The following is a 115,343-nucleotide window of genomic DNA, read 5'->3' as shown; positions in this document are numbered from 1 at the left end:
GAGGCCTCCGGGCTGGCGCCATCCAGTCGGGCGCTCGAGACAGTGGCGGACCTGTTCCAGGCCGACGACATCGACGCCGCCCTGATCGTGCTGACGCCTCGTCAACTGCTGGAGCGGGGGCTTGGGCTGCCGCGCATCGCAGCCGCCGTGACGTGGTCGGATCTGGTTTCCCAGACCTCGGCCGTGCGGCGCATCCTGGGCAGGCTTGCCGGGGACGTCCTGCTGGCCGAAGACCGCGCCGCCGCGGAACGGGCAGCCGCCGCCGCACTGGGGCTGCCCTCGGGACCCTCGGCTGGACGTCCTGCTTCCGGCAAAAAGCTTGCCGTGTGAGTTCGAGCGGCACGGGGAGGGGCGGATTGCCCTGGCCACCCGCAAGGCCCGGTGCCGTCGGATGGAGCCTTCCAGGGCGAAGGACCCATCCTTGCTGCTGACTCCTACCGCGCCGTGTCGCGACCGACACGTGCCAGCAAGATGACGGCCGGAATTCCCACCAGGACAATGGCCAGGGCCGCGATGGCGGCTTCCTCATAGGTCCCGCGAGCGGCCTCTCCGTAAAGATGGGTCGCCAGCGTTTCGAAGTTCAGGGGACGCAGCAGCAGGGTCGCCGACAACTCCTTCATGCAATCGACGAAGACCAGCAGTCCGGCCGCGGCCAGCGCCGCCTTCGACAGCGGCAGATGGACATGGCGCAGCGTGCCGGTGATACCCTGGCCCAGCGTACGAGCGGACTGGTCGTAGCTGCGCGGGATGCGCGTCAGCCCCGCCTCGACCGAGCCAGCCGAGATCGCCAGGAACCGCACCAGATAAGCAAAGCCCAAGGCCAACCCGGACCCGATCAGCACCAACCCGGGGTCGATGCCAAGCAGTCCCTTGGCCGTCTGGCCGATCCAGCGGTCAAGCCCCCCCGCCGCGATCAGGATGCCAAGCGCCAGGATCGTGCCCGGCATGGCATAGCCCAGGGATGCGACACGGTGGATGATCTGCATCCCGCGCTGCGGAAAGATCCGCGCGGCATAGGCGATGACCAGCCCGCAGACCAGCACGGCGACCGTCGCCAGGGCCGAGAGGATGAAGGTGTTGCGGGCCTCGGTCAGGAGGCGGGCTGAAAGGCCGGCAAACTGGAACCGCTTCCAGGCCTCGATCGCCAGATAGGCGGCGGGCAGGACGAAGCCCAGCAGCACGGGAAGCAGGCAGACGCACAGCGCCCCCCAGCGGGCGAAGCCTGCCAGAGGCTGGCGCGCCATGCTGCGCGCGCGCTGCGCACTGACGGAATAGCGCTGCTTGCGCCGCGCCCACCGCTCCAGCGAGATCAGCGCGACCACCAGCAGCAGCATGGCCAGCGCGATCTGCGAGGCCCCTGCCAGATCCGACCGCGTGACCCAGGTCGTATAGACCGAGATCGTCAGCGACTGCACGCCCAGGAATTCGGATGCGCCGATGTCGTTCAGCGTCTCCATCAGGGCAAGGCTTGTGCCCACCGCAATGGCCGGCCGTGCAAGCGGCAGGGCGACGCGCCACAGGATCTGACGCCGGGTGGTGCCAAGGGTATGGGCAACCTCGACCAGGTTTGCGGCCTGGGTCATGAACATCGCCCGCACCGGCAGATAGACATAAGGATAGAGCACCAGGCCCAGAAGCAGGATCGCGCCGGTCATCGACCGGATGTCGGGCAGGCGGAAATCGCGCGGATTGTCGTAACCCAGGGCCGCGCGGACCGCCGACTGGAACGGCCCGAGCGGATGCAGCATGTCCAGATAGGCATAGGCGACGATATAGGTCGGCACCGCCAGCGGCAGCAGCAGCGCCCATTCCAGCACCCGCCGCCCCGGAAAGTCATGGGCCACCACCAGCCAGGCGACCCCGGTGCCGATGCCGGCCGTCAGCACCCCGACGCCGGCCATCAGGATCGCCGTCTGGCTCAGCGCGTAGGGCAGGACATGGCTTGCCAGGTGACCCCACAAGCCTTCCGATCCATGAGCCGCCTGCCAGACCAGGGCCAGAACGGGCACAAGGACAAGCCCCGCGATCACCAGGCTGGCCATGACCCAAGACCCCCCGCGCAAGCGGAGGGCCGAAAGCCGCAGGGCGGCTGAAAAGCTGCGGCGGGACCTTACCCTGCCTTCAGTGGTCGAAGCCGACACGGTCAACCAATTCACTGGCCTCCTTGCGGTTCTTCACGATCTCGGTCAGCGGCACCGGATCGACCTTGAGTTCGCCGAAGGATGCGATGATGGGGTCGATGGGGGCACCGGACTTGACCGGGTATTCGTAATTTGCCTCGGCATAGATCTTCTGCGCCTCGTCCGAGACCAGATATTCCAGCAGTTGCACGGCCTCGTTGCGGTTCGGGGCATGTTTCGCGACCGCCGCGCCGCTGATGTTCACATGCGTGCCGCCGTCCTCGAAGGTGGGCAGGATCACCTTGATCGCCTCGCCCCAGGCCTTCTGCTCGTCGCCGCCCTTGCCGGACTGCATCAGGCCGACGTAGTAGGAGTTGGCAATGGCGATGTCGCAGATGCCGCCGCCGATGTCCTTGGCCCCGTCACGGTCGCCGCCGCCCGCCTTCCGTGCCAGATTGGCCTTGAGGCCGGTCAGCCATTCCTCGGTCGCCGCCGCGTCGTGATGGGTCATGAAGGCCGAAAACAGCGCGGTATTGTAGGGGTGCTGGCCCGACCGGATGCAGATGCGGCCCTTCCACTCCGGGTCGGCCAGATCCTCATAGGTGATGCTGTCAATGTCCAGGTCGTTGGCCGCATAGACCACGCGGGCGCGCATCGAGAGGGCGAACCACTGGTTGCCCGGATCGCGCAGGTTTTCCGGAATGGCCGAGGTCAGGACGTCCGACTCGACCGGCTGGGTCAGGCCCTTGTCAACCAGATCGGCCAGGTTGCCGGCATCCACGGCCATCAGCAGGTCTGCAGGCGAACTTTCGCCTTCCGAGGCCACTCGTTCGGCCAGGCCGTCCTTGAGAAAGACCGTGTTGACCTTGATTCCGGTGGTCTCGGTAAAGGCTTTCAGCAACGGCTCGACAAGGCCCGGTTCGCGGGACGTGTAGAGGTTCAGTTCCTGTGCATGGGCGGCACCCATCCCGGCAAGAATGGCAGCCTGTGCCAAGGCGGCACGAAGAATGCCCGGTGCAAGTCTCATAATTATCTCCCAGAGCCTTTGAGTGGCTGTCCGGGTCATACTTCAACCGGCACGGGTTAGTCTAGTGTTTTCGTCAACTATCTGCCGCCGGATGGCCGTTGACCTCGGGCGTCTCGGGAAAGACATGGATCTGGGCGCCGTTCAGTTGAAGGCTGACCTTTTCGCCGATGCCCATGGGGATACGGACATGGGAATGCATCCTCAAGGTTTGGGCCAGCGGATGGACCATGATGTCGATCTGTTCGCTTTCCCCTGTAAAGGTCTTTGCCATGACCCGGGCGGAAATCCCCTGACCGTCGGGTCCGATGGACAGGGCCTGAGGGCGGATGCAGGCCAGGGCCAGCGCCCCGTCGGGCAGATCCAGATCGGCCGGAAAGGTGCCGATGGGCGTCTCGATCCGGCCCTTGGACCAGATGCCCGTCAGGCGGTTGCAGGGGCCCATGAATTCCGCTGCATAGGCCGAACAGGGGCGGTCATAGATCTCGAACGGGTTGCCCACCTGCTCGATCCGGCCCGCGCGCATCAGCACGATCATGTCACCCATGGACAGCGCTTCTTGCGGGTCGTGGGTGACGATGATGGCGGTGGTCGCGGTCCGGCGCAGGATGTCGACCGTTTCCCGGCGCACCCGTTCCCGCAGTCCCTGGTCCAGGTTCGAGAAGGGCTCATCCATCAAGAGGATCGCCGGCTGCGGGGCCAGTGCGCGGGCCAGGGCCACGCGCTGCTGTTCGCCGCCCGACAGCGAATGGGGATAACGGTCCAGCAGATGAGCCAGGCCGATCCGCTCGACCACCTCGGCCACGCGCGCGCGCTGAGCGGCCTTGGGCAGGTGGCGCAGGCCGAATGCCAGGTTCTCGGCCACGCTCAGATGGGGAAACAGGGCATAATCCTGGAACATGAACCCGATCCGGCGGTCCTCGGGTTCGACGAAGCGGCCGGGGCCGACAAGCTCGGTTCCGGCCACGCGGATGCGGCCGCCAGGCTCGGGGCGATCCACTCCGGAGATGATCCGCAGCAGGGTCGACTTGCCGCAACCCGACTGGCCCAGCAGGCAGGTGATCTTGCCGGGCGCTATCGCAAGGGAAATGTCCGACAGGACGGCTCTGCCATCGAAATGGCGCGACACGTGCTCGAGCTCAAGCGCCGGTGCCGAGGTGACGAACATGCATGGCCTTTCCGTTTCATTCCCGCTGCACCACGCAAGGCGCCGCAGCTTCCGTCCGGTGCTTATCCGATCGGGCGGGCGTTCTCCAGCCGGGTCGCCGCCACGTTTGCTTGATTGCGCGGGCCGGGACGGGGTGCCCCTCCACCTCGAAAGGCGAGGGACCTATCGCGGCCCCGGGGCCCGTCATGAAAGGAGGCCGCGCTTGTCCACGGTCGAGGAAAGCGGCAAGGTGATGGTGCAATGCAGGCCATCCCGCCCAAGCAGGTAGGTGGTCTCGGCTCTCAACTGGTAGGGCAGGGCCTTCTCGATAAGCTCACGGCCGTATCCGCGATGGCGTGGCGGCGGGGGGGATGTGTCGCCGGGCATGGGATCGGGGTGGCCCACCCGCACTCCGCTTTCCTGCCACTCGACCCTCAGCCGCCGCTCGCCCTTCTCGTCGGGCACCACGGACCAGGCCACCTCGAGCCGCCCCTCGGCGCGGGACAGCGCCCCATGCTTCAGGGCATTCGTGGCAAGCTCGTGAAGACCGAGGGCCAGTGTCTGCACCGTCGACGAACGAAGCCGCAGGCCGCCTGGTCCCTCGAGCCGGACCTGCGGGTGCGCGCCGTCGCCGATCACGATCCCGCGCCCAAGCAGTTCGGTCCGGATAAGATCGTCGAAGCTGACGCGGTCGCCGTGGTGCAGGCGCGAAAGAAGGCCGTTGACCCGGTTCAGCGCCCCCAGTCGGTCCAGGATTCGCTCCTCGAAGTCCTCGAGCGAAGCAGAGCCCCTGAGTGTCTTCTGGGTGACCGCATTCACCACGGCCATGAGGTTTCTCGTGCGATGCTGAAGCTCGGCCACAAGCACGCCCTGACGTTCCTGCAGTTCCCGCAGATCCTGCACGTCGGTGGAGGTGCCGAGCCATTCCACGACCTGACCCGCCTCGTCCCGCACCGGCGTGGCGCGGGTCTGGAACCAGCGATACTCGCCCGTGGCGGCCTCCCGGAGCCGATAATCCGACGCGAAGGAGTCGGTGTCCTTCGAACGCTCCCATGCCGCCCGGGCGCTTTCCCGGTCGTCGGGATGGACCGGGTCCAGCCAGCCCCAGCCATGGCTGTCTTGTTCCGGCTGGCCGGTGAAGGCGGTCCATTGCGGACTGGCCCAGGTCCAATACCCGTGACCCGCGGCGCGCCAGACCAGTTGCGGAATGCCCTCTGCCAGGGAGCGGAAACGCCGCTCGCTTTCACGCAGCGCCGCCTGGGTGGCACGCCGGGCAGTCACATCCTGGCCAGCCTTCAGGAAGCCCGTCAGGGTCCCGGCTGCGTCCAGCAGAGGCCGGGCCATCCCCTCGATGAACACGCGCGTGCCGTCCCGACGCTGATGCCAGCGCACGTTCGGCGCTTGGCCGGTTTCGCGTGCATCCTGCCGCTCTTTCGCGGGCTCACCCGTTTCCCGGTCCTCGGGCGTGAAGGTGATGTCCATCGGCTGGCCTATCGCCTCCTCCGGGCTCCAGCCGAAGACGGCCTGCGCGCCCGGAGGCCAGGTTTCGATCCGCCCCTCGGGATCGGTGGTGAAGATCGCATAGTCCCGCGCCGCCTCCACGATGGTGCGAAATCGCGACTCGCTTTCCTGCAGCGCGTTCTGGCTTTCCCGCAACTGGGCCTGCGCAACCTCGTCCCTGAGGCGCAGGACTTCTGCCTGGGCAGCCTTCCAGTCGGTGATCTCCTTGGTGGTGGTGGCAACCCCGTCGCCAAGCTTCACGACAGAGTGAAGAAACCAGCCATCGTATTCCTCGTGCCTGTAGTGGCCTTCAGCGTGCTCGGGCGTGCCGGTTTCGGTCACACGCTTGAAGGTATCGAAGATGCCCTCGGCAACCACGCCCGGATTGCGTTCAAGAAGGCTTTCGCCCTCGATCCTGCCAGAGCGGCTTTCGAACGTGTGATTGTTCAGCACCCATCGGAAATCGACGATTGCGCCGGTTTCGTCGCGGACGGCCTTGAACACCTGGATCATGTCGGTTGAGCTGTCCATGGTGGCCTGGAGAAGATCGCGGCTTTCCTTGAGTTCGGCCGTGCGCTCCTTGATCTGTTGCTCAAGCTCGATGCGATGACTTTCCTCTGCCTCTCGCAGCCGCTCCTCCATCCTGCGCCGTGCGGTGACGTCGCTGCCGGCGCCGAACCATTCAAGGATTTCGCCGCTGTCGCCCAGGATCGGCACGGCCCGGGAAAGAACCCACCCCACGCTGCCGTCGGCCTGCCACACGCGGTGCTCCAACTCGAACACCGACCTGGTGCGGATCGCCTCGTCGATCCGGCCGAGTACAAGGGGTCTGTCCTCGGGCAGGAGATACTTGTCCACCCAGGCCGTGAAGGGTTCACCCGTGTCGGCGAGTATGCCGTTGCCCTGAAGCGCAAACATCCGGGTCCAGTCCGGGTTCATGCGGTAGATCATGTAGGACCCGGCCGTGAGCAGGGCGCGGAAACACGTTTCGCTTTGGCGCAGCGCCGCTTCCGTGCGCGCACGCACGAGATCGGCCCAGAGCCGCTCGGCAACCTCCTGCGCCAGGGCGACCTCATCGCTGGTCCAGGCGCGCGGGGCGTACTGGTGAACGGACAGGTTCATCACCAGCCTGCCGCCAAGCACAAGGGGCACGCTGAGCAGCGCCCTCACCTGGCCCTCCGCAATGGCGGGAAGGTCGCGGCGTCCGGGGGCGGGATCGCGCGTATCCCCGATCCGCACGACCCGGCCCGCGCGCAGGTCGTCCAGGATCGGCCCCTCGTAATCCTCAAGCCGCATGACTGCCGGAGAGGGCTCCGCACCATCGGCAAACCATCCGTGGAAGATGTCCGCCACGCCCTTTGCTTCATCGAACTCCGCGAACACGATCCGCGACGCGGCAAGGTGTTCGCCCAGCAGGCGGGCCGCGGTCTTGATCACGCCGCTTGTGCTGGACTGGGCGCGCAGGGCGTCACCCAGGGCAAGCAGAAACGCCTGCCGCGCCTCGCTCTTGCGGAGCGCGGACGCCGTGACACGCTGCTTTCGTTGTGCCAGGACTCGGTTCGTCACTTCCACAACGGTGACAAGCACACCTGCCACGGCGCCGGCCTTGTCGCGAAGCGGGCTGTAGGAAAGGGTGAACCAGGCGTTCACAAGCGCGCCATGCCGGGTAATGGGATAAAGCGCGTCCTCGTAGGTCACGCTTTCGCCTGTCCAGACCCGGTCATAGATCGGGGCGTTGAGGTGCCAGGCCTCGGGCCAGCATGCCTTCGCGGGCTGGCCAAGTCCCGCGGGGTGCTTCTCGCCCATGATCAGCCGGAAGCCATCATTGTAGATCTGGACCAGTTCCGGCCCCCAGAGCGCCACCATGGGAAAGCCCGAGCCGAGCACCAAGTCCACAACGGCGCGGAGGCCCTGTGGCCAATACCTGACCGGACCCAGAGGCGTTGCCGTCCAGTCCTGCTCGCGGATGCGGCGGGCCATCTCGCCCTCGCCGGGGGGCCAGTGCAGGGCAGCATCGCTCAGCGCCATGGCCCGACCCTCGCGATCCTCGGGCGCCATGAAAGCGAACAAGGCGCAACGCGCGATGCTCCTGCGGCAATGTGCTGGGAGCCGTTTTCCACAGCCGATGGCTTAGTTGACAAGGTGCGCCCCAAAAATCTGTCTGCCTGATACCACCCCTTGATCCATGAGGCTGCCGGCTTTCCCAAGCCAGCGTGAAACATTCCTACATCGGGGTGAAGTCGATGTCAGGGCGCAAGCGGCGGCAGTATCCATGGACCAGGTCGATCGTCGCCTGAATGTCGTCGAGGCACACCACCTCGGAGGGCGTGTGCATGTAGCGCAGGGGCACGGAAATCACCGCCGTGGCCACGCCGCCGTGCAGTTCCTGGACCACGCGTGCATCCGTGGGGCTTTTGCCGCCGGTCGCCTGTCGCTGATAGGGGATGCCATTCTCCTTGGCAGTCGAGATCAGCAGGTCGTACATGACGGGGTTTGTGTTGGCGCCCTGCGAGATGCCGGGACCCTTGCCCAGGTCCAGCTTGCCCTGATCCTCGGGACGGGCGCGCGGATAATCCATGGCGACCCCCATGTCGATGGCAAGCGCCGTCCGGGGCGCGAGGTTGAACCCCGCCGTCCGGGCCCCGCGCGAGCCGATCTCCTCCTGCACCGTGCCGAGGAGGTAGAAGCCCACATCGGGATGCAGGTCGCCGTCCTGGGACAGGCGGCGCACCAGTTCGGCGCCGATCATCAGCCCAACCTTGTTGTCGAAAGCCCGCCCGACCGCCAGTCTGTCGCCCAGCAAGCTGAACCCGGCGTCGATGGTCACGGGGCTGCCGACCTCGACCACCTTCTCGGCCTCCTCGCGCGAGGCGGCGCCGATGTCGATCCACAGATCCTTGAGCGAGGGCGTCTGGCTGAAATCGCTGGAATGGAAGGCCTGGATCGCCTTGCGCCCGATCACCCCGGGCACGCTTTCATGCCCGTGGACCAGCACCCGCTGGCCGATCTCGGTCGCGACATCGGTGCCGCCGATGGTGCTGAAGAACAGAAAGCCGTTCTCGTCGATGTGATGGACGATGAAGCCGATCTCGTCCATGTGGCCGGCATACATGAAGCGGATCGCCGCATCCGGATTGATGGCGGCGCTGACATTGCCCATGATGTCGGTCGTCACCTTGTGCGCGAAGGGCTGCACATAGTCGCGATAGAGCCTCGCCACAGGCTGCTCGAAGCCGCTGGGCGATGGGGTGGAAACAAAGGCCTTCAAAAGCTCAAGCGCCTGATCGTCCATGTATGGTAAGCTCCCTTTGGCACCTGCCGAACCCTCGGGTGCCGGCGATGTTCCAGGGCATGCCGTCGTTCAACCGCCGCCCTGCCGTTTTCACGAAGCATGCTGTCGCAGCCTGTCCGACCCGCCCCGGCTGTCAGGCCCTGGCATGCTGCGGACCACCCCGCCCCAGTTCGTCGGCAGGGATATGCCCGGCGTTGGCCGCGACCGGCACGGCACCCTCGATGGGCGTTCGCTTCCTGGTGGGGGAAAGGGCGATGTATTCGAGCGCCCCGGCCTGCAGGCAGGGGTGCCCGGGTTGCCCGCTGCACATCTGGGCGGCTGCTTGAACCGCCAAGCGGAAGCCAGAAGGCTTTCGCATGCGGCCGACGTCGTTGAAGCGGTCCGGAATCATCACGTCGTCATAGCCGGTCATGAACATGAAGGGCACGCCCCTGGCCTTCAGGGCGTCCGCGATCTTGAACCGTGCACCCTCGCCAAGGTTGATGTCGACGATCGCGCACGAGGGCACCTGGCCGGCGATCAGGGAAAGGGCCTGGTCCTCTCGAGCAACCGGACCCAGCACCTCGGCGCCCGCCTTGCGCAGGGCGTCAGACGTGCAGGTGGCAAGGTGGAAGTCATCCTCCACCACCAGAACTGTAACTCCATTCAGCATCGTCTCGATGGTCATGTTCAATGTTCCTTCCGCAATGACGGGCCAAGCACCATCGCGTTCATTCCAGAATGCTGTTGTCCCGCCAGAGCGGAGACATCCTATCGTATTGCTGCCCTGGGCCCCCCATGCGCTGTAATGGTGCACGAGTAGTCGCCAGGTCTGCTGGTTGTTCAAAAAAAGGTCACAGGAACAGTAGCAACGATATCGGGAGCGCCGGGACGGACATGGATGGCGCGCTCATCTGTCGGCTGCAGGGATCTGCTAAGGACCTCGGGAAACCGACCTGTTGGTCCTACCGCCCCGCGCAACGCTCATCCCGGCGGCAGGCATGACAGCAGCCCTGGCGCGCAAAGCAAAAGGGACACTGCGTTCCATCCTCGATCTCCTCCTTGCATATCATGCAAAACCACCAAGACAGTGGTATGTTCCGTCACTTGCTCTTTGTTCGACGATCCGACGCGCAGCCGCCCCGCCGCTCCTTGAGGAGCCTTGCGGAAGAGGTCGGGACGCGGCGCAAGTCCCGAAATGCCTGTTCCCATCAAGGATTGGCTTTCCCATCGATGACATAAGACCCCGTTGCACGTCGGTGCGAGTAGGACGACTTCGGAATTTACGGCGGAACGCTCAATATAATTGAGCGCCGGCCCGAAATGCCTCACTCTGGCCTGGTACATGGTTGAGGTGGCAGCGAATGAAAAAGCTGAAACTTGCAGGCGCGGCGTTGTGCCTGATCATGGCCCAGCCCCTTTCAGCGCAAGAAGAAAAGCAACTGCATGAACGCAATATCTTCGTTTTCACCGGCCGGATGATGGACGAAGACATTGGCCAAAGCCTGAATGTCCTGGGCGGTGATTACGAAGACAATTACATCACCGGCCTGGGTTATCAGGATTTCTTCCTTCGTGCCCGCCGCATCGACATCGGCTATGAACTGGGCGCGGCCAAGCGTTACGGCGATGATTCCACGGCCGAGATCTGGGCGGGACTGGTCGCGCGCGTCGAGGACATCCATCTGGCCGAAAATCTGTTCTTCTCGCCCTCGATCGTGATCGGCCTGAGCCATGTCGATGCGATACATGCCGGTCGCGAAGAGCGGCTGGAGGAAAAATACGAGGGCGATGCAAGTCTTGTCTTCTACTTCAGCCCCGAAATTGATTTCAAACTGTCCCCGCAGTCGCGTTACAGCTTTTTCTGGCGGCTGCACCATCGGTCCGGCGCGTGGAGGACGCTAGGCAACATGAAGGGCGCGAGCAATGCGAATGTTTTCGGCATCCGCATGCGGTTCTGACAGGGCGTCCGGCGGCCAGCAGAAGGCAATCCGCGCGATTTGCCGACATGGTTTCGCTCGCGGCGTGGCTGGATGCGGGGGCGTGACCCAGTCCTGATGGCAGGGGTTCGAAGGCTGCTTGCACAGCACGCGCTGAAGCCTGGCCCCACCGGCGGCTGTCCGACAGTCCAGTGCCGCAGGGTTGCAGACGCAGGCTGGTTCGATAACGCTTTTCCACTGACGCTGCCCCTTCCAAGAGGGGCCAGCCATAGCACCCAGACCCGTGCTACAGTGGAGATTGAAACCCGACTCCCATCGTGTCGGGCCGAGGACACAGGCGCCGGACACCGGGAGAGCATGGCATGGCGTGGACATTTCAAAATAGGCTAGCCGGGGCTCTGATCGGCCGGCGCATGCTCTTGCGGCTCTTCGCCGCCGCCGCCGCGCTGCCTGCATGGGCAGGTAGCCAGCCGCGGGCCGACGGCGCGCTGGTCGCCATCGGCGGCGGGGCTAAGGCCGGGATATATGCCGACGTCCTGCAGCTTTACGGAAGGCCTGCGCCAAGGATCCTGGTCATACCGCAGGCGGCTCCTGCCGCGGATCTCGAGGGCGCGGTCGAAGACAGCCGCAAGCTGTTCGCTGAATCGGGTGCGGATGGTGTCGAGGGGCTGGACCTCTCGCGGATCGATCAAGCCCGGGCGCAGATCGCGGGCGCCGACATCATCTGGATGTCCGGTGGCCGTCAGGGGCGGCTGGCGAACGCCCTGCGCCAGGCGGGGCTGGTCGAAGACATCCGCCTGCGCTTCGCGGCCAGAAGGGGCATCATCGCCGGCACCAGTGCGGGCGCGAGCATCATGTCCCACATCATGATCGAAACCTCGCGCCGCGATGCCGCCGGAACGCGACATCCGATCCTGGCGCGCGGACTGGGTCTGTGGCCCGAAGCCATCATCGACCAGCATTTCAGCCAGCGCGGACGTTTGCAGCGCCTGACCCGCGCGATCGAGAGGCACCCGGACCTGATCGGCATCGGCATCGACGAGGATACCGGGTTCGTCCGCTTCGGCGACGGCTCGACGCGCGTGATCGGCACTGGCACCGTCACCATCGTGCGCGCGGTGAGCCACAGTCCGATAACAACCGAGGCAACCCGCCTGCATCGCGACCGGATCCTCGAGCCGCTATGAACGCCGAGGGGTGCCGAAGTCCTGCGTGCTGCGACAGCTTCCTTTCGCAGGAACAGGTGCTGAAGAATGCCAGCATGGCTTCGCTGCATGGAAGCAGGGGGGAAAGATGCCCACCATCGGTGCCGCGCAAGAGGGCGGCCCAGGGCTGGCGGAGGTTTGGCCTTTGTCCTGAGGCTATTTCTACCGCATCCAGCGGCCCGACATCTCTGCCACGCCCGGCAAGGGGCAGCGCTCTGCTCGGCGACCCTGCGCCACCCAAGGGCGGCGCAGGGTCTGCCTCATCCAGGATTGCCGCGGATCAATAGGCGACGCGCTTGTAGTACCTGCGCGTCACGAGCGGGTGGTCGCGCATCACTTCAAGGTGGGCGCTCAGCCGCTCCATCAAGGTTGCCATGAACGCCGGGGAAAGAAGCGCGCGCAGTTCGGGCGACAGGTCGCGCGGGCAGTAATCGGCGGTGTTGATGACCGTCAGCTTGTTGGTATAGCGCCTGGCGAAGTCCTCGACCCGGACGGCCAGCGGATCATAGGCGTCCTCGCCCCGGAACAGGATCAGGCTGACGCCCGTGTCGATCAGTTCCAGCGGGCCGTGGAAGAAGTCGGAGGCGTGGACGGGCCGCGTGCGGATCCACTGCATCTCCTCGAGGATGCAGGTCGCGTAATACAGCGCCTCGGGCCACATGTTCCCGGCGCCGGTGAACATGTGATAGTCCGAGCCGGCGATGATACGCGCGAATTCCTCGGCGCGCGGCTCGAAGGCCGCCTTTGCCTTGACAAGCGCGGCGGGAACGGTCGCCAGTTCGGCGACCAGGGCGTCATAGTTCGGCAGCTCGCCCCGGGCCTTCATCACGGAAAGGGCCACCAGAAGCGACTGGATGTAGAAGGACTCGGACGAGGTGTCGTCCTCGGCGAAATTGACCAGCGCCGGGTTGCCCCCCAGCCCGAGCGGCGTATCGGCATGACCGATCAGCGTGATGATCTTGGCGCCGATCTCCTTGACCTTGTTCAGCATCGCGACGCTTTCGCGGGTCGTTCCCGACAACGACGGCATGACCACGATGGACTTGTCCGTCAGGTTGGCTGAACCGGTCACGACCAGTTCGGCGGGATAGTCCTTGAACACCGGGAAGCTGCTCTGGCGTTGCAGCAACTGGACCGCCGGCTCCATCAGGTAGGCGACGCCGCCCGTTCCCAGGAAGTAGAGATTGCGGGCGCCGTCCGCGATGGCGCCGCCGATCTCCTGGTCGATGCGGGCGGCCAGACCGACCGCGCCCTGCTGGATGCGAAGAAAGCGGGCTTCGTCAAAGTTGAACATGTTGGTTCCTTCAGTTCACATGGAGAAAGGTGGAAAAGGGAAGGGCGATGGCCCGGTTATTCGGCCGGCACGGCGATCTTGTGCCCGGCCTCGTGCGGGCGGATCGCGTTTCCGTGCTGGTCGAAAAGGTGGAAGTTCGCGGCGTCGGCGGTCAGGGCGATCTCGGTCCCCTGGTGCAGGTCCAGGTGGCCGGGCAGCTTCGCGATCAAGGGCGCGGCAAGGCCGGGCCGTTCCAGATAGGTCAGCTGGACCTCGCCCAGTTGCTCGACAAGCGAGATGGTGGCGCGGAAAAGCGGTGCCGTCTCGCTCAGGCGCAGGTCCTCGGGGCGGACACCGAAATGCACGCGCTGTCCCTGCATGGCAGCGTCCGTGGCAATCGGGACCATCACCTCGAAACCCGCGTCCAGGTCGATGCGCGAGCTTTGGCCCGTCCGGGCCAAGGTGCCCGCAAGCACGTTCATCGAGGGTGAGCCGATGAACTGCCCGACGAACAGATTGGCCGGTCGCCGATACAGTTCCACCGGGGATCCGATCTGTTCGATCCGACCGTCGCGCAGCACCACGATCCGGTCGGCCAGCGTCATCGCCTCGACCTGATCGTGGGTGACATAGATCATCGTCGCCTCGGGCATGGCCTGCTTCAGCTTCGCGATCTCGATCCGGGTCGCCACGCGCAACGCGGCGTCCAGGTTGGACAGCGGCTCGTCGAACAGGAACACCTTGGGGTCGCGCACGATGGCCCGCCCGATCGCCACGCGCTGGCGCTGCCCGCCCGACAAGGCCCGGGGGTAACGGTCCAGATAAGGGGTCAGCTGCAGGATGTCGGCCGCCTGGCGGATCCGGGCGGCAATCCGGTCCTTCCTGAGGCCCGCGATCTTCAGGCCGAAGGCCATGTTGTCGAACACGGTCATGTGGGGATAAAGCGCATAGGACTGGAACACCATCGCGATCCCCCGCTGCGATGGGGCGATGTCGTTCATCAGCACGCCATCCAGGTGGAACTCGCCAAAGCTTATGTCCTCGAGCCCGGCGATGGCGCGCAGCAAGGTCGACTTGCCGCAGCCCGAGGGGCCGACAAACACCACGAATTCGCCCGAGCGAATATCGAGATCTATCCCGTGCAACACCTCCATCGCGCCGTAGTTCTTGCGAATGTTTCGCAGCTTCAGTTCGGCCATGCCATCATCCTTCCTTTAGTGCCGGTGGCGCTTGCTGCCCGCATCGGGTCAGCGGCCCGGCGTCATTTCCGACAGCCAGCGGACCAGCGGCCCCGCCCTGCGGTTCTGGATTTCAAGGTCGTTGCGGATGCGGATCGCGTGGCGCACCGTGCGCCCGCCCAGGTAACGGATCGGTTCGGGCGGCAGGGCGGTGCGACGCTTCAGCCCGACAAGGCCGCTGCGGCTCCAGCGGTCGTCCCTGCCAAGGACAAGGCTGGCCAGGATGCGCCCGCCCACCGGAGTCTGGGCGATCCCGGTTCCGTTGTAGCCCACGCCGAAGAAGATGTTCGGGCAGCCGCTCAGGGTTCCGAACACAGGCAGATGCTCGGCCATGCAGTCGATCGGTCCGGTCCAGTCGTATTCGATGCGGGCGCCGGCCAGTTCCGGATAGACGCGGCGCAGTTCCCGGACATTGTCGGCCGCGCCACCGGGGCGGCGGTTGAACGTGGCCCCGAAACGGCCGCCATAGGCGATCAGCCCGCTGCCCCTGCCGAAGATGACGCGCCCGCCGGGCGTGCGCTGGTAGTAAAGGACATTGGATTGCGCGTCGCAGATCGCCTCGCCACCCGTCCAGCCGATCCGGTCCAGCGTGGCTCCGACCGGTTCGGTCGCGATGATCTGGCTTTCCACGACATACATGTAGCGCCGGAGTTCGGGGATCGCCGACGCCCACGCATTCGTGGCCAGCACCACCTTGCCGGCCCGCAGCACGCCCGTTGCGCAATGCAGCTTGCAGGGCTGGCCCGACTCGATCCTGAGGACGGGCGATCCTTCGTGGATGACCACCCCGCGCGCCAGCGCCAGGGTGCGCAGGCCGGTCGCCAGCTTGGCCGGATGCACGGTGCCGGCACGCGGTTCGACGACGCCCGTGTAAGAGGCCTTCGACCCGGTCCGCTTGCGGATCTCGTCGGCGGTCAGGGGCAGGAAGCTGTCTTCACCCGCCTTCCCGCACAGCGCCAGTGCGCCGTTCCACGCGCCTTCCTGCGCCGTCGAACTGGCGGTCCACATCCAGCCGTCCAGCCGCAGGTCCATGTCGATGGCGCCCGACGCCTGCAGACCGGCAAGCTCCTCGACCGCATCGGCGGTCGCGCGGCACAACTCCATGGCTTCGCTTTCGCCGACCAGATGCGTCAGCAGGTCCATCTCGGCGAACCAGGTATGGACCTGCCCGCCATTGCGCCCTGATGCGCCCGCGCCGCATTGATCGGCTTCAAGGATCGTGACCTTCAGGTCGGGGTTCTGCTCTTTCAGGCGCAGCGCGGTCCACAGGCCGGTAAAGCCCCCGCCGACAATGGCGACGTCGCAGCCGTGATCGCCCGAGAACGGCGGCGTTGCCGGTCTGGCCCTGATGTCCTGAAGCCAGAAGGAGCGGTCGGTATCGGGGGCAGCGGTCGGCTGCCAAAGGCTGAAGACAGTCATTACTGGACCTCCGCCGACGCGATGACGTCGGCATATTCGTGAAGAAGCCACTGGGGAATGCGGCTCAGCGGTTGGGGAAAGCCTGCTTCGTGCAGGCAGGTCGCGGCGGCGGCGGCGGTGGCAGCCACAAGCGCCTCCTCGTCGGACCGGCCTGCCAGCCAGGCCGCCAGGAACGAGGCGATGAAGCTGTCGCCCGCGCCGCAGGTATCGACCGGTTCGACCGCGCGCGCAGCGACATGCCGCTGGGTCACCCCGTCATCCAGGTAGGCCCCCCGGCTGCCGCAGGTCATGATGGTGCGCTGCGCGCCACGTCCGCGAAAAGCCTGAAGCAGCGGCTCGACCGGCACGTCGGCCTGTTCGGGACCCGAGGCAAAGACCAGTGGAACCCCATCCAGCGGCAGCGCGTCATGGCGGGTAGAGACATCCACACTGAACGGTCGCCCGGAACGCGCCAGGTCCTCGACCAGCGCGACGGGCGTGTTGGTGCCCAGATGCACCCAGTCCGCCGCCAGCATCCGGGCCTTGCGCGACGGCTCGGGCAGGTAGCCCAGACCGACGCCCAGGTCCTCCAGCAGGAACCTGCGGTCGCCCCCTTGTTCCAGCAGCAATGTCACGGCGGTGCTGCCGTCGCGCCGTTCGACATCGGCGGGATCAAGTCCTGCCTGTGCAAGCGCGGCAAGGATGACCTCGCCTTCGGCATCCTTCCCGACGACGCCGAAATACCGCGCCGCCAGCCCCAGCCGGCGCCACTGGACCGCGACGTTGAGGGCGTTGCCGCCGACCGCCATGTGATCCTTTGACAGGTAGACGTCGAGGCAGTTGTCGCCGACGGCAATCAGTTCAAGCGTCATGCCAGCGCCTCCGCGGGTTCAAGAAGGGGCGCGATCGCCTGCATGTTCCTTGTCCAGGCGGCGACCGGGTCCAGCGCATAGCTGCCATCGCCGAACGGCTCGAAGGTCAGGGTGCCGCGATAGCCAGCCTGCGCCAGTTCAACCAGCCAGGACGCGACCGGCAGGTTGCCGTCACCCAGGACCAGGTGACCGGCCGGCGTGCCGTCCACCACATGCACATGCGCCAGCCTTTCGCCGAACAGCGAAACGTAATCGGCCACCGTATCGCCCGCACAGGCCATGGCGACGGTATCCAGCACCACGTCCATCCTGTCCGACCCGACCATGTCCAGAAGGCGGCGCAGATCGCGCGCAGTGTGGGCGATGTTGCTTTCGCGGCGCTGCAGCGGCTCCAGCAGGCATCGCAGGCCATGCCCTGAAGCATGATCCGCGATATGCCGCAGCGCCCCGGCCGAGCGTTCCCATGCCCGCTCCGCCGGCTCGTTCTCGAAGCCGCGGCCGGGGGTCAGGAACAGGTACTGCCCGCCGAGCCGCGCGCAGATGTCGGCCGCCCGGCAAAAACGGTCGATGCTGGCCTGCCGATAGGCATCGTCGCCCGAAGCGATGTTGATGGGATAAACCACCTGTTCCGGCGTCAGGCAGTGCAGGCGCAAGCCGTTGTCGTCCAGGATGCGCGCGACCTCGTCGATGCGGGCATCGTCGGCATGGAACAGGTCCAGGTGCGGGGCGATGCCCCAAAGCTCGATCCGGGTTATCCCGAAGCCGCGCATGGCCCTGGCTGCCTCGGACAGCGGATAGTGCTGGAAGCTGAAGTTGGCGCCGATCAGCTGACTGGCCGACAAGCGACGAGAAGGCGCGTTCATTTGCCGATCCCCTCGGTCAGGCCGCGGATGAAATACCGCTGTGTCAGGAAGAAGATGATGACGATGGGCAGCGCCGAGATCGTCATGGCCGCGAAGACCTGCGCAAAGTCGGTTCCTTGCTTCGACATCATCGAAGTGAGGCCTACAGGCAGGGTCTGCACCGACGGATTGTTGGTGAAGATCATCGCGAAGAGGTATTCGTTCCACGCGAACAGGATGTGCAGGACGATGCAGGACATGATGATCGGCCGGCAAAGCGGCAGGATGATCCGGCGGAAGATCTGTCCCGGACTTGCGCCGTCCATCATGGCCGCCTCGTCCAGGTCGCGCGGCAGATCCAGCATGTAGGCGCGGATCAGGAAGGTGGTGAAGGGCACGCGGAAGGCCGTGTAGAGGATGATCAGCGCCCAGTGCGTGTCGTAGAGGCCAAGCGACTGAAGCATCCGAACCAGCGGCACCAGGGCGACGGTCGGGCTCAGCATCATGCCGCCAAGGACAATGGCTGTCACCAGCGGCTTGGCAGGCATGGGCGTGCGTGTCAGTCCGAAGGCGGCCCAAGCGCTGATGAACACGGTCGTCACCGTCGAGACGGCGGTGATCAGCAGGCTTGAGACCATGTAGCCCTGAACCCCCCGCCAGGCGGAAAGATAGTTCGCAAAAGACCATTGCAGCGGCAGAGCGAAGGGCTGTTCGAAGATCTGGCTGTTCGACTTGAACCCGCCAAGGGCCATCCACAACAGCGGGTAGACGACGATGACCCCGACCGACAGCAAGAGCGCCCACAGGAAGGCCTGGCTCATGCCGCCCCAGAAACTGCGCGACGAAACGGTCATCATGCCTGCACCCTCCGGCGGCGGGTGAACCAGAGCTGCGCCGATGCGGCCAGCATTGTCACCGCGAACACCACCGAGGCGATCGCCGCCGCATAGCCCATGTCGTTCTGGATGAAGCCTTGCTGATAAAGCCATGTTCCCAGCACCTGGCTTGAGTTGTTCGGGCCGCCGCCGGTCATCACCATCACCTCGTTGAAGACCTGGAAGGCCCCGGTGATGGTCACGATGATCATCATCCCGGTCATCTCGCGCGTGAGGGGAAAGGTGATGTTCCACAGCTGGCGCAGCGGACCCGCGCCGTCCATGCGCGCGGCGTCGTAGAGTTCGCGCGGGATCTTCTGGATCGCGATGGTGAACAGCAGCGTCGAATAGCCGAAGCCCTGCCATTGGCTCATCGCGATGATGGCATAGATCGCGGTGCTTTCGTCACCCAGCCAGATCCGCGACCATTGCTCGAGCCCGAGGCCTGTCAGGAGGCCGTCCAGGATGCCGATGTTCGGCTGGTATATGAAGTAGAACAGCAGCCCCGTGACGGTGGTCGAGATGGCGGAGGGCACGAAGTAGACCGCGCGCCAGAAATTGCGCCAGCGGCTCGAGCGCAGCCCCTCGACGATCGAGGCTAGGCAGAATGCCCCGAAGACCTGGAACAGGATCGACAGCAAGGCATAGGCCGTGTTGTTCCAGAGCGCCGTCAGCACGACGGGATCGTCGGCCAGCCTGCGATAGTTCTCCAGCCCGACATGCATCACCTCGCCGGTGAAGATGTCCTGGTTGGTGGTGCTGACAAGGAAGTTGTCGATGATCGGGTAGTAAACGAACCAGCCGACAATGATCAGCGCCAATGCGATCCAGCGAAGGGCAAGGATCCTGCTTGCCAGCCGGCCCGGCTCTGGCCACCTCCGCCTGCGCGGCGCGGCGCGGCGGGGGGCGGCAGCGCCCGCAACGCTGCCGTTCTGGATGATCTGAGAGATGGCGGCCATGGTCCTGTCAGCTCGCTGCGGCCGCGGCGTCCCGCACTTGGCTGACGACCTCCTCGGCCGACAGGTTGCCGCCGATGAACGCCTGCAGCCCCGACAGCCAGGCCGATGCGACCCGCGGATGGTTCACCGTGTCCAGCCACTGCATGAGGTAGGAGGCCTCGGCGATGCTTTGCAGCCCTTCCACCACGGCCGGGCTCATTTGCGCGGGATCACTGCCGCCGACGACTGCGCTCGGCTGGCCATAGGGCGGCGCCGACAGCACCTTGGCATTTTCCTGCGAGGTGACGAACTTCATGAAGTCCAGCGCCAGCGGAACATTGGGTGACGCCGTGCTGATCATGTAGCCCTCGGGTGCGCCTTCCAGCGCCTTGGGATCGCCCGCGGCATTCTTCGGGGCCGGCAGGGGAAAGAAGCCGAACTCCTGTGGTTGCAGCTTCGTCTTGGCCGAGGCCGCGTTGTCGAACTCGATGATCTCCTGATAATACATGGCCGAGCGACCATCACTGAGATCCTGGATGGCGTTCTGGTATGAGACGCCGTTGACACCGGCCCCGATGGTGCACCGGTTCAGGATCTGGGCGAACTGCTCCAGCGCCGCGACATAGCCGGGATGGCTGTATTCGGCCGTCGCGGGGTCGAAGTCCCTTTCAAGCACCTCGCGCGGGACGTTGTAAGCCAGAAGCTGCCCCAGGTAGTGGATGCCCGGCCAGGCCTCCTTGTTGCCGAACGAGATGGGGGTGATGCCCGCCTGCTTGATGGTGTCGCAGGCGGCCAGCATCGCATCCAGATCCTGGGGTTCCGAGATGCCGAGATCGGCGAAGATGGTCTTGTTGTAGCCCATGAACTTGGCGTCGAGATAAAGCGGAATGCCGTAGTTCTTGCCACCATAGACGAAGGCATCGACAGCGGCGGGGGCAAAGGTCTTGCCCCACTCGCTGTCGGGGCCGACCACCGGCGTCAGATCGACCGCGCGCTTCCCACGAACGAAGTTTCCACCCCAGGTGCCGGTCCAGGAAAAATAGACGTCGGGGATCGAGTTCGAGGCCACCAGCGTCTTCGTCTTGCCCTTGACGCTATCGTCATCCTCCTGGATCAGATCGATCGTGACGCCGGGATGCATCTCTTGATATTGCTGGGCCAGCGTCTGGAAATAGGGTGCAAGGCGCTGCATCCCGAACTTTGTCATGATGACGAGTTGTCCCTTGTGCTCCACCGGCGCTGAGGGATCGGCAATTTCCGTCTGAGCGGCTGCCATCCCCAAACCCATGGCCGAGGCTGCAGCAATGATTGCCGTCATGGACCGAAATGACCGTTTCATCCTACTTCTCCACTGTTGAACTGTTTTCCCGGTTTTCCCGGTGTTTGGGGCGGCGTCAGCCGTTCGGGGCGGGTGCCCGGGACTTCCCGGGGCTTGAGTAACCAGCATTCTGATACCGATCTCACAACAAGCTACCAAGTTGGTAGGAGATCGATCTCACACCAATACTCCATGCTTCGCTCAATCTGGCAAGAAAAAATTTTAGGCTATGGCAGGAAAATGCGCGACACCGATCCGCGACTGATCAGTCGGGTCGGAAATCGCACATGCCGAGGTGGCTCGGACAGGCCACGGATGCGATCCAGCAGCATCCTGACTGCCAAAGGCCCGATCTTGCCGACGGGCTGTGCGATAACCGTGATTTGCGGGTCGGTGAATGTGGCCAGGTCGAAGTCGTCAAAGCCGATCAACGAGACATCGCGTGGTACGGCAAGCCCCATGGATCGCAGTGCCAGCAGGGCGCCAGTGGTCATCACGCTGTCGACCGTGAACACCGCGGTCGGACGCTCGGGCTGGCTGAACAACCGGATGGTTGCGTCGATCGCGTGCTGGACAGTCGAGCTGGATACCGCGATCAGACGCTGATCGACGGGCAGTCCGTTTGCCTGGAGTGCATTGATATAGCCGGCCAGTCGGTCGCGGGCCGTCACGATCCGCGTATCGTCCTGGATCAGGGCAATACGGCGATGACCATGTGCAATCAGATGCTCGACTGCCTCGCGAGCACCGCCCTCGTTGTCGACTGCGACGCTGTCGCAGGGCAGGTCCTCCAGAACACGGTCGATCAGCACGATGGGTGTGCCCTCGCGCACCAGGCGCGCCAGATGCTGATTGTCCTTGCCGGAAGCGGGCGCAACGATCATTCCGCGCACATTCAGGGCGCGGAGATTGTCCAGAAGCGCGCGCTCCTGTTCAAGATCCTCCTCGCTACTGGCAATCAGCAAGCTGTGCTGGCTCCCTCGTGCGGCGACATCAATGTCATGCGCCACCTTGGCGAAGAACGGGTTCTGAATATCCCCCGGCACGAAGCCGATGATGGGCAAGTCCCCTTGGCGCAGCGCCTGCGCCACCCGATTGCCCCGGTAACCAAGCCGGGCCGCGGCCTCTAGCACGCGCTCGGCAGCGGCGCTGCCGACATATCCATACCCGTTCAAGGCACGAGCCGCCGTGGCGCGAGAAACGTTCGCGGCGGCGGCAACATCCTTGACCGTAGTCGACTTTTTTCGAGCCAAGAGTGCCTCTTCGGGTTTTCGACAGCTGCGCGGCAGCCCTGCCATTGCGAGTATCAGACGGCACCAAGATGTTTCAAGCGCGCCTGTTCCTGGCCAGCACCATGCCTGTGGGCCAGTCGATCACGGGGCACGGCGGAAATTGCTGCTTCGGCACGTGGCGTTCTGGAATGACTTGGAGGCTGCATAGCCAACTCTTTATGGCAGCATGACCAACGCTCATCTGCCCATCATTTGAGCATCAGCCCTTGAGGTGCCCGCTCGACAGGCTATGACTGCCCAAAACAGAAGCGGAGAACAGCAATGGGACAGATCGACGACAAGCTTGAGGGCATTTTCAGCGAAGTGATCCGGCGCAACGCCGGCGAGGCCGAGTTTCATCAGGCTGTCCGAGAGGTGCTGGAAAGCCTGGGCCGGGTGGTCGCCAAGCATCCCGAATACCTCGACAAGGCGCTGATCGAGCGGATCTGCGAACCCGAACGCCAGATCATCTTTCGCGTGCCGTGGACGGATGACAGCAATCAGGTCAGGATCAATCGTGGCTTCCGCGTCCAGTTCAATTCGGCCATGGGTCCCTACAAGGGCGGCTTGCGTTTCCATCCTTCGGTGAATGTCGGGATCATCAAATTCCTGGGGTTCGAGCAGACCTTCAAGAACGCCCTGACCGGACTGCCCATCGGCGGCGGCAAGGGCGGGTCGGACTTTGATCCGAAAGGCCGTTCGGACGCCGAAGTCATGCGCTTCTGCCAAAGCTTCATCACCGAACTGTATCGGCACCTGGGTGAATATACCGACGTTCCCGCCGGGGACATCGGCGTGGGCGCGCGCGAGATCGGTTACATGTTCGGGCAATACAAGCGCCTGACGAACCGCTACGAGGCCGGCGTCCTGACTGGCAAGGGCCTGTTCTATGGCGGCTCTCTGGCCCGCAAGGAAGCCACCGGCTATGGCAACACCTATTTCACCCGTGCCATGCTGCAGACCGGCGGCGAGGATTTCGACGGCAAGACGGTGGTCGTGTCGGGTTCGGGCAATGTCGCGATCTATACCATCGAGAAGGTCCAGTCCTATGGCGGCAAGGTCGTCGCCTGCTCCGACAGCAGCGGCTATGTCGTGGATGAAAATGGCCTGGACCTGAACCTGATCAAGGAGATCAAGGAAGTCCGGCGGGGCCGCATTTCGGAATACCTGCGCCTGAAGGGCGACAGCAGCGGCGTCTATTTCGTCAAGGCGGGCGACGGCTCGATCTGGGACGTGCCGTGCCAGGTGGCTTTGCCCTCGGCCACGCAGAATGAACTGACCGGCAAGGATGCCAGGCGGCTTATCGAAAATGGCGTGATCGCCGTGGGCGAGGGCGCGAACATGCCCTGCACCCCCGAAGCGATCCGGTCCTTCCAGCAGGCCGGCATCAGGTTCGCCCCCGGCAAGGCCGCCAATGCCGGCGGCGTCGCGACCTCGGCGCTCGAAATGCAGCAGAACGCTTCGCGCGATCGCTGGAGCTTTGAAAAGACCGAAAGCCGGCTGGCGGAAATCATGCGCGATATCCACGACAGCTGCTTCGAGACGGCCGAGGAATACGGCGTTCCGGGCGATTACGTGACGGGCGCCAACATCGCAGGCTTCATCCGTGTTGCCGAACCGATGCTGGCCTTTGGCGTCATCTGAGAGGAACTTCCAGGCAAGAAACGACAGGGCGGCCGAAATGGCCGCTCTTTCACAAGCGGAGGACACCCGTGGACCGCCGATGCCTGCGTCCGCGTGTCTGCCATACAGGGCAGGCGACCGCTATTCAATGCATCGCCCCTCAGATCCATGCAGCCCGCAGAACCGAGGATCGGCAAGCGCTCCCTCAAAAAGCAATGCAACGCAACGTCATGCACGACCCTCGGGCTGAACTTTTATAGCGTTCCTGCATTTAGCCCGCAAATTCATAGGATTTTTCCAGCCATTTGCGTTACTATACTTATTGGAGCCGAGATGTCTTCTTGTCAGCCTTGCATGGACCAGCCTGTTCCTGCACATCGCGCCGCTGAAGTGGAGGCGCGCATTTCTCCCTCGCAGTCGTGTCTGACGTCCAACGAGTGGGACATGGTTCTTGAGGCCTTGCGTGCCTATCACCACAACACCGCCTATCGTGATCTTTACGAGAAAGTCACTGCCCATCGGCGGATCGCGAAGAAATCTTAACTTGGCGCGGGTTATCGTTCCTTGACCTCGGCTTGCCACGCCAACTTGAAGCCAAGCGTCGCGTTTTACGGATGAGGTATAGCGTGCGGGTGCGCCGATAGGCTACCGCTCGGCCGATCTGGCCTCCGCGAATGCGCATGCTCGGCAGAACAGTAGGGTAAAGGAAGAAGCCCGGCCCACAAGCCGGCGCGCGCAGATAGTCAGCCAGGCCGCGTTGCCGGATCGGGGCCTTGCCCATGCCGTCGGCATCGTTGGCGATGCGAAACCCGCGGTCTGTCTCACGTCAGGAAGCAGGCCGAAGCCTGCGCGGCTCAGCATGGCCCGCGATTTCCTCAATCCTCGGCCAGCTTGCGCTCGACCTTCTTGCGGCTGTTGCCCTCGGACTTGACGGCCTCGCGCACCTCGTCCCTGGACACATCCATCTTCTTGGCCTCGTAACGGACTTCATGATCCTGTCGGCCAGCGACCAACCGTCGATCCTGGGCGCGGCCGCGGCTTGTCTGTTCCTTGGTCATCGTTGCCTCCACAGCTTTGAAGGGTCAACGCGAAGTGCACAGCCTTGTTTCCAACCGTCCAGCGGATCAAGCGCGACGGCGCAGGGCGACCAGATAGACGAGCATGCGCCAAGGACGGCATCAGCCCCGGATCGCACGGCCCGGCGCCCGGCAGGGGCTTGTCAACAAGCCGCAAGGCCCGGGTCGGCAAGGCTTGTATGTCCTCGCCCCAAATTCCAGACTTGACGTGCCACACTGCCGGCCTTCTTGCGGCCAAGCCAAGGGGAACACATGGACTGCACCGATCTTTCCTTCGACTCGGCAATGGCGGACTGGCATGCGGTCTCATTCGCGACCCGATATGTCAGCGTTCTCGCGGATCCGGGCAGCGTCAAGGACTTGAACGGGGATCCGCTTGGCGCTGCCCTTCGAGGCTATGTGGTTCAGAAACTGCCCGGAAAACTTCCGCGGGAGGACAGGAAGTCACTGTCCGCCAGTGATCACGACAACCTGTCGGTGCTGACCGATCCTGTGACCGGCCAACCCGCGCGTGACCCCGAGGGGCGTCTGCTGGTCATGGAAACGCCCGACAAGGCCGCCCCGACCGAAGGCGTGCAGCGCATGGTGGGATGGCGATCGGGGACAGGGATCACCATCGCATACGGAGGAACGGCAGACGACATCCTGGATGCCCTGTCAGGCGCCTTTCCCGAGGTGAATGTCCTGCGGCTGGATTTCAACGCGGCCACGGCGGCGTCCCATCTGGCCGGGCCGTGGGCGGACTTTGCCCGCAACGCTGCCACGCGGGGATACCGGCTGATCATCCAGAACTCCGACGGAGAGTTGGCCGGCGGCTTCCTGGCGGACCCATCCGGCGGTGACATCCTGCCTGCCGACAGGCTTGGCCCCGAGGACGCGCTGAGCCATGCGGACGGCATGTGGAAGATCAACGGGGTGCAGAGGGACTGGCGCGACATGCTGGCCTGGTTCCAGCGCCCGGAAAACGCCTCCATCCTTGCGGCGGTGGCGGGTTGGGAACTGATCAACGAGCCCATGGCCTATGGAAAGGGCGCAAAGGCGGGGCGGCTTTACAGTCGCCACATGGCCGATCTGATCGCCTCGCTGGACTGGATGGACAAGAGGATCCTGGTGAGCGGATTGGGAGCCTCTGCCCAGTTCGCGGATCTGGATCATGACCTGATACGCAAGGCCGCCGGTGATGCGCTTGTCTGGTCGGTGCACATGTATCCTGCATGGGTTGCGCCACCCCATCCGGATTCCCGCCATAAGGCCTTTGGCAGGCAGATTTGCGCCCGGATCGGCAGCTTGCGCCAACCCGGCGATGACATCCTGATCACGGAAACCCAGCTTTATACCGAGGCAGGCTCCCTTTGGCCGGATCTTGCAAGCAAGCGAGCGGCGACAAGCTTCAACATGGCCAGAAGCCTGCCCTGGCTGAGCCAGCAGGGCATCGGCTGGACCTGGTGGCCGCCGACCTCGCGCGGCAGCGATCTGCTGCAATGGCAGGGTCGCCGCAAAGGTTACCGTGTGGAACTTGAATCCGCCGCCTTTTCGCATCTTGCCTGGACCTATGGGCGCCACTCCGCATCCCCGCCGGAAGGAGAGGCCTGGGGCTCCTCGGGCGACGATGCGCTTGTCGTGTCGCCTTCCGGGGGAAAACAGGATGACCGCATCACGAATGCGGTTGCCAATCCCCATGGGCTGGTCTTCGGCCTTGAAGGACGCGACCAGATCGGGGGGCATGACAGGGTCGACATGCTGTATGGTGGCGCGGATCCGGATACGCTTTCCGGCCATGATGGCGATGACTGGCTGTTCGGCGGCCAGGACGCAGACTACCTGGACGGCGGAGAGGGAAACGACGTTCTCGTTGACTGGGACGGCGAGAACGTGATGTCGGGTGGTCCCAGAGATGATCATCTGGAAGGCAGCGGCACCCTGGATGGAGGCAGGGGCGATGACCGCCTGATTGCCGCGCCGGACAGCACCACGACCCTGACAGGAGGGCCCGGTTCCGATCGCTTTCTTCCCGATGCCGGAAGTCGTGTGACAATCACGGATTTCGTTCCGGGCGAGGACAGGCTGGATTGGACAATGCTGGGCCCGGACTTCCGCTGCGACCTGTCCGTGCAGGTCAAGGATGCCGCCACTCTTGTTCAATGGCAGGATCTTCAGGTGCGAATGGAAGGCATCGACCATGACCCCGGGGCCGATTGCAAAACCCCTCGTTGAGGCCGCCCAGGCCGATCACAAGGCATCCAGCAGGACTTTGGCCAAGCGTTCCTTGATCGCCGAGGATATGGCGAAGGCGTCCGGCTGCGCATCGCCCTGCAGCCGGGCAGGCGCATCCTCAAGGCAGACTTCATCGAAGGGCCAGCGCTCGACACCGCTGCAATAATCCGCAAACTTGAACTCGTGCGACTTGTGGCTGGCTATGTTCAGCCAGCAGCAAGGCAGGTTGTAGCTGTCCGCGACGATCAGCCCGTGCAGACTGGAAGACAGGATCGCCTCGCAGGCGGAAATGTCGCGCAACACCTTGGCCGGTTCGTCGGTCGGATCGATCAGGATGCAGCCACGTTCCTTGGCAAGAGCCCGGATTTCCCTGGAATTGCGATGCGAGTAATGCGGAACGATGCCCCAGCGATGGCTTCGCCTGCCCGCCGGCACGACATCGGCCGCGAATATGCCCGGATCGCCCAGCGGCAATTGCCCCAGTTGCAATGTGTCCCGCGTCAACTCGCCCCGGACGGCAAGGGTTACAAGGCTGGGATGGAGCGGGGCGGGATCGGTTTCCATCAGGCCGCTGCCCCAGACCAGAAGGTCCGACTGCCGCCCCGTGCGCGCCGCATCGCGCGACACCTGCGACAGGATGCTGCCGATCGTTGCCAGGTCGCAGTCTCCGGCGCGGGCCCATTCCACGTCGCGGCCGATCAGATGCCGCACGACAAGGGGGCCAAGATCGTCGCCAAAGTTGATCCCGGCGCCGGCGTTGCGGCGGAACCAGAAAAGCTTCAAGGCCTCTCGCGCAGCATGTGGCGCGGGTTGCCGCAGGGCCACGACAGCTTGTTGCTTGCTGTTGGCCTTTTCTTGCCCTGCCTCATCGGGCGACAGCGCTGCGCGCAACAGTCTTGCAGCAGCAGCCCCATGCGGCCCCTTGTCGGCCAGGTCCTGCAAGGCCGCGTCCACATCCTGGGGATGATCGAGGTTCAGGACAAGGGCGGCGGGCTCGGCAGCCTTGAAGCGGCGCAGGGTTTCGCGGGGATCCGCCACCTTTCCCTTTGCAATCAGCCTGTTGGTCTCGTCCGGCGTTTCCTTTCCGGTGAAAAGCGTCCTTGGAGCGGGATGCGACCTGTCCGGCCTGTCCAGATGCTTCGACCTGGAGGTGGCGACATATGCAGGGAAACCGGCGATCAGGTTGTCTGGATCACGTGTCAGGACGATCAGGATCTCGTGGTCCAGCGGCCAGGTTTCCGTTGGCTGGGCGCGGGCATAATTGTCGAACCACCTGCATGCCAGCTGAAGCTCGCGCCCTTGTTTCTGCGCCGGCTCCAGGCCCGCAACCAGGCTGCTGATGGGGCGCTTGGCAAAGTCCTTCTCTTTCCAGAACAGGGTGGCGCTGCGGCGACATGCCGCCGAAAGCCGCGCAGCGATGCCGCCTGCATCCGCCAGACCCGCGGTCGTGATGCTGAGCAACACCGATACCGGCCGATCTTCCTCCAGCAGCTTCGAAACAACCGGCGGGGGTGCCATCTGCATCACAAGGCGGCGGGATTCGGCCACGTCATTGGATGTAATCGTGCCACTGGTGCTGCGCAGGAGGATGGATTTCAGCAGTTGGACGTCCTGGTTCGCAAGGATTTTCTCAAGCTTCCGGTAGCGAAGATCAATGGCCCGGCAATGCAGTTCCGCCAGTTCCGGGTCGGCCTTCAGGCGCTCATATTCTTCCTGGAACCCGGCCACAGTGTCGGCCAGGATGAGATCCGAGGTCTCATCGTGATCCGCACCGCGCCAGTAATCGATGCCATGGCGATTTGAATTCATCAATCCATCGCCCCGAAAGATCTTCAGCAGATACTCGTCCAGGCTCTTGATCATGAAATGCGCGACCTCGGCCATGTCGCGATGGATCACGTTGCGCCCGCCATTCCAGGTCAGGCTGCTGGCATTCACCGTCCGGCCACCGGCATCGATCCAGCGAGCATCCTTGCCGGTTTTCAGGGCCTTGCCGCCCTTCATGATTGCCTTTGGAAAATGAATGGCAGCCCGGCTGATGTCGTCCCTTCGGAAGAAGGTCTTCACACCGACTTTCGGCAGGCTGGAAACATCCATCGATCGCGTGAAACGGGTGATCACGGGCTGATCGCAAAACTCTATGTTTTGTGACGATCCGAACAGGCGCCATGGAATGACCATCCTGTCGGCCTGCAATTCGTCCATCTTCCGGATCAGGTAATCGACCGTATGGGGCGCCGACTTGACGACCAGGAATTCGTCGGCGTCCAGCACCATGACGAAGTCGGAACTGCGCACCTCATCGCTGGCGTTCGCGATTTTCAAGGCCCGGGCATGAGGCTTCTCCCCAAGACCGACCTTGTTTTCGCAATAGGTGACGACACCCATGTCATGCAGCCGCTGCAGCATCTCATGGGTCCCGTCCGTGCTGTCATTCGCCAGGACCACGATCCGGTCAAATCCAATCGCCTTGTGATAGGCAACCCATTCAAGAATGTAGGGCGCCTCGTCCTTCATCGAGGTGACAACCGTGGCTATCGTCATGTCTTGCCGGGATCCGCTTTCGAAAGGACGGCTATGGACCAGTGGGTATCACGCCGGCACTTGATCTCAAGAGCCAACTTGGGCCCCCCCGTTCCCGGGACGAATGACTGGCGCAGATGCCACTCCCCTGTGCCCGAAACGGATCGCACCATCAAACAATAAAAGCAAACAAAGAGCAGATCCTGCACATTAGTTTTTACGAAAATGGATTTTTCCTGTATAGGCAACCAATACCCTTCAGGTTGTATATAAATTGATTCGCGCAATCCATAGTTTTATGAAGCCTCTGCCCCGTGGTGGAATGGCTTCCCAAGGAGCAAGCCGTGTCTGCTACGACTGAAATCCGCATGATCAACCTGCAGGTCATGGCCGAGGACGCCATCCAGGCCGACAAGGCCGCGGGGACGTATGCGTCCAATTTCGCCTCGGATGCGAAATACTATCTGTGGCAGTCAGGGTTTCAGACCATCCCGACAGGCATGGAAGGCCAGCCCGAGGCATACGCCCAGTTGCTGCGGTCCAGCCTGCCCGACATCAACACCATCCGTCTGGGCTTCAACAACTGGTCGTTCAACGAGGACGGCACGCTTGACCCGATGTTCGAGCGTTTCCTGACCGAGGCCACCCGGCAGGGCTTCGAGTTCGTTTTCGTTTACGCAGACGGCGAGGCGCAGCGGCTAGGTCAGGATGGCACCCTTGACCTTGCCGCGATGCGCGATGGCCTTACCGGATCGGTCCACGACCGGATGGTCTCAAGCTGGGACAAGATGCTCGACTGGCTGGATGCCCACCCCGAGGTAGCGGCCGCCGTCTACGCGCTGGAAGCCGTCAACGAGCCGGCCTCTTACAGCCGGGCCGAAACGCTGGGCGGGGGCACCGGCGAATTCGTGCGGCTCTACGGCGATCACATGGCTGAAATCGCCCACCTGATCGAAGCTCGCAGCGACGCCCGCATCATGGTCGGCGGGTGGGCCTATTCCTCGCTGTTCGACATCCTGGCCGAGACCGCCGCCAGCAGTGGCGAAGGCAGCGTCCTGGATCAGATCAGGACCGCGGCAGGCGCCGATCTGGTGTGGTCGGCGCATCTCTATCCGGACTGGGCAGCCGGAGCGGGACAGGATTTCCAGGGCATGGCCGAATTCGTCAGCCAGCGCTACGACGCCTTGGGAGATGACGACCTGATCATCACCGAGACGAACCTCGAGGGACATACCGCCGGCATGGCCTTCTGGATGGCGCGCGCCTACGAGGTCTTTTCCGAAGCCGGGATCGGGCTTGGCTGGTTCCCGGGGGCCGAGACCGGCGCTTCGTCCTTCGTCATGATCAACAATGGCAAGGTCGTCAACTTCCTGCACCCCGACATCTATGCCCAAGGCATGAATGCCTTCCTTCTTGGCGAGTCCGATCCCGACCATGCGTCCGCGGAAAACCTGGTCGCAAGGCTTCTGCGTGGCAACGTGCATGATGAAAGCGGTGCTCGCCTTGCCACGGTGGATGGCCTTGGCTACGCGGCCGGCCACGCAGGCAATGACATGCTTGTCGGTATCGAGCGGGCCATCAACATGCTTTATGGCGGAACGGGATACGACAGCCTGAGCGGCACCGGCGGCCGCGATCACCTGTTCGGGCAGGGTGACGGCGACACGCTGTTCGGCTTTGCCGGTGACGATATCCTCATGGGTGGTGACGGGGATGACCTCCTGAACGGAGGAGCCGGCAACGACATCCTGACGGGTGGACGCGGAGGCGACCGTTTCGTGCTTGATGATGGCGGCGAGGATGTCCTGACTGATTTCCGCGGGGACCTTGGGGACCAGATCGTCCTCGGTGGCCGGGTGTGGACCGAACCGGAACTTTCGGCCTCGGGAAGCCTGGTGGACCATGACGGAGACGGTATTGCCGACGATCTGGTCATGGCATGGGCGGGGGGAAAGGTCGTCCTTCTCAACCATCGCCGTCCTGATGGGATCGTGCAGGCCACCGAGGGAGACGACAACGTCGCCGTCGGCTATGTCGATGTCGAGGGCGACAAGTTCACCTGGGAAGGCGCAAAAATCCAAGGCCTTGGCGGCAACGATACCATCAATGGCAGCATGTTGGACGATACGCTCGAAGGCGGGAACGGGGACGATGTCCTGACAGGCCGCACCGGGAACGACCTCCTCTCCGGCGGAGAGGGCATGGACAATATCGTGGGGCATGACGGGGCGGACACGCTGGACGGCGGGTCGGGGAACGATCTTCTTTATGGGGAAAGCGGAAACGACCTGATCGGCGCCGGGATCGGCAATGATCGTGTCACGGGGGGTTCAGGCAGGGACACGCTGAACGGTCATGAGGGCGATGACACGATCGACGGCGGTGGCTACGACGATCTCGTGAATGGGGGCGCGGACAACGACAATCTTGCAGGGGCCGCCGGCAACGACACGATGAACGGCGATGCCGGGTCGGACGTGCTGTCGGGTGGCTATGGCCATGACCGGCTTGTCGGAGGCGATGGCAACGATTCCATCGATGGAAACGGCGATAACGACCTGATCGACGGCGGCATCGGCGACGACACGCTGGTCGGTTCATCCGGCAATGATACCCTCGTCGGCTCGACCGGAATCGACGTTCTCAGCGGCGGGAGCGGCAACGACACCTATGTCGTCGACAGCCTGGATGACCGCGCGAGCGAGTCGTGGGATGCCGGCCTGGACGAGGTGCAGTCGTGGGTTTCCTGGACGCTGGGCGCCAATTTCGAGAACCTCCTGCTGACCAGCGGCCATATCGATGGCACCGGGAACACGCTTGCAAACTTCATGCTTGGCAATGCCGGAAGAAACATGCTGGAGGGAGCGGCCGGCAATGACACGCTCGATGGTGCCTCTGGCAACGATATCGTTAGCGGCGGGGCGGGTAACGACGTCCTGATCGCCGGGGCGGGATCGGACCGTGTGATCGGCGGGCAGGGCACCGACCTGCTGACGGGATCGCAAGGGGCTGACCTTTTCGTGTTCCAGGCAGCAGCAGAATCGGCTCCGGGAGGCCGTGACACCATCACCGATTTCAGCGTCGCGGGCGGTGACCGCATCGATCTTTTGACCATCGACGCGCAAGTCGGCCGGGCAGGGGACCAAGCCTTCAGCTTCATCGGAGCCAAGGCTTTTACCGGCACGGCAGGAGAGCTTTCCGCATACGGCGCGGCAGGTCGCACGGTCATAGCAGCCGACATCAACGGCGACAGGGTGAGTGACTTCGAGATCCTGCTGGAGGGCTCCATAGCGCTGAGCGCCGACAGTTTTCTTCTGTGAGATCCCTTCGTTGTCTGCCGCTTCCGCCTGCGGCCAACGTACCGGGCAGGTGGTCGTTCAATTGCGACGGACCTGCCTTGGCGAACAGGCTGGCCTCAGCACCAGCTGCGGTCTTCCGCTGCCCGGCATGGGCACCGGCTGACCGGACCCGGAAAGGCCCCGGAAATTTCCGCCCCACGCTTTGCTGCCCTTGCTGGGCACGCGGAACGATATCGGACCCGAAGGGGCGAGGAATCGTGTGAACCAGCAGAAAAAGAACATTCTCGCCAACGGTGGCTCGATCGGCAGCGGAGAGGTGCTTCGGACCCTCCTGGGCGGCCTGGCGCCGGATCTGCCGGCGAGCATCTTTGTTACCACCCGCATCTCTGCCCATTCAGCAGGCATCCTGGCCGAGAACCTGAATTCGAAGAGTGCGCTGCCGGTCATCGGGGCCCTCGACGGCCAGCCCGTCGAAAGCGGCCATGTCTATGTCGCGCCACCCGACCGGCACCTTCTGGTGATCGGCGACACGATCCGGCTGGGCGACGGACCGCGCGAAAACATGGTCCGCCCCGCCATCGACCCGATGTTCAGGTCCGTGGCCCTGTCCTATGGTCCGAGGGCCGTGGGGCTGGTGCTGTCGGGAATGCTGGATGACGGCGCAGCGGGCCTGCATGCGATCAAGTCCTGCGGCGGCACGGCGGTCGTGCAGCATCCGCTTGCCGCCAAGGCAGACGAAATGCCGCTTGCCGCGCTGGAGGCGACCCAGGTGGATCATGTGGTCCACCGCGACGATCTTGCCCGCACCCTGACCGAGATCGCCGGCCGCGTCGCCACGGGCGATCACCACCCCTCGCACGGGTTGCGGCTGGAAGTCGAGATCGCGGCAGGCCGTCGTCTGGGCAGTTCCGAACTGTCGAAGATCTCCGGTCCCAGTCCGATTTCCTGCCCGCACTGCCAAGGCGTCCGACGAGGCGATCCGCATGGCCATGCGGGTGATGGAGGAACGCGTCACGCTGCTTGAACGAATGGCAGGGGATGCCCGCGACAGCGGCCGCACCGCCGTGGCCGAGCTTTACGAGGCACGGCTGGTGGACTACCGCCGTTATGCCGAAACGCTTCGCGCGGCGGCGATCACCTCGCTTCGCTGGTCGGGGCCGTCCCGGTCGGGGCCGTAAGGGCGGCAGCGTCTTCCCGCAGACCGAAATCCTGTCGCGGCGTCGCACCCTGGGCCGCGCGCTCATATCCTGCCGATTTGAAGCTGGAAGGCATCGGGGGTTGGCAAGGACCTGGGGCGCGAGGCATTTGCTGCGAACCGCCGCACGAAATCGGTGCTGATCGACATCTGAAGGAGAAGACCATGACCGCCCACAAGATCGCGCTGATCCCCGGCGACGGCATCGGCGTTGATGTGACCGATGCCACGATGCAGGTGCTGGAGTCCGCGGCCGCGCGCTTCGGCTTCACGCTGGAGCCGACCCGCTTCGACTGGTCCTGCGAGACATATCTGGCGACCGGCCGGATGATGCCCGAGGACGGGATCGAACAGCTGCGCCCCTTTGACGCGATCTATCTGGGCGCGGTCGGCTGGCCCGCCACGGTGCCGGATTCGGTGTCATTGCATGGCCTGCTGCTGCCGATCCGCAAGGCCTTCGACCAATACGCCAACATCCGCCCGCACCGGCTGCTGCCCGGCGTGGAAGGCCCGCTGAAGGCGCAGGGCTTCGACATCCTCTGCATCCGCGAGAACACCGAGGGCGAATATTCCGGCGCGGGCGGGCGGGTCCACCAGGGCAAGGATAACGAGGTTGCGACGGAAACCGCGATCTTCACCCGCAAGGGCGTGGAACGCATCATCCGCTTCGGCTTTGAACAGGCGCGGGCGCGCAGGAAGCACCTGACCTCGGTCACGAAGTCGAACGCGCAGAAATACTCGATGGTCTTCTGGGACGAGGTGACGCGGGAAATCGCCGCCGAATACCCGGACGTGACCGTCAGCCACATGCATATCGACGCGATGGCCGCCAGGATGGTGATGGCCCCGCAGGATCTCGACGTGGTCGTGGCGTCCAATCTGTTCGGCGACATCCTGACCGACCTGGGCGCGGCGATCCAGGGGGGCCTGGGCTTTGCGGCCTCGGCCAATATCTGCCCCGACCGCAGCGGCCCATCGATGTTCGAACCCGTCCACGGATCGGCCCCCGACATCGCGGGCAGGAACATCGCCAATCCGATCGCCGCGATCTGGTCGGGCGCGATGATGCTGGAGCATCTGGGCGAAAAGCCCGCCGCCGACGCGGTGCTGGCCGCTATCGAATCCGCGACCGCCAAAGGCATCGGCATCCGCCCCGGGTCGCACGGCACCGATGCCATCACGGCGGCTGTCCTGGCCGCCCTGGAGGAAAACGCATGAACCACATGATCGCACAGCCCGATATCTGCACCGTGCTGAATGGCGCCGATCTGCTCCGGCGCTGATCGACGGCCGGTGGATCGTCCGACCCGATACGGAGGTGACGAACCAGCCACCCTTTCGGGCTGGACCTTCCGGCCATCAGGACAACCGTCCTAGCGGTTGTCTTCCTGCTGGGGTATCGCGCGAGGTTCCAGGTTGCTGAGACTGGCGGCGGTCTGTTGCCGCCCCAAGCGCATGCGGTGTTCCAGCCTTTCGCGGCCATAGTTGAAGGCCTTGCCCGCGAAATCGTCCTCGGGATCGGTCAGGATGACGTGGCGAAAGCGGCGGTCGGTCAGGTCGCAGCTCTGGATGATCCGGGCGGACTGGCCGGCAAAGACCAGTTCCTGCGCGCGGCAGGCCACGCCGTCCATGGTGGGCGTCAAGGGTTTCTGCAGTTCATAGAGATCCAGCGCCAGGATCAGGGCGTCGCCCGGACGATCCAGCAGCGGGCGAAGCGGCAGGTTCTCGCAGGTGCCGGAATCCAGGAAATACCGCTCTCCGATCCGGACCGGACGAAACAGGACGGGCAGGGCGGTGCTGGCCAGCAGGTGATCGATGCCAAGCGGTCCTTCGGTATTGCGGAAGGCCACGACCTCGCCCGTCTCGGCGTCCAGCGCGGTGACGGTTACCTCGATGTCGCCGCTGTTCAGGCGGTCAAAGTCGATCAGTTCCTCGAAAAGGTGCTTCATGCGGTCGCGGCGGAACAGCGCGCGGTCGGCGGGCATGCCGGGCAGGATTTCCCAGATGCCGGGCCAGGAAGGCACGAACAGCGTCGGATGGCCCATCGCAAGCAGGCCGGCCACGGCCGCGCGACGCCCCGTCAGCGATCTTCTTTGGCCGACGTGCGACAGAAACTGGCGCAATGTGTTGTCGCGCCGGTCGGGCGGACTTCCCGCGATCAGGGCGGCGACGACGGCACCGATCGAGGCACCGGCGATGCGTGTGACCCGCATCCCCGACGCCTCGATCGCCTGCCAAGCCCCGACATGAAACGCGCCAAGCGCGTTCCCGCCGGCAAGGCAAAGCCAGGTCTCCAAGGATCAGCCCAATCTTTGCTGGATCGCCCGAAGCATCGACATGTGGGAATCGATCGCCGGCACCGCCACGATCGAGGCGCCCTTTGCCATGGGATCGCTGCCGTTTTCGGCATAGGCGGAATGAAGGGAGCGCAGCTGCTCGTGCCCGGTCATCTGGCCTTGCAGGTACATGCGGTCGAATTCCGCGCCCGACATGGCGGCCAGTTGTTCCATCATCGCGGCATGTTCCGTCGTCACCTGGTCAGAGGGGGCGGCCCCGAAGGCGCGGGCGACGGCTTCCTGCTCGGAGACCTCGAGACCGGCAAAGGCCTTGACGGCGGGGTCCGTCGCCTTGTCGACCGCCATGCGGCTGGTCAGCAGGGCGAAGTTTCCGCCCAGCAGGATGTTCTGCTTTTCCGCATCGGGTGCGGCCTGGGCATAGGCAAGGCGAGCGACGGGCATCACGGCGGCCAGCGCCCCCGCCGCAAAAAGCGTTCTACGTTCCATCCTTGATCTCCTGTTGTGCGATAGGAGGCAAACCGGCGAGCAAATGTTATGTTCCTGTGCTTGCTTTTTGATAGCCCGCATCCGGGCGGCAGATCAGGGGAAACCTGCGCGCAACGGGGGTCAGGTCACGAAATGGTTTGTCTTTTCCGGGACATTCGGCCGGAACTTCTTCTGATATGACAAGTTCTTCGGCCATGCCCCCTGTGGGTCTGCTGAAGGAGATATCCAATGACGAAGCTGCTGACATCGACCGCCATGATTGCCATGCTTGCTGGCCCGGTCCTGGCGCAAACAACGGCAGAGCCAGCACCCGCCACGACCGAGGCACCCGCCGCCGGTACCACCACGGCGGCCCCCGCCGCCACCGCAACGGCGCCTGCGTCCACCGAGGGCGGATTTGGCTATATGGCGGTCCCGACCGACATGTCGGCCGATGACTTCATCGAGAAGAACCTTTACGTGTCCGAAACCGATCCCGACACGTCCGCGACCTACAACGATGCCGACGAAGGCTGGGACAGCATCGGCGAGATCGACGATCTGGTGATCAGCGAAACCGGCGAGGTCAAGGCGGTGCTGGTCGATATCGGCGGCTTCCTGGGGCTGGGGGAAAAGACCGTTTCGGTCTCGATGGACCAGCTGCGCGTGATCCGCGACGGCGATTCCGAGGACGACTATTTCATCGTCTTCATGGCCGACCGTGCCGCGCTGGAAAGCGCGCCGGAATTCGACTGGCCCGAGCGCGACTGACGTCCAAGCTGCCGGCAAGGCGCCGGGCCCGGGGTGCGGCACGCCCCCGGGCCTTTCGCGTGCCCTCAGGCCTGCCGCCCGGGCCAGCCGCAGGGCCAGCGGCCGTGATGGGGATTGTCCCAGGCCGGCATGTCCAGCCACGGATACCAGCAGAGGCCCGCGACGGGCACGCCCGACCGGTCGATCTCGGCTTGGACATGGGCCAGCCAGTCCCAGCGGTCCCGGACACGGGGAAAGCGGCGATGTGCGGCGGGAAGGTCCTGGTGCCAGCCGGTTTCCGTTATCATCACCGGCAGGCGGTAGCGGTCGGCCACGGCGCGCAGGACGCGGTGCAGGGGCTCGATGGCGTGGTGGGGATAATAGTTGATGCCCACCATCTGGACATGGCCGCTGGCGACCAGCCGGTCCGTGGCCTTGAAGACGTTGGGATGCAGGTGGTGGAACGGATCGCAGGTGGCAAATCGCGGCCGCGTGGGCAGGCAGGCGGCGGTCGCCATCATCTTCAGCGCCATGTCCGTCGCCCGCTTGGGCGTCATGCCCGACACCCGCCGCCCGACCGAGGGCTCGTTCACGGCGATGGCCCAGGCATGCGGGGGCATGGCAAGGCAGCAGGCCACCGCGTGCTGGGCAGGGCGCGGCGGGGCGTCGAAATGGACAAGGTCCCAGATCACCGGAAAGCCTTCGGGGGCGGCCTTGACGCGCGCCACGATGTCGTGGCGCCAGGACAGGCCGTCCCGTGCCCCGGCGACGCCTTGGTCCCGCGCCACGGCATAGTGATGCACCATCGCCCCATGGGGCATATGGTTCGTGGAATGCAGCAGGTCGTGCCCGTTCCAATGCAGCCGGCCGCATTCGAAGCCAGCCAGGATCGGGGCAGGGCCATGGGTCGGGGAAAAGGCCTGTTCGGGAAAATCAGCGGCATTCATCGGGATTCGGAAGGCAGCCCTTGTTCGGGGCCGCCTGAACCACAGCCCTGCCGGGAATACAATGGCGGTGAACAAAGATTGAACGCAGTCCGCGCCGCCAACCCCCGTGCATTCCCGCGCGGGCTTCCCATATGGGCGGCATGACCGACGATCCCCGCTGTCCCCTGTGCCTCCGCCCTATCCCGCCCGATGTGCCGCAAAGCCTGCATCACCTGATCCCGCGATCCAAAGGCGGCGCCAAGGGGCCCGTGGTGCTGATGCACCACATCTGCCACAAGGAAATCCATGCGGCGATCAGCGAAAAGGACCTGGCCCGCAGCTTCAACACGCCCGAGGCGCTGCGCGCCCATCCACGGCTGGCCGCCTTCGCCGAATGGGTCAGCCGCCGCCCGCCCGGCTTCCTGTCGCGCGTTCCCGGCGGCACCCGCCGCAAGCGCCGATAGGCCTCAGGCGTAATCGACCCAGATGCCGCCCGCGTCGGCGGACCGCACGCAATGCTCGACCCAACGGACGCCCTCGACCCCCGCCGCGATGCCCGGATAGCGCAGATCGGCCACGCGGGACGGGTCGCCTTCCTCGTGCGCCTCGATGGCCAGCGCGAAGCGGTAATGCAAGTTCGCCCAGGCATCGAAAAGCCCCTCGGGATGGCCCGCGCCGATGCGGTCGTCGGCCAGCGACTGCGGATGCAGATAGGGCATCCCCCGGTCCAGCAGGCGCGCGGGTTCGCCCTGGATTTCCAGCCGCAACTGGTTCGGGTGTTCGTCCCACCATTCGACCGATCCCTTGGACCCCACCACTCGCACCTTCTGGCTGTGCATCGCCCCCGCATTCACCGCCGAGGTCCAGCAGGTCCCGACCGCGCCGCTGTCATATTCCATCAGCACCGTGGCGTTGTCCTCCAGTGGCGCGCGGGATGCGACAAAGCTTTGCCGCGAACACAGCAGCCGCCTGATCTTCAGGTGGGGGCAGATGACCTCGCTGATATACAGCGGATGGGTCGCCAGATCCCCCAGGACATAGCTGGGGCCTGCAAAGGCCGGATCGACGCGCCAGCGGGCGGCGGGGTTCTCCAGTTCGACCGCCGCGCTGTGGAAGCCATGGGCGAACTGCAGGTTGACGATGCGGATCTTGCCCAGGGTGCCGTCGGCGACAAGGCGGGCGGCTTCCTCGATCATCTGGTGGCCGGAATAGCCATAGGTGACGCCGACGACCAATCCGCGCGCCTTGGCGATGGCTTGCAGGTCCAGCGCCTCGGCGGTGGTGAAGGTCAGGGGCTTTTCGCAGATGACGTGAATTCCGGCCTGCAGCGCCGCCTTGGTGATTGGGTAATGCGTGTTGTTCGGCGTGGCGATGGTCACGCAGCGGATGCCGTCAGGGCGCGCGGCTTCTGCCGTGAACATCGCCTGATGGTCGGGATAGCAGCGGTCGGCCTGCAGCCCCAGTTCCATCCCGAAGGCGCGGCCCCGGTCGGCGTCCAGGTCGAAGGCCCCCGCGATCAGGTCGAAGTACCCGTCCCGCATGGCGGCGGACCGGTGGACATAGCCGATCTGGCTGCCCTTGCCGCCCCCGACCATTCCCCAGCGGATGGCGGACTTCGTCAGACGGTTGCCGTTGATCATCGCGTGGCCTCCAGCGCGGGGCGGGCGAAGCCCACGGTTTCCAGATAGCGGCGGGACTTGCGGAGATCAGCCAGCGATCCGCCCGCGTTCAGCGGATCGCGTTCCTGTTCGACGGTGATGAAGCCCGCATAGCCGCGCCGGTTCAGCAGGGCCTTGATGGCCGGATAGTCGATGCATCCGTCGCCGATCGGGCACATCACGCCCTCGGCGCAGGCGTCGAAGAAGCGGATGCGGCGGGCCATCACGGCGGAATATCTGGCGGCGTCGATGTCCTTGAAGTGGATGTAGTCCAGCCGGTCCCAGTATGCCTCCAGCACCGCCACCGGGTCCATCCCGGCATAAAAGGTGTGGCCCGTGTCGAGGCACAGCCCGGCCTCGGCGGCGGATATGTCGCGGGTGATGCGCGCGATCTCGTCCGCGAACTCGATATGGCCGCCCGCATGGGGATGGATGACCGCGCGGACGCCATGGTCGCGGGCAATGCGGGCGATGGCACGGATATTGGCGACCATGCCCCGCCAGGCGGCGTCGTCCAGCCGGGCCGCGCGGTCTGAATGGCCTGCGGCGTAATCGCGCGCCTCGTGCCCCCAGTCCATCACCGTCAGATAGGGCGCAGGGAACCGCTGGCCCGGCGCAAGCGGGGGCTTCGGCAGGGCGGCAATCACGGCGCAAATCTGGCGCGTCTGGTGTTCCAGGCCCTTGCGATTGGCGGGATCGACGAGATTGTCGAAGATCGTGCCCGCGACCACATAGAGGTCCCGCCTGCGCAGTTCCGCCGACACCGTGCCTGCGTCCAGCGGCATGTAGCCACAAGGTCCAAGCTCCAGCCCGCCATAGCCTGCCGCCGCGGCTTCATCCAGCACCTGCCGCCAGTCGGGCAGGTTCAGGTTCGTGATGTCGTCCACGCCCCAGCAGCAGGGTGCAGTGGTGATGGTGATGGTCATGGCTCGCCTCCGGTCACCTGCAGGATTATCCGGCAGGCCACACGCCGCGAAGGAATGTCTTGAGGGGAAACCCTCAATCCGCCACTGTCGCGCGCAAGAGGGGGGATCATGGCCAAGGTGACGCTGGAGGATGTGGCGCAGGCCGCGGGCGTGTCGCTGGCGACCGTGGACCGGGTCGTGAACCGGCGCGGCGGCGTCTCGGCAGACAAGGAAAGGGCGATCCTGCAGGCCGCGAGCCGGCTTGGGCTGGACCGGAACCTGGTGATCAGCCCCAGGGCCACCAAGCGCATCGCGGTCCTGATCCAGCCGCCGTCGAACCCGTTCCACAACCAGTTGCGCCAAGGGATCGATCAGGCCCGCGCCATCCATCACAACCTGAACCTGCTGTTCCAGGTCGAGCAGATCGATCCGGCGCAGCCCGACCGCATCGCGGCCCAGATCGCCCGCGCGGGGACCTGGGCCGACGGAATGATCCTGACCGTGCCGGCCGCGCCCCGGATCATCGCGGCGCTGGAGGCGCTGCCCCCGCGCATCCCGGTCGTGACCATGGCCGACGACGTGCCCGCCCGTGGCCGCGCCGCCTTTGTCGGCCCGGACGACCGCCAGTCGGGCCGCGTGGCGGGCGACCTGATGGGACATCTGATCGGCCAAGGCGGGGGCGAGGCGCTGGTCCTGATCGGCCGCTTCGACATGCCGGGCCATGGCGCGCGCGCTGGCGGCTTCATCGACGTACTGGCCGAACGCCATCCCGGCGTCCGTGTGCCGGATGTCCTTGAGACGCACGAGGACAAGGCAAGCGCCGCCGCCATCGCTTTGCGTGCGGCGCGTGCCAACCCGGACCTGCGCGGAATCTACCTGTGCACGACCGGCTGTTCGGAACTGGTCGCGGCGCTTGCGTCCATCCGTCAGTCGCGTCCCCTTGCCATCGTCACGCATGAACTGACGCCCGAACGCCGCCTCATGCTGAAGGCTCGCAAGGTCCAGGCGATCATCGACCAGAAGCCCGCGCTGGAGGCGCTGCTGGCCGTGGAAACCATGGCCCGGCTGATCGGCCGGCTGGAAGGCGAGGCCGGGTCGATCGCGACCGAAATCCAGATTTTCATGCCCGAGAGTGTTTGAGGCTTTCCCTCAACTCCGCGCTTGCCCCGAGCCGCAGCGGGCGCGGAATGTCGGCTTGGGCGTGGCACCGGTGAGCGGCACATGGTGCTCTGGCAGCCGCAGACGTGCAGGCGGCCGCCATCAGGCGCAGGCGGTGGTTAACCTCCATCGCCCTGGGCCGCGCCGTCGATCTGCGGGAAGGCCGGCAACCTTGACGGGCAGGGCCGTGATGTGAAACCCTCAGGGTTCTGACGGTTCACATCACAGCCGGAGGGGCCCGATGCGCCGTCCGACCATTGCCGATCTGGCCCGCGAAGCCGGCGTCAGCCTGGCCACCGCCGACCGCGTGCTGAACGGCCGCCTGAAGGTGCGCGAGGAAACCGCCCGCCGCGTGCAGGAAGCCGCGCAGCGCATCGGCTATCACGGCGCCAATGCCATCCGCGCGCGGCTGATGGCCGAACTGCCGGAACTGCATTTCGCGCTGATCCTGCAAAAGGAACGCCACCCCTTCTATCAGGATTTCGCGCGCCAGTTCCAGGATCACGCGGCTTCTGTCACCTCGCACCGGTTGCGTGTCACGGTGCGGTTCACCCAATCGACCCTGCCGGGTGAACTGGAACAGCTGCTGGGCTCGATGGCGGGCAAGGTCGATGCGGTGGCAGCGACGGGGCTGGACCATCACAAGGTCACCGCAGCCGTCAGCGAACTGCGCGCCCGCGGCATCCCGACCTTTTCGCTGCTGTCCGATTTCGCGCAGGGCGTGCGGGAAAGCTATGTGGGCACCAACAATATCAAGGTCGGGCGTTCCGCCGGCTGGCTGATCTCGAAGATCGCGAAGAAGCCGGGCAAGGTCGCCGTCTTCATCGGCGGACACCGCTTTCACGGGCATGAATTGCGCGAAACCGGCTTTCGCAGCTATTTCCGTGAATATGCCCCCGAATTCGATCTGCTGAACCCGCAGGTCAACCTGGAAACGCGGCAACTGACCTATGAAGCCACGACCGAACTGCTGGAGCGGCACGGCGACATTGCCGGGATCTATTGCGCGGGCGGCGGCATGGAGGGCGCCATCGCCGCCCTGCGCGAACTGCGCAAGCCCGGCGACGTGGCGCTGGTCGTCAACGAACTGACCCCGGATTCGCGCGAAGCCTTGCAGGACCGCACCCTGTCGGTCGTGATCAGCACCCCGCTGCGCCAGGTCTGCGAGGAAACCATCGCGCTGATGATCCAGTCCTGCGACCAGGGAATGAGCGACAATCCCGGGCAACGCTTCCTGCCCTTCCAGATCTGGACGCCGGAAAGCCTTTGACGCGAATGATGCAAACCATCATCGCGGGCGTCATTTTCCATCATGAATGATGGTTTCGCGGGTCACGCCGTGATTGACCGACGGGCGACCCTTGGGTGATCGTCCCTGTGCGACGATCTGAGGAGAATCGTCGCCGCCTGCCAAAGAACCGGACTGACCGAAACCCTGCATCCGCAGGGGTGGCTCCATGCAGCCCGCTGTCTGGTGACGGTAACGAATAAGGTGCTGTGCGCACCAACAGTGGAGGAAAGACCATGAAGCGACTGCTGACGGCGACCGCACTCTGCGCGGTCATGGCAACTGCCGCCCAGGCCGAGAACATCGGGGTGTCCATGGCCCTGTTCGACGACAATTTCCTGACGGTCCTGCGCAACGGGATGCAGGAACACGCAGCCACCCTGGACGGCGTGACCCTGCAGATCGAGGATGCGCAGAACGATGTCGGCAAGCAGCTGAACCAGATCCAGAACTTCGTGGCCTCGGGCGTGGATGCGATCATCGTGAACCCGGTCGATACCGACGCCACCGTCGCCATGTCGCAGGCAGCAGCCGATGCGGGCATCCCGCTGGTCTATGTCAACCGCGAGCCCGTGAACGTCGATGACCTGCCAGAAAAGCAGGCCTTTGTCGCATCCGACGAACGGGAATCCGGCACGCTGGAAACCAAGGAAATCTGCCGCCTGCTGAAGGAAGCCGGCAAGACCGAGGCGAAGGCCCTGGTGCTGATGGGGGAACTCTCGAACCAGGCGGCGCGGATGCGCACCCAGGACATCAAGGACGTGATCGCCACGCCCGAATGCGGCTTCATCCAGATCGTCGAGGAGCAGACCGCGAACTGGTCGCGCACGCAGGCCGCCGACCTGATGACGAACTGGATCACCTCGGGCCTGGAATTCGACGCGGTGATTTCCAACAACGACGAAATGGCCATCGGCGCGATCCAGGCCATGAAATCCGCCGGCATGTCGATGGATGATGTCATCGTCGGCGGCGTGGACGCCACCCAGGATGCGCTGGCGGCCATGCAGGCGGGCGACCTGGACGTCACGGTGTTCCAGAACGCCGCGGGTCAGGGCCAGGGCGCGGTTGACGCCGCCCTGAAGCTGGCCCGGGGCGAGGAGGTCGAAACCAAGGTCTATGTGCCCTTCGAGCTGGTGACGCCCGCGAACCTGGCCGACTACCAGGCCAAGAACTGACGCCTTCGCGCCGGGGCGCGGAGGCGTCCCGGCGCGTCAATGGATCAGAGGAAAGGGAAGACCATGGTCAGCCCAAGGACGGCCGCCGCCATCGACCGCGTGAAGGCCAGCATCGAGAGCGAAGGCGTCTTGTCGATCAGCGGCATCCGCAAGGAATTTCCCGGCGTTCTGGCGCTGGACGACGTGCAGTTGCGCATCCGCCCCGGCACGGTCCATGCGCTGATGGGCGAGAACGGCGCAGGCAAGTCCACGCTGATGAAGATCATCGCCGGGGTCTATCAGCCCGATGCCGGGGAAATCCGGCTGCGGGGGCAGGTGGTCGTGCTGAAATCGCCCCTGGATGCGCTGGAGCAGGGGATCTCGATGATCCACCAGGAACTGGCGCTGATGAACTGGATGACGGTGGCCGAGAACATCTGGATCCGCCGCGAGCCCAAGAACCGCTTCGGCCTGATCGACCATGCCGAGATGGCCCGGATGACCGCCGAGCTGTTCGACCGCCTGAACATCAAGCTGGACCCCCGCGCCCAGGTGTCCGAACTGACCGTCGCGCAGAAGCAGATGGTCGAGATCGCCAAGGCCGTCAGCCACAATTCCGACGTGCTGATCATGGACGAGCCGACCAGCGCCCTGACCGAGCGCGAGGTGGAGCACCTGTTCGCCATCATCCGCGACCTGCGGGCACGCGGCATTGGCATCGTCTACATCACCCACAAGATGAACGAACTGTTCGAGATCGCCGACGAATTCACCGTCTTCCGCGACGGCAAGTATGTCGGCACCCACAGCGCCCACGACGTGACCCGCGACGACATCATCCGCATGATGGTGGGCCGCGAGATCACCAACATGTTCCCCAAGGTCGATTGCCCCATCGGCGACACGATCCTGGAGGTCCGCAACCTCACCCTGCCCGGCGTCTTCCACGACGTGTCCTTTTCCCTGCGCCGGGGCGAGATCCTGGGCCTTGCCGGTCTGGTCGGGTCCAAGCGGTCGAACGTGGCCGAGGCGCTGTTCGGCGTGACGCCTGCGGAAAGCGGCCAGATCCTGATCGACGGGCAGGAAGTCCAGATCAGGACACCCGCCCAGGCCATGGCCCACGGCATGGCCTTCCTGACGGAAGACCGCAAGGAAACCGGCTGCTTCCTGACGCTGGATTGTCTGGAAAACATCCAGTCGGCGCTGATCACCCGCAGCCATGTGAAGAACGGCTTCGTCCAGCAGCGCGAGGTCACCCGCCTGGCCGAGGAGATGGCCCAGACCCTGCGCATCAAGACCCCGAACCTGCAGGAAACGGTCGAAAACCTGTCGGGCGGCAACCAGCAGAAGCTGCTGATCGCCCGCTGGTTGCTGACCAAGCCGCGCATCCTGATCCTGGACGAGCCCACCCGCGGCATCGACGTGGGCGCGAAATCCGAAATCCACCGCCTGATCACCGAACTCGCCGCGCAGGGCGTCGCCGTCCTGATGATCTCCTCGGAACTGCCCGAGGTGCTGGGCATGTCCGACCGCATCATGGTCATGCACGAGGGCCATGTGTCGGGCTTCCTGGACCGGGCCGAGGCCGACCAGGTCAAGATCATGTCGCTTGCGGCCAAGTGAAAGGAACTCGCTCATGAGCAGCCAAGACATCACCGCCCGCACTGCCCCGCACACGCAGCGCAGGTTGCCCACCGAGGTCAACATCCTGCTGGTCCTGGTCGGCATCGCCGCCGTCTTCGAGATCCTTGGCTGGATCTTCCAAGGCCAGTCCTTCCTGTTCTCGCTGAACCGGCTGAAGATCATGATCCTGCAGGTCTCGGTCATCGGCATCATCGCCGTGGGGGTGACGCAGGTGATCATCTCGGGGGGGATCGACCTGTCATCCGGGTCGGTGGTCGGCGCGGTGGCGATGGTCGCCATGTCCTTCGCGCAGGTCTCGACCTATGCCCGTGCGGTCTATCCCGCGCTGACCGACCTGCCGATGATCGTGCCGCTGCTGATCGGCCTGGGCTTCGGCGCCATCGTGGGCCTGATCAACGGCTGGCTGATCGCCTATACCAAGATCCCGCCCTTCATTGCGACGCTTGGCACGATGGTCACGGTGCGCGGTTTCGCCAAGTGGTACACCAAGGGCCAGCCGATCTCCTTCCCGACGGAAGGATTTGCCTGGATCGGCTCGGGCATGATGCCGGTGCTGATCTTCATCCTGGTGGCCGCGATCTTCCACGTGGCGATGAAATACACCCGCTACGGCAAGTTCACCTATGCCATCGGCGCCAACGCGCAGGCGGCGCGCGTGTCCGGCATCGATGTCGAACGCCACCTGATCAAGGTCTATGTGATCGCCGCAATGCTGGCCGCCCTGGCCGGAATGGTGGTCGCCGCCCGCGGCCAGACCGCGCAGGCCGGCATGGGCCTGGCCTATGAACTGGACGCCATCGCGATGGCGGTGATCGGGGGCGTGTCGCTGAACGGCGGGCGCGGGTCGATCCTGGGCACGGCCATCGGGATGATCATCTTCGGGGTCATCATCTCGGGCTTCACGTTCCTCAGGCTGGACGCCTACTACCAGGAAATGATCAAGGGCGCGATCGTGGTGGCCGCCGTGGTGGCCGATGTCCACCGCCAGCAGAAACGCCGAAAGGCCAGCTGAGACAATGGCGCGGCCCGCATGTCGGACCGCCTCCGGCACCGGCCGGTTCCCCACTCACGACCTTACGATAAGGAAAGCATCCATGACCAAACTGATCGCCACAACTGCCCTTTGCCTGTCGCTTGCCGCCCCGGCGCTTGCCGAAACCCGGATCGGCGTCACGATGACGTCCTTCGACAACCCGTTCCTGACGATCCTGCTGAACGGCATCCGGGCCGAGGCCGAACGGACCGAAGGCGTCACCCTGTCGGTCGAGGATGCGCAACTGGACGTGGCCAAGCAATTGAACCAGGTCCAGAACTTCGTGGCGAACGGCGTCGATGCGATCATCGTGAACGCGGTGGACGGGGACAGCACCACCGCGATCACCGCCGCCGCAACGGGGGCGGGCATTCCGCTGATCTATGTGAACCACCCGCCCGCCGAACTGGAAGGGGGGATGCCCGAGGGCACCGGCTATGTCGGGTCGCAGGAAACCGATGCGGGCAGGCTGGAAGCGGCCGCCGTCTGCAAGGCGCTTGAAGGGCGCGAAAGCCCCAAGGCCGTGATCCTGATGGGACCGCTGGAAAACCACGCCGCCCATGTCCGCACGCAGATGGTCGAGGAAGCCTTCGCCAAGCCGGATTGCCAGGTCGAGATCATCGAAAAGCAGGTCGCCAACTGGAACCGCGTGCAGGCGCAGGATCTGGTGACCTCGTGGATGACGGCGGGCCTGGAATTCGACGCCATTGTCGCCAACAACGACGAAATGGCGATCGGGGCGGCGCAGGCGCTGCAAGCCACGACCGGCAAGGGCGACATCGTCATCGCGGGCATCGATGCCACCGCCGACGGGCTGGCCGCGATGGAGGCGGGGCAAATGGACGTGACCGTCTACCAGAACGCGACGGGCCAGGGCGAACAGGCCGTCAAGGCCGCCGTCGCCGCTGCCAGTGGCGGGAAGATCGAACCCGAACACTGGATCCCCTTCGAGCCGGTCACACCCGAGAACATGGCCGATTACCAGAATTAAGCGGTGCCGCCGGGCGCGGCGCGTTTCCTCCGCCGCGCCGTGCCCGGCCTTTTCAGGATAGTCCCACAGGATTGCAGCCCATGCGCATTGCCATCGACCCCTTCATGCATCGCCATCTGCCGCTTGAGGCGATCCCCGCCAAGGTCAAGGAGCTTGGCTATGACTGGATCGAACTGTCCCCGCGCGGCGATTTCCTGGAATGGTTCAAGGCGCCGCGCGTCTTTCCCGATCGCATCAAAAGCCTCAAGCAGGCGCTGAAGGATACCGACGTGGGCATCGCCAGCCTGCTGCCGATGTATCGCTGGGCCTCCAACGACGAAACCGAACGCCAGGCTGCCGTCCGCCACTGGAAGCGCGCCATCGAGATCGCCGTGGAACTGGGCGTCGAAACCATGAACAGCGAATTCGGCCGCGGCCCCCATCCCGACAAGGGGTCCTGCTATTGCTGCCATACCGGATCGATGATCGAGGCCTGCGAGGACGCCTGGTGGCGGTCGATGGAGGAACTGGTCCCGATCCTGGAGCGCGAGGGCATCCAGCTCAACATCGAGCCGCACCCCGAGGACTGGTGCGAGACGATCCAGCCCGCGCTGGACATCATCCGCACGGTGAATTCCAGGAACGTGCGCTTTCTGTATTGCGCGCCCCACACCTTCTATTTCGGCGACGACACCCGCGCCATGCTGCGCGAGGCCGCCGACGTGCTGGCCCATGTCCATGTAGGCGACACCTTCAACCACAAGGCCAGTTCCGGTCTGCGCTATATCCTGAACCCGCCGGGCACGCAGGCCCGCGTCCACCAGCACCTGAACATCGGCCAGGGAGAGGTGCCCTGGGACGACTTCTTTGGCACGCTGGCCGAGATCGGCTTCGACGGCATCATGACGGCCTGCGTCTTTGCCTGGGAAGACAAGGCGGACCATTCGGGCCGCTTCATGCGCGCCGAAATGCAGAAATACATCGACCAGTATTGGAAGAAAGGTCCCCAAGCATGACCGTCAGAATTGGTGTCATCGGCACCGGAGCCATCGGCCGCGACCACGCCCGCCGCATCCAGCAGGTGCTGTCGGGCGGCACCATCACCGCGCTGTCCGACGTGAACCGCGCATCCGCCGAAGCCGTCAAGGCCGACATCGCCCCCGATGCAAAGGTCTTCGAGACCGGCGAGCAGTTGATCGCCAGCGACCAGGTGGACGCCGTGCTGGTCACCTCCTGGGGCGCGACCCATGAACAATATGTCCTGGCCGCCATCGCCGCCGGAAAGCCCTGCTTCTGCGAAAAGCCGCTGGCAACGACCGCCGAGGGCGCGAAGCGCATCGTCGATGCCGAGGTGGCCTACGGCAAGCGCCTTGTGCAGGTCGGCTTCATGCGCCGCTATGACGAAGGCTACGTCGCCCTGAAGAAGGTCGTGGACGGCCAGATCGGCGCGCCGATCATGGTCCATGCCGCGCATCGCAACCCGACGGTGCCCGAGGCCTATACCACCCCCATGGCGATCCACGACACGCTGATCCACGAGATCGACGTGTTCCGCTGGCTGCTGGACGACGACTATGTCTCGGCCCGCGTAACCTTCCCGCGCACGGCCGCGCGCAGCCATGCGAAACTGCGCGATCCGCAGATCGTGACGCTGGTGACGGCCAAGGGGGTCGTCATCAACACCGAGATCTTCGTGAACTGCCATTACGGCTATGACATCCAGTGCGAGGTCGTGGGCGAGGATGGCGTGGCCCGCCTGCCCGAGCCGATGGCAATCCGGATGCGCCTGAACGCCAGCCTGCAGAACCCGATCCTGACCGACTGGAAGGACCGCTTCGTCGCCTCCTACGACGTGGAACTGCAGGACTTCCTGAAGGCCGCCGCGCAAGGAACGGCGTCCGGCCCGACATCCTGGGACGGCTACATGGCGGCCGTCACCTCGGACGCCTGCGTCAAGGCGCAGGAATCCGAAGGCGAAAGCGTCGCCATCACCTGTCCCGACCGTCCCGCCCTTTACGCCCAAGGCTGACCCATGCGCTTTGCCCTGAACCATATCGCCGCGCCCAGGCTACCGCTGCCGGATTTCTTCGCCGCAGCCCGTGACCTTGGCATCACCGAGGTCGAGATCCGCAACGACCTGCCCGACCTCTTGTCCGAATGGCGCCCCGAGGACGTGAAGGCCGAGGCCGGGAAGGCCGGCGTCACCATCGTCTCGATCAACGCGCTTTATCCCTTCAATGTCTGGGGAAGCGACCTGCCAGCCCGGGCCGAGGACATGGCGGATTACGGCGCCGCCTGCGGGGCCAGGGCCCTGGTGATGTGCCCGCTGAACGACGGCACGAAGGTCCCTTTCGACAGTCTGGTGGGCGCGCTGAGGGCCATGAAGACGATTCTCGACACGCGCGGGCTGATCGGGCTGGTGGAACCCCTGGGCTTCCCGGTCTCGTCCCTGCGGACCAAGGCCGAGGCGATCCGCGCCATTCAGGCGGCAGGGGGCGAGGGCACCTACAAGCTGCTGCACGACACCTTCCACCACCACCTGGCGGGCGAGACCGAGTTCTTCCCGGAATGGACCGGGCTCGTCCATATCTCGGGCGTGGTCGATCCGGCGGTGTCGGTCGCGGAGATGCTGGATGCGCACCGGGTGCTGCTGGACGAACAGGACCGGCTGGAAAACCTGCCCCAGATCAGGGCCCTGCTGGACGCGGGCTATGACGGCCCCTTCAGCTTCGAGCCCTTCGCGGCCGAGGTTCACGAAGCCGCCGATCCCAAGGGCGCGGTGAAGAACAGCATGGCCTTCGTTTCGACCAATCTCTGACTCTGCAAGACAGGACCGATCCCATGACCAAATCCCTTGACCTGATCACCATCGGCCGCGCGGGTGTGGACCTTTACGGCGCGCAGGTTGGTGGGCGGCTGGAAGACATGGGGTCGTTCCGCAAGTATATCGGCGGCAGCCCCACCAACATCGCCTGCGGGACGGCGCGGCTCGGGCTTCGGTCCGGGCTGATCACCCGGGTCGGCGACGAGCACATGGGCCGCTTCATCCGCGAGCAACTGGTGCGCGAGGGGGTGGACGTGCGCGGCGTCATGACCGACCCCGACCGGCTGACCGCGCTGGTGATCCTGGGGATCCGCGACCGGGAACAGTTCCCGCTGATCTTCTACCGCAGCGACTGCGCCGACATGGCGCTGTGCGAGGACGACATCGATGAATCGCTGGTCGCGGACGCCCGGGCGGTGCTGGCGACGGGCACGCATCTGTCGCATCCGCGCACGGAAGCCGCCGTCATCAAGGCGCTGGAACTCGCCCGCAGGCACGGGGCGAGGACGGCCTTGGACATCGACTATCGCCCGAACCTGTGGGGGCTGGCGGGGCATGGGGCCGGCGAAAGCCGCTTCGTGGAAAGCGCGGCGGTGACGGCCAGGCTGCAGGCGACGCTGCACCACTTCGACCTGATCGTGGGGACCGAGGAGGAGTTCCACATTGCCGGCGGGTCCACCAACACCGTCGCCGCGCTGCGGGCCGTGCGCGCGGTCAGCGACGCCACGCTGGTCTGCAAGCGGGGCGCCGCAGGCGCGGTGGCCTTCACCGGCAGCATCCCCGACAGCTTAAAGGGGGGCGAAACGGGACCGGGCTTTCCCATCGAGGTCTTCAACGTGCTGGGCGCGGGCGACGGCTTCTTCTCGGGGCTGATGAAGGGCTGGCTGGATGGCGAGCCCTGGCCCAAGGCGCTGGAATACGCCAATGCCTGCGGCGCGCTGGCCGTTTCCCGCCACGGCTGCACGCCGGCCTATCCCAGCCTTGCCGAACTGGAATTCTTCCTCAAGCGCGGCGTGGTGCGTCCGGACCTCAGGAACGATCCGGAACTGGAGCAGGTCCACTGGGCCACCAACCGGCAGCGGCGCACGGGCGGCGACTGGTCCACGATGCGGGTCTTTGCCTTCGACCACCGGATGCAGCTGGAACAGATGCCCGGATACACCCCCCAGAAGGGCGGCGCCTTCAAGGAGCTGTGCCTGAAGGCCGCCTTGCAGGTGCAGGGGGGCAAGCCGGGCTACGGCATTCTTTGCGACAACCGCATCGGCCGCGATGCGCTGCACGCAGCCTCGGGGACCGGCCTTTGGATCGGACGGCCCGCCGAATGGCCGGGATCGCGGCCGCTGGAGTTGGAGCCGGAACTGGGCCTCGACTGCGGCGGCCTGGAAGGATGGGCACGCGAGAACGTGGTCAAGGTTCTCTGCTTCTGCCACCCGGACGACGACGAGGCGACCCGAGCCGGGCAGGAGGAAACCGTCAAGCGCCTGTTCCAGGCCGCGCGCCGCAACGACCTGGAATTCCTGCTGGAGGTCATCCCCTCGAAGGTCGGCCCCGTGGACAACGGAACGACCGCCACGCTGATCCGGCAGTTCTACGCGGCGGGCGTTTACCCCGACTGGTGGAAGCTGGAACCCATGATCTCGTCCGTTGCCTGGCGCAAGACCATCGCCGCCATCGAGGAGAACGACCCCAACACGCGCGGCATCGTGGTGCTGGGGCTGGACGCGCCCGAGGCCGAACTGCGCGACAGCTTCGCGGTCGCGGCGGGCTTTGCGCTGGTCAAGGGCTTTGCCGTCGGGCGCACCATCTTCGGCGCGGTGGCGCGGGCCTGGCTGGACGGGGATCTGACCGACGACGAGGCGGTCGAGGAGATGGCGCGCCGCTATGGCCGCCTTTGCGGGATCTGGGACAAGGCGCGCGCAGGCGTGGCCGTGAAGTGAGGGACGGAATGAACACGATCCGGTTGACGGCGGCGCAGGCCATGGTTCGCTGGCTGTCGGTGCAGATGACGGAAGAGGGCGAACGCTTCATCGAGGGTTGCTGGGCCATCTTCGGCCACGGCAACGTGGCGGGCATCGGCGAGGCCTTGCACGGCGCAGGCGACGCCTTTCCGACCTGGCGGGGCCAGAATGAACAGACCATGGCCCATGCGGCCATCGCCTATGCCAAGGCCAGCAAGCGCAGGCGCGCCCATGCCGTGACCAGTTCCATCGGGCCGGGGGCCACCAACATGGTGACGGCGGCGGCGCTGGCGCATGTGAACCGGTTGCCGGTGCTGCTGATCCCCGGCGATGTCTTTGCCAGCCGCCGCCCCGACCCGGTCCTGCAGCAGGTCGAGGATTTCGACGACGGAACGGTATCGGCGAACGACTGCTTCCGCCCCGTGGTGCGTTACTTCGACCGCATCCAGCGGCCCGAGCAACTGCTGACGGCGCTGCCCCGCGCGCTGCGGGTGATGACCGATCCCGCCGATTGCGGCCCGGTCTGCCTGGCCTTCTGCCAGGACACGCAGGCGGAAGGCTATGACTGGCCCGAGGCCTTTTTCGAACCGAAGGTTTGGCGCATCCGCCGCCCCGAACCGGACGCGCGGGAACTGGCCGAGGTGGCGGACCTGATCCGCGCCGCCAAACGCCCCGCCATCGTCGCGGGCGGCGGGGTGATCTATTCCGGGGCGGAAGCGGCGCTGTCGGACTTTGCCGCCCGCCACGGCATCCCGGTGGCCGAGACGCAGGCGGGCAAGTCGGCGCTTGCGCAGTCGGACCCGATGAACTTCGGCGCCTCGGGCGTCGATGGATCGGCGGCCGCCAATGCCGTGCTGCGGGATGCGGATCTGGTGATCGGGGTAGGCACGCGGCTGCAGGACTTCACCACCGGATCGCGGACGATGTTCGCGGCCGATGCCAGGTTGGTGTCGATCAACGTCCACGGCTATGACGCCGCCAAGCACGGCGCGGTGCCGCTGGTGGCGGATGCCCGCGTGGCGCTGGAGAAGCTGACGGCAGCGCTTGGCGACCACAAGGCGGCGTTCGATCCCGCCCCGCGCGCCGACTGGCTGGCCGCCGTCGATGCCTATTGCGCAGCGCCTGCGCCCGGCAACGACCTGCCCACCGACGCGCAGGTGATCGGCGCGGTTCAACGCGCCGCGCCCGGCGCCATTGCCATGTGCGCGGCCGGCACCATGCCCGGCGCGCTGAAGCTGCTGTGGCAGCCTGCGCAGGGCGGATACCACATGGAATACGGTTACAGTTGCATGGGCTACGAGATCGCGGGCGCCATGGGCATCAAGCTGGCTTGCCCAGACCGCGGGGTGGTCTGCTTCGTGGGCGACGGCAGCTACATGATGGCCAACAGCGAACTGGCCACGGCGGCGATGCGGGCCGTCCCCTTTACCGTCGTGCTGACCGACAACCGCGGCTACGGCTGCATCAACCGCCTGCAGCAGGCTTGCGGAGGCGAGCAGTTCAACAACATGTACGTGGATTGCAACGTCGCGGACCAGCCCCGGATCGACTATGTGGCCCATGCCGCCTCCATGGGCGCGCATGCGGTCAAGGCAACCGGCATTGCCGACCTCGAGGCGCAGATCGCCGCCGCGCGCGGCAGGCCCATCCCTACGGTGATCGTGATCGACACCACCGCCAAGGACGGCCCCGGCTTCGGCAAGGCCGGCCATTGGTGGGACGTGGCCGTTCCCGCCGTGGGCGGGACCGAGAAGCTGCGCGACGCCTACAAGACCTATCTGGAAAACGCCGCCAAGGCGCGGCTGGTGAACTGAAAGGGACGAACCCATGATCCGCTATGGCACCAACCCGATTGCCTGGGCCAATGACGACGACCAGACCATCGGCGCCCATATTCCGACCGAGCAGATCCTGCACGAGGCGGGCCGGGTGATCGGCTTTGACGGCATCGAGAACGGCCATCGCTGGCCCGAGGACCCGCAGGCGCTGAAGGAACTGCTGGGCCAGTATGGGTTGCGCTTCATCTCGGGCTGGTATTCGACCGCGCTTCTGACCCGCTCGGTGGCCGAGGAGATCGAGAGCGTGCAGCCCCACCTGGCCAAGCTGAAGGCAAACGATTGCAAGGTGTGCATCGTCTGCGAATGCTCGAACACCGTGCATGGCAATCCCGACGTCCCGGTCAACGCCCGCCCGCGCCTGACGCCCGAGGAGATGGCGGCCTTCGGCGCCAAGGTGGAGGAGTTCGCGGCCTATCTGGCCTCGCAGGGGATCACGCTCGCCTATCACCACCACATGGGCACGGTGGTCGAATCCCCCGAGGACATCGACGCCTTCATGGCTGCGACCGGACCTGCCACGCATCTGCTGTTTGACGCGGGCCATTGCGCCTTCGGCGGCGGCGACCCGGCCGCGGTGCTGCGCAGGCACGCATCCCATGTGGCGCATTTCCACGCCAAGAACATCCGCCGTCCGGTGACGCAGCGGGTGCGCGACGAAGACCTGTCCTTCCTGCAGGGCGTTCTGGCGGGGGCCTTTACCGTGCCGGGCGATCCCGAGGGGGCGATCGACTTCGTGCCGCTGCTGCGCATTCTGGCCGAGGCGGGCTATGACGGCTGGCTGGTGATCGAGGCCGAGCAGGATCCCGAGAAGCGCAACCCGCTGGAGTATCAGTCGATGGGGCTGAAGGCGCTGAAGGCCGCCGCAGCCGAGGCGGGGCTGGATCGGGCGGCTGCCGCCTGAAGGCGGCGAAGGCCGGGGGTCAGCCCCCGGTCCCCCGGCATATTTGCAGTCCAAGGCAGGAGCGGCAGGATGAGCCATCTTCTTCGCAAACCCTTCGGCACCCATGGCAAGGTGCATCAGATCACGCCGCAATCGGCGGGCTGGCGATACGTGGGCTTCTCGCTCTATCGCCTGCGCGCGGGTGAAACGGCGGCCGAGGCGACCGGCGACAACGAGGCGATCCTGGTGATGGTCGAGGGCAAGGCGCGCATGGAGGCAGCAGGGCAGGACTGGGGCACCCTGGGCGAGCGGATGGATGTCTTCGAGAAGACCCCGCCCCACTGCCTTTACGTGCCCAACGGCCAGGAGTGGCGGGCCGAGGCCGCGACGGACTGCGTCGTCGCCGTCTGCAGCGCGCCGGGCCGGGGCGGACACGCGGCGCGGCGGATCGGCCCCGAGGGCATCACGCTGACGCAGCGGGGCAAGGATTCCAACACCCGCTGGATCAACAACATCGCCATGGAGGCCGAGGATTTCTGCGACAGCCTGCTGGTGACCGAGGTCTTCACGCCCGCCGGCAACTGGTCCTCTTATCCCAGCCATCGCCATGACGAGGACGACTTTCCCCGCATCACCTATCTGGAGGAAACCTATTACCACCGCCTGAACCCCCGCGACGGCTGGGGCATCCAGCGTGTCTATACCGACGACGGCGCGCTGGACGAGATGATGGCGGTTCGGGACGGCGACGTGGTGCTGGTGCCGCGCGGCCACCATCCCTGCGGCGCGCCCCACGGTTTCGAGATGTATTACCTCAACGTCATGGCGGGCCCGCGCAGGGCATGGCGGTTCATAGCCGCCCCCGAGGTCGAAAGCGTCATTGCAAGGGACAGTGCCTAAGGGCGTCAGCTTGCGGCGGCGTCCCGGTTCTTGCTAAGCCTACTGCAACAACAAGCAGGCAGGGGCAGGCGATGACGATGATCCCAAGGTTTCGGGCGGGGCTTTCCCTTGCCGTGGTGCTGGTGCTGGCGGGCTGCGGCTTCGGGCATCGCATGTCCGAGCAGGAATGCATGGAACGGGCGATGTATTTCGAATCGAACCGGTCCAGCCGCGATGGCATGGTCGCGGTGGGCAGCGTGGTCATGAACCGGGTGCAATCCGGCCAGTATCCCCGGTCGGTCTGCGGCGTCGTCGGGCAGAAGAACCAGTTCGCCCCCGGCATCATGAAGCGCAAGATGAACCTCAAGACTGCGCCAAAGGTGCGCGAGGCCGCCCGGTCCGTCCTGCGCGGCGAACGCCATCCCCTGGTCGGAAATGCGATGTTCTTCCATACGGCGGGACACCGCTTCCCCTATGACAACATGCATTACGTCTTGGTGACGGGCGGCAATGCCTTTTACGAAAAGCGACGCAACTATCTGGTGACGCGCCCGGTTCCGCCGCATCCGATCGAGGGCATCACGGGGCGTTAGTCCCCGCGTCCCGCAGTGTGCCGTCCGGCTCGGCCTCGACCATTCCCCGCGCTCGGCTGAGATGCAGGCGGCCTCCAGCGGGTGCATGTCGGGATCTCGATGCCGCCGAGCGGCCTTGGAGACCGCCGGGCGCGGGGCGGCCTGGCCGGTTCCGAGGGCACGCCCGGCAGTCAATCATGGACACTCCGCGAGTGACGGGCACCCCGCAACTGCCGTTGGTCAAACCGACGAGGGCTGAAAACGCTGCAGCGTCAGTTCGATCTTTCCGTGGGCATCCTCGGCTTCCCCGTGAGGCTGGGCGCTTTTCAGCATGACCTTCTCGGTCTTGCCGTCGATCTCGATCTGGCCCTTGTGCAGGCGGTCCAGTTCATCGGCGCCGATCCCGGCATCGGTCTGGAAGCGGATGTAGTCGCCCCCGGATTCGGCCGTCCCTTCCAGGGGCGGCAGGCCGTCGAGTGTCAGTGTGGCCTTGCTCATGCGCTTTTCCTTCCTGATGCCTTGCCCCCGGTCAACACCGGGGAGGGGTGGGGCGTTCCCGGACCGGGCGCGAGGCGCTATCCCAGCAGGTCGGCGGCCGGATTGTCCGCGATCTCGATATCCGCATAGTAGCGCTGCGCCTGTGCAGGGCTGCGGTGCAGGGACAGGGCCATGGCTGCGGGCAGGGGGGCGCCGTCCAGCGCCGCCTGCGTCAGAAAGCCGGACCGCAACCCGTGGGCGCTGGCGAAGTCGGGCGGATAGCCCGCCAGAACCAGCCGGTGGCGCACGACCTCGCGGATCCCCTCGGGGCCGAGGCGGCGTTCCAGCACGCGGTCGGACAGGCTGACGGGACGGAACAGGGGGCCACCCTCAATGCCCGCCACGGTGATCCAGGCCATCACGGCGCGGGCCGGGCGGCCCTTCAGCGGCAGGCGGGGCGCCATGTCGGGGCGGGTGGTCTTGGTCGAAAGCAGCCGGATCCGCAGCAGGCCCTGGGCCTCGAACTCCCGCCGGTCCACGTCGTCCAGGTTCAGGGCCGAGATCTCGGACCTCCGCCGCCCGCCCGAGGCCCAGCCCAGCATCAGCAGCGCCTTGTCGCGCAATCCCCGGTGGCTGTAGTCGCAGGTGGCCAGCATCGCCTCCAGCACCGGCCGGGTGATGGGGTTGTCGGACTTGCGCGCCCGTGGCCGCGCCGCCGCGCGACGGGCGCGGGCGCGGGCCTGCGACACAAGCGGCGTCTCGAAGGGCGAGGCCAGGTTCTGCATCCGGTGGAAGGCCCGCCAACTGGCGATGCGCCGGTCCAGCGTCGCGGGGGCGGGGCAGGCCAGCGACCGGCGCAGCCCCGCCGCGATCAGCGCCAGCGCCGCGTCCTGGGCGGCGCCAGGGGCATCCGTCAGGTCCTGCGAATGATCCAGAAGAAAGCGCAGCGCGACGGGCTCGGTTTCCGGCCAGTCCAGCGGGGTGCCAAAGGCCGCCTGCTTCCAGGCGGTGATATAGGCAAGGTCGCGTTCCCAGGCTCGCAGCGTGTTGGCAGGCGTGCCGCGGCGATACAGCGCGGTCAGCGCCTCGGCTTGCTCGGCAGACAGGGAGAGGGGGGAAAGGGGCAAATCCATGCGCGCAGAATGCGGCGGATCAAGGCGCCAGCGCAAGCCTACCAGGGGATCGGGGCGCCGAAGCGGTCCAGGAAGCTGCCGCTTTGTTCGGGGGTCAGCCGGTCGATGCTGTCCAGCAGCGCGGCGGCGGCCTCGGCCGGTTGCTGGACCTGCAGGCCGGTCTTGGAGAATTTCCCCGACAGCCCCGTCGCCACAGTGCCGGGATGAAAGGCCGCGCAGATGGCCTGCGGATGCGTGCGGCGCATCTCTATCGCCGCCGTGCGAATGATCTGGTTCAGCGCGGCTTTGGAAGCGCGGTAGGAATACCAGCCCCCCAGCCGGTTGTCCCCGATGCTGCCGACCTTGGCCGACAAGGCGGCGAACACCGCCCGCCGGTCGCGGGGCATCAGCGGCAGGAAATCGCGCAGGACCAGCGCCGGGCCGATGGCGTTGACGGCAAAGGCGGTCGCCATGGCGGCGGGGTCCAGGCTGCGGATGGTCTTTTCCGGCTCGATCCCCGGACCGTGCAAGAGGCCGCTTGCCACGATGATCAGGCCGGGCGCGCCAATGGCACCCACCCGCCGCGCCGCCTGCGCGATGCTGCCGTGGTCTGTCAGGTCCAGTTCAGGCCGCGACAGGCCCAGGACGAAGCGAAACCGGCCCCTTGCCTGCAAACCCTCCAGCAGCGCGGCGCCGATGCCGCCCGATGCGCCGATCACCACCGCCACGCCATCCTGGTCCATCGCCGCCCTCTGCATAGTTTTTCTAATGCAGCATTCCAGAATATTCTCCTTTGCGGCAAGGGCTGGCCAGGGCGTAGCAGTTGCGAAATCACGATTGCCAACAGGAGGCCGCGCCCATGACCCCCCGGATGGTGCTGGAAGGCATCTACACCCCGCTGATCACGCCATTTCACGCGGACGGGTCGTTCGATCTGGACGCGCTGGCCGACCTGATCGAGCGCCTGATCGGCGCCGGCGTCCACGGCCTGATCTCGGGCGGATCGACCGGCGAGAACTATGCCGAAACGGCCGAGGAGCGGCTGGAACTGGCCCGCTTCATCACCGAGCGCACCAATGGCCGGGTGCCCGTCATCGTCGGCACCGGCGCCATGCGCACGCCCGACAGCATCGCCCTTGCCCAGGGCGCGCGCGCGATGGGCGCGGACGCGATCCTGCTGGGCACGCCGCCCTATTCCGTCCCGACCGAGACGGAGAACGCGCTGAACGCGCTGGCCATCGACCGCGCCGCCGACCTGCCGATCATTCTTTACAACTATCCCGGGCGGATGTCGGTCGAGATGGGCCGGGAATTCCTGGACCGCGTGGGCCGGTCGAAGAACGTCATCGGCATCAAGGAAAGCTCGGGCGACATCAACCGCGTCCACCTGCTGGCGCGGGATTATCCGCATATCCAGATGTCCTGCGGCATGGACGACCAGGCGCTGGAGTTCTTTGCCTGGGGCGCGCGCAGCTGGATCTGCGCGGGGTCGAACTTCCTGCCCGAGGAGCACATCGCGCTGTATCGGGCCTGCGCGGTCGATGGAAACTTCGACAAGGGCCGCCGGATCATGTCGACCATGCTGCCCTTGATGCGCGTCCTGGAACAGGGCGGCAAGTTCATCCAGTGCGTCAAGCACGGGGTCGAGGTCACGGGCCTGCGCGCGGGCCCCATGCGCCCGCCGCTGAAGGGGCTGAGCAAGGATGAAAAGCGCGCGCTGGAACAGGTGATCCGCACGCTGAAAACCACCGTCAAGGCGATCATGGAAGGGAACTGAGATGAGCGATCTGTTGACCACCGGGGAATACAAGTCCATCGCCGCATCGCTGGTGCTGCCGCAGAACGCCTTCATCGACGGCGGCTTCCGCCCCGCAATCGGCGGCAAGACCTTCACCACCACGAACCCGGCCACGGGACAAGTTCTGGCCGAAGTGGCCGCCTGCGGATCCGCCGACGTGGATCTGGCCGTCGAGAAGGCGCGCGAGGCCTTCGAGGATGGCCGCTGGTCGCGTATTCACCCGGCCCAGCGTAAGGAAGTGCTGATCAGGCTGGCCAAGCTGATAGAACGCAATTCCCGCGAACTGGCGGTGATGGAAAGCCTGGACGCGGGCAAGACCATCTATGACTGCGAAACGGTGGACGTGCCGGAAACGATCCATGTCATCAGGTGGCACGCCGAACTGATCGACAAGATCTATGACCAGGTGGCCCCGGCATCGGACAACCACATAGCCATGATTGTGCGCGAGCCTGTGGGCGTCGTGGGCCTGGTGCTGCCTTGGAACTTTCCGCTGCTGATGCTGGCCTGGAAGATCGGGCCTGCGCTTGCCGCCGGTTGCTCGGTCGTGGTCAAGCCTGCGGCCGAGACATCCTTGACCGCGCTGCGCGTGGCGGAACTGGCGGTCGAGGCCGGGCTGCCGCGCGGCGTCCTGAATGTCGTCACCGGCTCGGGTGCGGATGTGGGCGAGCCGCTGGGCCGCCACCCCGACGTGGACATGGTCAGCTTCACCGGATCGACGGTGACGGGCCGCCGCTTCCTGCATTATTCGGCGGAAAGCAACCTCAAGGAGGTCGTGCTGGAACTGGGCGGCAAGAACCCTTGCATCGTGCTGGACGATGCCGAGGATCTGGATGCCGTCGCGGCCCATGTGGTCAACGGCGCCTTCTGGAACATGGGGCAGAACTGTTCCGCCGGGTCGCGCCTGATCGTGCACCGCGACATCCAGGACAGGCTGATGGAGCGGATCAATGCCCATGCCCGCGAGTGGATCGTGGGCGATCCATTGGATCCGCAGGTGCGTGTCGGCGCATTGGTCAGCCCCGCGCATTTCGGCAAGGTCAGCGCCTATCTGGAAGCCGCGCAGTCCGAGAAGATCCTGCTGGGCGGCAAGTCGCCCGCCAACGGCTTCATCGAGCCGACCATTGTCCAAACTGCGCGCGATTCCAAGCTGGCGGTCGAGGAAATCTTCGGCCCGATCCTGACCGTGGTGCAGGTCAACAGCTTCGAGGAGGCCATCACGGTCGCCAACGACACCGAATACGGGCTAGCGGCATCCATCTTCACCGCCAACGGCAAGCGGGCGCTGCGCGGGGCGCGGATGCTGCGGGCCGGCACGGTCACGGTCAACAGCTTCGGAGAGGGCGACATCACCACCCCCTTCGGCGGCTACAAGCAGTCGGGCTTCGGCGGGCGGGACAACGGGGTCCATGCCCATGACCAGTACACCCAGCTGAAGACGATCTGGCTGGACCTGACCGACCACTCGGACACAGGCCTAGACTGATGGCCCGGCACGACGCCAGCCGCACGCCCGTCTTCAACGGCCCCGCCGGGTGGAGCGTGATCCTGCCCCCCGTCGCGCCCCGCGCGCGGCTGGAAGGGCAGGCGGGCTGCGACATCGCCATCATCGGCGGCGGCTTCGCGGGTCTGTCCGCCGCCCGAAGGATCAAGCAGATCGATCCCGGCCTGGACATCGCCATCCTGGATGCCGCGCGGATTTCCGAAGGCGGCACCGGGCGCAATTCGGGCTTCATGATCGACCTGCCGCACGAGCTGACCTCGGGCGATTATGCGGGGGCGGGCGACAGCCACGACCGGCAGCTGACACGGCTGAACCGGAAGGCGATCGACTTCGCGGGCCAGGCCGTGCAGGACTATGGCATTCCCGAAGGCTATTTCCAGCGGACCGGCAAGATCAACGCCGCCGCATCCAGACCCGGCATCGAGGGCAACATCCACTATGCGGCGCACCTTCGCGAGTTGAAGGAGCCGCACGAGATGCTGGACGCGCAGGCCATGCGCGAGATCACCGGGTCCGGCTATTACCAGGGGGGTCTCTACACCCCCGGGACGGCGATGCTGCAACCGGCGGGCTATGTGCAGGGCCTTGCCGCAGGGCTGGAGCGCGAGGGCGTGCGGATCTACGAGAACTCACCCGTCACGCGCATCGAAAGCGCCAACGGCTGGAGCCTGGCGACCGAGCGGGGCGAAATCCGCGCGCCCAGGGTCATCATGGCGAACAACGGCCACCTGGAAAGCTTCGGCTTCAAGCGCGGGCGGCTGATGCATGTCATGCTGAACGCCTGCATGACCGAGGAACTGCACCCTGACGCCATCCGCGCGCTTGGCGGCCGTGAATTCTGGGGCGCGACGCCTGCCGATCCGATGGGCACCACCGTGCGCCGCATCGGCCCGGCGCAGGGCGGCAACCGCATCGTGATCCGGCAGGGCGGCTATTACCGGCCCAGCATGCAGACCAGCGCGGGCGACCTGGCCCGCACCGTGCGGGCGATGCGCAGGAAGTTCGACGACCGCTTCCCGATGCTGAAGGGCATCCGCTTCGAATATTCCTGGTCCGGCCACCTGTGCCTGGCGCGGAACAACGTGTCGGTCATGCGGGAGTTGGAGCTGGGGCTTTTCGCGGCCTGCGTCCAGAACGGGCTTGGCACCGCGCGGGGCACGCTGACCGGCATCGGCGCGGCGGAACTGGCCATGGGCCGGCAAAGCGACATCACCGCCTTCTTCACCGCCGAGGCGGAACCAGTGCGCCTGCCGCCCCATCCCTTCGACACCATCGGCGCCAATGCCTATATGCGCTGGAAAGAATGGCAAGCGCGGCTAGAATGATCCCCCGTCAACAAGGGGGTCCCGCCGCCATGCCGCCCATCAAGCGCCGCTATCTGCCCTCGCTCGGGTCTTTCGCGACGTTCGAGGTGGCGGCCAAGCACCTCAGCTTCACGCTTGCGGCGCGCGAGCTGAACGTGACGCAGGGCGCGATCAGCCAGCAGGTCCGCCTGCTGGAACGCGCGCTTGGGGTGGACCTGTTCCTGCGCAAGCACAATGCGCTGGAACTGACGCCGGAAGGCATCAGCCTTTACGCCGCGGTCACCGACGGGCTGGACACGATCAGCGCCGCCGTGTCGGTCATCGCGGGGGACGAGGGGCCGGAGACGATCACCATCTCGGCCACCGACGGAATGGCCAGCTTCTGGCTGAAGCCGCTGATCGACAGCTTCCGCGACACACACCCCGAGATCGGCTTCGTCGTGCTGGCGTCGGACGCCGACGACACCCTGCGCAACTATTCCGAGGTGGACCTGTCGATCCTCTGCGGCAACGAACGCTGCGAGGTGGGCGAGGAACTGCACTTCCTGTTCCCCGAGGTCGCCCAGCCTGTCTGCACCCCGGATTTCCTGGCGGCACATGGGCCCTTTGACGACCCCGGCGGCCTGAACCGCGTGAACCTGTTGCACCTGCACGACCGCCACTGGTCCGCCGACGCCATCGGCTGGCAGCCCCTTGGCTGGAAGGAATGGTTCCAGGCGCAGGGTGCGGCCTGGGCCGGGCGGCCGTCGAGCCTGTCCACGAACAAGGTCAACCTTCTGATGGCCGCGACCCTTGCCGGAGAAGGCGTGATGCTGGGCTGGCAGCACATGGTCCGCGCCCCGATCCGGGACGGCAGGCTGGTGCTGGCCCATCCCGGCCAATTGACCATCGGGCGCGGCAACTTCCTGAATGTCCGGCAGAAATCCCTGAAACGTCCCGCTGTTGCGGGGTTCGTGGATCACCTGCTGGCGTCGCTGAAGCAGCAGGGCTGATCTGCGCGTCCTTGCGCTAGAATTTCTAATGCACCGCCGCAGGATATTCTCGTTTGCCGCAGCGGCAACTGTTGGGGGATAACCGCTGGCAGCCGGAGAGGGGGATGCTCCGGACGGGCCGGCAAAGGCCGACCCGATCATCACAACCAGCAACCGGGCCGGAACCCCGCTTGCCGCGCGCCTCGCGCGGCGCCGGATCGTCACGGCCTGACGATTGGATAAACAGAGAGGATACCATGCGCACGTTCTTCAATGCGGTCCTGGCGGGCGCCGTCGCCTGGGGCCTTGCCGCCCCGGCCCTGGCGCAGGACGACAAGGTCATCCAGATGGGCACCATGGCCTGGGAAGACCTGACCCCGATCACCGGCATCACCAGGAAGGCGCTGGAGGACAAGGGCTATACTGTCGAGGTGACCGAGTTTTCCGAATGGGGCATCGCCTATGCCGCCCTGGCCAAGGGCGACGTGGAGATCATGGTCTCGCAGATCGACTATGCCGCGAACGATTACTGGCAGCGCAACAAGAACCGGCTCGAGAAGATTTCGCCGGTGTCGCACGGGCTGTACCAGGGCATCGCGGTGCCGAAATACGTGCCCGTCGATTCCATCGAGCAGCTGAACGAGAACGCCGACAAGTTCGGCGGCAAGATCATCGGGATCGAGCCGGGCGCCGGCGTGATGCGCGAAGCGGCCGATGTGGTGTCCGAATACGACCTGGATCTGCAACTGGTCGAAGGCAGCACCGCCGCCATGACCGCCGCGCTGAAGGCGGCCACCGACCGGCAGGAATGGGCCGCCGTGATCGTCTGGGAACCGTCCTGGATGGTCCAGAAATACGACACCAAGTTCCTGGCCGACCCCAAGGGGATCTTCGCCCCGGCCCAGGGCTATTATTGGATCGGGCGGGACGGCTTCTCGGCCGAGAACCCCGAGGCGCGCGAGGTCATCGCAGGCGTTTATGTTCCCCTGGCCGACATCACCGCGATCAATGCGGCCGTGAACGACGGCAAGACCATGGACGAGGCCGTCGCTGACTGGACCACGGCCCATGCCGACCTGGTCGAGCGCTGGAGCATCATCAAGTCCTACTGACACCATCCGGGCGGTCCAGGCGGCCGCCTGTTTCCTTGTCAACAAGAACAACAGGGTGGATATGGAAAGCAACGAGGTTCTGATCGACTGCCAGTCAGTCTGGAAGGTCTTTGGCGAACGCAGCAAAGAGGCGATCCGGTCTATCACCGAACGCGGCCTGACCAAGCGGGAAATCTTGAAGGAATATAACTGCGTTGTGGGCGTAGCTGATGCGACGCTTCAGGTGCGGCGGGGCGAGATATTCTGCATCATGGGCTTGTCGGGGTCCGGCAAGTCCACCCTGATCCGGCTGCTCAACCGCCTGATCGAACCCAGCCTTGGCACCGTCAGGGTCAAGGGCCGCGACCTGTCCACCCTGGACGCTGCCGCACTTCGCGAAACCCGCGCCCGCCACATCGGCATGGTGTTCCAGTCCGTGGCCCTGCTGCCGCAGCGCACCGTGCTGGAAAACGCGGCTTTCGGGCTGGAAGTGCAGGGCATCCCGCGCGACGAACGCAACCGCGCCGCCGAGACCGCCCTGGCCAAGGTCGGCCTGTCGGACTGGAAGCTGCGCTATCCGCGCGAGCTTTCGGGCGGGATGCAGCAACGCGTGGGCCTGGCGCGCGCCCTGACCGCCGACCCCGAGATCATCCTGATGGACGAGCCCTTCAGTGCCCTGGACCCGCTGATCCGCCGCCAACTGCAGGACGAGTTCCGCCAGCTGACCAAGGATTTGGGCAAGTCCGCCGTCTTCATCACCCATGACCTGGACGAGGCGATCCGCATCGGCGACCGCATCGCCATCATGAAGGACGGCGTGATCATCCAGGAAGGCACCGCCGAGGAGATCGTGATGAACCCGGCCGACCAGTATGTCGCCGATTTCGTCGCCGGCATCTCTCGCCTGCATCTGGTCAAGGCGCATTCGGTGATGATGCCGCTCGACCAATGGTGCCGGCAGTCCCCCGGGCTGTCGCCGGACAGCCTGCCGCGCTGCTCGCCCGAGGCCGATATTGATGCGCTGATCGGCAAGATCACCGGAACGGGCAGCGATGCCATCGCGATCGGGCATGGCGGGACCACCGTGGGGGTGGTGACGACCCGCAGCCTGCTGCTGGGCGTGCGGGGCGAATCTGACAACCGCGCGGCGGCATAGGGGGGCGGCATGGAAAGCTTTGTCACCACCTTCGACACCGTGGTCGATGACGCGCTGTTCTGGCTGTCCGACCACGCCGCCTTCATCTTCGATGGCATCCGCATGGTGCTGGAGGGGCTGTATGACGCCGTCCTGTGGCTGCTGATGCTCCCACCCTTCTGGGTGATCGCCCTTGTCGGCGGGCTGGTCGGCTGGCGCGTCCTTGGCTGGGGCTTCGGCACCGGCGGCGCGATTGCGCTGGCCGCCTGCGCCGCCATGGGCCTGTGGCCGGAAACGATGCAGACGCTGGCGCTGGTCGTCGCGGCCAGTGTCATCGCGCTGCTGATCGGCATTCCGCTGGGGGTGATGGCGGGGCTGATGCCGCGTCTTGACCGCACCCTGACCCCGGCGCTGGACCTGGTCCAGACGCTGCCGCCCTATATCTATCTGCTGCCCGCCATCGCGTTGATGGGCTATGGTCCCGCGACGGCGCTGGTCGCGACCGTCATCGTCGCGGTGCCGCCGGCGGTCCGCCTGACGGCGCTCGGCATCCGCCAGACCCCGGCCGAGTTCCTGGAGCTGGGTCAGGCGGTTGGCGCCAGCGGGGCGCAGATGTTCCTCAAGATCCGGCTGCCCTTTGCGATCTCCTCCATCATGGCGGGCATCAACCAGAGCCTGATAATGGCCTTCGGCATGGTGGTCATCGCCGGCATCGTAGGCTCGGGTGGCCTGGGCGAGACGATCTATGGCGCGATCCGCACCCTGGACATCGCGACCTCGATCAACGCCTCGATCGCCATCGTGGTGCTGACCATGCTTCTGGACCGCATGACCCAAGCCGCAGCGAGGAAATCGTGATGGACTTCAATCCCGGCGCCGTCCTGGCCCCCGTTGTCGATTGGCTGAATGCCAATTTTCACGGCTTCTTCGCCATCATCACCCGCATCATCGAAACCGTCCTGGGCAGCATCGAATCCGCCCTTCTGGTCCTGCCCGCCTTTGCGGTCATCGCCATTGTCGTGGTCGCGGGCTTCTTCGCGGCGGGCCTGCGGGTGGCGATCCTTGCGGGTTTCTGCCTGGGCTTCTGCTGGCTGGCCGGCCTGTGGGAGGCATCGATGCAGACCATCGCCCTGGTGGTCGTGGCCGTCGCCATTGCCGTCGCTGTCGCCTTTCCGCTGGGGATCCTGGCCGCCCGCCGCGCCCGCGTCGAGGCGGCGCTGCGCCCCGTCCTGGACGTGATGCAGACCGTGCCGCCCTGGGTCTATCTGATCCCGGCGGTGATGATCTTCAGCCTGGGCCGCGTGCCCGCGATCATCGCCACCATCGTCTACGGCATTCCGCCGATGCTGCGCTTGACGACGCTGGCGTTTCGGGGCGTGCCGAACGACCTGAAGGAACTGGGCCAGGCCATCGGCGCCAAGCCCCGCACGATCCTGTGGAAGATCGAGCTTCCGGCGGCCCTGCCCACGCTGCTGGTCGGCCTGAACCAGTGCATCCTGCTGTCGCTGGCCATGGTCGTGCTGGCGGGCCTGGTGGGCGCGGGCGGCCTCGGGGCCGAGGTGACGCGCGGCCTGACGCGGATGGAGATGGGCCTTGGCCTGCGCGCGGGCCTCGCCATCGTCGCGGTGGCAATCCTGGTCGACCGGCTGACCCGCGGCACCCTGGAACGCAAGTCCCGCGCGGCGTGAGCCCCTTTAGCTTGGATGGTGGCGGTAAAGCGGGGTGGATCTGTCCAGATGCGCCTGCACCGCCGCCACCGCGCCTAACCAGAAGATCTGGCGCCTGCTGGGCGTGGCGGCGGCATCCACGGACACCCGAACGGGCCTTTTTTGGGGGGGTCCAGGCGATCCGCCGCGCTTGGCAGGCTGCGGCCGAGGGCCAGACCTTGCGGGACGCTGCCAGGGACCACCCCGATCTGGCATCGCTGGCAAAAGGGGGGCGGCCAGGCACTGATAAATATCAATGCAACCCTCTGCGGTGCTGATGGTTGACACCTGCCCTTTGTGTTGGATGTCCCCATATGCCCGGTTGGATCGCTGCGGTTTCCGATTTCTGCTCGCAGGTTCCGCCCAGCGTTCCGCAATTTCCGCCTGATCCCGGCTTCTGGAACGCAAGCACGTCGCCCGCAAGCCGCGGTCGGCCTGACAGGATCGACGTCGTGGGTGGCTACCTGGAACGTTTGCCTTTGTCCGCTGTTGCAGACGGCATGGCCGATCATGCCGAGATATGGAGCTTTGCTGGCCGCGACGGCGAAGCGGACCGCGATGTCGGGCGCCCGAACGGCACGCCCGATCCCGACAATCCCGCCTTGGTCCGGCGGGTCTTCCGCGCCGATGGTTCCGCGCCCTATGCCTCGGCCGATGCGGTGGACTTCATCCGGGCCGTGGGCGCGCCGGATATCCTCTGTGTCTGGGGCCTGGGGGTGGACGCGGCGCTGCTGGATGCCTGCGCCACGTCGCTTAAGATCTACAACTCCATCGACGCGCCCGCGCTGCGGATCCCCGACGACCTGGCCGCGCGGTTCGACCTGTTCCTGACCGGCGCCGACTGGCAGTCGCGGGAAATCGAGGCGCGCGTGCCCGGCGCGCGGACGCTGGTGCTGCCGATCGGCCCCGCCTTCGCCTCGGGCGATACGTTCTTTCCGACGGGCGCGGACAAGGACCGGGACGTGGTCTATGTGGCCTGCGCACAGCCCTACAAGCGCCACGACATCCTGTTCGACGCCATGGCGCGCAGGCCCGGCACGCGCGGCCTGCTGGTCGTGGGCTATGGCCATCAGGCCGACGAGTTCCGCGACCGAGCCGCGCGCGAGGGGCTTGATCTGGAGATCGTCGGTCCCCCCGGCGTTTCCCATGACGAGGTGAACCGCCAGATCAACCGCGCCCGCGTGGGCGTGGTCTGCGGCGTGGATGACGGCGCGCCCGCGATCCTGACAGAATACCAGCTGGCTGGCCTGCCGGTCCTGGCCAATGCCCGGCTGTCCTGCGGGCTGCAGTTCATCACGCCCGAGACCGGCGCCGTCGCCCATGAGGGCGCCGATTTCGCCGAGGTCCTGGATATGCTGCTGCGCGATTACGCCCGTTACGACACGCGCGATGTCGCGCTGTCCCGATGGGGCTGGCGGCCCAGCATGGCCGTGCTGGCCCGGAAGCTCAACGAAATCCGCGATGCAAGGATGGTGCCATGAACGATGCCAAGACCCTGACCCCCCTTGCGCTTGCAATCCGGCCTGCGCTGATCTGCTTTTCGCATCTCCGCTGGGATTTCGTGCTGCAGCGCCCGCAGCACCTGATGTCCCGCTTTGCCGGCGACTACCGCCTGTTCTTCTGGGAAGAGGCCATCCCCACCGACCATCACCTGCCCTATCTGGAGTTCCACGCCTTCGAGGGCACGACGGTCCAGTCGGTCCGCCCCCGCATCCCCGCCCGCTGGTCGCCCGAGGATCAGGCCCGCGCGCTGTCGCGGCTTCTGGACCAGATGATGGGGCTTGCGGGCATCCGCCGGCCCGTCCTGTGGTTCTATACGCCGATGATGTGGCCCATTGCCGCCCATGTCGAGGCGGGCGCCGTGGTCTATGACTGCATGGACGAGCTGTCGGCCTTCCGCTTTGCGCCCCCCGAACTGGCCGCGAACGAAGCCGCGCTGATGAAGGCGGCGGATGTGGTCTTCACCGGCGGCCATTCGATCTACGAAGCGAAGGCCAGCCGGCACGGCAACATCCATCCCTTCCCCTCATGCGTCGATACGGCTCATTTCGCGCGCGCGCGCAAGGGGCTGGCGGAACCGGAGGATCAGGCGGGGCTGCCCGGTCCCCGACTTGGCTATTACGGCGTGATCGACGAACGGCTGGACCTGGAACTGGTCGCGGCCCTGGCGCAGGCGCATCCCGAATGGTCGATCGTGATGATCGGCCCGTTGGCCAAGATCGGCCCCGAGGATCTGCCGCGCGCGCCCAATATCCACTGGCTGGGCCAAAGGGGCTATAACCAGCTGCCCGCCTATCTGTCGGGGTGGGACGTGGCGCTGATGCCCTTCGCGATGAACGAGGCGACGCGCTTCATATCCCCCACCAAGACGCCCGAATATCTGGCGGGCGGCGTTCAGGTGGTGTCCACGCCCGTGCGCGACGTGGTGCGCCATTACGGCGAGGTGGCGGCCGTGCGGATCGCCGACGGTGCCGCAGCCTTCCTGCGCGCCTGCGAAGAGGCGCTGGCGCAGCGTGGCCGTCCCGAGGCATGGCGAGATGCGGCTGACCGGGTGCTGGCCGATCTCAGCTGGGACAGGACCTTCAAGCGGATGCAGGCCCATCTGGACCGGGCCTTGGGCAAGCATCCGGTCTCCGCCTCGGTCGTGAAGCTGCCGACGCCCCCGGTGCTGCGCGGCGCGAAGAAGCACGACGTGACGATCTGCGGGGCAGGCTTCGCGGGATCCGTGCTGGCGCGGCAATTCGCCGAGGTTTCGGGCAAGCGCGTGCTGCTGGTGGACCGGCGGCCCCATGTGGCGGGCAATGCCTTCGACTGCCTGGACGATGCGGGAATCCTGATCCACCGATACGGGCCGCACATCTTCCACACAAACAGCGACGACGTGTTCAACTGGCTGGGCCGCTTCACCGAATGGCGCCCCTACGAGCATCGCGTGCTTGCGCGGGTGGGCGACAAGTCCCTGCCCATGCCGATCAACCGCACGACGCTGAACGCCCTTTACGGGCTGGACATGCAGTCCGAGGCCGAGGCCGAGGCCTTCCTGGCCCGGCAGGCGCAGCCCGTGCGCGACATCCGCACCTCGCGCGACGTGGTGGTGAACGCCATCGGCACGGAACTCTATGAAACCTTCTTCCAGGGCTATACCCGCAAGCAATGGGGGCTGGACCCGTCGCAGCTGGACAAGTCGGTGACGGCGCGGGTGCCGACGCGGACCAATACCGACGACCGTTATTTCACCGACAAGCACCAGGCCATGCCGCGCGAGGGCTTCACCCGGATGTTCGAACGGATGCTGGACCATCCCAGGATCGAGCTTGCGCTTGGCACCGACTTCCACGACCTGGAACCCGCCGACAAGGGCAGGCTGGTGGTCTATACCGGCCCGATCGACGCCTATTTCGATCACCGCTTCGGCACGCTGCCCTATCGCAGCCTGCGCTTCCGGCACGAGACGCTGGACCAGCCGCAGTTCCAGCCCGTCGGCGTCGTCAACTACCCGGCCGAGGACGTGCCCCATACCCGGATCACGGAATACAAGCACCTGACCGGGCAGCAGCACGCCAAAACCTCGATCAGCTACGAATACCCCTCGGCCGAGGGGGATCCCTACTACCCGATCCCCCGGCCCGAAAACCAGGCGCTGTTCCGTCGCTATGACGCGCTGGCGGCGGCGGAACCGGGCGTGATCTTCGCGGGGCGGCTTGGCAGCTATCGCTACTACAACATGGATCAGGTGGTGGGCCAGGCGCTGGCGATCCACCGGCGCCTGACGGCCCAGCAGCCCGCCGCGGATGCGATGGTCCCCCTAGCGTGAGCGTCTGATGCGCTGCCTTTTGCTGACCGACAGTCCCGAGCCGTCGGGGGTGGGCGAGCATATGCTGACCCTAGCCGGGGCCCTGCCGCCGGGCATGGGGATGCTGGCCTTTCCCGACCATGCCGCCGGCCGCGCGCTGGCCGCGCGGGCGGCCGCCATGGGCCTGCCCGCGCAGGTCTTTGCGCCCGAGAATGCCCAAGCCTTCGTCGCGGCCAGCGGGCCGCGCATCGTCCATGTCCATGCGGGCATCGGCTGGGAAGGTCACGGGCTGGTCGCCGCAGCCGTCAGGGCAGGGCGGGCGGTGATCCGCACGGAACACTTGCCCTGGCTTCTGACCGATGCCTGCCAGATCGCCCATTACGCCGATGCCAGCCGGGGCGTGGACGCGGTGATTGCCGTGTCCGGCGCGGCGGCCGATGGCTGGCGCGCGGCGCTTGCGGCGATGGATTGCCACCTGCCGGTTCATGCGGTCCCGAACGGCACCGCCGCGCCCCTGCTGCGCCACGGGGGCGGGGACAGGCTGACCATCCTGTGCGTCGGCCGCTTCTCGCCCCAAAAGCTGCACCGGACGCTGCTGGTGGCGCTTGCGCGCCTGCGCCGCCGGGGGATCGCCGCGCGGCTGGAGCTGGTGGGGCAGGGGACCGGCAGCATTTGCCTGCGCCGCTGGGTCGCGCGGCTTGGGCTGGCCCGTGAGGTTCGCTTGCTTGGCCGGCGCGACGATGTGGCCGCGCTGATGGCTGACTCCGACCTGCTGGTCCTGCCCTCGGGCTTCGAGGGGCTGCCTCTGGTCCTGCTGGAGGCCATGTCCATGGGCCTGCCCATCGTCGCCACCGATGTCACCGGATCGGCCGAGGCCTTGGGTCCCGATCATCCCTGGCTGGTGCCGCCCCGCCGTTCGCGGCCCTTGGCCGACGCGATGGCGCAGGCGTTGACCGACAGCGCGGCCCGCGCCATCGTGGCCCGCAAGGGGCAAGCGCGCTGGAGAAAGCTTTTCACCGCCGACCGCATGGCGGCGGATACCGTGCGGATTTATCGCCGCGTCATGCGGCAGCGTGGAGAGGACGGAATGACCAAGACAAGGCTGGGCTTCATCGGCGCGGGCGGCATCGCGCATCGCCATTTCGGCGTCTTGCGCACCATGGATGACGTGGAGATCGCCGCCATCTGCGACCCCGACGAGGCTCGCGCCCGGCAGGCGGCCGAGGCGACCGGCGCCCGGTCCTATGGCGATCACGACTCCATGCTGGCGGCCGAGGATCTGGACGCCGTCTATATCTGCGTGCCCCCCTTTGCCCATGGCGCCCCCGAACGCGCCTGCATCGCGCGCGGCCTGCCCTTCTTTGTCGAAAAGCCCTTGTCGCTGGACATCGCCCTGGCCGAGGAGATCGGCGCCGAGGTCGAGAAAGCCGGCCTGATCACCGCCGTGGGCTATCACTGGCGCTATCTCGACACCATGGACGAGGCGCGCGGCCACCTGGCCCATAATGCCCCGCACCTGATCCAGGGCTTCTGGCTGGACCAGACGCCGCCCCCGCAATGGTGGTGGGACCATGACCGCAGCGGCGGGCAGGTGGTCGAACAGGCGACCCATGTGATCGACGCGGCCCGCTTTCTTGCCGGCGACGTGACCGAGGTCTTCGGCATGTCCGCCCGCCGCGACCGCGCGGATTTCCAGGGCCTGACCGTGCCCACGGCGACAGCGGCGACGCTGCGCTTCGCCAGCGGCGCGATCGCGAACCTGTCGGCCACCTGTCTTCTGCGCTGGAACCACCGCGTGGGGCTTCATGTCTTCGCCGACGGCATGGCTCTGGAGATCAGCGACCACGACATCATGGTGGATGTGGGCCGGGGACGCCCCGTGCGTCATGCCGAGGGCGATCCCGTCTGGCGCGAGGACCGCGATTTCATCGAGGCCGTCCAGGGCCACGAGAACCGCATCCGCTGCCCCTACGGGGAGGCGCTGATGACGCATCGCGTGGCCCTTGCGGTTGCACAATCCGCCCGCGAAGGTGCCCTTGTGAAGATGGAGGGGCTGCGGGCTGACCCGCAGCCCATCTTTCGTCAAGCCCCTGCGCCGGGTGCCCACGATGCCGCATGAGCATCGCCGCATCCGCTCGCTTGGCATCGAGCGTCCGGGCGAGCCCTACTTCTTCGGCTATGACGAAGGCCCGGCAGGCGACGGTCATGTGCGGCTGGACCTGCTCTATACCGGCCTGTCGGCGGGGACCGAGCTGACCTTTCTCAAGGGCTCCAACCCATATCTGCACAGCCGCTGGGACGACTGGCAGGGCCTCTTTATCCCCGGAGAGCCGTCCGCCCGTTTCCCCGTCAACTTCCTGGGCTACATGGAGACCGCCCGCGTCATCGACGCCCGCGCGCCCGGCTTTGCCGATGGCGACGTGCTGGCCACCACCTTCGGCCACAAGACCGGCCATACCGCGAACCCGGCCCATGACCTGCTGCTGAAGCTGCCCCAAGGCATGGACCCGATCCTCGGCATCTTCGTGGCGCAGATGGGGCCGATCGCCGCCAACGGCATCCTGCACGCCGATGCCGACCAGTTCGGCGCGGCGGTTCCCTTCCTGGGCGCGGGGGTCGAAGGACGCCCGGTCCTGGTCTGGGGCGGCGGCACGGTGGGGCTGTTCTGCGCGCTGTTCGCGCGTCAGGGCGGCGCGTCCGAGATCGTGGTCGTCGATCCCTCGCCCTTCCGGCAGGACATCGCCCGAAAGATGGGCTTCCTTGCCATGGCCGAGGACGAGGCCGTCCGCTACGCGAAATCCGCCTGGCACCACAAGGCCGGCGGGCGCGGGGCCGAATATGTCTTCCAGACCCGCGCGCGGTCCGACAGCCTCAACCGCAGCCTCCAGGCGCTGCGGCCCCAAGGGACGGTGATCGACCTTGCCTTCTACCAGGGCGGCATGGACGGCACGAGGCTGGGAGAGGAGTTCCACCACAACGGCCTTGCGATCCGCTGCGCGCAGATCAACCGGATGCCGCGGCAACTGGCCCATGCCTGGGACCAGCGGCGGCTGGCGCAGGAAACGCTGCGGCTGCTGGCCGCCGAAGGCGACCTGATCCGGCAACACATGATCACCCATGTCGTGCCTTACGACCAGGCGCCGGACTTCCTGCGCCGCCTGGTCGCGGAACGCCCCGATTTCCTGCAGATCGTGTTCGAGGCCCCATGAACGCAGACGATAATACGGCCTGGGGGATCGTTCCCCCCGACGCCTTCCCGCTGCCGAACCCGGATCATTCGCTGATCCGCATCACCTTTGTCATGGCCTGGCTGGTCGTGGGCGGTGAGGAAACGGAAATCCGCCTGCTGGCCCGCAACCTGCCGCGCGACCGCTATCGCATCACCGTCATCCCCTGCTTCCACAAGGAGGGGATGCCCCACCAGACCCATGAACAGCTGGCCGACCTGGGCGTGCATGTGGACACCACCGCTTATGGCCTGGGGTTCGAGGAAACCGTCGACTATCTGCGCCGCAAGCTGGCCGGGGCCGATGTGGTCGTGTCCTGCCAGGACGTGGCCGACATCTATCCCGCGCTGGAGCGCATGGCGCTGCGCCCGCCGCTGATCGAACATGGCGGACTGGTCCGCGAGGCCCTGTCGGGGCCCAAGCACTTCACCACCCGCTATGTCGGGGTCTGCGACAGCATCCGCGCGGCGGCGGCCTCAAGGATGCCTGACAGGCCCGGCGATGCGCTTGAAATTCCCTCGATGGTCGATCTGGAGGAATTCCGCCCCGAACGGCGCGACGACATGCGCGCAGCCTTGGGCATCGCGCCGGATGAGGTGCTGATCGGCTGGGTAGGGCGGCTGGACCGCAAGAAGCGGGTCGAGGATTTCATCGCCGCAGCCCTGCGCATCGCTGACGCCGCCCCAAACGCGCGCTTCGTGATCGTGGGCGGTCCCGACGCCTTCATGCCGGAATACGAACACGAACTGCGCCACATGGCCGAGCCCCTTGGCCACCGCATGATCTTCACGGGCGATCGCAAGGACGTGCCGGATTTGTTGGCGGCCATGGACATCTTCTGTTGGCTGTCGCGCGGCGAGGGGATGCCGCATGTCATCGCCGAGGCGGGCGCGGCGGGCCTGCCGGTCATCGCCACCGCCGACAACGGATCGGTCGAGCAGATCCGGGACGGGATCAGCGGGATCTTCGTCCCCCACGAGGACCCCGCCGCCGTGGCCGATGCCATGCTGCGCCTGCTGGCCGATGCGCCCCTGCGCGCGCGCCTTGGCGCCGCGCTGAAGGGCCATGTCCATGCGGCCTATTCCGCCCGGGTCGTGGTGCCGCAATGGCGGGCGCTGTTCGACCGGGTGCTGGCCGAACGCCCCGCAGCACCCCCGTACGACACCTTCGACAGCTTCGTCCTGGGCGGGTGGGAGGCATCGACCCACCGGCTGCGAAGCGGTCGCCGCCTTGATCTGATCGAGGCCGTGGGCCATGACGCCCACGCCGCGCAGGATTACCGGCAACTGGCGGGCCTTGGCATCCGCGCCTGCCGCGACGGCGCACGCTGGCACCTGATCGAGCGCGCGCCCGGGCGCTATGATTTCTCCAGCCTGACGCCGATGATGCAGGCAGCCCGCGACACCGGCACGCAGCTCGTCTGGGACCTGATGCATTACGGCTGGCCCGACGACCTGGACATCTGGAGTGCCACCTTTGTCGACCGCTTCGTCCGTTTCGCCCGGGCGGTGGCGCTGCATCACCGCGAACTGACCGATGCCGTGCCCTTCTGGTGCCCGGTCAACGAGATCAGCTTCCTTGCCTGGGCGGGCGGGGACGCGCAATATCTCAACCCCTTTGCCGCGCATCGCGGGTTCGAGCTGAAATGCCAGCTGGCCCGCGCCTCGATCGCGGCGATGCAGGAACTGCGCGCCGTCGATCCGCGCGCCCGCTTCGTCCATGCGGAACCGCTGCTGGCGATCCACCACGACCCCCACAACGGCCGCCCCCTGTGGGAGGCACATGGTTGGCATGACGCGCAGTTCCAGGCGTTCGACCTGCTGTCGGGGCGGCTGTGGCCGCAACTGGGCGGCGATCCGTCCTTTCTGGATATCGTCGGGGTCAACTATTACTGGAACAACCAGTGGATCCACGGCGGCCCGCCCATCGACATGGATCACTCCTTCTATCGCCCGCTGTCCGACCTGCTGGTCGAGGTGGCGGCGCGCTATGACCGCCCGCTGGTGATCGCCGAGACGGGGACCGAGGGCGCGCGCCGCGCATCGTGGTTCGCCTATATCCGCGACGAGGTCGCCCGTGCCCAGCAGCGCGGCGTCCGGGTCGAGGGGATATGCCTTTACCCGATCGCCAACCACCTTGGATGGGACGACGACCGGCTGTGCCCGAACGGCCTTCTGGGCCATGATCCGTCGGGCGGGATGCGCTCGGTCGAGTGGCCCCTGGCGCAGGAAATCGCGCGTGGCTCCATGGCGGCGGAATAGCGGGACGCAGCGCGCGTCGCTGGAACCCGGCCCGTTCCAAGCCGTTCAATTCAAGCGAACAGCGGAGGCGGCGATGGCACCCAGGGCAAGCTGGAAGGGATTCCTGAAGGTCGGAGAGGTCAGCTGTGCCGTGGGGCTTTACACCGCCGCCTCGACATCGGAGCGCATCGCCTTTCACACGCTGAACCGCAAGACCGGCAACCGGCTGAGCCGCGTCTTCGTGGACAGCGAGACCGGCAAGCCCGTGGACCGCGACGACCAGGTCAAGGGATACGAGATCGGGCCGGGCGACTATGTCGTGCTGGACCCGGACGAGGTCGCGTCCGCCGTGCCCGAAAGCGACAAGACGCTGTCCATCACCGCCTTCATCGGCTGCGACGACATCGACGACCTTTACTTCGACAAGCCCTATTACATCGCCCCCGCGGATGAGGGCGCGGTCGAGGCCTTCACGCTGATCCGCGAAGGGATGCGTGCCAGAAAGGTCGCGGCGCTGGCGCAGACGGTTCTGTTCCGCCGCGTCCGCACGGTGCTGATCCGCGCCCATGACGAAGGCCTGATCGGGACGACGCTGAACTTCGACTATGAGGTCCGCGACCCGGCCGAGGCCTTCGCCGACCTGCCCGACATCCAGATCAAGGGCGAGATGCTGGAACTGGCCGAACACATCATCAAGACCAAGCGCGGCAAGTTCGACCCCCGCGACTTCGACGACCGCTACGAGGCGGCGCTGGCCGAATTGGTCAAGGCCAAGATCGAGGGCCGGAAGATCCAGCCCCGCAAGGAGCCCAAGCCCGAGGAGGTGGTGGACCTGATGGCCGCCCTGCGCGAAAGCGCGGCCCTTGCCAAGCCCGTGCGGCGCACGACCAAGCCGCGCGGCGAGGGTCCGAAACGCAAGGCCCCGTCCCGCGCTTCGACCAGCAAGAAGGCCAGCTAGGACATGGCGGGACAATCCGGGGCCGGGCTGGAGGTTTACAACGAAAAGCGCGACTTCTCGCAGACGGCCGAACCGCGCGGGCAGAAAGCGAAGAAGGCGGGCCATGCCTTCGTGATCCAGAAGCACGCCGCCACCCGGCTGCATTACGACCTGCGGCTGGAAATGGACGGGGTGCTGAAAAGCTGGGCCGTGGCCAAGGGGCCAAGCCTGGTCGCGGGCGAAAAGCGCCTGGCCGTCCACGTCGAGGATCACCCGCTGGATTATGGCGACTTCGAGGGCACCATTCCCAAGGGCAATTACGGCGCGGGCGCGGTCATCGTCTGGGATCGGGGCGACTGGTCCCCCGTGGACGACGCGGCACGCGGCTATGCCAAGGGCCATCTGGAATTCGAACTGAAAGGCGAGAAGCTGTCGGGTCGCTGGCATCTGGTCCGGATGCGCGGCAAGCGCGGCGAGACGCGCGAGAACTGGCTGCTGATCAAGTCCGAGGACGCCGCCGCCCGCCCCGACGATGCCCCCGACATCCTGACCGAGCGGCCCGAATCCGTGAAGACCGGCCGCACGGTCGAGGATGTGGCCGAAGGCGCCGGGGACAAGTCGAAACCTGCCAAGCCGAAGCAGGCCCGGCGATCCCGCGCCAAGGACCCCAAGGCCCCGGCCACGGGCGCGAAGAAAGCGCCGATGCCCGATTTCATTGAACCGGCGCTGGCGACCTTGAAGCCCGCGCCGCCTGCCGGCGCCAGATGGCTCCACGAGGTCAAGTTCGACGGCTATCGCCTGCAGGCCCGGCTGGAGGGGCAGGAGGTCCGATTACTGACGCGCAGCGGGCTGGACTGGACCGACCGTTTCGGGTCCGAAATCACCGATGCCCTGCGCGCACTGCCTGCCGAATCTGCCATCATGGATGGCGAGCTGGTGGTGGAATCAGGGGCCGGATCGTCCGATTTCTCGGCCTTGCAGGCTGATCTGTCGGAAGGGCGGAACGACCGCTTCGTCCTCTACGTCTTCGACCTGATGTATCTGAACGGCTATGACCTGCGCGACGCGCCCCTGATCGCCCGCAAGGGGGCGCTGGAGGATCTGGTGGGCATGGAGCCGGGGCGGGTCCGGTTTTCCAGCCATTTCGGCGAAAGCGGGTCCATGGTGCTGCGCCATGCCTGCCGGCTCAGCCTGGAAGGCATCATTTCCAAGGAAGCGGACGCCCCCTATCGGTCGGGGCGCGGCAAGGGCTGGATCAAGTCCAAGTGCTCGGCCCGGCAGGAATTCGTGGTGGCGGGCTATGTGCCGTCCACCAGTTCTGACAAGCTGGTGGGCTCGCTGGTCCTGGGGGTGCATGAAGGGGGCAAGCTGACCCATGTGGGCCGCGTCGGCACCGGCTTTTCCCAGAAGATCGCCGAGGAGTTGCGCACGCGACTGGACGGGATGCGCATCGACAAAAGCCCCTTCGCGGGCAAGCTGACGGCGGACGAGGGCCGCGGCGTCCGCTTCGTGCGCCCCGAGTTGGTGGCCGAGGTCGAGTTCCGCGCCTGGACCGCCGACCGGCTGCTGCGCCATGCCTCGTTCCGGGGGCTGCGGGAGGACAAGCCCGCTTCGGAGGTCGTGCGCGAAAGCGGCCCCGCCAAGAAGACGCCGAACGCCCCCAAGCGCCGCGTGGCCCTGACCCATCCCGACCGCATCTATTGGCCGGACGAAGGCATCACCAAGGAAGGGCTGGCCGATTACTATGCCGAAGTCTGGCCGAAGATCGCCCCCTTCGTCGTCGGCCGTCCCCTGGCGCTGCTGCGCTGCCCCGGCGGGATCAACGGGCAAAGGTTCTTCCAGAAGCACGCCTGGAACGGCATCAACAAGCACATCGCCCTGGTCAAGGACCCCAAGGAAAAGGCCGAGGAGGCGATGATCGCCATCAACGACCTGGACGGGCTGATGGCCCTCGTGCAGTCGGCGGCGCTGGAGATCCATCCCTGGGGCTCCACGGTGGCCGATTGGGAACGCCCCGACACGATCACCATGGACCTGGATCCCGGCGAGGGCGTGGCTTGGGACGCCGTGATCGCCGGCGCGCAGGAGGTTCGTCAGCGCCTTGCCGATGCGGGGCTGGCGACTTTCGTCAAGACCTCGGGCGGGAAGGGGCTGCATGTCGTGGCGCCGTTGACGCCCAAGGCGGACTGGCCCGCCGTCAAGGCCTTCACCAAGGGGCTGGCCGACGCCATGGCGGCGGATGCGCCCGAGGCCTATGTCTCGACCATCACGAAATCCAAACGCAAGGGCCGGATCCTGATCGACTATCTGCGCAACCAGCGCGGCATGACGGCGGTGGCCGCCTATTCCACGCGCGCCCGTCCCGGCGCCACCGTGTCGATGCCTGTCGCATGGGAGGAACTGGACCAGGTCGGCCCCGGCTATTTCACGGTGGAAAACACGCCGAACCGGCTTGCCGCGCTGGCCCGCGACCCGTGGGAGGATCTCCGCGCCGCCGCCCGTCCCTTGGAGGTGAAGGCGCCGAAGCGGCAGAAGGGATAGAAACCGTTCACCGGCAGGGTGCAATCCGCAGGGTAGGGTGCGTTCTTGCACGCACCTTTACGGGGCGCATCGGTGCGTGCAAGAACGCACCCTACGGCTTCTTGGATATAAGGTGGGGTGTAACCCGCCCGGCAGCCTCGCTCCGCCAATCCCATGAATGGCGCTGTTCAGGCCCTGCCGCGCTGCCCTTCGGCCTGGATGCTTTTCTTCAGCGCGGTCATGATGTCGATGACATTATCCGGCGTTTCCACCTTCGGCGCCCGGCGGGCGGGCTTCTTCTTGCCCTTCTTCTTGGCCGCGATGATGTCCAGAAGGCGCGCCTGCACGGGATCGTTCACCATCCCGGCGTCCCAATGGGTGGTCCGTTCATCGACCAGCTTGCGCACAAGGGTCATCAGCTTCGCCTCGGGCTTTTCCGCCGTCAGCTTGTCGAAGTAATCGTCCTCGTCGCGCACCTCGTCGCCATAGCGCAGCGTCCACAGCACGATCCCCTTGTCGCGCGGCTTCAGCATCACCGCGCGCTCGCGGCGATACATCACCAGCCGGGATATGCCGACGGTGCCGGTCGCTTCCATGGCGTCGCGGATGACGGCAAAGGCTTCCTGCCCGACCTCGTCCCCCGGCATCAGGAAATGCGGCCTGTCGTACCAGACCCAACCGATCGAATGGTCGGGCACGAACATGTCGATGTCGATGGTCCGCGTGCTTTCCAGGGCGACGGCCTCGATCTCCTCGTCCTCGAGCATGATGTAGTCATCCTCGCCGCGCTCATAGCCCTTGACCTCATCCTCCTCCCGGACGGGGCGCTCGGTGACGGAATCGACATAATGGCTGGTGACGCGGTGGCCGGTCCTGGCGTTCAGCGTATGGAAGCGGACCTTTTCGCCCTCGGTGGTGGCGGGCATCATGGTGACAGGGCAGGTCACCAGCGACAGCTTCATGTAGCCTTTCCAGAACGTGCGCGGCGCCATGGCGGGGCTCCTTACCGGGACATGAACCAAAACGGCCACGGGCGGGCTTTGTTCCGCCTGCGGACAAGGGGGTCGCGGCCACCGCCGGCCGGTCGTGACAGGCCCGACATGCGCCCTGTGTTCCTGAAGCGCGGGATCGGCTGCCTTGCGGCGGGTTTCGTCGCGGAGGGAGATTGACAAATGCCAACCCGCGCGGCGGATCGGGAACCCGTGGCGGTGACGGCTGTTGAGAACGATCATCAATCTTTGCAAAGGATGCCGCCATGAGCGTTGCCCTTGTCACCGGCGCCTCGACGGGCATCGGATACGAACTGGCCCGTCTGTGCGTTTCGGATGGCCATGAAACCATCGTGGTCGCCAACGAGGCCGCCATCCACGCCGCCGCGCGGGAGCTGGGGGCCCGCCCGGTCGAGGCTGACCTGGCGACCCGGGAAGGTGCCCAGGCGGTGCTGGCGGCGCTGGAGGGCCGGGACGTGGACCTTCTGATGCTCAACGCGGGCACGGGGCTTGGCCATTCCTTCCTGGAACAGGATTTGCAGGGCGTCGAACGCACGGTAGAGACCAACATCCTGGGCGTGCTGCGGCTGGCCCATCCCCTTGGGCGCCGGATGGTCGCCCGCGGGCAGGGGCGCATCATGATCACCGGCTCCATCGCGGGCTTCATGCCGGGAACCTATCAGGCGGTCTACAACGCCTCGAAGGCGTTTCTGGACAACTTCTCGGTCGCCCTGGCCGAGGAACTGAAGGACAGCGGCGTCACCGTCACCTGCCTGATGCCCGGCCCGACCGACACCAAGTTCTTCGAGCGCGCCGGGATGCTGGACACGCCGATCGGGCAGGGTCCCAAGGACGACCCGCAGATGGTGGCCGAATACGGTTATCGCGCCATGATGGAGGGAACGGCGCAGGCCACGCCGGGCTTCAAGAACAAGGCCCAGGCCGCCGTGGCCGAAATCCTGCCGGCCGAGATGGTCGCAAAGTTGCACAGCAAGATGGCCAAGCCCAACGACGAATGAGGAGCATTCCATGGCACAGGACAACAAGGATCGCGGACGCGCCTAGGACCGGCGCAAGGTCGCCGGCGGCCAAGACCACGAGGTCCGCTACGAAGCCGAGAAGATGGGCGTGTCCAGGGACGAGGTCCGCGATGCGGTCAGGTCCGAGGGCAACAGCCGCGACAAGGTCGAGAAGAAGCTGAAGGACGACTGAACGGCCCGCGGGCAGGGCGCGGGCCGGCAGGGGTCCGCGCCTAGCGTTCCTTCGGGATGATGCTGATGCCGCCGCTGACCTCCAGGACGGCGGCGTCGATCTCGTCCAGCGTCTTCAGGCCATGCTGGGAACGTGCGGCCTCCAGCAGGTCGCCCACGCCGACGCGGGCCCTGCGCATGGCTTCCTCGTCCATCTTGCCGCTGCTGATCAGGACGGTGGGATTGCCGTCCAGGATCGAGCCCGCGCGTTCGGAGCGGGACTTGACATAGGCCAGCAGCACATCCGTGCCAAACAGCGTCAGGATCAGGATCGCCGCATTTGTGATGGAAAAGTCGTCGCCCAGCAGGGCCTGTTGCGTCGTTTCGGCGATAATCAGCAACAGGACGAAGTCGAAAGGCGTCATCTGCGCCAGCGTTCGGCGGCCAGACAGCCGGGTCGCGATCAGCAGGAGAAAATAGACGGCAATGCCGCGAATTACCGAGTCCATGATGTCCTCAGGGCAGAACGAGAAGATTGATGCGACGGGTTTCGCCTTCGACCGTCATGTCGAAGCCGGTCCAGCCGAAATGCGTGGCCCGCAGGTCCAGCTTGACCTCGTGCGGGGCAGGGCCGGCGGTGGGGAAGGTCATCGTCTGCGCGCCTTGGGCCAGAAGGCTCTGGTCCGGTTCGGGCTGGATCCGCTCGACCGAGAAACGCTCGAAGAAGGGCTGCGATATGCGGACCTCGTGGCTGTCTGCCGGATTGTCGAAGATGATCGCCACCTCGTCCATGCCTTCCCAGCGGGATACGCGGGGCACCTCGGCGCGGGCATTCGCGAAATGGATGGTTTGCGTGTGGAAGACGCCGCCGCTGCCGGTCAGGCCCAGAATTGCCAGCAGCATGACCGCCCCGAAGGTCCACCAGGCTATGCGCTGGATCCGCCAGTAGCGCCGCTGCCTGTCGCGCGGTTCGTCAAGCTGCAGCCCGTCGGGGCGTATTTCGGGGATCGTCAATCTTGTCCCTTGCCTCATGGCCTTCTCCGCAGGGTCCTTTCTCCATCGAAAGCACCGCGAAAGGCATGTGGTTCCACAGGGGATCAGGGCTGCTGGTCTTGTCCGATTTCCGGCGAATCGTCATGAACCTCGGTCGCGTGCCACAGGTTGCGGCCGACGAATATCACCAGAATGATGGCGACAAGGATCACCGCCACCGCCACGCCCGCGCGGCCAAGCCGCCGGGGACCGGGCTTGGGTTCGCGGCTCATCGCGACAAGGCCCAGATGGCGCCGATGATGACCAGCAGTATCATCGCCACGGGCCAGACCAGAACCTGCCAGGCCAGCCTGTTGCGCACGGGCGCGGGGGCGCGGACATAATCCGTGTCCGACGGTTCCCCCGCCGCCCCGGCGGATCGGTCGATCGGGCCGCCCTCGGTCTTCTTGTCGCCGTCTTCGGTGGTGCTGGGCATGATGCTAGTTTCCCCCTGCAGGGCGAGATGCGGCTCCGGGCGTCAGGACGACCTTCGTCCATTCGTCCTGCTTGCCGTGGAAATTCTTGTAGCCGGTCGGGGCATCCTCCAGCGACAGGCGATGCGAGATCAGGAAGGTCGTGTCGATCTCTCCCTCCAGGATGCGCTGCAGAAGCTCTCGGGTATATTTCTGCACATGGGTCTGGCCTGTGCGGATCTGCAGGCCCTTTTCCATCAGCGCGCCAATCGGGAACTTGTCGGCCAGGCCGCCATAAACACCCGGGATGGACACGCGCCCGCCCTTCCTGACCGCCATCAGCGCCATGCGCAGGGCATGGACATTGTCGGCGCCGATCCCGACCCGCTGCTTCAGCGCGTCCATCAGCGCGTCGGGCGCAAAGCCGTGGCTTTCCATACCCACGGCGTCGATCACCGCGTCGGGGCCGATGCCGCCGGTCATCTCCATCAACGCTTCCAGAACATGGGTCTGCTTGAAGTCGATGACCTTGGCGCCCAGGCCACGCGCCAGCTCCAGGCGGTGGGGGTAATGGTCGATGGCGATGACTTGACCCGCACCCATCAGCAGCGCGGACTGGATCGCGAACAGGCCGACCGGCCCGCAACCCCAGACGGCTACGCTGTCGCCGGGCTGGATGTCGCAGTTCTCGGCCGCCATCCAGCCGGTGGGCAGGATGTCGGACAGGAACAGCACATCCTCGTCCGAAGGGCCTTCGGGAATCACAATGGGGCCGACATCGGAGAACGGCACGCGCACATATTCCGCCTGGCCGCCGGGATAACCGCCGGTCATATGGGAATAGCCGAAAAGGCCGCTCATCGGGTGGCCATAGAGCAATTCGGACGCTTCCTGCTTCTCCACCGGGTTCGAGTTGTCGCAGGCCGAGAACTGCCCCTGCGTGCAGAAGAAGCAGGCACCGCAGGAAATGGTGAAGGGCACCACCACCCGGTCGCCCTTTTTCAGCGTCGATTTCGGCCCGGTTTCCACCACGCGGCCCATGAATTCATGGCCCAGGATGTCGCCGGGCGCCAAGCCGGGGATCACGCTATCGTAAAGATGCAGGTCCGATCCGCAGATCGCCGTCGCCGTGATCTCGATGATCGCGTCGCGCGGGTTGACGATCTGGGGGTCGGGAACGGTATCGACGCGAACGTCATGCTTGCCATGCCAGGTCAGTGCGCGCATCAATCCGCCTTTCGATTGGTCGAGGTGGCGATTTCGCCGGTTTCAAGAAGCATCTTCAGCCGCTTCAGTTCCTGCTTGCCGCGGATCTTGGGATCGGCGCCGCGCAGCCTGGCCGCCCATTGGCCGACGATGCCTGCCTGCGGAATCCAGGCAATATGGGCCTCGACCTCGGTCCCGCGTCCGGCAGGGGCGTCGCGCAACCGGACCTTGGCCTCGATCTCGATCTCGGCACCCTCGACGGACCGCCAGGCGAGGGCCTCGTTCTCGCGCTGCTCGACAAGGCGGGTTTCAACCGCGAGATGTCCGTCCGGTGTATCGACGACCCAGGTCACGTCATCGCCGCTGACCTGGACGGCGGCCAAGCCCTCCATGAAATCGGTCAGATGGTCCGGGTTGCGCCACATCTCGTAGATGCGAGAGCGGGGGGCCTTGATGGTAACGGTGCGCCCGGCGATCTGATAGTCGCCAAAGCTGGACCGGCGCGCGGTGCGGCCGGGGGCGCTGTCCGGCGGGCGCTTGGGGCTGGATTTCATGATGGCGCCTGCCGCAAGGCCCGCGCCTACGGACAGGGCAAGCACGACGGCGGCAAGTGGCAGGTCTGTCTGGCGGCGCGGCATCGGGGCCTCCGTGGAACAAGGCGGCCACCCTCGCGGGGGGCCGCCACCGTCGCTTAGCGCGACTTCTGATACAGCTTGGTTGCGATCTCGAACATTTCCGCGGGGTCGTAATCCGGGGTAAAGGCCGAGGGCACGCCCGTCAGGTCATGGATCTTGCCGCCATCGGGCAGGCCGTCCACGACCTCCAGTTCGCCGGGCGGATCGTCGGGCAGGGCGGTTTCCCCGCCGCCGCCCCAGATGCCGCGCATCTCCTCATAGTCCGAGGGGCTGAAGGTATAAAGGCGGCGGTGCGACCCCTCGGCCAAGTATTTCTGGCATTCCGGGATGTTGCCCAGGGGGATGTTCGGCGTGGGCAGGAACTTGTCCAGGTCCACCCCCGTCAGCTTCTTCAGCGCCAGGGCATAGGCATGGGCATGGACCGATCCGCGCACCAGCAGGTAGCCGCAGACCTCGCGCCCAGTGATGTTGGCATCGGTCAGCGATTCATAGACCCGCAGCTTGTGCAGGCGCGCGCCGCATTCCAGATGGAAGTTGTGCAGCAGATCCACGATCACGTTGCCGGTCGTGGTCACCATGTCCGCGTTCCACGACATCGAGTTCGAGTTGACCGGAATCGCGCCCCCCGCATGACTGTAGAACGAGGCGGCCGAACGGATGTCCTTCATCTCCTCGAACGGCGCGTTCGAGATGTCGCCGCCGAACTTCTCGTCCCCGCCGGGCTTGTCGGGCCCGTTGGCGAGCATGGCCACGCCATTGCTGACCAGTTCCACATGGCCCAGTTCCTCGGCGGTGATGGCCGCAACCAGGCTGTAGAAGGGGCGCAACTTGCTTTTGCTGCGGAAATTGAAGCTTTGGAACATGTAGTTCCCAAGCGTCGACATCTCGCCATACTTGCCGCCAAGCAGTTCTTGCAAGGCTGCGGCGGCGTTCGGATCCTGTCTCTTGGGGGCAGGCAGTTCAACTTGCAACTTGTCGACGCGCAGGAACATAGGTGTTCTCCGGGTGTGGGGATGCCTGGAAAAACACTGTTCGGCGGGAACTGTTCCGTCCGCGGGGCGGAAAAAGGCTGATCGGCAGAGATAGCGTGCCGCGTTGTCTCCCGTCAGGATGTCCTTCGCCGTGCAGGGAGGAGCGCGCATGTATCGGCGCCTCGGCCGCCTGCGTTGGCTGCCTTGCACTGATCCGAAAGGGAAAAGGTGACTGTGACGGGCCTTCTTGGCAGTGTCCTTTTAGCGGCAGCTCATCGCCATGCAAGGACAATGGCACTTCGGGATGGCGCGTCCCCCCCACCATACGGACCAAGAATAAGCATCGTTATGGAACGGCTGGATAGCTGATCAGGCTGTAGCCCCGCCGCTGCTTGCGCCGGATCCAGGTCGCTTGCTGCTGCAATGCCTCGGAAAGATCCGCGAACCAATGCTGGCGTTCCTGGCCGCGGTGGCCGACGCGGCCCCAATTGCGAACCAGCACGACCCCTCCGAACAGGTCGGGCATGATATCCAGGCGATAGAACCGCGCCATGTTCCGATCGGGATCTCGGCGGTCCAGAAGCACGCTGTCGGGTTCGCTGATCATGGGCTCAGTCTGCGCCCGTGTTCGCCTTTCGTCCAATGATAATTGTGAATCGATGGCCGGCAAGCGATTCCGTCCGTTGATGGGTCGGCCCCGCTTGACCCGTGCGGCCGTCCCGCCGCAAGAACGGCAGGGCGTATTCAGGAAAGGCTCGCCATGCACGCACTTGCATCCTCGACCGGGACCTTTCACGCCGTCCGGCTTGGTCCCGGCCAGAACCTGACCCAGGGGTTGCGCCGCGTCTTTGCCGACAGCGGCACGCAGGCCATGGCGATCGTGACCTGCGTGGGCAGCCTGACCGATGTCGTGATCCGCCATGCCAACCAACCGGACGGCACCGCCTATTCCGGACATTTCGAGATCACCTCGCTGACCGGCACGCTGGATGCGAAGTCCCAGCATCTGCACCTGACGATCGCCGACGATCAGGGCCGGGCCTTTGGCGGCCATCTGATGCCCGCGGGATCGGCCGTCTTCACCACGACCGAGATCGTGGTCCTGGCCCTGCCTGGCCTGCACTTCGACCGCGCGCCATGCCCCTTGTCGGGGTATGACGAGCTGGTGGTGACGGGGCGCAGATGATCCTCTAAGCCTTGATCCGCACCGGCGCGCCCTTGTAGGCCGGTGTCTTCGAGGCGAGGTCGTGATGGTCCAGCGGCACCAGGGGGTTGGCCTCGGGGTAATAGGCCCCCACGCAGCCTGAGGGCAGGTCATAGGGAACGACCGTGAACCCCTCGACCCGGCGCGGGATGCCGTCCTCGACGGCCGACACCAGGGTCACGCGCTGACCCTCGGACAGCCCTGCACCGACCATGTCGGCGCGAGAGATCAGGACAATCATCCGGTCCCCCTCCAGCCCGCGCAGACGGTCGTGATAGTCATAGATCGTGGTGTTGAACTGGTCGTTGGACCGCAGCGTGACCAGCGTATAGACGCCCTCGCCCGGTTCGGCCCCCAGGGCCGAGAGGCTTGGCGGCAGCGTGAATTCCGCCCTGCCGCTTTCTGTCTGCCAGTCGCGCCGGCGCGCCGCATTGCCGCGATAGAAGCCCCCGGCCTTGAACAGCCGGTCGTTGAAGTGGTCGAACTGGTCGGGATAGGTTTCCTCGATCAGGTCGCGGATGCGGCCGTAGTCGGCGATCCAGTCGTTCCAGCGGACATGGCGGTTGGGCGGCAGGGTCGCCTTGGCGATGCCCGCGATGATGGCCGGTTCCGACAGCAGGTGGCGCGAGGCCGGGGGGCGGCGTCCCACCGACCCGTGGATATGGCTGAGGCTATCTTCCATCGACACGGCCTGCGGGCCGGTTTTCTGCATGTCGCGCTCGGCCCGGACCAGGCAGGGCAGCAGCCAAGCCCCCTTGCCCACCAGCAGGTGCGAACGGTTCAGCTTGGTCGCGACCTGGACATTCAGATCCAGCCCGGCCCAGAAAGGCTCGGCCCGGGCAAGGTCGGGGATGGCGCGGGCGAAGTTGCCGCCCAGGCTGACGAAGCCCTTGACGGTGCCGTCGATGACGCCCTGGACGACCTCGACGGTGGTCATGCCGGTGTCGCGCGGCGGGTCGAAGTCGAACATCTGCGCCAGCGTGTCCAGCGGCACCAGTTCGGGCTTTTCCGAAATGCCCACGGTGCGCTGCCCCTGCACGTTGGAATGGCCGCGCACGGGGCAGATGCCGGTGCCCGGACGGCCGATATTGCCGCCCATCAGCAGCAGGTTGACCAGCATTCCCACGCTGTCGCCGCCATGGACATGCTGCGTCAGGCCCATGCCATAGACGCCGATGCAGCGTTCGGACCGGGCGTAAAGGTCCGCCACCTCGACCAGGTCGGCGCGCGGCAGGCCGGATGCGGCCTCGATATCCTCCCAGGACAGCGCGCGGGTCCAGGTCTCGAAGGCGTCAAAATCATGGCAATGCAGCGCGATGAAGTCGCGATCGACGGCATCCAGGTCGAACAGGTGCTTGCAGATCCCCGCAATCGCCGCGATGTCGCCGCCGGGGCGCAGTTGCAGATAGATGTCCGAGATCGGCGTGCCCCGGCCCGTCAGCATCTCGGACGGGCTTTGCGGGTTCATGAACTCGACCAGTCCGCGTTCGCGGATCGGGTTGAAGGTCACGATCCTGCAGCCCCGTTTCACCGCCTGCTGGATCGGGTGCAGGAAACGCGGACTGTTCGACCCGGTGTTCTGCCCGAAGAACAGCATCAGGTCGCATGTCTCGAAATCATCCAGAACGCAGGTGCCGACCGGTGCGCCGATAGTCCGTTTCAACGCCACGCTGGTCGTCTCGTGGCACATGTTGGAACTGTCGGGCAGGTTGTTGTGCCCGTAAAGACGCGCGAACAGCGCATACAGGTAGGACGCCTCGAGGCTGGCCCGGCCCGAGGCATAGAAGACCGTCGTCTTCGGATCCATCGCCTTGAGACTGGCGCCGATGGCGGCAAAGGCTTCCGGCCAGGTCGTCTCGACATAATGGTCGCTGGCCGCGTCATAGCGCAGGGGATGGGTCAGCCGCCCGGCCGCCTCCAGGTCGTGATCGGGCCAGTTGCGCAATTCGGTCACGCTGTGGCGGGCGAAGAAGTCGGGCTTGCAACGATCGCGGGTCAGGTCCCAGAGGGTGGCCTTGGCGCCGTTCTCGCAGAACTCGGCCAGGTGTGGCGAGGGCGGCTTGGCCCAGGCACAGGAGGTGCACATATGCCCGCCGGGCTTGTTCTGGCGGCGCAGGGTTTCCAGAACACCCAACTGGATGCGGCCTTTCGTGGCCTGCGCCAGCACGCTTTTCAGCGATCCCCAACCGCCCGTCGGATGGGCGTAAAAGGGCGTCGTCGGATCCTGGTCGCGTTCCCCGGTCACGTCATGCCCCCTTCGGATGCGGCAGGGTCGTGGATCGGGCAGCCCTCCAGTCGTGGTCATCGACCGGATAGGCGACAGCGGCAGTAGGGCGGAGGGCTGGCTGCATGGGAGATCCTGACTCTCGGTGGGTGCCAGAGCCAAAACGGCCCCGCCGCGGAACCGTTCCGGTGCCGCGCGGATTGCAGGATCACAAGTCGGGCAACGCCCGCCGGGCCGGGTCCCGGCGGGACGGCGGATCACTCGGCCGGAACGGCAACAGGCGCGGGGGCCGCGTCGCGGTCAAGCTCGGGCGAGGTCTTGTGGTGCGTGGCATAGATCATCGCGCCCACGAAGGTCAGCCCGCCCACCAGGTTGCCGACAACGGTCGGGATCTCGTTCCAGATCATGTAGTCCATGATCGTGAAGTTGCCGCCCAGCAGCAGGCCCGCCGGGAACAGGAACATGTTCACGATGGAATGCTCGAACCCCATGTAGAAGAAGATCAGGATCGGCATCCACATCGCCATGATCTTGCCCGAAACGCTGGTGGACATCATCGCCGCGACCACGCCGGTCGAGACCATCCAGTTGCACATCACCGCGCGCACGAACAGCGTCAGCATCCCCGCAGCGCCATGCGCGGCATAGCCGACGGTCCGGCCCTCGCCGATATGCCCGATCTTCTCGCCGACGGCATTCGGCGCCTCGGACCAGCCGAAGGTCACGATGATCGCCATGAAGATCGCGACCGTGAAGGCGCCCGCGAAATTGCCGCAGAAGACCAGGCCCCAGTTGCGCAGCATCCCCTTCATGGTGACGCCCCGGCGCCTGTCGATCAGCGCCAGCGGCACCAGCGTGAAGACCCCGGTCAGCAGGTCGAAGCCCAGCAGATACAGCATGCAGAAGCCCACCGGGAATAGCAGCGCGCCAATCAGCGGGTTGCCGGTGTTGACGGTGACGGTGACGGCGAAGGCGGCCGCCAGCGCCAGGATCGCCCCCGCCATATAGGCGCGGATCAGCGTGTCCTTGGTGGACATGAAGACCTTGGCCTCGCCGGCGTCGATCATCTTCCGGGCAAAATCGGTTGGCGTGACATAGGACATGGGCGTTCCTTTCAGGCGGCGCTTCTGGCGCGGATCAGGGTGGCGTCGAGGAGGATGCGTCCCCCCTGGAGCTTGGCGGGATAGGTGCGGACGTGGCCCTCGTCTGCGCCTTGTGCCGCGCCCGAGTTCATGTCGAAGACCCAGTTGTGCAGCGGGCAGGTGACCAATGTGCCGTGGACGATGCCTTCGGACAGCGGCCCGCCCTTGTGGGGGCAGCGGTCCTCCAGCGCAAAGACCTGGTCGTCCATGGTGCGGAAGACCGCCACGCAGCCCTGCCCGGTCTTCACCACGCGCGCGCCCTGCCGGGGGATGGCGTCCAAGGGTCCGATGTCAACGAAGATGGTCATTCGGCGGCCTCCAGCGTCAGGTCGGCAAGGGGCGCCCATTTGGGCGTCTCGGATGGGGTGGAAAGGTCGGCCCAGGGGTCGCGGCGGTAGACGGACTGGCTGATCTCGAAGCGTTCGACCAGGGCGCGGCGATTTTCAAGGTCATCGACGACCTGCGCCCTTATCCAGTCCAGCCCGACCTTGCCCATCCATTTCCAGATCCGGTCCAGGTATCGGGCGTTCTCTCGGTAAAGCTGCGTCACGGCCAGGATGATCCGGATCGCCTCGTCCTCGGACGGGGTGGATGCCAGGTGCTCGGTTTCCCTGACCTCCATCCCCGCCGCGCCGCCGATGACGATGTTGTACCCGCTGTCGACGCAGACCACGCCGATGTCCTTGCAGGTGGCCTCGGCGCAGTTTCGGGGGCAGCCGGACACGCCCAGCTTCAGCTTGTGCGGCGTCCAGGACCCCCACATCAGCTTTTCCAGCCTGATGCCGAGGCCCGTGGAATCCTGTGTGCCGACGCGGCAGAACTCCTTGCCGACGCAGGTCTTCACCGTGCGCAGGCCCTTGGAATAGGCCGCGCCCGACACCATCCCCGCCGCGTTCAGGTCGGCCCACATATGCGGCAGGTCTTCCTTGCGCACCCCCAGCAGGTCGATGCGCTGGCCGCCCGTCACCTTGACCATTGGCACGTCGTATTTCTCGGCCGCGTCGGCAATGGCGCGCAGTTCGGCCGGGGTCGTCACGCCGCCCCACATGCGCGGGACTACTGAATAGGTGCCGTCCTTCTGGATATTGGCGTGGTTGCGTTCGTTCACAAAGCGCGACTGCCGGTCGTCCTGGTAGTCCAGCGGGTATTCCGCCAGCAGGTAATAGTTCAGCGCCGGGCGGCAGGAATGGCAGCCGCCGACCGATTTCCAACCCAGTTCCTGCATCACGGCCGGGATCGACTTCAGCCCCATGGACCGGATCAGGCGGCGCACGTCCTCGTGGCTGTGATCGGTGCATTTGCACATGCCGGCGGGGGCGTCAGCAACCGCGCCGCCCAGCGTCAAGGCCATAACCTGCTGCACTAGCCCGGTGCAGGACCCGCAGGAGGCGCTGGCCTTGGTGCAGGCCCGCACCGCGTCCAGCGTGCAGGCGCCGCCCGCCACCGCGTCCATGATCGTGCCCTTGGAAACGCCGTTGCAGCCGCAGATCTCCGCCTCAGGCGGCAAGACTGCAACGGCCGCCATAGGGTCCGGCGCGGCACCCCCCTGGAAGGCCGGGCCGAAGATCAGCGTGTCGCGCATCGGGCCGATGTCGGTTGCGTCCTTCATCAGCCCATGGAACCAGGCCCCGTCATTGGTATCGCCATACATGACCACGCCGATGATGCGGTTGTCTTCCAGCACCAGGCGCTTGTAGATGCCCCGGCCCGGGTCACGGAAAACGATATCCTCGCGCCCCGGTGCATCGGCAAAGTCGCCCGCGCTGTAAAGGTCGCAGCCCGTCACCTTCAGCTTGGTCGCGGTCTGGACGGGGGCGAAGACGGCTGGCTGGTCCAGCAGCGTTTTCGCCAGCACCTTGGCCTGGTCGTAGAGCGGCGCGACAAGGCCGAAGACCTGGCCGCGATGTTCGACGCATTCGCCAAGCGCGAAGACATGCGGGTCGCTGGTGCGCAGGGCGTCGTCCACGACGATGCCGCGCTCGACCTCCAGATGGGCGTCATTGGCCAGCCGCACCTCGGGGCGGATGCCCACGGCCATGCAGACCAGGTCGGCGGGATAGACGGTGCCGTCCTCCAGCAGCACGGCCTCGACGCGGTCGTTGCCCAGGATGGCCTTGGTCGCGCCCTTGCAATGGACGGTGATGCCGCGCTTTTCCAGATCCTTCTGCAGCAGGTATCCCGCCGCCGGGTCCAGCTGGCGCTCCATCAGGTGACCCATCAGGTGGATCACGGTCACGCGGGCGCCGCGCGCGGCCATGCCGGCCGCGGCCTCCAGGCCCAGCAGGCCGCCGCCGATGACCACCGCGTCCTTGCCGGCGGTATCCATCATCGCCTGCGTGTCTTCCAGGTCGCGATAGGTGACGACGCCGGGCAGATCCTTGCCGGGCACCGGGATGATGAAGGGGGCCGACCCGGTGGCGATCACCAGCGCGTCATAGGGCGCGCCGCCGCTGTTGGAATAGACGACGCGGTTCTTGCGGTCGATCCTGGTCACCGGCTCGGCAAAGCGGCAATCGACGTGGTGGGCGGTATACCAGGTGTCGTCATGGGTGACGATCTGCTCGTAGGTCTTCTCGCCCGACAGGACCGGCGACAGCATCAGGCGGTTGTAGTTGCCGCGCGGCTCGGCGTTGAACAGGGTCACGTCATAGGCGCCAGGGGCGGCCTCGAACAGCTGCTCCAGCAGCCGGCCCGAGGCCATGCCCGCGCCGATGACGACAAGCTTCTTCCTGGAAATAACGGTGGTGGACATTGATGCTCCGATGGCGGGACGGGGTGTCTGTGGCTGTCGGAAAGCACACGGCATGATGGCCCGGGGGCCAGTGGCAACCGTCGCTTTCGGGAAATGCCGCATCGTTGCGAGCCAAGCCGGTGGCGCGCCATTGCGCCGGGCCATGAACCAACCCTTGACGATCCGGGGCGACAGGCCAAGCCTTCAGCACCCGCCTGCGGCGCCCCTGCCCCGTTTCATGCCGGACGCGCGAAAAGATTGCGCGGACTGCCCGCGCTTTGGTCAGTTTGCGGACAAGGAGGCGGCGGGGTCGAAGGTGAAGCCGTCGAAGAAGCCGTCCGCGCGCAGAATCATCCCGCCGCGTTCGGCCGCGACCGAGCGATCCTCGGCCAGCGCGCCCTCGACCCGTTGCGAGGCACCGGGCAGCGGCGCACCAGCCGGGCGCAGGTGCTGGCGATAAAGGTCGGTGCGGAAATGCGCCATGGCGCGGGTCATGGCCTCCTGCGGGTCCAGCCCGTGCCGCCCCGCCAGGCGTTGCGCGAACAGCGCGGCCAGGCTTTTCCAGGGAAAGCTGGCCGCGCCCGCGTTGAAGGCGATGAAACCCGGCGCGTGGCGGATGTCGCCTTGCGCGCTGATCGTCAGCCGCCCCGTCAGCCCGCGTTCGGCCAGTTCCGGCGGCAGGTTCAGATAGGCGGCGCGCGACAGGATCTCGGCCGCGGTGCCGCGATGGTCGGGATCGTCCAGCCAGCGGCCCGCGCGCCAGATCGCGCGCATCAGCGCTCCGGTCTCGGCCTCGCGGGTCTCTGCGAAGCCACGCAGCAGCACCAGCCCCTTTTCGGGTGCTGCTGCCCAGATGGCGGTGCCGGGCAGCAGCAGGGCCCCCAGTCCGCGCTCGACGGCGAAGCTGGCCCAAGGTTCGCCCACGCAGAAGGCATCGACATCGCCCTGCGCCATTGCCTCGGCCATCATCGGCGGCGGCACGGTGATCAGCTCCAAGTCGGCAGGCGCAAAGCCGCTGGCGGTCAGCCAGTGCCGCACCAGTTCGGACTGGGTGGAAAAGTGAAACGGCACCCCCACCCGCAAGCGTCCCGCCACCGCGCGGCGCAGGGCCAGCCCGGCGGCGCGGGCATCGTCGAAGGCGAAATCATGGCCGCCGTCGCGCAGCCGCCCTTCCAGGTCGCGGTTGACAGCCACGGCCTGCCCGCCATGGGACAGGAACATCACCAGATCCATCGCGGGCAGAGAGGGGCCAAGCCCAAGCGCTTGGCCCACCGGCATCGGCACCAGCATGTGGGCGGCCTCGATCAGCCCCGCGCCCAGCATGTCGCGCGCCTGCGCCCAGGCCCCCAGGCGGACCAGATCGAAGGCCAGCCCCTCTTCCGCCGCGAAGCCAAGTTCCTGCGCGACGATCAGGGGCGCGGCGTCGATCAGGGGCACATAGCCAAGGCGCAGCGTGATCATCGGCCCAGAAGCCCCGCCGCCATGACCAGTTGCTGCGCGATGTCGGCCACGCGCTTGCCCCCGTCCATCGCAGTCTTGCGCAGCAGGGCATAGGCCGCTTCCTCGTCGATGCCGCGGGCCTTCATCAGCACGGCCTTGGCGCGGTCGATGATCTTGCGTTCCTCCAGCGCGGCGCGGGTCGCGGCCAGTTCGGCGCGCATCTGCTGGAAGATGTGGAACCGCGCAATGGCCGCATCCAGGATCGGCTTCAGCCGCTCGGGCCGCATCCCGTCCACGACATAGGCCGAGATCCCGGCCTCGATCGCCGCCCGCGTCATTCCTTCGTCCGAACGGTCCACGAACATCGCCACCGGCCGTTCGGCTGGCCCCGAGGCCAGCGCCAGTTCCTCAAGCACATCGCGCGAGGGGTTGGCGATGTCGATCAGCACCACGTCGGGGCGCAATTCGGCCACCTGCCGCGCCAAGCCCGACTGTTCGGCGATGATGCGGATGTCGTGGTCGCCCGCTTCTCGCAACCCGTCGGCTATGGGCTGCGCGCGGTCGGGATCGGGTTCGACGACGACGATGAGAAGGCGTTTCGACATGGCTGCCCGTGTGGTGGCACGGGCCGGCACCCTGCGCAATGGCGGGCATGGTTTGGGCAAAGGAGATGCGGAAAAAACAGGCAGCCTGCATTGTCCGACTGGCAGCGTTGCGGAGGAGGAAACGCAATGCGTCCCCTTTTCCCACCCTAGTCGAACAGTTCTGCCGCGCGCTCCACCTGCCCTGCCGCGATCAACGCCGCCAGCAGTACGCGCGCCTGCCCTGGGCGCAGCACGGCAGAGAGCACCGCCCCCGCACGCACCAGGTCATGCCCACCGCCGCCGCCGCCATAGCTGGCGGCCAGCCGCCCCATCGGCACGCGGCTGGACACGACGACCGGCAGTCCCGCCGAATGGCAGCGCGCCACAGCCTGGACCACCTCGGGCGTCGCGTTCCCCGATCCAAGCGCCGCCAGCACGATCCCCTGCGCGCCCGCAGCCAGGCTCGCTTCGACATGGGTGGCATCGACGCCGGGATGGATCGCCACGACATCGACGCGGATGCCGCTGACCGGTGCGGTCAGCGTCACCTCGGGCGCGGCTGCATCCACCGCCAGCCGGAAGGCATCGGCGCTGTCGGTGGCGTGCTTGACCAGCCCCCAGGCCGGCAGCAGCCGCCCGCCGAAGGCCAGCCGCACCCCTGCCCCGCCACCCAGAACCGCGCGAATGGCTGCGGCCATGTTCGCGGGGCCGTCGGCTTGCGGGTGATCATCGGTGAACTGGGCGCCGGTGAAAACCACGGGCGCGCCCGGATGCTGCAGAGACACCAGCAGCGCCGTTTCCTCCATCGCGTCGGTGCCGTGCAGGACCACGACGCCCGCGGCCCCGTCCGCCAGTTCCGCCCCGACCGCGTCGCTGACCGCCTGCATGTGGGCCAGCGTCAGGGTCGAGGAGTCGCGGGCGAACAGATCGACCGGCTTCAGCCTGACGGGCGGCAGATCGCCAAGCCGTGCCAGCAGCGCCTGCCCGTCCAGGCCGGGCGTGCTGGAGCCGTCGGCGTTCGTCCGGCTGGCAATGGTGCCGCCCGTGGCGATGACGGCGATCAGGGCTTCCATCAGCGCAGCTCCAGCCCGCCGCGATCCAGCCCGTGCTGTGCCGCGACAGCGCCGATCCGGTCACGCGCCAGGAACCAGCCCAGCACCAGCGCCGGGACGATCACCACCAGCGAGCCGACGGTATAGGTTCCCACCGGATAGTCGAAGGCCATCAGCACCACGACCCCTGCCAGGAAGGCCAGCGTCAGGACGCCCGTCCAGGGCGCGCCGAACATGCGGAAATCGGGGCGCGGCAGGATGCCCTTGCGCGACAGGTGCCACAGCTTCAACTGGCACAGCACGATCGTTCCCCAGGCGGTGATGATCCCCAGGGCCGCGACGTTCAGCGCGATCTCGAAGGCCTCGGCGGGGACATAGGCATTCAGAATGACGCCCAGCACCGTGACCGCCGCCGTGACGGCGATCCCGCCATAGGGCACGCCCTGCTTGTTCATCTTCGCCAGCGCTGCGGGGGCGGAACCCGACACCGCCATCGAATGCAGGATGCGGCCCGTGGAATACAGCCCCGCGTTCAGCGACGACAGCACGGCGGTCAGCACCACCAAGTTCATGATGATGTCCGCGCCCTCGACCCCGATCTTGCCGAAGAAGGTGACGAAGGGGCTCGTTCCCGCCTGATAGGCGGTATAGGGCAGCAGCAGCGACAACAGCAGGACCGAGCCGACATAGAAGATCACCAGCCGGAAGACCACTGTGCGGATGGCGTTCGGCATGACCTTGCGGGGATCCTCGGTCTCGCCCGCCGTGGTCCCGATCAGCTCGATCGAGGCATAGGCGAAGACCACGCCCTGGATCACGATCAGCGCGGGCAGGATGCCGCCCGGGAACATGCCGCCGAATTCGGTGATCGTGGCCAGGCCGGGCGTGTGGCCGTCGATGGGCGTGCCGGTCACGACAAACCAGATGCCGACCGCCAGGAAGGTCAGCAGCGCCAGCACCTTGATCAGGCTGAACCAGAACTCGAGCTCGCCGAAGACCTTGACCGACAACATGTTCATGGCCAGCACCACGATCAGCGCGACAAGCGCGAAGACCCACTGGTCGATGCCTTGCAGCATCGGCACATAGGCCTTGAAGAAGTTCATGTAGAGCGCGACGGCCGTGACATCCGCGACCGCCGTCATGGCCCAGTTCAGCCAGTACATCCAGCCCGCCGCGAAGGCGAGCTTCTCGCCGTAGAATTCCCGGGCATAAGACACGAAGGACCCGGAGGTGGGGCGGTGCATGATCAGTTCGCCCAGGGCCCGCAGGACCAGGAAGGCGAAGAAGCCGCAAAGGGCATAGACCAGGACCAGCGCCGGCCCGGCGGCGGCAAGGCGGCCGCCCGCGCCCAGGAACAATCCGGTGCCGATGGCGCCGCCGATGGCGATCATCTGGATCTGCCGGGGCTTCAGGGCCTTGTGAAAGCCAGCCTCCTCCTCGGCATAGACATGGCCCTCGGCCGGGATATCGGATGCTTTCTGCGACATGGTTTTCCTGTTGCTAAAGGGCTGCGGAACCTGCCAGCCTGCAAGGCTGTCTTACAGATTTTCGCGCCTTAAAGGCGTGGCTGCAGGCAGGTCAAGGGAAAACTGTCAGCCCGCCGTGGCCGCGATGCGGGCGACGGTGCTTTCCACCTGGCGCAGATGCGCCTCCATCGCCGTGCGGGCTTCGGTCTCGCTGCCCCGGGCAATGGCCTCGAGGATGACGCGATGTTCGCGGTTCGACGCGTCGCGGCGCGGCCCCTGTAGGTTCAGCCAGCCCGACTGGCCGCGCAGCGCGTCGCGCACGTCATGGACGACCTTGGCAAAGATCGCGTTCTTCGAGGCTTCGGCGATCGACGCGTGGAAATCGCTGTCCAGTTGCACCCAGGCCTCGGGGTCCTCCTCGGCGTCCATGCGGTCGCAAAGGGCCGTCAGCCGGGCCAGTTCGGCGTCGCTGCGGCGCAGGGCCGCCCATCCGGCGGCGGGGATTTCCACAAAGGGCCGGGCCTCCATCAGGTCGGCCGCCGCATAGCCGCCAAAGCGCAGGTCGCCGCCAGCGCCGACGACAAAGGTGCCGCTGCCGGTGCGGGTCTGCGTCAGGCCCAAGGCGTTCAGCGAGCGCAGCGCCTCGCGGATCACGGGGCGGCTGACGGCGTAGCGGGCCGCCATCTGCGCCTCGGACGGCAGCCGGGTGCCGGGCTGGACGCGGCCCGACCGGATCAGGTCGCGCAACTCCTCGAAGACCTGCTGGGCCGCGCTCTTGCGGTCCAGCGGCGTGGGATCGGACAGCCAAACATCGACATCGCTCATGTGCGCAAGGATCGGGCCGGGGGACGCGGCTGTCAATCGTCAGGCGGGCTGCAGATCCAGCCGCCCGGCCATGCGCTGCGCGATGATCGCGCAGACGCCCAGTTGCAGCAGGTGGAACAGCATCAAGGGCAGGATGATCAGCGATATGTCCTGGCCCGCGAACAGGATCCCGGCCATGGGCAGCCCGGTCGCCAGGCTTTTCGTCGATCCGCAATACAGGACCGCCATCAGGTCGGCATGGTTCATGCCCGCCGCGCGCCCGATCAGGACGGCGGCCCCCATCACCGCCCCCAGCAGGACCAGGCACAGCGCCACAAGGATCGCCAGCGACCCGGCCGAGATCACCTGCCAGATGCCGTTGACCACCCCCGCCGAGAAGGCCGCATAGACGATCAGCAGGATCGAGCCGCGATCGACGATCATGGTCGGCTTGCGGTACCGGTTCAGGACCCCCGCCAGCAGCGGGCGGCACAACTGGCCAAGGGCGAAGGGCAGCAGGATCTGCTGGACGATCTTCCAGATGGCCGAGGGGTCGATGCCATAGGCCGACCCCTGCGGGATCAGGGTCGCAAACAGCAGCGGCGACAGGATCACCCCGATCAGGTTCGATATCGAGGCCGCGCAGACCGCCCCGGCCACGTTCCCCTGCGACACGGCGGTAAAGGCGATCGAGCTTTGCACCGTCGAGGGCATGCAGCCGATATACAGGAAGCCCACCCCCACGGCGGCGGGCAGCCACAGCATCGACACGGGCTTCAGCGCCAGCGCCAGGACCGGGAACAGCACGAATGTCAGCGCCAGCACCGACAGTTGCAGCCGCCAGTTCGCCAGCCCCGCGACGATGGTGGCCGTGGTCAGCTTGGCGCCATACAGGAAGAACAGCAGCGCGATGACCCAGTAGGTCAGGTGCGACAGCACCACCGCCGCGGCCCCGCGCGCGGGCAGCACCGTCGCCAGCACCACGGTCAGCACCAGCAGCAGCATGTAGCGGTCGAAGCCAAATCGGGCCAGCACGGCCTCGGCCTTGCGCAAGGACATGGGGGAATCCCTTTGTTGTATGCGTGTCCTCTCTGATTATAATGTGGCTGTATGCAATCCAAGGAAAATTCCGTGGTCTCGAATACAATGCGCCTGGCCGACCAGATTAGCGAGGCGATACTCGAGGGCGATTTCCCCCCCGGCACCCGGCTGGATGAGTCGGGCCTTGCCGCCCGCTTCGGCCTGTCCCGCACCCCCATCCGCGAGGCTCTGGCCGAGGTCTGCGCCCGAGGACTGGCCGAACGCCGTCCTTACCGCGGGGTCGAGGTCGTCTCGCCCGACCCTGACGTCCTTCTGGACCGCTTCGAGGCCCTGGCCGAGATCGAGGCACTCTGCGCCAGCCTTGCCGCCGGGCGGGCGCAGATGGCCGACCTGCTGGCGCTGGAGGATCTGGTGCATCGGATGGAGGATGCCGGCCCCGACGAATACCGGCAGATGAACTTTGACCTGCACGACCGGATCTGCCGTATGGCCAGGAATGCCGAACTGGCACGCGTGGCCGACGACCTGAGGCTTCGGCTCGCGGCGGTCAGGCGCGCGCAACTGGGCCACGCCGACCGCCGCCAGCGCTCGATGCGCGAACATCGCGCGCTTGTGGCCGCGATCTGCGACCGCGACGCCGTCCGGGCCGCATCCCTCATGCGCGCCCATCTGCGCGCCGGCGCGCAAGAGGTCCTGTCCATGGCCCGGGAAACCGCTCAGCCCGCCAGCAGCGCCACGTCATAGGCGGCGAACCGGCGGTCCACCGACACCAGGATCAGCCGCTCGGCCAGCGCCTGCGCGATTAGCAGCCGGTCGAAGGGATCCGCGTGATGCGGTGGCAGACCCGCCACCGCCCGGGCATGGGTCCAGTTGATCGGCAGCGGCTGCGCGCCCGCCGCCAGCGCGCGGTCGAACAGGTCGGCAGGCACGTCAAGCTTGCCTAGGGACGACTTGATCGCAACCTCCCACACAGTGGCGGCGCTGATGAACAAGGTCTCGGCATTTGCGATGGCATGCCGCAGGACGGCAGGCAGGCGCGGGTCATCCGCCATCGCCCACAGGACGATGTGGGTGTCCAGAAGCAGCCTCATCCAGGCAAAAGGCTGCTGGTCCGGAACAGTCCGGCGATCTGGTCGTCGCCATCATTGATGTCGTCAGGCACACTGAACTGTCCCTTGGCGCAGCCGATCAGGCTGTTCACGCGCCGGGACGAGGCGGTCAGCCGCGCCACGGGGCGGCCATAGCGGGTCAGTTCGATTTCCTCCCCCGCCTCGGCACGGCGGATGAGGTCAGCGAACTGAGCCTTGGCTTCGGCAATGGCGATCTGCATGGCGCATCCCCTTTGTTGACCTGAATGTAGGCCAACATTGGCTTCGGTGCAAGTCAGTCGCCCCAGGCCACGTCGTGGATCCGCACCAGTTCCGCCACCTGTTCAGGGTTCAGCATGGCGGGCGTGGTTCCCCGCAGCAGCATCGCCAGGCGGGCCGTGGCCTCGAGTTCCTCGATGGCGTTGCAGGCGGCCTCCAGATCAAGGCCCGCGACGACCGGGCCGTGATTGGCCAGCATCACCGCCGACCGCTTGCCCGCCAGGCCGCGCACCGCCGCTCCGATGGCCGGATCGCCGGGGCGGAAATAGGGCAGCAGCTTCACCCGGCCCAGTTGCATGAAGGCATAGGGCGTGATCGGCGGCAGGAAATCCTCGGCATCCGCCTCGGGCAGCATGGACCAGGCGACCGAATGGCAGGAATGCAGATGCACCACCGCCGCCGTGCGGTTGCGGGTTTCATAGAATGCGCTGTGCAGCGGCATTTCCTTGGTGGGCTTGTCGCCGCCGACATGATTGCCCGCCGCGTCGAAGCGCGACAGCCGTGCCGGATCCAGCCGCCCGAAGCTGGTTCCGGTAGGCGAAACCAGCAGCCCCCCGTCATCCGTGCGCGCGCTGATATTCCCGGTCGAGCCATGCGTCAGCCCCCGGTCGAACAGCGACCGCGCCAGGATGCAGATGCGTTCGCGCAGGCGGGACTCGCTCATCCCGCCAGCCTTTCCGCAGCCTTGGCAAAGAAATCCTCGGCGCCGAAATTGCCGGATTTCAGCGCCAGCACCAGGTTTTCGCCCGCCCGGATCGCCGGTACTCCGGGGTCGATCTCGGGCCCGATCTCCAGGGCTTCCACCGACAGCCCTTCCACCACGGCGCCCGAGGTCTCGCCGCCCGCGGTGATCAGGCGCGTGACGCCGCCCGCGACCAGCAGCCGGGCGCATTCGGCGAAGAAGGCGTCCAGCTTGTGGGCAACCGCTTCGGTCCCGTGGCGGGCCTGCACGGCGCGCACGGCGTCGGGGTCGGCCGAGGAATAGACCAGCGGCAGCCCCTGTCGGGACAGCACCCAATCGGCGGCATCGCGGGCGTCGGTCCTGCCCGCCAGCACCGCGTCGGGGTCGATCTCCAACACCGGATTGCCATCGGCGATGTGCCGGTCGACCTGGCTGCGCGTGGCGCGCGAACAGGAACCCGACAGTGCCGCAACCGGACCAGCCTGCCCCCGCCACCTTGGGCCCTCCGTCGAAAGCAACCCTTGCGCACGGAAGTTGCCGGGCAGGCCAAGCGCGATGCCCGACCCGCCGGTCAGCAGCACCTGATCGGCCACGGCCTGACCCAGCACCGCCAGATCCTCGTCGCGGACCGCATCCGTCACCACGAAGCGATGATCCTGCGCGGCCAGCGCGGCGCGCACGGTATCTGCCCCCTGCCACACAGTCGCGGCGGGAATGTGGCCCACGCCGCCCTTTGTCTGCAAACCCAGCCAGCGGCGCAGGTCGGGATCGGTCATGGGGGTCAGCGGGTGGTTCTGCATCCCGCTTTCGTTGAGCAGGCGGTCGCCCACGAACAGATGACCCTGATAGATGGTCCGCCCCGTTGCCGGAAAAGCCGGGCAGAAGATCACCCGGTCCGCGTCCAGCGCATCGGCCAAGGCCTCGGCCACCGGGCCGATATTGCCCTGCGGCGTGGAATCGAAGGTCGAGCAGTATTTGAACAGGAACTGCCGGCAGCCCTGTGCGCGCAACCAGTCCAGCGCCTCGAGCGACAGGCGCACGGCCTCCGCAACCGGCATGGTGCGCGACTTCAGCGCGACGATGCCCGCCTCGACATCCGGCGCGGCGGGGCCGGCCGGCGTGCCGGAATATTGCACCACCCGCATCCCCGCCTTGACCAGCGTGTTGCCCAGATCCGACGATCCGGTGAAATCGTCCCCGATGCAGCCCAGCAGCATGTCAGGACCAGTCCGCGATGGCGTCCTGCTGGACGCGCAGGCGATACAGCTCGGACCCCGTGTCCAGATCCACGTCGCCGCACAGGATCATCTGCCCCGCCCTCACATCGCGCTTCAGCGTGCGGCCCGACAGTAGGTAATAGGGGATCGGCGTGTCATCCGACAGCGCCCGCGCAGGCGTCATCCGCCCCGAGACGTTCCGGATCGTGTGGTGATGCCCTTCTGCGACCAGCAGCGAACCCGCCGGAAGGTCGGCATCGGCATGGGCGGTCAGATCCATGACCGGGCGCGGCTTGTCGGCGCCCGAGGACACGCCCAGCAGCGCCACCTCGAACACGGTGGTCGCGGCTTCCATGCCCAGCAGGTGGCGCGGCAGGCCGATCATCGCGGTCTTGCCGTTGCGGGCAACGACATGGCCCTTGTCGCGCAGCATCTCCCATGTCTCGTCATCCTCGCAGGCGACGGTGACAAAGACGCCGCCGGCGAAGCTGGGCTCTCCGGGCAGGCGCAGGCAGTTGAAGACGTCAAGCTGGCCCTTGCCCTCCAGCAGCCCGCAATCCGCCTTCAGCGCCATGAGGTCGGCCAGTTCGGTGATCCGGGCAATGGGGGCGTGATAGTCGGGACGGTCGGGGGCCATGTCCAGCGCATTGGCAACCACCACCATCTCGCACAGGTCGGGGACCGCGCGCTGCGGCAGCGGCACCAGGCGCGCGCGCGCGGCCACGACCTCGGCCCAGGGGCGGCCGGCGGGGTCCAGCCAGTCGCCGAAGCCCGGCGCATCCACGGTCACGCCGTTGCTGGTGATCTGCCCGGTCGCGGGATCATAGACGAAGTCGTATTCGCTGGACTTGCCCGCCGCGACGATTCGCAGGCCGATCACCTGCGCCCAGGTGGCAAGGCCGATCAGCAGGCTGGGCTGGTCGCCGTCGATGGGCGAGACGACGAAGCCCCGCCCGGCCGCCATGCGCGCCAGGACCGGCCCGACGACGCTGTCGGTTTCCTTTGTCACCATCACGACATGCTTGCCCGCCTCGATCGCAAGACGCGCGTGACGCGCTCCGGCCTCGGGGTTGCCGGTGGCTTCCAGCACCACGTCCACGGGCAGGTCGGCCACGACGGCCAGATCGGCGGCGGCGATGGACTTGCCCGCATCCCATGCCACGCGCGCGGCGGCGGCATCAGCGCATTCCGCGATCCCGGTCGCCCCGACCGAGGCCAGGACCTTCGCCGCCGTTCCCGCGTCCCGGTCGATGGCCACGCGGCAGCTCAGTCCCTTCACATGGCGCGCCTGCGCCAGGAAGCTGCGGCCAAATCCGCCCGTTCCCACGATGGCGCATTCGACCTGGCGGGTGCCAAGGCCCGCGAAATAGCGATGATGGTTCATGCTGTCCCCCTTGTCATGTCAGGGGCGCCTGAACGGCGCCCCCTGCATCCTTATTCGACCGGTGCGCGCCGCCACAGCCGCGAGCCGTGCTGCATCAGCTTCGGCAGCACCAGCAGCGCGATGCCGACGATCATGATGCTGCTGACCAGCGGGTTCGCGAAGAAGATCCCCAGCGATCCGTCCGACAGCACCATCGACTGGTGGAATGCGTTTTCCGCCTTGTGGCCAAGAACCATCGCCAGAACCAGCGGCGCCAGCGGGTAATCCAGCCTGCTGAACAGATAGCCCACCAGCCCGAACAGCAGGACCAGCCACAGATCGAAGGTCGCGTTCGACACGGTATAGGCACCGACGAAGCAGATCGCCACGATCATCGGCCCGATGATGGTAAAGGGAATGCGCAGCAGGGCCGCGAACATCGGCACAGTGGCCAGAACCAGGATCACGCCGATCAGGTTCGACACATACATGCTGGCGATCAGGCCCCAGACGAAATCGGGCTGCGTCGCAAACAGCATCGGTCCCGGCGTCAGGCCCCAGATCATCAGCCCGCCCATCATCACGGCGGCGGTGGCGGACGACGGCACCCCAAGCGCCAGCATCGGCAGCATCGCGCAGGAGCCCGCGCTGTGGTCGGCAGTCTCTGGCGCCACGATGCCTTCCGGGCGGCCGGTGCCGAAGGGCACGCCCTTGCGGGACGAGGACCGGGCGATGCCATAGCTCATGAAGGACGCGGCGGTCGGGCCGCCCGGCGTGATGCCCATCCAGATGCCGATCAGGCCCGACCGGATATAGGTCGCCCAGTAGCGGGGCAATTCGGCGATGGTCTTGAAGACGTCGCGCAGGTCGATCTTGGACGCCACGCCGCGGAAGCGCAAGCCTTCCTGCACGGTGGACAGCAGCTCGCCGATGCCGAACAGGCCGATCACCACGACCAGGAAGCTGATCCCGCCCAGCAGATCCTCGAACCCGAAGGTCAGGCGGATCGACCCGGTGACGCTGTCCATGCCAACCGATGCCAGCAGCAGCCCTGCGGCCAGCGACACCAGCGTCTTCATCGGCGCCGCGCTCCCCATGCCGATAAAGGCGGCGAAAGCCAAGAAATAGACGGCGAAATATTCGGGGGCCCCGAATTTCAGCGCAAAGTTCGACGCCCAGCCTGCCAGCAGGGTGATGACGATCACGCCCAGCAGCGCCCCGAAACCCGCCGACATGAAGGCCAGCGTCAGCGCGCGGGTCGATTGCCCGGACCGCGCCAGGGGATAGCCGTCGAACGTGGTCGCGACAGACGACGGCTCGCCCGGGATGTTGAACAGGATGGAGGTTGTGGAGCCGCCGAACAGCGCCCCCCAATACATCGACGACAGCAGGATGATGGCCGAGGTCGGATCCAGCGCGAATGTCAGCGGTATCAGCAGCGACACGCCGTTGGGCGCGCCAAGGCCGGGCAGCACGCCCACGATCAGGCCCATCATCACGCCGCCGACCATCAGCATCAGGTGCATCGGGGTGATGGCGATGCCGAAGCCATGCATCAGAAGATCAAAGTTTCCCATCGGTGCGCGCCCTTAGTAGATGCCCAGAAGCGGCTCGATCGGGCCCTTCAGCAGCGGAATCTTGAAGATGGCCTCGAAGATCACATACAGCGCCACGGCGAAGGCCAGGCCCACGCCAAACGCCAGCGGCAGGCGGTAGCCGCCCTGGCGCCACGCGCTCCAGGTGATGTAGAGGATCGAGCCGACATAGATGCCCATCGTCAGGGTGACGATCACGAAGGCCAGAAGGGCTGCGATGAAGACGCCAAGCCGGCCTGCACGCTCCCGGTCCAGGAAGGGCTCCTCGGTGTCGCCCCCGCTGGCGGCATGGGCCACGGCCTCGCGGTGGTGGACAAAGGCCGAGACCAGGTTCCACAGGCTTGCGCCGATCAGGATCAGCCCGACATAGAACGGGAAATATCCCGCCTGCGGCCCGCTTTCTTCCCAGCCATAGCCCAGTTCGGACGCGCCGATCACCCCGGCAAGGCCCAGAAGCCCCGTGGCGACCGCGGTGCCCAGTTCCGCGTGAAAGACCTTGATTGTCATGCTTTCCCCCCGTTGGTGGTCGCGGCCTGCGCCGGGGGTCCGGCGCAGGCGGGTCAGGCCCTTACTGGGCGGTCCAGCCCTCGGCCTCGAAGACCTTCACGGCATTGGCTTCGCTGGTCTTGATGAACTCGGCCAGCTCGTTGCCGGTCAGGAAGCTTGCCGATTGCGAGGTCTTGGCCAGGTAGTCCTTCCAGTCCTGGCTTTCGGCGACCTTCTGCATCGCGGCCTGATAATAGGCCAGCACCTCGGGCTCGGTCCCGGCGGGCAGCCAGACGGTGCGCGGCATCTGGTAGCTTTCGATCTCCAGGCCCTGCTCCTTGCAGGTCGGGATGTCGTGCCAGCCCATATCGCCGCTGACCGGCTCGCTCTCGGCCATGCGCTGCGGCGCGAAGACGCAAAGCGGGCGGATCGCGCCGGCTTGCCACTGGCCCGCGTTTTCGTTCGGGTTGTTCACGTTGGCCGCGACATGGCCGCCGGCCAGCTGCACGCCGACCTCGCCGCCGCCGTTGAAGGGCACATACTTGAAGTCCGCGCCGGTGGTCTGCTCGATCAGCGCGACAAGCGTCTCATCGGTGTCCTTGGACTGGCTGCCGCCGAAGGGAATGGTGCCGGGCGCTTCCTTGGCCGCGTTCACCAGATCCATGACGTTCTGATAAGGCGAGTCCGCCTTGACCCAGACCAGGAATTCGTCCAGCGCCAGCGCCGCGACGGGCTGCAGATCCTCGACCGTGTAGGCCAGCTTCGCGACATGCGGCAGCAGGTAGACGTTGTTCGTCCCGAAGACCAGCTTGTGCGGGTCACCTTCGTTCTGGCGGGCATAAAGGAAGGCCTCGGCCCCCGATCCGCCGCCCTTGTTCAGCACCACGATCGGACGTTCCACGATCTCGTCCCGGGTCAGCACCGCCTGGATGGTCCGGGCAAAGTTGTCGGTGCCGCCACCGGCGCCCGAGGCGACGATGAATTCGACGGGGCGGGTCGGGGCGAAATCCGCAAATGCGGGCGCAGCCAGCATCAGCGCGGTGGCGGCCAGAAGGCCGGTCTTGGTCTTGGTCATGGATGTCCTCCTCCGGGGTAAACCGGCCCCCTGCGACGGGGGCCGGGAACTCAGTCTTATTCGGCGACCAGCGCCGCCGCGCCCTCGACTCCGGCGGTCGCCCAGTCGGCGGGCAGCGGCTGGCGGTCGCGGGCGGGGTTCAGCTTGGCCAGGCGCGCGCCCAGCAGGGCGGCCTGCATCGTGGCGCCCAGATCGGCCTTGCCCTGGCCCGCGATGTCGAAGGCCGTGCCATGGGCGGGGGTGACGATCGGGAAGCCATAGCCCGCGATCAGCGTCACGCCGCGATCAAAGCCCATCAGCTTCATCGCGATCTGGCCCTGGTCGTGATACATGGTCAGCACCGCGTCGAATTCGCCGCGCACGGCGCGCACGAAGACGGTGTCGGACGGGATCGGCCCCTTGGCGTCGATCCCCTCGGCCACGCCAGCCACGACGGCAGGGGCGATGATGTCGTCATCCTCGGTCCCGAAGTTGCGGCCATCGCCCGCGTGCGGGTTCAGCGCGGCCACGCCGATGCGGGGATTGGGCTTGCCCGCGCCGGTCATCACCTCGTGCGTCAGGCGCAGGCTGCCCAGGATGCGCTCGACGCTCATCCGGCTGGCGACCTCGCTCAGCGGGATGTGGGACGTCACGCGGGCGTTCCAGACCTCTTCCAGCACGTTGAACTCGCGGCCGCTGCGATCGGTGTCCAGCACCCGGTCGATGAAGCCAATCTCGTCAACATAGGCCGGGCGGGCCAGGCGCATGGAATGCTTGTTGAAGGGCGTGAACATCACCGCATCGGCGATGCCGGCCTTGGCAAGCCGCAGCACGGCGGCGAAGTTCTGCAACGATGCCGCGCCGGTTTCGGGGCTGGAACCGCCAAGCGTCACCTTGTCCGCCGGAATGTTGCCCAGATCGACCAGCAAATGCCCCTTGGGCAGATCGCCCGAAAGCTGATCCGCGGAAATCACTGGCAGGTTCAGCGTCACGCCGGCATGGGTCGCACCCATCTTCAGCACGCTGGCGTCGCCCACCACGACGATGTCGTTTTCCGCCATTGCCGGATCGGCCAGCAGCTTGGCCGCAAGTTCCGGGCCGACGCCACCGGCGTCACCGATTGCCAAAGCTATGCGCATTTCCCGATTCTCCGTCCTCTATGTAATATTCTGTATACAGAATTTTGCATCAACTCCACTTGTTTCTGGCTGATGCGGCTTGTCGAAAGGAACAGGCGAAACCCTTGGGCACGCCTGTCCAAAGCTGGTTCAGTCCGAGAGGTTGGCCCCCACCACACGTGCGCAGAGCGCCAGCGAAACCGCGCCCGCGTCCGGGTGGCCCAGGCTGCGTTCCGCGAGCGGACGCGCCCGGCCAAGTTTCGGCGTCAGTTGCGCGGTCGCGTCCGCGGCCTCGGTCGAGCGCGCGGCGGCGGCGGCCCAGGCCACGCCCAGGCTTTCGCCCGCCGCGACGCGCTCGGTCAGAACCTCGACGAAGGGCACAAGCGAATCCACCAGTGTCTTGTCGCCGACCTTCGCCCCGCCCAGCCGGACGATGGCGTCATGGGCAGCCTGCGCGCCTTGCGCGACGGTCCGGGCGGACGGCTTGTCGGCATCGCCAAGCGCCTGTCCCCAGGCCCGAAGCGCGACGCCCCACAGCGCGCCCGAGGTCCCGCCCGCGCGGTCCGCCCAGGCATCCCCGGCAAGCGACAGGACGGTCCCTGCCCCGGCCCCCGCCAGCACCGCCTTTTCGGCGGCGGCAGCGGCGGCGGCCGATCCGCGCGCCATGCCCTGCCCATGGTCGCCGTCGCCGGCCTGCGCATCGATCCGGCCCAGTTCTTCCTCGGCATCCGCCAGGGCAGTCGCGACATGGCCGATCAGTGCGGCCACGCGGCGCCCGGCCTCCTGCGACTCGGCGCTGCCCTGCGCGATCTCGCCGGCGATTTCGACGCCTGCCTCGACGGCCTCGGCGGCCAGCGGACGGGCGACGGTGCCCTTGCGGAAGGCAGGGGCATCGGCAGGGGCGCGCCAGTATCCCTCAAGCTCGTCGTCAAGCCAGGTGATGGTCAGCGAGCAGCCCGCCATGTCCAGGCTGGTGACGAACTCGCCCACTTCGGGCTCCACCACGGTCAGGCCGGCATCGGCCAGCATGCCGGTCAGGTGGTGCCACAGGACGAACAGTTCCTCGTATTTCGTGCGGCCCAGGCCGTTCAGGATCACCGCCACGCGGCCGTCATGGCCCGCCGGGCGTTCGGCCAGCAACGGCTGCAGCAGCGTGCGCGCCAGTTCGGTGGCGGGCATCATCGCCTGCGTGCTGATGCCCGGCTCGCCATGGATGCCAAGGCCCATGCCGACCTGCCCCGCATCCACCGTGAACAGGGGCCTGCCCTGCCCGGGCAGCGTGCAGCCGTCGAAGGCCACGCCAAAGGACGCGGTCGCCCGGTTGACCTTGTCCGCCACCGCCATCACGGCATCCATGTCGAGACCCGCCTCGGCCGCGGCGCCGACGATCTTGAAGACCGGCAAGTCGCCCGCGACGCCCCGCCGCCTGGCGCGTTCGTCGGCCTTGGCGCTGGCCACGTCGTCGGTCACGGCCAGGATGCGCGCGTCGATCCCCTCGGCCCGCAGCCGCTCGGCGGCCGAGCCGAAGTTCAGCACGTCGCCCGCATAGTTGCCAAAGCCCAGGATCACGCCGCCGCCCCGGTTCGCGGCCTTGGCCACGCCGTAGATCCAGGCGGTCGAGGGCGAGGCGAAGACATCGCCCGCCACCGCCGCATCGGCAAAGCCCGTGCCGACATAGCCCAGGAAGGCCGGGTAATGGCCCGACCCGCCGCCCACCAGCAGGGCCACCTTGCCCCTGGCGCCCGGCGCGGCGCGCACCGCGCCATGCGGCACGGCGCGCACGCGGTCGGCATTGGCCGCGCAGAAGCCCTGCAGCGCGGTTTCGGCGAACTCTTCGGGCCGGTCAAAAACCTTGGTCATGTGCGGATCATCCTCCCCGACAGGATGCGTCTGATGTATTCGCGGTTCTCGGCGCAGACGCCCAGTCCGTCTCCGCCGTAATGTTCGACAAGGAAGGGGCTGTTGAAGCCCGCCTTGATTGCCTTGCGGATCGCCAGGCGCCAGTTGATCGTGCCGCCCATCAGGGGTGCGGGATGCGACATGACCGCCCCCGAAGGATCCTCGATCCGGTAGTAGTTCTTGACATGCCAGTAGCCCGCGAAGGGGACGCACAGGTCGATCATCTCGGACCAGTGCTCCACCGGGCGGTGCAGGCGAATCAGGTTGCCGATGTCGATGTTCAGCTTGACCGAGGGGTGATCCACGTCGGTGACAAAGCGTACCGCGTCGCGCGCGGTGCCCAGATAGGTATCCTCGTACATCTCAAGCGAGAGCTGGATATTCAGGTCGGCGGCGTGGCGCGCGAGTTCCCGGATCCGGCCCACGGCCAGCTGATAGGTCGCGGCGTCGTCGGGGTTCTTCACGCCCTGCTCGGTCCAGAACCACAGCGCCTTCTGCTGCGCCGGCGTGAAGGGGCCGAACAAGCCGAAGCTGACATAGCCCGCGCCCAGTTCGGCGGCGGTGTCGATCACGCGGTGGCCATAGGCCAGGTATTCGTCGCCATGCTCGGGGTCGATCACGCTGCGCCGGGATGTCGAGATCGCCGGCACCGACAGACCCAGATCCTTGCAGATCGCCACGAACTCGGCCCGCCGTGCCGGATCCAGATCGGCCACGCGCAGCCAGCTGTCGGTCGGGTCCACGCAGTCGAAACCCGCATCGGCCACGTCCGTCAGGCTGGCGGCCCAGACCTCGGGGGCGGCGTCCTGAACTAGGCTGCCGTCGTGCAGACGGCCCGGAAAGGGAATCATGGCCGCGGCAATGGGCCAGGTGTCGGCAGTCCAGGGTAGGGTCAATGCACAGCCTCCGTTGTTCCTCAGAAGGCTGATGCTGGCGCAGGGCGGCGCGGCCCTTGGCTGCGACATCCCCGTTCCGAATCACTCCTCCATGACAGGACGCTAACATGACGGATGACGAAGGAGCAAGAATACTGTATGCAGCATTTAGCGCGCATGATTGACTTGCATCTCCAAGGCGCATACCGATGAGGAACAGCCAGGGAGGCAATTCGTGGTCGCGGTCAGTCCCCATCCAAACCCGGAACCATCGACCCGGATCGAACGGCAGTCGCTGCATGACGCCATTCTTTCCCGTCTGCGCGACATGATCATCGAGGGCCATCTGGTTCCTGGCACCCGCATCAACGAGGGCCAGATCGGCGCGCAGCTTGGCGTGTCGCGCACACCCCTGCGCGAGGCGATCAAGTATCTGGCCAGCGAAGGGCTGGTGGAACTGGTCCCCAGCCGTGGCGCCGTGGTCAAGTCCTTCAGCGCCAAGGAGGTGCTGGACATGATCGAGGTGATCCGCACCCTGGAGCAGTTCGCCGGAAGCCGCGCATGCCAGATCGCCACGAACCAGGACATCGGCCGCATCCGCGACCTGCATGACGAAATGGTGGCCTGCTACCGCTCGGGCGACCGGCTGCGCTATTACAAGCTGAACCAGGCGATCCATTCCGGCATCGTGGCGCTTGCCGACAATGCCGCGCTGTCGGATGTGCATGGCATGCTGCAGACGCGGCTGAAGCGCATCCGCTTCATCGGCCACGAGGGCCCCGAGAAATGGGCCAAGGCCGTGGCCGAGCACGAGGAGATGATCGCGGCGCTCGAGGCACGCGATCCCGACCGCCTGTCGGCGATCCTGGGCCGCCACCTGACGCTGGCCTGGGAAAGGGTCAAGGACAGCCTGCAGCCCTAGCGCTTACGGCAGGGTCCGCCGCAACTCCGCAAGCGCCTGCCGAAGCGGCAGGTCTGATATCTGCATCGGCCCGGAAAACGGAACGTTCATGTCCAGCACCAGATACAGCGACCCGGCAATCAGCCCCGCCGCCGACACAAAGGTCAGGTCGATGACGGCATTGCAGGGCGCGCGATAGCCGAAGCTGGCAAAGATCAGCACCAGCCAGCCCGCCAGCATCAGGGTCATCTGGAATGGCAGGCGGCCCTGGCCCGCCTCGATGATGGTCCAGCGCTGTTCGATGATCTGCCGGTACTGGCGGCTTGCATCGTCCAGCAGGGACCGGCCGCGATCATCGGAGGGCGGGATGGCGGAAAAGGCTTGGTATACCGCTGCCAGCCGGTCCTCGGCGCGATAGGACCGCAGCGCCTCGTCTTGCTGGACCCGCGCCGGGTCGTCGATGGCCGCCTGGACGTAATCGGCCAGAAGCTGCCTGGCCTTGTCCGTATCAGAGCCGCGGGCGGCCAGCGTCCTGTCCAGCAGGATCAGGTGCGCCGCATAGGATTGCACCTGGCTGCCAAGCGCTTCAAAGCCGGTGCGGGACGAATTGATCAGCAGCCCGAACACCAGCGAGGTCATAACCACGAACAGCCCCGCCACAAGGCGGACCACCGCATTCGTTTCCTTGCTGACGTGATGCGCCTTCATCCGGGCCGAGGCCCGGCGCGCCCCGAACGCCGCCGTGACAAGGGCCGCGAAGATGGACAAGGTCAGGGCGATCTCGGTCATTGCTGCCCCCGGCAGGGAATGGCGCAACTTTCACATCGTTCTGCCGCGAATGTCCATTGTCGTGCGTTGGCAACCTGTCACGCTCGCGCCCAATGCCGCAGCCTTCGCGACGGAGAGAACTCATGGCAACCACCCCCCGGCGTTTCACCTTTCTGCTGCTGGACCGCTTCACCATGCTGCCCTTCGCGGCGACGCTCGACGCGCTGCGTCTGGCCAACAAGATGTCGGGCCGCAGGATCTATGACTGGCGGCTGGTCGGGCAGGACGGGGACTTCGCCATCTGCTCGAACGGCTCGCGGATGGCACTGGACGGGGGCCTCGGCGACGAGATCGCCGTCACGCGGGACGAGGTGGTGATCGTCTGCGGCGGTGACGACATCACGGCGCAGGCGACGCGTCCCGTGCTGGCCTGGCTGCGCAGGCAGGCGCGCGCGGGCGCCACGCTTGGCGCGGTCTGCACGGGTAGCCACGTGCTTGCCAAGGCCGGGCTTCTGGACGGACGGCGCGCCACGATCCACTGGGAAAACCACGACTCCTTCTCGGAAACCTTCCCGAACGTGAACCTGCACCGGCAGGTCTTCGTCGACGACGGAAGCCGGCTGACCGCCGGGGGCGGAACATCGTCGATCGACATGATGCTGCACCTGATCGGCAAGGCGCATGGCGCCGATCTTGCCTCGCAGATCGCCGA

103 protein-coding genes and 1 pseudogene (2 of these 104 cut by a window edge) are annotated in these 115,343 nt (G+C 66.2%); 46 read left to right on the top strand and 58 right to left on the bottom strand.

What is annotated here, in order from left to right; genetic code table 11:
• Positions 1-330: the end of an ATP-binding protein gene (locus tag OU682_RS05415; RefSeq protein WP_268941054.1), read on the top strand. The gene continues 1,578 nt to the left of window position 1, outside the view; only the last 330 of its 1,908 coding nucleotides appear in the window; the start codon falls outside the window, past its left edge; it ends in the stop codon at positions 328-330.
• A gap of 104 nt (positions 331-434) precedes the next feature.
• Here the strand turns inward: OU682_RS05415 and OU682_RS05410 are convergent, their stop codons facing one another.
• The 6 genes from OU682_RS05410 to OU682_RS05385 all read right to left on the bottom strand — a co-directional run bounded on the left by OU682_RS05410 (position 435) and on the right by OU682_RS05385 (position 9,750).
• A complete protein-coding gene (locus OU682_RS05410) occupies positions 435-2,042 on the bottom strand; it encodes an ABC transporter permease (protein ID WP_268941053.1) in 1,608 nt (535 codons plus the stop codon).
• 79 nt (positions 2,043-2,121) lie between these two features.
• Positions 2,122-3,147 (bottom strand): Fe(3+) ABC transporter substrate-binding protein, encoded by a 1,026-nt coding sequence (locus OU682_RS05405; RefSeq protein WP_268941052.1) that lies wholly within the window; start codon positions 3,145-3,147, stop codon positions 2,122-2,124.
• A gap of 73 nt (positions 3,148-3,220) precedes the next feature.
• Positions 3,221-4,312, bottom strand: coding sequence for an ABC transporter ATP-binding protein (locus OU682_RS05400; protein ID WP_268941051.1), 1,092 nt, complete (start codon positions 4,310-4,312; stop codon positions 3,221-3,223).
• A gap of 183 nt (positions 4,313-4,495) precedes the next feature.
• Entirely contained in the window at positions 4,496-7,819 is a 3,324-nt protein-coding gene (locus tag OU682_RS05395) for a PAS domain S-box protein (protein WP_268941050.1), read from the bottom strand.
• A gap of 196 nt (positions 7,820-8,015) precedes the next feature.
• The gene (locus OU682_RS05390) at positions 8,016-9,083 is read right to left on the bottom strand and encodes a M42 family metallopeptidase (protein ID WP_268941049.1); all 1,068 of its coding nucleotides are present in this window, start codon (positions 9,081-9,083) and stop codon (positions 8,016-8,018) included.
• 133 nt (positions 9,084-9,216) lie between these two features.
• A complete protein-coding gene (locus tag OU682_RS05385) occupies positions 9,217-9,750 on the bottom strand; it encodes a response regulator (RefSeq protein WP_268941048.1) in 534 nt (177 codons plus the stop codon).
• Between the two features lie 676 nt (positions 9,751-10,426).
• On the opposite strand from OU682_RS05385, the gene OU682_RS05380 reads away from it, so the two are divergent.
• Both OU682_RS05380 and OU682_RS05375 read left to right on the top strand, forming a co-directional pair.
• The gene (locus OU682_RS05380; RefSeq protein WP_268941047.1) at positions 10,427-11,023 is read left to right on the top strand and encodes a hypothetical protein; all 597 of its coding nucleotides are present in this window, start codon (positions 10,427-10,429) and stop codon (positions 11,021-11,023) included.
• A 392-nt stretch (positions 11,024-11,415) separates the two neighbouring features.
• The gene (locus tag OU682_RS05375) at positions 11,416-12,189 is read left to right on the top strand and encodes a cyanophycinase (protein WP_268941046.1); all 774 of its coding nucleotides are present in this window, start codon (positions 11,416-11,418) and stop codon (positions 12,187-12,189) included.
• A 298-nt stretch (positions 12,190-12,487) separates the two neighbouring features.
• Here the strand turns inward: OU682_RS05375 and OU682_RS05370 are convergent, their stop codons facing one another.
• From OU682_RS05370 to OU682_RS05330, 9 genes are all read right to left on the bottom strand, one after another.
• The gene (locus tag OU682_RS05370) at positions 12,488-13,501 is read right to left on the bottom strand and encodes an SIS domain-containing protein (RefSeq protein ID WP_268941045.1); all 1,014 of its coding nucleotides are present in this window, start codon (positions 13,499-13,501) and stop codon (positions 12,488-12,490) included.
• 56 nt (positions 13,502-13,557) lie between these two features.
• Positions 13,558-14,679, bottom strand: coding sequence for an ABC transporter ATP-binding protein (locus tag OU682_RS05365; protein ID WP_268941044.1), 1,122 nt, complete (start codon positions 14,677-14,679; stop codon positions 13,558-13,560).
• Positions 14,680-14,727: 48 nt separating this feature from the next.
• Entirely contained in the window at positions 14,728-16,137 is a 1,410-nt protein-coding gene (locus OU682_RS05360; RefSeq protein ID WP_268941043.1) for an NAD(P)/FAD-dependent oxidoreductase, read from the bottom strand.
• Entirely contained in the window at positions 16,137-16,988 is an 852-nt protein-coding gene (locus OU682_RS05355) for a PfkB family carbohydrate kinase (RefSeq protein WP_268941042.1), read from the bottom strand. The genes OU682_RS05360 and OU682_RS05355 overlap by 1 nt, the downstream gene beginning before the upstream one ends.
• Positions 16,985-17,851 (bottom strand): sugar phosphate isomerase/epimerase family protein, encoded by an 867-nt coding sequence (locus OU682_RS05350; protein WP_268941041.1) that lies wholly within the window; start codon positions 17,849-17,851, stop codon positions 16,985-16,987. The genes OU682_RS05355 and OU682_RS05350 overlap by 4 nt, the downstream gene beginning before the upstream one ends.
• On the bottom strand, positions 17,848-18,687 hold the full coding sequence (locus OU682_RS05345; protein ID WP_268941040.1) for a carbohydrate ABC transporter permease: 840 nt from the start codon (positions 18,685-18,687) through the stop codon (positions 17,848-17,850). The genes OU682_RS05350 and OU682_RS05345 overlap by 4 nt, the downstream gene beginning before the upstream one ends.
• Entirely contained in the window at positions 18,684-19,664 is a 981-nt protein-coding gene (locus OU682_RS05340; RefSeq protein ID WP_268941039.1) for a carbohydrate ABC transporter permease, read from the bottom strand. Before OU682_RS05340 ends, OU682_RS05345 begins: the two co-directional genes overlap by 4 nt.
• A gap of 7 nt (positions 19,665-19,671) precedes the next feature.
• On the bottom strand, positions 19,672-20,982 hold the full coding sequence (locus tag OU682_RS05335) for an ABC transporter substrate-binding protein (RefSeq protein ID WP_268941038.1): 1,311 nt from the start codon (positions 20,980-20,982) through the stop codon (positions 19,672-19,674).
• A gap of 206 nt (positions 20,983-21,188) precedes the next feature.
• Complete coding sequence (locus OU682_RS05330) at positions 21,189-22,259, bottom strand: LacI family DNA-binding transcriptional regulator (protein ID WP_268941037.1); 1,071 nt, start codon at positions 22,257-22,259, stop codon at positions 21,189-21,191.
• 255 nt (positions 22,260-22,514) lie between these two features.
• Here OU682_RS05330 and gdhA point away from each other — a divergent pair, with 255 nt between their 5' ends.
• Positions 22,515-23,876: an NADP-specific glutamate dehydrogenase gene (gene gdhA / locus OU682_RS05325; protein ID WP_268941036.1), complete on the top strand. Its 1,362-nt coding sequence runs from the start codon at positions 22,515-22,517 to the stop codon at positions 23,874-23,876.
• Between the two features lie 854 nt (positions 23,877-24,730).
• Here gdhA and OU682_RS05320 read toward each other — a convergent pair.
• Entirely contained in the window at positions 24,731-24,913 is a 183-nt protein-coding gene (locus OU682_RS05320; protein WP_268941035.1) for a DUF3606 domain-containing protein, read from the bottom strand.
• Between the two features lie 270 nt (positions 24,914-25,183).
• Between OU682_RS05320 and OU682_RS05315 the strand changes: the two genes are divergently transcribed.
• Positions 25,184-27,145, top strand: a complete 1,962-nt coding sequence (locus OU682_RS05315; RefSeq protein WP_268941034.1) for a calcium-binding protein — start codon at positions 25,184-25,186, stop codon at positions 27,143-27,145.
• Positions 27,146-27,160: 15 nt separating this feature from the next.
• Here the strand turns inward: OU682_RS05315 and OU682_RS05310 are convergent, their stop codons facing one another.
• Positions 27,161-29,689, bottom strand: coding sequence for a glycosyltransferase family 92 protein (locus OU682_RS05310; RefSeq protein ID WP_268941033.1), 2,529 nt, complete (start codon positions 29,687-29,689; stop codon positions 27,161-27,163).
• 323 nt (positions 29,690-30,012) lie between these two features.
• Here OU682_RS05310 and OU682_RS05305 point away from each other — a divergent pair, with 323 nt between their 5' ends.
• The 4 genes from OU682_RS05305 (at position 30,013) to OU682_RS05290 (ending at position 35,380) form a co-directional block, all read left to right on the top strand.
• Entirely contained in the window at positions 30,013-32,988 is a 2,976-nt protein-coding gene (locus tag OU682_RS05305) for a calcium-binding protein (RefSeq protein ID WP_268941032.1), read from the top strand.
• A 238-nt stretch (positions 32,989-33,226) separates the two neighbouring features.
• On the top strand, positions 33,227-33,991 hold the full coding sequence (locus OU682_RS05300; protein WP_268941031.1) for a chemotaxis protein CheB: 765 nt from the start codon (positions 33,227-33,229) through the stop codon (positions 33,989-33,991).
• On the top strand, positions 33,951-34,145 hold the full coding sequence (locus OU682_RS05295; RefSeq protein WP_268941030.1) for a hypothetical protein: 195 nt from the start codon (positions 33,951-33,953) through the stop codon (positions 34,143-34,145). The genes OU682_RS05300 and OU682_RS05295 overlap by 41 nt, the downstream gene beginning before the upstream one ends.
• A gap of 182 nt (positions 34,146-34,327) precedes the next feature.
• Positions 34,328-35,380, top strand: a complete 1,053-nt coding sequence (locus OU682_RS05290; RefSeq protein WP_268941029.1) for a tartrate dehydrogenase — start codon at positions 34,328-34,330, stop codon at positions 35,378-35,380.
• 155 nt (positions 35,381-35,535) lie between these two features.
• Here the strand turns inward: OU682_RS05290 and OU682_RS05285 are convergent, their stop codons facing one another.
• From OU682_RS05285 to OU682_RS05275, 3 genes are read right to left on the bottom strand one after another with little or no spacing between them, the layout of a single operon-like run.
• Positions 35,536-36,459 (bottom strand): patatin-like phospholipase family protein, encoded by a 924-nt coding sequence (locus tag OU682_RS05285; RefSeq protein ID WP_268941028.1) that lies wholly within the window; start codon positions 36,457-36,459, stop codon positions 35,536-35,538.
• Positions 36,460-36,462: 3 nt separating this feature from the next.
• Complete coding sequence (locus OU682_RS05280) at positions 36,463-36,945, bottom strand: DUF4142 domain-containing protein (RefSeq protein WP_268941027.1); 483 nt, start codon at positions 36,943-36,945, stop codon at positions 36,463-36,465.
• Positions 36,946-36,991: 46 nt separating this feature from the next.
• Positions 36,992-37,141, bottom strand: a complete 150-nt coding sequence (locus OU682_RS05275; protein ID WP_268941026.1) for a hypothetical protein — start codon at positions 37,139-37,141, stop codon at positions 36,992-36,994.
• 32 nt (positions 37,142-37,173) lie between these two features.
• On the opposite strand from OU682_RS05275, the gene OU682_RS05270 reads away from it, so the two are divergent.
• Positions 37,174-37,695, top strand: coding sequence for a PRC-barrel domain-containing protein (locus OU682_RS05270; RefSeq protein WP_268941025.1), 522 nt, complete (start codon positions 37,174-37,176; stop codon positions 37,693-37,695).
• A gap of 65 nt (positions 37,696-37,760) precedes the next feature.
• Here OU682_RS05270 and OU682_RS05265 read toward each other — a convergent pair whose 3' ends face one another.
• Positions 37,761-38,621 (bottom strand): hypothetical protein, encoded by an 861-nt coding sequence (locus OU682_RS05265; RefSeq protein WP_268941024.1) that lies wholly within the window; start codon positions 38,619-38,621, stop codon positions 37,761-37,763.
• A 140-nt stretch (positions 38,622-38,761) separates the two neighbouring features.
• Between OU682_RS05265 and OU682_RS05260 the strand changes: the two genes are divergently transcribed.
• Positions 38,762-39,064, top strand: coding sequence for an HNH endonuclease (locus tag OU682_RS05260; protein WP_268941023.1), 303 nt, complete (start codon positions 38,762-38,764; stop codon positions 39,062-39,064).
• A gap of 3 nt (positions 39,065-39,067) precedes the next feature.
• On the opposite strand, the gene OU682_RS05255 is transcribed toward OU682_RS05260, so the two are convergent.
• Positions 39,068-40,240 (bottom strand): Gfo/Idh/MocA family protein, encoded by a 1,173-nt coding sequence (locus OU682_RS05255; RefSeq protein ID WP_268941022.1) that lies wholly within the window; start codon positions 40,238-40,240, stop codon positions 39,068-39,070.
• Positions 40,237-41,184 (bottom strand): TIM barrel protein, encoded by a 948-nt coding sequence (locus OU682_RS05250; RefSeq protein ID WP_268941021.1) that lies wholly within the window; start codon positions 41,182-41,184, stop codon positions 40,237-40,239. Before OU682_RS05250 ends, OU682_RS05255 begins: the two co-directional genes overlap by 4 nt.
• 108 nt (positions 41,185-41,292) lie before the next feature.
• On the opposite strand from OU682_RS05250, the gene OU682_RS05245 reads away from it, so the two are divergent.
• A complete protein-coding gene (locus tag OU682_RS05245; protein WP_268941020.1) occupies positions 41,293-42,303 on the top strand; it encodes a LacI family DNA-binding transcriptional regulator in 1,011 nt (336 codons plus the stop codon).
• Between the two features lie 259 nt (positions 42,304-42,562).
• The gene (locus OU682_RS05240) at positions 42,563-43,591 is read left to right on the top strand and encodes a LacI family DNA-binding transcriptional regulator (protein WP_268941019.1); all 1,029 of its coding nucleotides are present in this window, start codon (positions 42,563-42,565) and stop codon (positions 43,589-43,591) included.
• Between the two features lie 30 nt (positions 43,592-43,621).
• On the opposite strand, the gene OU682_RS05235 is transcribed toward OU682_RS05240, so the two are convergent.
• Positions 43,622-43,780 carry a hypothetical protein gene (locus OU682_RS05235; protein WP_268941018.1) on the bottom strand — a complete coding sequence of 53 codons (159 nt, stop codon included), beginning with the start codon at positions 43,778-43,780 and terminating at the stop codon, positions 43,622-43,624.
• A gap of 65 nt (positions 43,781-43,845) precedes the next feature.
• Here OU682_RS05235 and OU682_RS05230 point away from each other — a divergent pair, with 65 nt between their 5' ends.
• The 12 genes from OU682_RS05230 to OU682_RS05175 all read left to right on the top strand — a co-directional run bounded on the left by OU682_RS05230 (position 43,846) and on the right by OU682_RS05175 (position 57,385).
• Positions 43,846-44,787 carry a sugar ABC transporter substrate-binding protein gene (locus tag OU682_RS05230; protein WP_268941017.1) on the top strand — a complete coding sequence of 314 codons (942 nt, stop codon included), beginning with the start codon at positions 43,846-43,848 and terminating at the stop codon, positions 44,785-44,787.
• Between the two features lie 63 nt (positions 44,788-44,850).
• Entirely contained in the window at positions 44,851-46,389 is a 1,539-nt protein-coding gene (locus OU682_RS05225; RefSeq protein WP_268941016.1) for a sugar ABC transporter ATP-binding protein, read from the top strand.
• Positions 46,390-46,402: 13 nt separating this feature from the next.
• On the top strand, positions 46,403-47,422 hold the full coding sequence (locus OU682_RS05220; protein ID WP_268941015.1) for an ABC transporter permease: 1,020 nt from the start codon (positions 46,403-46,405) through the stop codon (positions 47,420-47,422).
• 82 nt (positions 47,423-47,504) lie between these two features.
• Entirely contained in the window at positions 47,505-48,434 is a 930-nt protein-coding gene (locus OU682_RS05215) for a substrate-binding domain-containing protein (RefSeq protein WP_268941014.1), read from the top strand.
• Positions 48,435-48,514: 80 nt separating this feature from the next.
• A complete protein-coding gene (locus OU682_RS05210; RefSeq protein WP_268941013.1) occupies positions 48,515-49,429 on the top strand; it encodes a sugar phosphate isomerase/epimerase family protein in 915 nt (304 codons plus the stop codon).
• Positions 49,426-50,442 carry a Gfo/Idh/MocA family protein gene (locus OU682_RS05205; protein ID WP_268941012.1) on the top strand — a complete coding sequence of 339 codons (1,017 nt, stop codon included), beginning with the start codon at positions 49,426-49,428 and terminating at the stop codon, positions 50,440-50,442. Before OU682_RS05210 ends, OU682_RS05205 begins: the two co-directional genes overlap by 4 nt.
• A 3-nt stretch (positions 50,443-50,445) precedes the next feature.
• Entirely contained in the window at positions 50,446-51,231 is a 786-nt protein-coding gene (locus OU682_RS05200) for a TIM barrel protein (protein ID WP_268941011.1), read from the top strand.
• 23 nt (positions 51,232-51,254) lie between these two features.
• The gene (locus tag OU682_RS05195; RefSeq protein ID WP_268941010.1) at positions 51,255-53,174 is read left to right on the top strand and encodes a bifunctional 5-dehydro-2-deoxygluconokinase/5-dehydro-2-deoxyphosphogluconate aldolase; all 1,920 of its coding nucleotides are present in this window, start codon (positions 51,255-51,257) and stop codon (positions 53,172-53,174) included.
• An 8-nt stretch (positions 53,175-53,182) separates the two neighbouring features.
• On the top strand, positions 53,183-55,009 hold the full coding sequence (gene iolD / locus OU682_RS05190) for a 3D-(3,5/4)-trihydroxycyclohexane-1,2-dione acylhydrolase (decyclizing) (protein WP_268941009.1): 1,827 nt from the start codon (positions 53,183-53,185) through the stop codon (positions 55,007-55,009).
• A gap of 13 nt (positions 55,010-55,022) precedes the next feature.
• Positions 55,023-55,934 (top strand): myo-inosose-2 dehydratase, encoded by a 912-nt coding sequence (gene iolE / locus OU682_RS05185; protein ID WP_268941008.1) that lies wholly within the window; start codon positions 55,023-55,025, stop codon positions 55,932-55,934.
• Between the two features lie 69 nt (positions 55,935-56,003).
• Positions 56,004-56,813 carry a 5-deoxy-glucuronate isomerase gene (gene iolB / locus OU682_RS05180; RefSeq protein ID WP_268941007.1) on the top strand — a complete coding sequence of 270 codons (810 nt, stop codon included), beginning with the start codon at positions 56,004-56,006 and terminating at the stop codon, positions 56,811-56,813.
• Positions 56,814-56,884: 71 nt separating this feature from the next.
• Complete coding sequence (locus OU682_RS05175) at positions 56,885-57,385, top strand: cell wall hydrolase (protein ID WP_371832206.1); 501 nt, start codon at positions 56,885-56,887, stop codon at positions 57,383-57,385.
• 219 nt (positions 57,386-57,604) lie between these two features.
• Here OU682_RS05175 and OU682_RS05170 read toward each other — a convergent pair whose 3' ends face one another.
• The 3 genes from OU682_RS05170 to OU682_RS05160 all read right to left on the bottom strand — a co-directional run bounded on the left by OU682_RS05170 (position 57,605) and on the right by OU682_RS05160 (position 59,696).
• Complete coding sequence (locus tag OU682_RS05170) at positions 57,605-57,862, bottom strand: hypothetical protein (protein ID WP_268941006.1); 258 nt, start codon at positions 57,860-57,862, stop codon at positions 57,605-57,607.
• Between the two features lie 77 nt (positions 57,863-57,939).
• Complete coding sequence (locus OU682_RS05165; RefSeq protein ID WP_268941005.1) at positions 57,940-58,974, bottom strand: tyrosine-type recombinase/integrase; 1,035 nt, start codon at positions 58,972-58,974, stop codon at positions 57,940-57,942.
• A gap of 38 nt (positions 58,975-59,012) precedes the next feature.
• Positions 59,013-59,696: an SDR family NAD(P)-dependent oxidoreductase gene (locus OU682_RS05160; protein WP_268941004.1), complete on the bottom strand. Its 684-nt coding sequence runs from the start codon at positions 59,694-59,696 to the stop codon at positions 59,013-59,015.
• Between the two features lie 116 nt (positions 59,697-59,812).
• On the opposite strand from OU682_RS05160, the gene OU682_RS05155 reads away from it, so the two are divergent.
• The 15 genes from OU682_RS05155 to ligD all read left to right on the top strand — a co-directional run bounded on the left by OU682_RS05155 (position 59,813) and on the right by ligD (position 81,200).
• Positions 59,813-60,730 carry a dihydrodipicolinate synthase family protein gene (locus OU682_RS05155; RefSeq protein ID WP_371832205.1) on the top strand — a complete coding sequence of 306 codons (918 nt, stop codon included), beginning with the start codon at positions 59,813-59,815 and terminating at the stop codon, positions 60,728-60,730.
• 1 nt (position 60,731) lies between these two features.
• Positions 60,732-62,237 carry an aldehyde dehydrogenase gene (locus OU682_RS05150; protein ID WP_268941003.1) on the top strand — a complete coding sequence of 502 codons (1,506 nt, stop codon included), beginning with the start codon at positions 60,732-60,734 and terminating at the stop codon, positions 62,235-62,237.
• On the top strand, positions 62,237-63,580 hold the full coding sequence (locus tag OU682_RS05145; RefSeq protein ID WP_268941002.1) for an NAD(P)/FAD-dependent oxidoreductase: 1,344 nt from the start codon (positions 62,237-62,239) through the stop codon (positions 63,578-63,580). The genes OU682_RS05150 and OU682_RS05145 overlap by 1 nt, the downstream gene beginning before the upstream one ends.
• A gap of 29 nt (positions 63,581-63,609) precedes the next feature.
• Positions 63,610-64,551 (top strand): LysR substrate-binding domain-containing protein, encoded by a 942-nt coding sequence (locus OU682_RS05140; RefSeq protein ID WP_268941001.1) that lies wholly within the window; start codon positions 63,610-63,612, stop codon positions 64,549-64,551.
• Positions 64,552-64,787: 236 nt separating this feature from the next.
• Positions 64,788-65,642, top strand: coding sequence for a glycine betaine ABC transporter substrate-binding protein (locus tag OU682_RS05135; RefSeq protein ID WP_268941000.1), 855 nt, complete (start codon positions 64,788-64,790; stop codon positions 65,640-65,642).
• A gap of 61 nt (positions 65,643-65,703) precedes the next feature.
• Positions 65,704-66,777: a quaternary amine ABC transporter ATP-binding protein gene (locus OU682_RS05130; RefSeq protein WP_268941103.1), complete on the top strand. Its 1,074-nt coding sequence runs from the start codon at positions 65,704-65,706 to the stop codon at positions 66,775-66,777.
• Between the two features lie 9 nt (positions 66,778-66,786).
• Complete coding sequence (locus OU682_RS05125) at positions 66,787-67,614, top strand: ABC transporter permease (protein ID WP_268940999.1); 828 nt, start codon at positions 66,787-66,789, stop codon at positions 67,612-67,614.
• A complete protein-coding gene (locus OU682_RS05120; protein WP_268940998.1) occupies positions 67,614-68,444 on the top strand; it encodes an ABC transporter permease in 831 nt (276 codons plus the stop codon). The genes OU682_RS05125 and OU682_RS05120 overlap by 1 nt, the downstream gene beginning before the upstream one ends.
• Positions 68,445-68,914: 470 nt before the next feature.
• On the top strand, positions 68,915-69,943 hold the full coding sequence (locus tag OU682_RS05115; protein WP_268940997.1) for a glycosyltransferase: 1,029 nt from the start codon (positions 68,915-68,917) through the stop codon (positions 69,941-69,943).
• Complete coding sequence (gene glf / locus OU682_RS05110) at positions 69,940-72,276, top strand: UDP-galactopyranose mutase (RefSeq protein ID WP_268940996.1); 2,337 nt, start codon at positions 69,940-69,942, stop codon at positions 72,274-72,276. Before OU682_RS05115 ends, glf begins: the two co-directional genes overlap by 4 nt.
• Positions 72,277-72,283: 7 nt before the next feature.
• Positions 72,284-74,374 carry a glycosyltransferase gene (locus OU682_RS24100; RefSeq protein WP_329609774.1) on the top strand — a complete coding sequence of 697 codons (2,091 nt, stop codon included), beginning with the start codon at positions 72,284-72,286 and terminating at the stop codon, positions 74,372-74,374.
• Complete coding sequence (locus OU682_RS05095) at positions 74,364-75,464, top strand: zinc-dependent alcohol dehydrogenase (RefSeq protein ID WP_268940995.1); 1,101 nt, start codon at positions 74,364-74,366, stop codon at positions 75,462-75,464. Before OU682_RS24100 ends, OU682_RS05095 begins: the two co-directional genes overlap by 11 nt.
• Positions 75,461-77,743: a glycosyltransferase family 4 protein gene (locus tag OU682_RS05090; RefSeq protein ID WP_268940994.1), complete on the top strand. Its 2,283-nt coding sequence runs from the start codon at positions 75,461-75,463 to the stop codon at positions 77,741-77,743. Before OU682_RS05095 ends, OU682_RS05090 begins: the two co-directional genes overlap by 4 nt.
• 73 nt (positions 77,744-77,816) lie before the next feature.
• A complete protein-coding gene (ku, locus tag OU682_RS05085) occupies positions 77,817-78,680 on the top strand; it encodes a non-homologous end joining protein Ku (RefSeq protein ID WP_268940993.1) in 864 nt (287 codons plus the stop codon).
• A 3-nt stretch (positions 78,681-78,683) separates the two neighbouring features.
• On the top strand, positions 78,684-81,200 hold the full coding sequence (gene ligD, locus OU682_RS05080; protein WP_268940992.1) for a DNA ligase D: 2,517 nt from the start codon (positions 78,684-78,686) through the stop codon (positions 81,198-81,200).
• A 167-nt stretch (positions 81,201-81,367) separates the two neighbouring features.
• Here the strand turns inward: ligD and ku (OU682_RS05075) are convergent, their stop codons facing one another.
• A complete protein-coding gene (gene ku / locus OU682_RS05075) occupies positions 81,368-82,171 on the bottom strand; it encodes a non-homologous end joining protein Ku (RefSeq protein ID WP_268940991.1) in 804 nt (267 codons plus the stop codon).
• Between the two features lie 263 nt (positions 82,172-82,434).
• Here ku (OU682_RS05075) and OU682_RS05070 point away from each other — a divergent pair, with 263 nt between their 5' ends.
• The gene (locus OU682_RS05070) at positions 82,435-83,187 is read left to right on the top strand and encodes an SDR family NAD(P)-dependent oxidoreductase (RefSeq protein WP_268940990.1); all 753 of its coding nucleotides are present in this window, start codon (positions 82,435-82,437) and stop codon (positions 83,185-83,187) included.
• A gap of 58 nt (positions 83,188-83,245) precedes the next feature.
• A pseudogene (locus OU682_RS05065) lies at positions 83,246-83,380 on the top strand (DUF3606 domain-containing protein); the annotation flags it as partial.
• 40 nt (positions 83,381-83,420) lie between these two features.
• On the opposite strand, the gene OU682_RS05060 reads toward OU682_RS05065, so the two are convergent.
• From OU682_RS05060 to OU682_RS05025, 8 genes are all read right to left on the bottom strand, one after another.
• Positions 83,421-83,867, bottom strand: coding sequence for a DUF421 domain-containing protein (locus OU682_RS05060; RefSeq protein WP_268940989.1), 447 nt, complete (start codon positions 83,865-83,867; stop codon positions 83,421-83,423).
• Between the two features lie 7 nt (positions 83,868-83,874).
• A complete protein-coding gene (locus OU682_RS05055; protein ID WP_268940988.1) occupies positions 83,875-84,372 on the bottom strand; it encodes a hypothetical protein in 498 nt (165 codons plus the stop codon).
• A gap of 83 nt (positions 84,373-84,455) precedes the next feature.
• Complete coding sequence (locus tag OU682_RS05050) at positions 84,456-84,623, bottom strand: hypothetical protein (protein ID WP_268940987.1); 168 nt, start codon at positions 84,621-84,623, stop codon at positions 84,456-84,458.
• Positions 84,620-84,826, bottom strand: a complete 207-nt coding sequence (locus OU682_RS05045; protein WP_268940986.1) for a hypothetical protein — start codon at positions 84,824-84,826, stop codon at positions 84,620-84,622. Before OU682_RS05045 ends, OU682_RS05050 begins: the two co-directional genes overlap by 4 nt.
• A gap of 4 nt (positions 84,827-84,830) precedes the next feature.
• A complete protein-coding gene (locus tag OU682_RS05040; protein ID WP_268940985.1) occupies positions 84,831-86,030 on the bottom strand; it encodes a zinc-dependent alcohol dehydrogenase in 1,200 nt (399 codons plus the stop codon).
• Entirely contained in the window at positions 86,030-86,647 is a 618-nt protein-coding gene (locus OU682_RS05035; RefSeq protein ID WP_268940984.1) for an SRPBCC family protein, read from the bottom strand. The genes OU682_RS05040 and OU682_RS05035 overlap by 1 nt, the downstream gene beginning before the upstream one ends.
• Before the next feature lie 53 nt (positions 86,648-86,700).
• Entirely contained in the window at positions 86,701-87,636 is a 936-nt protein-coding gene (locus OU682_RS05030) for a manganese catalase family protein (RefSeq protein ID WP_268940983.1), read from the bottom strand.
• A gap of 325 nt (positions 87,637-87,961) precedes the next feature.
• Entirely contained in the window at positions 87,962-88,222 is a 261-nt protein-coding gene (locus OU682_RS05025) for a WGR domain-containing protein (protein WP_268940982.1), read from the bottom strand.
• 153 nt (positions 88,223-88,375) lie between these two features.
• Between OU682_RS05025 and OU682_RS05020 the strand changes: the two genes are divergently transcribed.
• Positions 88,376-88,801: a PPC domain-containing DNA-binding protein gene (locus tag OU682_RS05020; protein ID WP_268940981.1), complete on the top strand. Its 426-nt coding sequence runs from the start codon at positions 88,376-88,378 to the stop codon at positions 88,799-88,801.
• A gap of 4 nt (positions 88,802-88,805) precedes the next feature.
• Here OU682_RS05020 and OU682_RS05015 read toward each other — a convergent pair whose 3' ends face one another.
• The 10 genes from OU682_RS05015 to OU682_RS04970 form a co-directional block, all read right to left on the bottom strand.
• Positions 88,806-91,124, bottom strand: coding sequence for an FdhF/YdeP family oxidoreductase (locus OU682_RS05015; protein ID WP_371832204.1), 2,319 nt, complete (start codon positions 91,122-91,124; stop codon positions 88,806-88,808).
• Positions 91,125-91,300: 176 nt separating this feature from the next.
• Positions 91,301-92,146 (bottom strand): formate/nitrite transporter family protein, encoded by an 846-nt coding sequence (locus OU682_RS05010; RefSeq protein WP_268940979.1) that lies wholly within the window; start codon positions 92,144-92,146, stop codon positions 91,301-91,303.
• A gap of 11 nt (positions 92,147-92,157) precedes the next feature.
• Positions 92,158-92,493 carry a nitrite reductase small subunit NirD gene (gene nirD, locus OU682_RS05005; protein WP_268940978.1) on the bottom strand — a complete coding sequence of 112 codons (336 nt, stop codon included), beginning with the start codon at positions 92,491-92,493 and terminating at the stop codon, positions 92,158-92,160.
• Entirely contained in the window at positions 92,490-94,937 is a 2,448-nt protein-coding gene (nirB, locus tag OU682_RS05000; RefSeq protein WP_268940977.1) for a nitrite reductase large subunit NirB, read from the bottom strand. The genes nirD and nirB overlap by 4 nt, the downstream gene beginning before the upstream one ends.
• A 261-nt stretch (positions 94,938-95,198) precedes the next feature.
• On the bottom strand, positions 95,199-96,377 hold the full coding sequence (locus tag OU682_RS04995) for an ABC transporter substrate-binding protein (RefSeq protein WP_268940976.1): 1,179 nt from the start codon (positions 96,375-96,377) through the stop codon (positions 95,199-95,201).
• Positions 96,374-96,961, bottom strand: coding sequence for an ANTAR domain-containing response regulator (locus OU682_RS04990; protein WP_268940975.1), 588 nt, complete (start codon positions 96,959-96,961; stop codon positions 96,374-96,376). Before OU682_RS04990 ends, OU682_RS04995 begins: the two co-directional genes overlap by 4 nt.
• A gap of 146 nt (positions 96,962-97,107) precedes the next feature.
• A complete protein-coding gene (locus OU682_RS04985) occupies positions 97,108-98,013 on the bottom strand; it encodes an asparaginase domain-containing protein (RefSeq protein WP_268940974.1) in 906 nt (301 codons plus the stop codon).
• Positions 98,013-99,482 carry an amino acid permease gene (locus OU682_RS04980; RefSeq protein ID WP_268940973.1) on the bottom strand — a complete coding sequence of 490 codons (1,470 nt, stop codon included), beginning with the start codon at positions 99,480-99,482 and terminating at the stop codon, positions 98,013-98,015. Before OU682_RS04980 ends, OU682_RS04985 begins: the two co-directional genes overlap by 1 nt.
• Before the next feature lie 105 nt (positions 99,483-99,587).
• Positions 99,588-100,286, bottom strand: coding sequence for a FadR/GntR family transcriptional regulator (locus OU682_RS04975; protein ID WP_268940972.1), 699 nt, complete (start codon positions 100,284-100,286; stop codon positions 99,588-99,590).
• A 39-nt stretch (positions 100,287-100,325) separates the two neighbouring features.
• Positions 100,326-101,324 (bottom strand): bile acid:sodium symporter family protein, encoded by a 999-nt coding sequence (locus tag OU682_RS04970; protein ID WP_268940971.1) that lies wholly within the window; start codon positions 101,322-101,324, stop codon positions 100,326-100,328.
• A 72-nt stretch (positions 101,325-101,396) separates the two neighbouring features.
• Between OU682_RS04970 and OU682_RS04965 the strand changes: the two genes are divergently transcribed.
• On the top strand, positions 101,397-102,050 hold the full coding sequence (locus OU682_RS04965; protein WP_268940970.1) for a GntR family transcriptional regulator: 654 nt from the start codon (positions 101,397-101,399) through the stop codon (positions 102,048-102,050).
• Here the strand turns inward: OU682_RS04965 and OU682_RS04960 are convergent.
• From OU682_RS04960 to OU682_RS04910, 11 genes are all read right to left on the bottom strand, one after another.
• Positions 102,023-102,397 carry a type II toxin-antitoxin system VapC family toxin gene (locus tag OU682_RS04960; protein ID WP_268940969.1) on the bottom strand — a complete coding sequence of 125 codons (375 nt, stop codon included), beginning with the start codon at positions 102,395-102,397 and terminating at the stop codon, positions 102,023-102,025. The genes OU682_RS04965 and OU682_RS04960 overlap by 28 nt on opposite strands.
• Positions 102,394-102,636 carry a type II toxin-antitoxin system Phd/YefM family antitoxin gene (locus OU682_RS04955; protein ID WP_268940968.1) on the bottom strand — a complete coding sequence of 81 codons (243 nt, stop codon included), beginning with the start codon at positions 102,634-102,636 and terminating at the stop codon, positions 102,394-102,396. The genes OU682_RS04960 and OU682_RS04955 overlap by 4 nt, the downstream gene beginning before the upstream one ends.
• A gap of 53 nt (positions 102,637-102,689) precedes the next feature.
• Positions 102,690-103,337, bottom strand: a complete 648-nt coding sequence (gene otnC / locus OU682_RS04950) for a 3-oxo-tetronate 4-phosphate decarboxylase (protein ID WP_268940967.1) — start codon at positions 103,335-103,337, stop codon at positions 102,690-102,692.
• A complete protein-coding gene (gene otnK, locus OU682_RS04945) occupies positions 103,334-104,572 on the bottom strand; it encodes a 3-oxo-tetronate kinase (protein ID WP_268940966.1) in 1,239 nt (412 codons plus the stop codon). Before otnK ends, otnC begins: the two co-directional genes overlap by 4 nt.
• A 1-nt stretch (position 104,573) precedes the next feature.
• Positions 104,574-105,956 carry a Gfo/Idh/MocA family oxidoreductase gene (locus OU682_RS04940; protein WP_268940965.1) on the bottom strand — a complete coding sequence of 461 codons (1,383 nt, stop codon included), beginning with the start codon at positions 105,954-105,956 and terminating at the stop codon, positions 104,574-104,576.
• Between the two features lie 50 nt (positions 105,957-106,006).
• Positions 106,007-107,512 (bottom strand): tripartite tricarboxylate transporter permease, encoded by a 1,506-nt coding sequence (locus OU682_RS04935; protein ID WP_268940964.1) that lies wholly within the window; start codon positions 107,510-107,512, stop codon positions 106,007-106,009.
• A gap of 12 nt (positions 107,513-107,524) precedes the next feature.
• On the bottom strand, positions 107,525-108,037 hold the full coding sequence (locus OU682_RS04930; RefSeq protein WP_268940963.1) for a tripartite tricarboxylate transporter TctB family protein: 513 nt from the start codon (positions 108,035-108,037) through the stop codon (positions 107,525-107,527).
• 61 nt (positions 108,038-108,098) lie between these two features.
• Complete coding sequence (locus tag OU682_RS04925; RefSeq protein WP_268940962.1) at positions 108,099-109,091, bottom strand: tripartite tricarboxylate transporter substrate binding protein; 993 nt, start codon at positions 109,089-109,091, stop codon at positions 108,099-108,101.
• Positions 109,092-109,147: 56 nt separating this feature from the next.
• Positions 109,148-110,197, bottom strand: coding sequence for a 4-hydroxythreonine-4-phosphate dehydrogenase PdxA (locus tag OU682_RS04920; RefSeq protein WP_268940961.1), 1,050 nt, complete (start codon positions 110,195-110,197; stop codon positions 109,148-109,150).
• 141 nt (positions 110,198-110,338) lie between these two features.
• A complete protein-coding gene (locus OU682_RS04915; RefSeq protein ID WP_268940960.1) occupies positions 110,339-112,048 on the bottom strand; it encodes a dihydroxyacetone kinase family protein in 1,710 nt (569 codons plus the stop codon).
• Positions 112,045-112,983, bottom strand: coding sequence for a sugar phosphate isomerase/epimerase family protein (locus OU682_RS04910; RefSeq protein ID WP_268940959.1), 939 nt, complete (start codon positions 112,981-112,983; stop codon positions 112,045-112,047). Before OU682_RS04910 ends, OU682_RS04915 begins: the two co-directional genes overlap by 4 nt.
• A gap of 214 nt (positions 112,984-113,197) precedes the next feature.
• Between OU682_RS04910 and OU682_RS04905 the strand changes: the two genes are divergently transcribed.
• A complete protein-coding gene (locus OU682_RS04905) occupies positions 113,198-113,884 on the top strand; it encodes a GntR family transcriptional regulator (protein WP_268940958.1) in 687 nt (228 codons plus the stop codon).
• Between the two features lie 3 nt (positions 113,885-113,887).
• On the opposite strand, the gene OU682_RS04900 is transcribed toward OU682_RS04905, so the two are convergent.
• On the bottom strand, positions 113,888-114,652 hold the full coding sequence (locus tag OU682_RS04900) for a bestrophin-like domain (RefSeq protein WP_268940957.1): 765 nt from the start codon (positions 114,650-114,652) through the stop codon (positions 113,888-113,890).
• Between the two features lie 122 nt (positions 114,653-114,774).
• Here OU682_RS04900 and OU682_RS04895 point away from each other — a divergent pair, with 122 nt between their 5' ends.
• A protein-coding gene (locus tag OU682_RS04895; RefSeq protein WP_268940956.1) for a GlxA family transcriptional regulator crosses the window boundary here: on the top strand, positions 114,775-115,343 show its 5' portion. It continues 436 nt past the right edge of the window; only the first 569 of its 1,005 coding nucleotides appear in the window; its start codon is at positions 114,775-114,777; its stop codon lies beyond the right edge, outside the window.

The sequence above is a fragment of the Paracoccus benzoatiresistens genome, assembly GCF_026913015.1.
Classification (GTDB): Bacteria; Pseudomonadota; Alphaproteobacteria; order Rhodobacterales; family Rhodobacteraceae; genus Paracoccus; species Paracoccus benzoatiresistens.
The sequence above is the reverse complement of the archived record's forward strand: the minus strand, read 5'-3'. Positions and strand labels throughout refer to the sequence as shown.

Coding starts and splice junctions, on each gene's coding strand:
- OU682_RS05410 (WP_268941053.1), bottom strand. CDS start 2,042: ATGGCCAGCCTGGTGATCGCGGGGCTTGTCCTTGTGCCCGTTCTGGCC.
- OU682_RS05405 (WP_268941052.1), bottom strand. CDS start 3,147: ATGAGACTTGCACCGGGCATTCTTCGTGCCGCCTTGGCACAGGCTGCC.
- OU682_RS05400 (WP_268941051.1), bottom strand. CDS start 4,312: ATGTTCGTCACCTCGGCACCGGCGCTTGAGCTCGAGCACGTGTCGCGC.
- OU682_RS05395 (WP_268941050.1), bottom strand. CDS start 7,819: ATGGCGCTGAGCGATGCTGCCCTGCACTGGCCCCCCGGCGAGGGCGAG.
- OU682_RS05390 (WP_268941049.1), bottom strand. CDS start 9,083: ATGGACGATCAGGCGCTTGAGCTTTTGAAGGCCTTTGTTTCCACCCCA.
- OU682_RS05385 (WP_268941048.1), bottom strand. CDS start 9,750: ATGACCATCGAGACGATGCTGAATGGAGTTACAGTTCTGGTGGTGGAG.
- OU682_RS05380 (WP_268941047.1), top strand. CDS start 10,427: ATGAAAAAGCTGAAACTTGCAGGCGCGGCGTTGTGCCTGATCATGGCC.
- OU682_RS05375 (WP_268941046.1), top strand. CDS start 11,416: ATGCTCTTGCGGCTCTTCGCCGCCGCCGCCGCGCTGCCTGCATGGGCA.
- OU682_RS05370 (WP_268941045.1), bottom strand. CDS start 13,501: ATGTTCAACTTTGACGAAGCCCGCTTTCTTCGCATCCAGCAGGGCGCG.
- OU682_RS05365 (WP_268941044.1), bottom strand. CDS start 14,679: ATGGCCGAACTGAAGCTGCGAAACATTCGCAAGAACTACGGCGCGATG.
- OU682_RS05360 (WP_268941043.1), bottom strand. CDS start 16,137: ATGACTGTCTTCAGCCTTTGGCAGCCGACCGCTGCCCCCGATACCGAC.
- OU682_RS05355 (WP_268941042.1), bottom strand. CDS start 16,988: ATGACGCTTGAACTGATTGCCGTCGGCGACAACTGCCTCGACGTCTAC.
- OU682_RS05350 (WP_268941041.1), bottom strand. CDS start 17,851: ATGAACGCGCCTTCTCGTCGCTTGTCGGCCAGTCAGCTGATCGGCGCC.
- OU682_RS05345 (WP_268941040.1), bottom strand. CDS start 18,687: ATGATGACCGTTTCGTCGCGCAGTTTCTGGGGCGGCATGAGCCAGGCC.
- OU682_RS05340 (WP_268941039.1), bottom strand. CDS start 19,664: ATGGCCGCCATCTCTCAGATCATCCAGAACGGCAGCGTTGCGGGCGCT.
- OU682_RS05335 (WP_268941038.1), bottom strand. CDS start 20,982: ATGAAACGGTCATTTCGGTCCATGACGGCAATCATTGCTGCAGCCTCG.
- OU682_RS05330 (WP_268941037.1), bottom strand. CDS start 22,259: ATGGCAGGGCTGCCGCGCAGCTGTCGAAAACCCGAAGAGGCACTCTTG.
- gdhA (WP_268941036.1), top strand. CDS start 22,515: ATGGGACAGATCGACGACAAGCTTGAGGGCATTTTCAGCGAAGTGATC.
- OU682_RS05320 (WP_268941035.1), bottom strand. CDS start 24,913: ATGACCAAGGAACAGACAAGCCGCGGCCGCGCCCAGGATCGACGGTTG.
- OU682_RS05315 (WP_268941034.1), top strand. CDS start 25,184: ATGGACTGCACCGATCTTTCCTTCGACTCGGCAATGGCGGACTGGCAT.
- OU682_RS05310 (WP_268941033.1), bottom strand. CDS start 29,689: ATGACGATAGCCACGGTTGTCACCTCGATGAAGGACGAGGCGCCCTAC.
- OU682_RS05295 (WP_268941030.1), top strand. CDS start 33,951: ATGGCCATGCGGGTGATGGAGGAACGCGTCACGCTGCTTGAACGAATG.
- OU682_RS05290 (WP_268941029.1), top strand. CDS start 34,328: ATGACCGCCCACAAGATCGCGCTGATCCCCGGCGACGGCATCGGCGTT.
- OU682_RS05280 (WP_268941027.1), bottom strand. CDS start 36,945: ATGGAACGTAGAACGCTTTTTGCGGCGGGGGCGCTGGCCGCCGTGATG.
- OU682_RS05275 (WP_268941026.1), bottom strand. CDS start 37,141: ATGGCCGAAGAACTTGTCATATCAGAAGAAGTTCCGGCCGAATGTCCC.
- OU682_RS05270 (WP_268941025.1), top strand. CDS start 37,174: ATGACGAAGCTGCTGACATCGACCGCCATGATTGCCATGCTTGCTGGC.
- OU682_RS05265 (WP_268941024.1), bottom strand. CDS start 38,621: ATGAATGCCGCTGATTTTCCCGAACAGGCCTTTTCCCCGACCCATGGC.
- OU682_RS05260 (WP_268941023.1), top strand. CDS start 38,762: ATGACCGACGATCCCCGCTGTCCCCTGTGCCTCCGCCCTATCCCGCCC.
- OU682_RS05255 (WP_268941022.1), bottom strand. CDS start 40,240: ATGATCAACGGCAACCGTCTGACGAAGTCCGCCATCCGCTGGGGAATG.
- OU682_RS05250 (WP_268941021.1), bottom strand. CDS start 41,184: ATGACCATCACCATCACCACTGCACCCTGCTGCTGGGGCGTGGACGAC.
- OU682_RS05245 (WP_268941020.1), top strand. CDS start 41,293: ATGGCCAAGGTGACGCTGGAGGATGTGGCGCAGGCCGCGGGCGTGTCG.
- OU682_RS05240 (WP_268941019.1), top strand. CDS start 42,563: ATGCGCCGTCCGACCATTGCCGATCTGGCCCGCGAAGCCGGCGTCAGC.
- OU682_RS05235 (WP_268941018.1), bottom strand. CDS start 43,780: ATGGAGCCACCCCTGCGGATGCAGGGTTTCGGTCAGTCCGGTTCTTTG.
- OU682_RS05230 (WP_268941017.1), top strand. CDS start 43,846: ATGAAGCGACTGCTGACGGCGACCGCACTCTGCGCGGTCATGGCAACT.
- OU682_RS05225 (WP_268941016.1), top strand. CDS start 44,851: ATGGTCAGCCCAAGGACGGCCGCCGCCATCGACCGCGTGAAGGCCAGC.
- OU682_RS05220 (WP_268941015.1), top strand. CDS start 46,403: ATGAGCAGCCAAGACATCACCGCCCGCACTGCCCCGCACACGCAGCGC.
- OU682_RS05215 (WP_268941014.1), top strand. CDS start 47,505: ATGACCAAACTGATCGCCACAACTGCCCTTTGCCTGTCGCTTGCCGCC.
- OU682_RS05210 (WP_268941013.1), top strand. CDS start 48,515: ATGCGCATTGCCATCGACCCCTTCATGCATCGCCATCTGCCGCTTGAG.
- OU682_RS05205 (WP_268941012.1), top strand. CDS start 49,426: ATGACCGTCAGAATTGGTGTCATCGGCACCGGAGCCATCGGCCGCGAC.
- OU682_RS05200 (WP_268941011.1), top strand. CDS start 50,446: ATGCGCTTTGCCCTGAACCATATCGCCGCGCCCAGGCTACCGCTGCCG.
- OU682_RS05195 (WP_268941010.1), top strand. CDS start 51,255: ATGACCAAATCCCTTGACCTGATCACCATCGGCCGCGCGGGTGTGGAC.
- iolD (WP_268941009.1), top strand. CDS start 53,183: ATGAACACGATCCGGTTGACGGCGGCGCAGGCCATGGTTCGCTGGCTG.
- iolE (WP_268941008.1), top strand. CDS start 55,023: ATGATCCGCTATGGCACCAACCCGATTGCCTGGGCCAATGACGACGAC.
- iolB (WP_268941007.1), top strand. CDS start 56,004: ATGAGCCATCTTCTTCGCAAACCCTTCGGCACCCATGGCAAGGTGCAT.
- OU682_RS05175 (WP_371832206.1), top strand. CDS start 56,885: ATGACGATGATCCCAAGGTTTCGGGCGGGGCTTTCCCTTGCCGTGGTG.
- OU682_RS05170 (WP_268941006.1), bottom strand. CDS start 57,862: ATGAGCAAGGCCACACTGACACTCGACGGCCTGCCGCCCCTGGAAGGG.
- OU682_RS05165 (WP_268941005.1), bottom strand. CDS start 58,974: ATGGATTTGCCCCTTTCCCCCCTCTCCCTGTCTGCCGAGCAAGCCGAG.
- OU682_RS05160 (WP_268941004.1), bottom strand. CDS start 59,696: ATGGACCAGGATGGCGTGGCGGTGGTGATCGGCGCATCGGGCGGCATC.
- OU682_RS05155 (WP_371832205.1), top strand. CDS start 59,813: ATGACCCCCCGGATGGTGCTGGAAGGCATCTACACCCCGCTGATCACG.
- OU682_RS05150 (WP_268941003.1), top strand. CDS start 60,732: ATGAGCGATCTGTTGACCACCGGGGAATACAAGTCCATCGCCGCATCG.
- OU682_RS05145 (WP_268941002.1), top strand. CDS start 62,237: ATGGCCCGGCACGACGCCAGCCGCACGCCCGTCTTCAACGGCCCCGCC.
- OU682_RS05140 (WP_268941001.1), top strand. CDS start 63,610: ATGCCGCCCATCAAGCGCCGCTATCTGCCCTCGCTCGGGTCTTTCGCG.
- OU682_RS05135 (WP_268941000.1), top strand. CDS start 64,788: ATGCGCACGTTCTTCAATGCGGTCCTGGCGGGCGCCGTCGCCTGGGGC.
- OU682_RS05130 (WP_268941103.1), top strand. CDS start 65,704: ATGGAAAGCAACGAGGTTCTGATCGACTGCCAGTCAGTCTGGAAGGTC.
- OU682_RS05125 (WP_268940999.1), top strand. CDS start 66,787: ATGGAAAGCTTTGTCACCACCTTCGACACCGTGGTCGATGACGCGCTG.
- OU682_RS05120 (WP_268940998.1), top strand. CDS start 67,614: ATGGACTTCAATCCCGGCGCCGTCCTGGCCCCCGTTGTCGATTGGCTG.
- glf (WP_268940996.1), top strand. CDS start 69,940: ATGAACGATGCCAAGACCCTGACCCCCCTTGCGCTTGCAATCCGGCCT.
- OU682_RS24100 (WP_329609774.1), top strand. CDS start 72,284: ATGCGCTGCCTTTTGCTGACCGACAGTCCCGAGCCGTCGGGGGTGGGC.
- OU682_RS05095 (WP_268940995.1), top strand. CDS start 74,364: ATGCCGCATGAGCATCGCCGCATCCGCTCGCTTGGCATCGAGCGTCCG.
- OU682_RS05090 (WP_268940994.1), top strand. CDS start 75,461: ATGAACGCAGACGATAATACGGCCTGGGGGATCGTTCCCCCCGACGCC.
- ku (WP_268940993.1), top strand. CDS start 77,817: ATGGCACCCAGGGCAAGCTGGAAGGGATTCCTGAAGGTCGGAGAGGTC.
- ligD (WP_268940992.1), top strand. CDS start 78,684: ATGGCGGGACAATCCGGGGCCGGGCTGGAGGTTTACAACGAAAAGCGC.
- ku (WP_268940991.1), bottom strand. CDS start 82,171: ATGGCGCCGCGCACGTTCTGGAAAGGCTACATGAAGCTGTCGCTGGTG.
- OU682_RS05070 (WP_268940990.1), top strand. CDS start 82,435: ATGAGCGTTGCCCTTGTCACCGGCGCCTCGACGGGCATCGGATACGAA.
- OU682_RS05060 (WP_268940989.1), bottom strand. CDS start 83,867: ATGGACTCGGTAATTCGCGGCATTGCCGTCTATTTTCTCCTGCTGATC.
- OU682_RS05050 (WP_268940987.1), bottom strand. CDS start 84,623: ATGAGCCGCGAACCCAAGCCCGGTCCCCGGCGGCTTGGCCGCGCGGGC.
- OU682_RS05045 (WP_268940986.1), bottom strand. CDS start 84,826: ATGCCCAGCACCACCGAAGACGGCGACAAGAAGACCGAGGGCGGCCCG.
- OU682_RS05040 (WP_268940985.1), bottom strand. CDS start 86,030: ATGCGCGCACTGACCTGGCATGGCAAGCATGACGTTCGCGTCGATACC.
- OU682_RS05035 (WP_268940984.1), bottom strand. CDS start 86,647: ATGCCGCGCCGCCAGACAGACCTGCCACTTGCCGCCGTCGTGCTTGCC.
- OU682_RS05030 (WP_268940983.1), bottom strand. CDS start 87,636: ATGTTCCTGCGCGTCGACAAGTTGCAAGTTGAACTGCCTGCCCCCAAG.
- OU682_RS05025 (WP_268940982.1), bottom strand. CDS start 88,222: ATGATCAGCGAACCCGACAGCGTGCTTCTGGACCGCCGAGATCCCGAT.
- OU682_RS05020 (WP_268940981.1), top strand. CDS start 88,376: ATGCACGCACTTGCATCCTCGACCGGGACCTTTCACGCCGTCCGGCTT.
- OU682_RS05015 (WP_371832204.1), bottom strand. CDS start 91,124: ATGACCACGACTGGAGGGCTGCCCGATCCACGACCCTGCCGCATCCGA.
- OU682_RS05010 (WP_268940979.1), bottom strand. CDS start 92,146: ATGTCCTATGTCACGCCAACCGATTTTGCCCGGAAGATGATCGACGCC.
- nirD (WP_268940978.1), bottom strand. CDS start 92,493: ATGACCATCTTCGTTGACATCGGACCCTTGGACGCCATCCCCCGGCAG.
- nirB (WP_268940977.1), bottom strand. CDS start 94,937: ATGTCCACCACCGTTATTTCCAGGAAGAAGCTTGTCGTCATCGGCGCG.
- OU682_RS04995 (WP_268940976.1), bottom strand. CDS start 96,377: ATGATCACGCTGCGCCTTGGCTATGTGCCCCTGATCGACGCCGCGCCC.
- OU682_RS04990 (WP_268940975.1), bottom strand. CDS start 96,961: ATGTCGAAACGCCTTCTCATCGTCGTCGTCGAACCCGATCCCGACCGC.
- OU682_RS04985 (WP_268940974.1), bottom strand. CDS start 98,013: ATGGAAGCCCTGATCGCCGTCATCGCCACGGGCGGCACCATTGCCAGC.
- OU682_RS04980 (WP_268940973.1), bottom strand. CDS start 99,482: ATGTCGCAGAAAGCATCCGATATCCCGGCCGAGGGCCATGTCTATGCC.
- OU682_RS04975 (WP_268940972.1), bottom strand. CDS start 100,286: ATGAGCGATGTCGATGTTTGGCTGTCCGATCCCACGCCGCTGGACCGC.
- OU682_RS04970 (WP_268940971.1), bottom strand. CDS start 101,324: ATGTCCTTGCGCAAGGCCGAGGCCGTGCTGGCCCGATTTGGCTTCGAC.
- OU682_RS04960 (WP_268940969.1), bottom strand. CDS start 102,397: ATGAGGCTGCTTCTGGACACCCACATCGTCCTGTGGGCGATGGCGGAT.
- OU682_RS04955 (WP_268940968.1), bottom strand. CDS start 102,636: ATGCAGATCGCCATTGCCGAAGCCAAGGCTCAGTTCGCTGACCTCATC.
- otnC (WP_268940967.1), bottom strand. CDS start 103,337: ATGAGCGAGTCCCGCCTGCGCGAACGCATCTGCATCCTGGCGCGGTCG.
- otnK (WP_268940966.1), bottom strand. CDS start 104,572: ATGCTGCTGGGCTGCATCGGGGACGATTTCACCGGATCGTCGGATCTG.
- OU682_RS04940 (WP_268940965.1), bottom strand. CDS start 105,956: ATGAACCATCATCGCTATTTCGCGGGCCTTGGCACCCGCCAGGTCGAA.
- OU682_RS04935 (WP_268940964.1), bottom strand. CDS start 107,512: ATGGGAAACTTTGATCTTCTGATGCATGGCTTCGGCATCGCCATCACC.
- OU682_RS04930 (WP_268940963.1), bottom strand. CDS start 108,037: ATGACAATCAAGGTCTTTCACGCGGAACTGGGCACCGCGGTCGCCACG.
- OU682_RS04925 (WP_268940962.1), bottom strand. CDS start 109,091: ATGACCAAGACCAAGACCGGCCTTCTGGCCGCCACCGCGCTGATGCTG.
- OU682_RS04915 (WP_268940960.1), bottom strand. CDS start 112,048: ATGACCAAGGTTTTTGACCGGCCCGAAGAGTTCGCCGAAACCGCGCTG.
- OU682_RS04900 (WP_268940957.1), bottom strand. CDS start 114,652: ATGACCGAGATCGCCCTGACCTTGTCCATCTTCGCGGCCCTTGTCACG.